At 59.8% G+C, this 99652-nt stretch carries 89 protein-coding genes, 1 tRNA gene and 1 pseudogene; 59 read left to right on the forward strand and 32 right to left on the reverse strand.

All coding sequences use genetic code 11. The features are described from left to right. Positions 1 to 1629 (reverse strand): ShlB/FhaC/HecB family hemolysin secretion/activation protein (locus HX783_RS00340; RefSeq protein WP_177015515.1); only part of this gene is annotated, 1629 nt, incomplete at its 3' end. Between the two features lie 323 nt (positions 1630 to 1952). Here HX783_RS00340 and HX783_RS00345 point away from each other — a divergent pair. Beyond that, positions 1953 to 3200, forward strand: a complete 1248-nt coding sequence (locus HX783_RS00345) for an MBL fold metallo-hydrolase (RefSeq protein WP_177015516.1) — start codon at positions 1953 to 1955, stop codon at positions 3198 to 3200. Positions 3201 to 3255: 55 nt separating this feature from the next. On the opposite strand, the gene HX783_RS00350 is transcribed toward HX783_RS00345, so the two are convergent. Then, positions 3256 to 4974, reverse strand: a complete 1719-nt coding sequence (locus HX783_RS00350; RefSeq protein WP_177015517.1) for a hydrogenase maturation protein — start codon at positions 4972 to 4974, stop codon at positions 3256 to 3258. Between the two features lie 152 nt (positions 4975 to 5126). Beyond that, positions 5127 to 5819 (reverse strand): glycosyltransferase family 2 protein, encoded by a 693-nt coding sequence (locus HX783_RS00355; protein ID WP_177015518.1) that lies wholly within the window; start codon positions 5817 to 5819, stop codon positions 5127 to 5129. 205 nt (positions 5820 to 6024) lie between these two features. Here HX783_RS00355 and HX783_RS00360 point away from each other — a divergent pair, with 205 nt between their 5' ends. The 3 genes from HX783_RS00360 (at position 6025) to HX783_RS00370 (ending at position 7727) form a co-directional block, all read left to right on the forward strand. Next, positions 6025 to 6306: a hypothetical protein gene (locus HX783_RS00360; protein WP_159956307.1), complete on the forward strand. Its 282-nt coding sequence runs from the start codon at positions 6025 to 6027 to the stop codon at positions 6304 to 6306. A 245-nt stretch (positions 6307 to 6551) separates the two neighbouring features. Further along, on the forward strand, positions 6552 to 6875 hold the full coding sequence (locus tag HX783_RS00365; RefSeq protein WP_177015519.1) for a hypothetical protein: 324 nt from the start codon (positions 6552 to 6554) through the stop codon (positions 6873 to 6875). 246 nt (positions 6876 to 7121) lie between these two features. Next, a complete protein-coding gene (locus HX783_RS00370; RefSeq protein WP_177015520.1) occupies positions 7122 to 7727 on the forward strand; it encodes a cysteine hydrolase family protein in 606 nt (201 codons plus the stop codon). 44 nt (positions 7728 to 7771) lie between these two features. Here HX783_RS00370 and HX783_RS00375 read toward each other — a convergent pair whose 3' ends face one another. Then, positions 7772 to 8164 carry a tautomerase family protein gene (locus tag HX783_RS00375; RefSeq protein WP_177015521.1) on the reverse strand — a complete coding sequence of 131 codons (393 nt, stop codon included), beginning with the start codon at positions 8162 to 8164 and terminating at the stop codon, positions 7772 to 7774. A 38-nt stretch (positions 8165 to 8202) separates the two neighbouring features. Between HX783_RS00375 and HX783_RS00380 the strand changes: the two genes are divergently transcribed. After that, on the forward strand, positions 8203 to 8340 hold the full coding sequence (locus tag HX783_RS00380) for a hypothetical protein (RefSeq protein ID WP_177015522.1): 138 nt from the start codon (positions 8203 to 8205) through the stop codon (positions 8338 to 8340). A gap of 15 nt (positions 8341 to 8355) precedes the next feature. Here HX783_RS00380 and HX783_RS00385 read toward each other — a convergent pair whose 3' ends face one another. From HX783_RS00385 to HX783_RS00395, 3 genes are all read right to left on the reverse strand, one after another. After that, positions 8356 to 9645, reverse strand: a complete 1290-nt coding sequence (locus tag HX783_RS00385) for an MFS transporter (protein WP_177015523.1) — start codon at positions 9643 to 9645, stop codon at positions 8356 to 8358. Between the two features lie 225 nt (positions 9646 to 9870). After that, positions 9871 to 11937, reverse strand: coding sequence for a maltose alpha-D-glucosyltransferase (gene treS / locus HX783_RS00390; protein WP_177015524.1), 2067 nt, complete (start codon positions 11935 to 11937; stop codon positions 9871 to 9873). An 86-nt stretch (positions 11938 to 12023) separates the two neighbouring features. Then, positions 12024 to 12782 carry an AraC family transcriptional regulator gene (locus HX783_RS00395; RefSeq protein ID WP_177015525.1) on the reverse strand — a complete coding sequence of 253 codons (759 nt, stop codon included), beginning with the start codon at positions 12780 to 12782 and terminating at the stop codon, positions 12024 to 12026. A gap of 176 nt (positions 12783 to 12958) precedes the next feature. Between HX783_RS00395 and HX783_RS00400 the strand changes: the two genes are divergently transcribed. From HX783_RS00400 to HX783_RS00420, 5 genes are read left to right on the forward strand one after another with little or no spacing between them, the layout of a single operon-like run. Next, positions 12959 to 14584, forward strand: a complete 1626-nt coding sequence (locus HX783_RS00400) for an APC family permease (protein ID WP_177015526.1) — start codon at positions 12959 to 12961, stop codon at positions 14582 to 14584. A 12-nt stretch (positions 14585 to 14596) separates the two neighbouring features. Beyond that, positions 14597 to 15523, forward strand: a complete 927-nt coding sequence (locus HX783_RS00405) for a 4-hydroxyproline epimerase (protein ID WP_177015527.1) — start codon at positions 14597 to 14599, stop codon at positions 15521 to 15523. Positions 15524 to 15561: 38 nt separating this feature from the next. Continuing rightward, positions 15562 to 16509, forward strand: coding sequence for a dihydrodipicolinate synthase family protein (locus tag HX783_RS00410; RefSeq protein WP_159956291.1), 948 nt, complete (start codon positions 15562 to 15564; stop codon positions 16507 to 16509). A 59-nt stretch (positions 16510 to 16568) separates the two neighbouring features. Next, positions 16569 to 18140 (forward strand): aldehyde dehydrogenase (NADP(+)), encoded by a 1572-nt coding sequence (locus tag HX783_RS00415; protein WP_177015528.1) that lies wholly within the window; start codon positions 16569 to 16571, stop codon positions 18138 to 18140. Positions 18141 to 18143: 3 nt separating this feature from the next. Next, positions 18144 to 19403: an FAD-binding oxidoreductase gene (locus HX783_RS00420; protein ID WP_177015529.1), complete on the forward strand. Its 1260-nt coding sequence runs from the start codon at positions 18144 to 18146 to the stop codon at positions 19401 to 19403. Between the two features lie 22 nt (positions 19404 to 19425). On the opposite strand, the gene HX783_RS00425 is transcribed toward HX783_RS00420, so the two are convergent. The 6 genes from HX783_RS00425 to HX783_RS00450 all read right to left on the reverse strand — a co-directional run bounded on the left by HX783_RS00425 (position 19426) and on the right by HX783_RS00450 (position 24484). Further along, positions 19426 to 20340 carry an ADP-ribosylglycohydrolase family protein gene (locus HX783_RS00425; protein WP_177015530.1) on the reverse strand — a complete coding sequence of 305 codons (915 nt, stop codon included), beginning with the start codon at positions 20338 to 20340 and terminating at the stop codon, positions 19426 to 19428. Positions 20341 to 20390: 50 nt separating this feature from the next. Next, the gene (locus HX783_RS00430) at positions 20391 to 21374 is read right to left on the reverse strand and encodes a GlxA family transcriptional regulator (protein ID WP_177015944.1); all 984 of its coding nucleotides are present in this window, start codon (positions 21372 to 21374) and stop codon (positions 20391 to 20393) included. Positions 21375 to 21444: 70 nt separating this feature from the next. Continuing rightward, positions 21445 to 22113 carry a signal peptidase I gene (gene lepB / locus HX783_RS00435; protein WP_177015531.1) on the reverse strand — a complete coding sequence of 223 codons (669 nt, stop codon included), beginning with the start codon at positions 22111 to 22113 and terminating at the stop codon, positions 21445 to 21447. Between the two features lie 410 nt (positions 22114 to 22523). After that, a complete protein-coding gene (locus HX783_RS29850) occupies positions 22524 to 22658 on the reverse strand; it encodes a hypothetical protein (protein WP_256347079.1) in 135 nt (44 codons plus the stop codon). Positions 22659 to 22863: 205 nt separating this feature from the next. Next, on the reverse strand, positions 22864 to 23469 hold the full coding sequence (locus HX783_RS00445) for a LysE family translocator (protein ID WP_177015532.1): 606 nt from the start codon (positions 23467 to 23469) through the stop codon (positions 22864 to 22866). A 70-nt stretch (positions 23470 to 23539) separates the two neighbouring features. Then, complete coding sequence (locus HX783_RS00450; protein WP_177015533.1) at positions 23540 to 24484, reverse strand: alpha/beta fold hydrolase; 945 nt, start codon at positions 24482 to 24484, stop codon at positions 23540 to 23542. Between the two features lie 100 nt (positions 24485 to 24584). On the opposite strand from HX783_RS00450, the gene HX783_RS00455 reads away from it, so the two are divergent. After that, complete coding sequence (locus HX783_RS00455) at positions 24585 to 24752, forward strand: hypothetical protein (RefSeq protein WP_174245626.1); 168 nt, start codon at positions 24585 to 24587, stop codon at positions 24750 to 24752. A 74-nt stretch (positions 24753 to 24826) separates the two neighbouring features. Here HX783_RS00455 and HX783_RS00460 read toward each other — a convergent pair whose 3' ends face one another. The 3 genes from HX783_RS00460 to HX783_RS00470 all read right to left on the reverse strand — a co-directional run bounded on the left by HX783_RS00460 (position 24827) and on the right by HX783_RS00470 (position 26738). Continuing rightward, the gene (locus HX783_RS00460) at positions 24827 to 25291 is read right to left on the reverse strand and encodes a hypothetical protein (RefSeq protein ID WP_159956273.1); all 465 of its coding nucleotides are present in this window, start codon (positions 25289 to 25291) and stop codon (positions 24827 to 24829) included. A 183-nt stretch (positions 25292 to 25474) separates the two neighbouring features. Further along, the gene (locus tag HX783_RS00465) at positions 25475 to 25996 is read right to left on the reverse strand and encodes a DUF1993 family protein (protein ID WP_177015534.1); all 522 of its coding nucleotides are present in this window, start codon (positions 25994 to 25996) and stop codon (positions 25475 to 25477) included. Between the two features lie 31 nt (positions 25997 to 26027). Next, the gene (locus HX783_RS00470) at positions 26028 to 26738 is read right to left on the reverse strand and encodes a CerR family C-terminal domain-containing protein (RefSeq protein WP_177015535.1); all 711 of its coding nucleotides are present in this window, start codon (positions 26736 to 26738) and stop codon (positions 26028 to 26030) included. Between the two features lie 98 nt (positions 26739 to 26836). On the opposite strand from HX783_RS00470, the gene HX783_RS00475 reads away from it, so the two are divergent. From HX783_RS00475 to HX783_RS30155, 7 genes are all read left to right on the forward strand, one after another. Continuing rightward, entirely contained in the window at positions 26837 to 27946 is a 1110-nt protein-coding gene (locus HX783_RS00475; protein WP_177015536.1) for an HlyD family secretion protein, read from the forward strand. Beyond that, positions 27939 to 29507, forward strand: coding sequence for a DHA2 family efflux MFS transporter permease subunit (locus HX783_RS00480; RefSeq protein ID WP_177015537.1), 1569 nt, complete (start codon positions 27939 to 27941; stop codon positions 29505 to 29507). The genes HX783_RS00475 and HX783_RS00480 overlap by 8 nt, the downstream gene beginning before the upstream one ends. Beyond that, on the forward strand, positions 29504 to 30925 hold the full coding sequence (locus HX783_RS00485; RefSeq protein WP_177015538.1) for an efflux transporter outer membrane subunit: 1422 nt from the start codon (positions 29504 to 29506) through the stop codon (positions 30923 to 30925). The genes HX783_RS00480 and HX783_RS00485 overlap by 4 nt, the downstream gene beginning before the upstream one ends. 87 nt (positions 30926 to 31012) lie before the next feature. Further along, positions 31013 to 31762 (forward strand): glucose 1-dehydrogenase, encoded by a 750-nt coding sequence (locus HX783_RS00490; protein WP_177015539.1) that lies wholly within the window; start codon positions 31013 to 31015, stop codon positions 31760 to 31762. Between the two features lie 58 nt (positions 31763 to 31820). Further along, positions 31821 to 32081, forward strand: coding sequence for a hypothetical protein (locus HX783_RS00495; protein WP_177015540.1), 261 nt, complete (start codon positions 31821 to 31823; stop codon positions 32079 to 32081). Positions 32082 to 32256: 175 nt separating this feature from the next. Further along, the gene (locus tag HX783_RS00500) at positions 32257 to 33381 is read left to right on the forward strand and encodes an acyltransferase (RefSeq protein WP_177015541.1); all 1125 of its coding nucleotides are present in this window, start codon (positions 32257 to 32259) and stop codon (positions 33379 to 33381) included. A 270-nt stretch (positions 33382 to 33651) separates the two neighbouring features. Then, the gene (locus HX783_RS30155) at positions 33652 to 33885 is read left to right on the forward strand and encodes a hypothetical protein (protein ID WP_371317645.1); all 234 of its coding nucleotides are present in this window, start codon (positions 33652 to 33654) and stop codon (positions 33883 to 33885) included. A gap of 1084 nt (positions 33886 to 34969) precedes the next feature. Here HX783_RS30155 and HX783_RS00510 read toward each other — a convergent pair. The 5 genes from HX783_RS00510 to HX783_RS00530 form a co-directional block, all read right to left on the reverse strand. Next, a complete protein-coding gene (locus HX783_RS00510) occupies positions 34970 to 35620 on the reverse strand; it encodes a hypothetical protein (protein WP_177015542.1) in 651 nt (216 codons plus the stop codon). Beyond that, positions 35617 to 36237 carry a 7-cyano-7-deazaguanine synthase gene (locus tag HX783_RS00515; protein ID WP_177015543.1) on the reverse strand — a complete coding sequence of 207 codons (621 nt, stop codon included), beginning with the start codon at positions 36235 to 36237 and terminating at the stop codon, positions 35617 to 35619. The genes HX783_RS00510 and HX783_RS00515 overlap by 4 nt, the downstream gene beginning before the upstream one ends. Further along, positions 36234 to 37565 carry a nucleoside 2-deoxyribosyltransferase gene (locus HX783_RS00520; RefSeq protein ID WP_177015544.1) on the reverse strand — a complete coding sequence of 444 codons (1332 nt, stop codon included), beginning with the start codon at positions 37563 to 37565 and terminating at the stop codon, positions 36234 to 36236. Before HX783_RS00520 ends, HX783_RS00515 begins: the two co-directional genes overlap by 4 nt. 705 nt (positions 37566 to 38270) lie before the next feature. Next, a tRNA-Cys gene (locus HX783_RS00525) sits at positions 38271 to 38344 on the reverse strand. A gap of 212 nt (positions 38345 to 38556) precedes the next feature. Further along, on the reverse strand, positions 38557 to 40836 hold the full coding sequence (locus tag HX783_RS00530) for an acylase (RefSeq protein WP_177015545.1): 2280 nt from the start codon (positions 40834 to 40836) through the stop codon (positions 38557 to 38559). A 238-nt stretch (positions 40837 to 41074) separates the two neighbouring features. Here HX783_RS00530 and HX783_RS00535 point away from each other — a divergent pair, with 238 nt between their 5' ends. Continuing rightward, entirely contained in the window at positions 41075 to 41455 is a 381-nt protein-coding gene (locus HX783_RS00535; protein WP_159956259.1) for a fe2+ zn2+ uptake regulation protein, read from the forward strand. A 7-nt stretch (positions 41456 to 41462) separates the two neighbouring features. Here HX783_RS00535 and HX783_RS00540 read toward each other — a convergent pair whose 3' ends face one another. Further along, on the reverse strand, positions 41463 to 41657 hold the full coding sequence (locus tag HX783_RS00540) for a hypothetical protein (protein WP_053255884.1): 195 nt from the start codon (positions 41655 to 41657) through the stop codon (positions 41463 to 41465). A gap of 173 nt (positions 41658 to 41830) precedes the next feature. Between HX783_RS00540 and HX783_RS00545 the strand changes: the two genes are divergently transcribed. Continuing rightward, positions 41831 to 41968, forward strand: a complete 138-nt coding sequence (locus tag HX783_RS00545) for a hypothetical protein (RefSeq protein ID WP_174245625.1) — start codon at positions 41831 to 41833, stop codon at positions 41966 to 41968. A gap of 41 nt (positions 41969 to 42009) precedes the next feature. On the opposite strand, the gene HX783_RS00550 is transcribed toward HX783_RS00545, so the two are convergent. From HX783_RS00550 to HX783_RS00570, 5 genes are read right to left on the reverse strand one after another with little or no spacing between them, the layout of a single operon-like run. Continuing rightward, positions 42010 to 42756 carry an ABC transporter permease gene (locus HX783_RS00550; RefSeq protein WP_371317651.1) on the reverse strand — a complete coding sequence of 249 codons (747 nt, stop codon included), beginning with the start codon at positions 42754 to 42756 and terminating at the stop codon, positions 42010 to 42012. An 11-nt stretch (positions 42757 to 42767) separates the two neighbouring features. After that, positions 42768 to 43967: an ABC transporter substrate-binding protein gene (locus HX783_RS00555; RefSeq protein ID WP_177015547.1), complete on the reverse strand. Its 1200-nt coding sequence runs from the start codon at positions 43965 to 43967 to the stop codon at positions 42768 to 42770. Continuing rightward, the gene (locus HX783_RS00560; RefSeq protein ID WP_159956253.1) at positions 43954 to 44757 is read right to left on the reverse strand and encodes an ABC transporter ATP-binding protein; all 804 of its coding nucleotides are present in this window, start codon (positions 44755 to 44757) and stop codon (positions 43954 to 43956) included. Before HX783_RS00560 ends, HX783_RS00555 begins: the two co-directional genes overlap by 14 nt. After that, complete coding sequence (locus tag HX783_RS00565; RefSeq protein WP_177015548.1) at positions 44754 to 45815, reverse strand: acyl-CoA dehydrogenase family protein; 1062 nt, start codon at positions 45813 to 45815, stop codon at positions 44754 to 44756. The genes HX783_RS00560 and HX783_RS00565 overlap by 4 nt, the downstream gene beginning before the upstream one ends. 38 nt (positions 45816 to 45853) lie before the next feature. Continuing rightward, complete coding sequence (locus HX783_RS00570) at positions 45854 to 46414, reverse strand: carboxymuconolactone decarboxylase family protein (protein ID WP_177015549.1); 561 nt, start codon at positions 46412 to 46414, stop codon at positions 45854 to 45856. Between the two features lie 102 nt (positions 46415 to 46516). Between HX783_RS00570 and HX783_RS00575 the strand changes: the two genes are divergently transcribed. Further along, positions 46517 to 47422 (forward strand): AraC family transcriptional regulator, encoded by a 906-nt coding sequence (locus HX783_RS00575; RefSeq protein ID WP_177015550.1) that lies wholly within the window; start codon positions 46517 to 46519, stop codon positions 47420 to 47422. Here HX783_RS00575 and HX783_RS00580 read toward each other — a convergent pair. Continuing rightward, entirely contained in the window at positions 47413 to 48330 is a 918-nt protein-coding gene (locus tag HX783_RS00580; RefSeq protein WP_177015551.1) for a LysR family transcriptional regulator, read from the reverse strand. The genes HX783_RS00575 and HX783_RS00580 overlap by 10 nt on opposite strands. A 119-nt stretch (positions 48331 to 48449) precedes the next feature. On the opposite strand from HX783_RS00580, the gene HX783_RS00585 reads away from it, so the two are divergent. The 21 genes from HX783_RS00585 (at position 48450) to HX783_RS00685 (ending at position 74575) form a co-directional block, all read left to right on the forward strand. Next, positions 48450 to 49445, forward strand: coding sequence for an aldo/keto reductase (locus HX783_RS00585; protein ID WP_177015552.1), 996 nt, complete (start codon positions 48450 to 48452; stop codon positions 49443 to 49445). A 224-nt stretch (positions 49446 to 49669) separates the two neighbouring features. Beyond that, on the forward strand, positions 49670 to 51244 hold the full coding sequence (locus HX783_RS00590; RefSeq protein WP_177015553.1) for a M91 family zinc metallopeptidase: 1575 nt from the start codon (positions 49670 to 49672) through the stop codon (positions 51242 to 51244). Positions 51245 to 51405: 161 nt separating this feature from the next. After that, complete coding sequence (locus tag HX783_RS00595) at positions 51406 to 53400, forward strand: methyl-accepting chemotaxis protein (RefSeq protein WP_177015554.1); 1995 nt, start codon at positions 51406 to 51408, stop codon at positions 53398 to 53400. Positions 53401 to 53490: 90 nt separating this feature from the next. Beyond that, positions 53491 to 53949 (forward strand): SRPBCC family protein, encoded by a 459-nt coding sequence (locus HX783_RS00600; RefSeq protein ID WP_177015555.1) that lies wholly within the window; start codon positions 53491 to 53493, stop codon positions 53947 to 53949. Between the two features lie 110 nt (positions 53950 to 54059). After that, the gene (locus HX783_RS00605) at positions 54060 to 54506 is read left to right on the forward strand and encodes a DUF411 domain-containing protein (protein WP_177015556.1); all 447 of its coding nucleotides are present in this window, start codon (positions 54060 to 54062) and stop codon (positions 54504 to 54506) included. Between the two features lie 3 nt (positions 54507 to 54509). After that, positions 54510 to 54950 (forward strand): YqaA family protein, encoded by a 441-nt coding sequence (locus HX783_RS00610; protein ID WP_177015557.1) that lies wholly within the window; start codon positions 54510 to 54512, stop codon positions 54948 to 54950. A gap of 219 nt (positions 54951 to 55169) precedes the next feature. Beyond that, positions 55170 to 56183 carry an alpha/beta fold hydrolase gene (locus tag HX783_RS00615; RefSeq protein WP_177015558.1) on the forward strand — a complete coding sequence of 338 codons (1014 nt, stop codon included), beginning with the start codon at positions 55170 to 55172 and terminating at the stop codon, positions 56181 to 56183. A gap of 92 nt (positions 56184 to 56275) precedes the next feature. Next, positions 56276 to 57289, forward strand: a complete 1014-nt coding sequence (locus HX783_RS00620; RefSeq protein WP_159956228.1) for an alpha/beta fold hydrolase — start codon at positions 56276 to 56278, stop codon at positions 57287 to 57289. Positions 57290 to 57315: 26 nt separating this feature from the next. Next, positions 57316 to 58269: a D-2-hydroxyacid dehydrogenase family protein gene (locus HX783_RS00625; protein ID WP_177015559.1), complete on the forward strand. Its 954-nt coding sequence runs from the start codon at positions 57316 to 57318 to the stop codon at positions 58267 to 58269. 452 nt (positions 58270 to 58721) lie between these two features. Further along, positions 58722 to 60278, forward strand: a complete 1557-nt coding sequence (gene glgA / locus HX783_RS00630; RefSeq protein WP_159956224.1) for a glycogen synthase GlgA — start codon at positions 58722 to 58724, stop codon at positions 60276 to 60278. Positions 60279 to 60297: 19 nt separating this feature from the next. Next, positions 60298 to 62043, forward strand: coding sequence for a malto-oligosyltrehalose trehalohydrolase (gene treZ / locus HX783_RS00635; RefSeq protein WP_177015560.1), 1746 nt, complete (start codon positions 60298 to 60300; stop codon positions 62041 to 62043). After that, entirely contained in the window at positions 62040 to 64124 is a 2085-nt protein-coding gene (malQ, locus tag HX783_RS00640; RefSeq protein WP_177015561.1) for a 4-alpha-glucanotransferase, read from the forward strand. The genes treZ and malQ overlap by 4 nt, the downstream gene beginning before the upstream one ends. Then, the gene (locus HX783_RS00645; RefSeq protein WP_177015562.1) at positions 64121 to 66877 is read left to right on the forward strand and encodes a malto-oligosyltrehalose synthase; all 2757 of its coding nucleotides are present in this window, start codon (positions 64121 to 64123) and stop codon (positions 66875 to 66877) included. The genes malQ and HX783_RS00645 overlap by 4 nt, the downstream gene beginning before the upstream one ends. A 24-nt stretch (positions 66878 to 66901) precedes the next feature. After that, the gene (locus HX783_RS00650) at positions 66902 to 67171 is read left to right on the forward strand and encodes a DUF2934 domain-containing protein (protein WP_159956218.1); all 270 of its coding nucleotides are present in this window, start codon (positions 66902 to 66904) and stop codon (positions 67169 to 67171) included. Positions 67172 to 67300: 129 nt separating this feature from the next. Then, the gene (glgX, locus tag HX783_RS00655) at positions 67301 to 69457 is read left to right on the forward strand and encodes a glycogen debranching protein GlgX (RefSeq protein ID WP_177015563.1); all 2157 of its coding nucleotides are present in this window, start codon (positions 67301 to 67303) and stop codon (positions 69455 to 69457) included. Position 69458: 1 nt separating this feature from the next. Beyond that, positions 69459 to 70457: an acyl-CoA dehydrogenase family protein gene (locus tag HX783_RS00660; protein ID WP_177015564.1), complete on the forward strand. Its 999-nt coding sequence runs from the start codon at positions 69459 to 69461 to the stop codon at positions 70455 to 70457. Next, complete coding sequence (locus tag HX783_RS00665) at positions 70454 to 71212, forward strand: PIG-L deacetylase family protein (protein ID WP_177015565.1); 759 nt, start codon at positions 70454 to 70456, stop codon at positions 71210 to 71212. The genes HX783_RS00660 and HX783_RS00665 overlap by 4 nt, the downstream gene beginning before the upstream one ends. Then, the gene (locus tag HX783_RS00670; RefSeq protein WP_177015566.1) at positions 71209 to 71808 is read left to right on the forward strand and encodes an SAM-dependent methyltransferase; all 600 of its coding nucleotides are present in this window, start codon (positions 71209 to 71211) and stop codon (positions 71806 to 71808) included. The genes HX783_RS00665 and HX783_RS00670 overlap by 4 nt, the downstream gene beginning before the upstream one ends. Further along, the gene (locus HX783_RS00675; protein ID WP_177015567.1) at positions 71805 to 72464 is read left to right on the forward strand and encodes a glycosyltransferase family 2 protein; all 660 of its coding nucleotides are present in this window, start codon (positions 71805 to 71807) and stop codon (positions 72462 to 72464) included. The genes HX783_RS00670 and HX783_RS00675 overlap by 4 nt, the downstream gene beginning before the upstream one ends. A 176-nt stretch (positions 72465 to 72640) precedes the next feature. Beyond that, entirely contained in the window at positions 72641 to 73402 is a 762-nt protein-coding gene (locus tag HX783_RS00680) for a PIG-L deacetylase family protein (protein WP_177015568.1), read from the forward strand. Between the two features lie 141 nt (positions 73403 to 73543). Continuing rightward, on the forward strand, positions 73544 to 74575 hold the full coding sequence (locus HX783_RS00685; protein WP_177015569.1) for an alpha/beta fold hydrolase: 1032 nt from the start codon (positions 73544 to 73546) through the stop codon (positions 74573 to 74575). An 18-nt stretch (positions 74576 to 74593) separates the two neighbouring features. Here HX783_RS00685 and HX783_RS00690 read toward each other — a convergent pair whose 3' ends face one another. Both HX783_RS00690 and HX783_RS00695 read right to left on the reverse strand, forming a co-directional pair. Then, positions 74594 to 76000, reverse strand: a complete 1407-nt coding sequence (locus HX783_RS00690; RefSeq protein ID WP_159956210.1) for an amino acid permease — start codon at positions 75998 to 76000, stop codon at positions 74594 to 74596. 68 nt (positions 76001 to 76068) lie between these two features. Continuing rightward, positions 76069 to 77103 carry a histone deacetylase family protein gene (locus HX783_RS00695; protein ID WP_177015570.1) on the reverse strand — a complete coding sequence of 345 codons (1035 nt, stop codon included), beginning with the start codon at positions 77101 to 77103 and terminating at the stop codon, positions 76069 to 76071. Between the two features lie 121 nt (positions 77104 to 77224). Between HX783_RS00695 and HX783_RS00700 the strand changes: the two genes are divergently transcribed. The 5 genes from HX783_RS00700 to HX783_RS00720 all read left to right on the forward strand — a co-directional run bounded on the left by HX783_RS00700 (position 77225) and on the right by HX783_RS00720 (position 82992). After that, on the forward strand, positions 77225 to 77731 hold the full coding sequence (locus HX783_RS00700; protein ID WP_177015571.1) for an Lrp/AsnC family transcriptional regulator: 507 nt from the start codon (positions 77225 to 77227) through the stop codon (positions 77729 to 77731). Positions 77732 to 77883: 152 nt separating this feature from the next. Beyond that, positions 77884 to 78531 (forward strand): CPBP family intramembrane glutamic endopeptidase, encoded by a 648-nt coding sequence (locus HX783_RS00705; protein ID WP_177015572.1) that lies wholly within the window; start codon positions 77884 to 77886, stop codon positions 78529 to 78531. A 213-nt stretch (positions 78532 to 78744) separates the two neighbouring features. After that, complete coding sequence (locus HX783_RS00710; protein ID WP_177015573.1) at positions 78745 to 80904, forward strand: TonB-dependent siderophore receptor; 2160 nt, start codon at positions 78745 to 78747, stop codon at positions 80902 to 80904. Between the two features lie 184 nt (positions 80905 to 81088). Next, complete coding sequence (locus HX783_RS30125) at positions 81089 to 82582, forward strand: methyl-accepting chemotaxis protein (protein WP_177015574.1); 1494 nt, start codon at positions 81089 to 81091, stop codon at positions 82580 to 82582. Between the two features lie 71 nt (positions 82583 to 82653). Next, a complete protein-coding gene (locus HX783_RS00720) occupies positions 82654 to 82992 on the forward strand; it encodes a hypothetical protein (protein WP_177015575.1) in 339 nt (112 codons plus the stop codon). Positions 82993 to 83018: 26 nt separating this feature from the next. Here HX783_RS00720 and HX783_RS00725 read toward each other — a convergent pair whose 3' ends face one another. Further along, a complete protein-coding gene (locus HX783_RS00725) occupies positions 83019 to 83498 on the reverse strand; it encodes a DUF2867 domain-containing protein (RefSeq protein ID WP_177015576.1) in 480 nt (159 codons plus the stop codon). Positions 83499 to 83598: 100 nt separating this feature from the next. Here HX783_RS00725 and HX783_RS00730 point away from each other — a divergent pair. Together HX783_RS00730 and HX783_RS00735 are read left to right on the forward strand one after the other, a co-directional pair. Continuing rightward, positions 83599 to 83871: pseudogene (locus HX783_RS00730) on the forward strand (hypothetical protein); the annotation flags it as partial. Between the two features lie 514 nt (positions 83872 to 84385). Then, on the forward strand, positions 84386 to 86074 hold the full coding sequence (locus HX783_RS00735) for a hypothetical protein (protein WP_177015578.1): 1689 nt from the start codon (positions 84386 to 84388) through the stop codon (positions 86072 to 86074). Between the two features lie 138 nt (positions 86075 to 86212). Here the strand turns inward: HX783_RS00735 and HX783_RS00740 are convergent, their stop codons facing one another. Next, complete coding sequence (locus HX783_RS00740) at positions 86213 to 89185, reverse strand: KAP family NTPase (RefSeq protein WP_218175094.1); 2973 nt, start codon at positions 89183 to 89185, stop codon at positions 86213 to 86215. A 569-nt stretch (positions 89186 to 89754) separates the two neighbouring features. Between HX783_RS00740 and HX783_RS00745 the strand changes: the two genes are divergently transcribed. The 10 genes from HX783_RS00745 to HX783_RS00790 all read left to right on the forward strand — a co-directional run bounded on the left by HX783_RS00745 (position 89755) and on the right by HX783_RS00790 (position 99326). Further along, the gene (locus HX783_RS00745; protein WP_177015579.1) at positions 89755 to 90048 is read left to right on the forward strand and encodes a hypothetical protein; all 294 of its coding nucleotides are present in this window, start codon (positions 89755 to 89757) and stop codon (positions 90046 to 90048) included. Between the two features lie 350 nt (positions 90049 to 90398). Next, the gene (locus HX783_RS00750) at positions 90399 to 91019 is read left to right on the forward strand and encodes a LysE family translocator (RefSeq protein ID WP_177015580.1); all 621 of its coding nucleotides are present in this window, start codon (positions 90399 to 90401) and stop codon (positions 91017 to 91019) included. 82 nt (positions 91020 to 91101) lie between these two features. After that, positions 91102 to 92211 carry a tetratricopeptide repeat protein gene (locus HX783_RS00755; RefSeq protein WP_177015581.1) on the forward strand — a complete coding sequence of 370 codons (1110 nt, stop codon included), beginning with the start codon at positions 91102 to 91104 and terminating at the stop codon, positions 92209 to 92211. Between the two features lie 51 nt (positions 92212 to 92262). Next, entirely contained in the window at positions 92263 to 92649 is a 387-nt protein-coding gene (locus HX783_RS00760) for an ester cyclase (RefSeq protein ID WP_177015582.1), read from the forward strand. 15 nt (positions 92650 to 92664) lie between these two features. Then, entirely contained in the window at positions 92665 to 93702 is a 1038-nt protein-coding gene (locus tag HX783_RS00765) for a helix-turn-helix domain-containing protein (protein ID WP_371317646.1), read from the forward strand. Between the two features lie 110 nt (positions 93703 to 93812). Beyond that, on the forward strand, positions 93813 to 94274 hold the full coding sequence (locus HX783_RS00770; protein WP_159956196.1) for a hypothetical protein: 462 nt from the start codon (positions 93813 to 93815) through the stop codon (positions 94272 to 94274). A gap of 244 nt (positions 94275 to 94518) precedes the next feature. Further along, on the forward strand, positions 94519 to 95496 hold the full coding sequence (locus HX783_RS00775) for an alpha/beta hydrolase (protein WP_177015584.1): 978 nt from the start codon (positions 94519 to 94521) through the stop codon (positions 95494 to 95496). Positions 95497 to 95779: 283 nt separating this feature from the next. Beyond that, on the forward strand, positions 95780 to 96643 hold the full coding sequence (dapA, locus tag HX783_RS00780; RefSeq protein WP_177015585.1) for a 4-hydroxy-tetrahydrodipicolinate synthase: 864 nt from the start codon (positions 95780 to 95782) through the stop codon (positions 96641 to 96643). Between the two features lie 143 nt (positions 96644 to 96786). Continuing rightward, complete coding sequence (locus HX783_RS00785; RefSeq protein ID WP_177015586.1) at positions 96787 to 98163, forward strand: cystathionine beta-synthase; 1377 nt, start codon at positions 96787 to 96789, stop codon at positions 98161 to 98163. Next, positions 98160 to 99326, forward strand: a complete 1167-nt coding sequence (locus tag HX783_RS00790) for a cystathionine gamma-synthase (RefSeq protein ID WP_177015587.1) — start codon at positions 98160 to 98162, stop codon at positions 99324 to 99326. The genes HX783_RS00785 and HX783_RS00790 overlap by 4 nt, the downstream gene beginning before the upstream one ends. Positions 99327 to 99652 lie beyond the last annotated feature (326 nt).

Consider the following 99652-nt stretch of genomic DNA (forward strand, 5'->3'; position numbering starts at 1 on the left):
GGCGACGTTCTGGCCGCGGGCAAACAGCTCAACCGAGTTGCTGCTCATGCGCCCATGTTGCTCGGCGTTATAGCGGTCGCGGCTGATCACGCCCTGGTCGTAACCGAGGCTGGTGCCGTACTCGGCAAACACCGGCTGCAGCCAGGCCCAGGTCACCGGGCGGCTCCAGCGCAGGTCGTTGCGCCAGTAGCCGCCGCTGTCGCCGGAGAGCATCTGGTCCTTGTAGCCGCGAATCGATGACTGCCCGCCCAAGCTCATGCGCTGCGGGCTGAACAGCACGTCTTCGCTGTGCTGGCCGGTCATCAAACTGCTGAAACTCAGCGACTCGCCCCACAACTTGAACGGGTACAAGTAGCTGACCGTGGCGGTGTATTTGCGGTAACGCGCATCGGCCTGGCCGGGCTTGGGGTCGTGATTGGCCTGGGCGTCGAAGGCGCCGATGCCGTCTTGCATGCCCAGGTCGATGTTGAGGAATGAGCTGCCAATCCGGCGGCCGTGGTTGATGCCGAACTGGGCTTCGCTGAGGCGGTTGCTGCTCAGCGCCAGCTTGCTGTCTTCGATGAAGTTGTTGGTGCGCAGGTAAGCCACGCCGGTGCTCAAGGAGGTTTTGCTCAGCGCATCGCGATGAATCACACGCTCCAGGCGCAGTTGGTGGTTCTGGCTGTCGCCGGTCTGCTTGAACTTGAAATTATTCGCCTGGGCCTGGGAGCGGTACTCACTTTCACTGTAGGTGTAGGTGAGGTTCCACCAGCCAAACGGCAGGCTGTAATTGAGCATCGAATTGCGTGAAGTTTTCTGGTGATCGCTGATTGCATCGTGGCCGCCGCGCAGCGACAGTTGGTCGGCCAAACCCAGCGGGTTATCCCAATCCAGGCTCGCGCCCCACTGCTGCTCGCCGGTGCTGCGCTGGCCGCCGTTGTGGCGCGACAGCCCGACGCGCCAAGGCTTTTGCGGGGTGTTTTTGACCAGCACATCGCTGCCGCCAACGGCCTTGCCCGGCGCCAATTCCATCTGCGCCTGGTTCGAGGGCAGGCGGTTGAGCTGGTCGACCATCTGCTCGATTTCGCGCAGGTTAAGCAACTCGCCCGACTTGCCCGGAAAGCTCATCGCCAGTTGGCGGTCGGTGATGCCGCTGCCCTCGGCGCCTTTCAGGTTTTCGAGTTTGCCTTCGACCACTTGGATCTTGAGGTTGCCGCTGGAGAGGTCTTGCTGCGGCAGATAAGCGCGGCTGGTCACCAGGCCTTTGGCGAGGTAACGGTCGGTGATCACCTTGAGTACCGCGTTGAGCTGCGGCACGCCCAGGCATTGGCCGATGTAGGGTTTGATCAGTTCGGCGCGCTCGCCTGCGGAAAGGCTGTCGGCGCCGGCGAGGTCGATGGTCTTGATCGGGAAGCAACGGGTGTCGACGGGAGTGGTCGGCGTTGCGGCGTCGGCGGATTTGCCCGGCAGCTCCTTGAGGTCTTCAAGGCGCTTTTGCTGCTCTTCGAGCAGGCGGTCCTGGCGGTCACGGATCAGGTCGGTGATGCCGGGGGTGTTCTGCGGGGGCGCGGCGTGCGCGAAGCCGGCAGAGCCCAGGCAGAAAAAAACGGACAGCAGGCCAACCCCGGCCCGACGCACAAAACGCCACATTTCTAGATCCCTCTACATGGCTCTGTGCCATTATTTTTCGGCGATCTTAGGGTGGCATTTTGATGGCGTCAATTAAATGTACGAATTTGTTTCAGCGTTGAAATGTTGGTGTCAGACAGTGAAAAAAATTAGTCTTTTTGCATCAATCACTTAACCGCAAAAATTGGATCCAATCGATCCGAACTGAGCATCGAGCCGTTTAGGGACCGCGAGACCCGGTGGGTCCGGACCGTTTTTAATATGACGTGATAGTCTTCAAACCCCACTCATGCGAACGCTCTTACATATTGAGCGAGGCAGCCAAATCAAGGACGACACACCCCATGCACATCAACCGTACTTTCCACCCGATTGGTCAAGGTGGGTTCTTCACGGAAACCCATGAGTTCAGCGCAGATGAGAAATTCACCATTGTTTATGACTGTGGGGTCGCTCAAAATCGAAAGCGTGCCAACAGTGTTGTACGCCACCCAGACCTCCAGAAGATGGATATCGATATACTGTTCATTTCACACTTCGACTACGACCATGTCTGCAAGCTGGCGGTGCTTTTAGAACATGTGGGTCATATAAAGAATGTGGTAATGCCGCTATTACACGACGAGGAGAAAATACTGCTGACTAACCTCTTTCGGCTATCGGGATTCAACATCCTGAGGTTGATCAACAACCCGAGCAGATTTTTCGGTAAGACGACAAAAATATTCCGTGTTGCAGGCATAGAAAATGAGAACGTCGTTGACGGCGCCACTGATGAACTACCTGTCTCTCTCGACACTCTCTCCCCTGCCATACCATTACGCAGTGGCATTCGTATCAGTATTCCCTTCAATAGCGCTCAGCCCGGCCATGACTGGATATTCACGCCCTACAATCATGAGTCCAGCATCCATCGGCAACTGCTTGACACCGAGCTAAGTGCACAGGGCTTCAATGTTCATAAATTACGTACCGACCCTAAGTACACGCTTGATAAGGCGATTAAAAAGCGTCGAGAGCTCAAGCGCATTTACAATATGCTACCTGGCGGGATCAACCTGAATTCAATGCTCGTGTATTCAGGCCCCGAATTTAATCATTCAAAGCTACGACTCAGATCCAGTGTTCAACATTCATTCGAAATATTTTGCCAGCATTCGCTGGCCTGCCCTGTAAATACCTACTGCCACCCAGACGTACTCTGGCCTGAGTGTTTTCATACATTCATTAGCCCTTCAAATATAAATTTCTCCTGCTGTATTTATGAGGATGAGTTCAGGGACATTTTTAATGCCCCCGGCTGTATTTACACCGGTGATACCGATCTAAATACACTTGACGTTCATGACGTGTTCAAAAATGTCTGGAAACACGTGGGTACGTTACAAATCCCTCATCATGGAGCAGCACCGTGCTTCGCCAGCGCGGTACTTGACTATCAAAAAATGATATGCCCAATCGCTGTGGGCAGTCACTTCCATAAAACCTACGGGCATCCGGCCATTTCGGTGATTAACACGATCATTCAAAAAGGTTGCATTCCGGTTTTTGTGACTGAAAACAACACCGCATTTGTTCAAACCATTAACTGATAACGCTTCTATCCGAGCATGGCGATTTTTTTTGCAAAAATAGCAAAGCAGCTCATCAATCAACCAACGCAGCCCTATGCGCCACCGCCCACGGCGCCATCAACCGCTGCGGGGTCTGGCAGGTCTTGCGCTTGAGCACGAAATTGCGGCACTTCTCGGCGAACTGTTGGCGGTTGTGCACCATGTCTAGCTGCATCTGTACCAACTCGGCTTCGCGGCAGCGTTCAACCTGGTCAATGTCCATCGCAGCTTTACGGACGCGAGCCACGGCGTATTTTTCATCGGTCAACACGCTGCCGGCCTGCTGCATCAGCCAGCGGTTGAACGCGTGCGGGCATCGCGGGCCGATGCCCTGAACCATCCCGTATTGCTCGGCTTGCAAGGCACTGATCGGCAGGCAGGCTTCGGTGAGTTGATGGGCGACTTCACTGCCGACGGCCCTTGGCAGGCTGTAGGTCCAGTATTCGGAGCCGTACAGGCCCATGGTTTTGTAATGGGGGTTGAGTACCACGCCCTCGCGGGCCAATACGATGTCGGCGGCCAGCGCCAGCATTACACCACCGGCGCCGGCGCCGCCGGTCAGGCCGCTGATCACCAGTTGCCGGGCCGTGAGCAGTTCGTGGCACACATCGTCGATGGCCTGAATGTTGGCCCAGGCTTCCAGCCCCGGCACTGGGGCAGCGTGGATGACGTTGAGGTGCACACCATTGGAGAAGCTGCCGCGCCCGCCCTTGATCACCAGCACTTGCGTGTCCCGCGTCTTGGCCCAGCGCAACGCCGCCATCAGCCGCTGGCACTGCTCGGTGCTCATGGCGCCGTTGTAGAACTCAAAGGTGAGTTCGCCGACATGGCCGGCTTCGCGATAGCGAATCGGTTGATAGGCCTGCTCATTGAATCGTTGAGTGGCGATCGAACTATCCAGCACGGGAATATCCGCCAGTGCTTCCGCCAGCACGTGGCGGGCCGGCAGCTTGAAGGTCTCCTCCCCCGGCCGGGCTTTGCGTTTGAGCGAGCCGATCCACAGGCTCTGATCACCGGCCGCCACCAGCACCGCGTCGTCCTGCACCGCGAGGATCTCACCCGGTGTGCCGTGGCGTGCATCCAGGTGCGCGTCGTACAGGTAATACTGCCCGCCCTGGATACTGGCCAGCACACCGGGCTGGCCATCGGCGGCGTCGATGCAGCGTTTGATGAAGCGTGCGCAATCGTACCAACTAAAGGTGCGGTCAGCCTGTGTCATGTTCGGCTGCAAACGCCCGATGACGTGGGCTTGGGTGTAATCGAGGGGCACCGGGACGAAACCCCGGGCGAACTTTTCCACCACGTCGCGGATGCAATAGAGGGCGGCGTCACTCACCGCGCCGTTGTACAGCTCGGACTTGCGCACATCGGCAGGCATGTCGAATTCACAGGTCGACCAGATCGGCCCCGCATCCATTTCTTCCACCGCCTGCAAAGCCGTGACGCCCCAGCGGCTGACCTGCTGGCTGATGGCCCAGTCCAACGCACTGGCGCCACGGTCGCCGACGATGCCCGGATGGATAATCACCACAGGGCGCTCAGGGTTGCTCCAAAGTTGCTGTGGCACACGGTCTTTCAGAAAGGGGCAGATCACCAGGTCGGCGTCTGAATCCTCGATCTGCTGGCACACCGAGGCTGGATCGGTGAACAGGACAATGCTGGGCGCGTGCCCCGACTGGCGTAAATCCAGCCAGGCCCGCTGGGTCAAACCGTTGAACGCCGACGCTAACAACATGATCTTCAATGACCGCATGGCTGACTCATCCTTGAGAATGCGCGGCCAGAGATGCTCCTTGAGCCTTCCCTGGCCTTTGATGGAAGCACAAGGATAGTTGGCGTGCCAGGCAGGCCAGCTGATCAGGATCAATCTTGTGTCAGCGAGTGCTTGAACGTAGGCGCCTGCGTTCAACCAATAGGCGCATGAGCCGGCGCGTGCTCCCGCGCGCCCTCTGCAACAAGGGACGCCAGGTATTCGCCAAACCCGCCGCGGCACTTGTAGTCCTGGCGCGCGCTGGTGACCACGGGATTGGTCGCCGTCCACACGATCCGCGCGCCAATCCTCTCGAGGTCGGCCACCAACTGCACATCTTCATGGGCAACCAAATGCTGGAACCCACCCGCGTTTCGATAGGCATCCGCACTCAGGCCCAGGTTGGCACCGTGGATATGGCGGTGGTTCTCGGTGAACTGATACAACTCGAGGTAGCGCGAACGAACCGATTCACCGTACTCGCTCCAACTGTCCACCTCGACGGTCCCGCACACCGCATCGGCGCCAAAGCCGATCTGGCGCACCAGCCAGTCGGCGGGCACAACCGTGTCAGCGTCGGTGAATGCCAGCCACTGGGCGCCCGCTTCAAGCAATTGCTCCGCGCCCACGGCCCTGGCCTTGCCCACATTTCGAACGCTCACCTCAAGCGTTGCAACACCCATGGCCGAAACGCGCGTGGCGGTCTGGTCCGAACACGCATCCAGCACCACCAGCAATTGGACCTGTTGATGGGCTAGGGCCGGATGAGCAATGGCGCGCTGGATGGAGGCGAGGCAGGCACTGATGTGCCGTTCTTCGTTATGGGCAGGTATCACAATCCCTATCATTGACGTTCCCTTTACCTGGCAAAGTGTCTACAGCTATCGACCGGGCCCTGAGTCAGAAGGTTTAAACAATCTGAAGGCGCCGCCAAATAATGGCGTCAGGCAGGTCGCGGTGATTAAACGGAACGTCACAGGCGCCACAGGCTCAGATGGTTTACGTGTTTGATGCACGGATGAACCCGCCACTCCTACGAACAGGTCAGCCATCATGTCTAACGATTATCAAGGTATCGCCAGTGTCATCACGGCTTCTCGCCACATGGGTACAGACTCGGATGAACGCCTTAATGAGACGGTAAAGATTCAATTGACCTGCAGCGGTAAACCAACGATTGCGCGGTTGAGTTTCGACACCCCGCTTCAATGGCCCGGCCACCCCAACTTTGTGCTGATCAACCTGCCGGACGGTTCATCGGTGGGTGGCGTGATTGCCGAGATTGAAAAGTCGACCGATGGCCCGGGTTGGGTGACGTTTACGGTGGATGATTGAGGTCTTCCCAACAGGCTTCAAATCACCTCCAGACGGCTGCCTCGAATGAGACACACAGACCAGTAATCGAGACGCACAGACAAGCCTATTTTCGCAGATACATTTTGTAACGTCCTATGATTGACGCTTGCTCGAATCGCCGCAGGGATTGGGTGGAGTGTGTTTATCACGCCCTTGAATCCGCAGCGAAAAATGAATCGAGTTCAGCAAACCAATCGATTTGGACAGACAAAAGGATGCGGGCTATGTCATTGCGTAATTTATCTTTACTGGTCACCACACTGGCGCTGTTAAGTGGGTGTAATGCGCTCGCGGGCAAAACCAACATGCTCAGTGATGAAGACGTGAAATCCCAAAGCGCCGGCGCATTGGGCTATGCCCCGACAGACCTGAGCATCGTCAACCGTCGAACCGAAGGCACCAACACCTACGTACTGCTTAAAACCAACGACAACAAGCAATTTAACTGCATTATCAACGGGGGCAATATTCTGACCTTCGGTATGTCCAACCCGCCTTCGTGTGCGAAGAAAGGTGAACAAATCAAGAGTGGCCCGTTCGGGAGCTGATCTGTCGCTGGAAAAAAGGGCCAGGCCACCTCTGTAAACGGAGGCCTGGCCCTTTTTTATTCGCTCAGATCAGTTTAAAAGACAAGATATCGGGCAGCTGGGCTCCGGCCCGTTCAGTCTGGGCAACCCAAACAAAATGCTCAGCGACTACTCGGCCGCCGCCGCACACCGTTTAAAGGGTGCGACCTACAGCGTCGCCCTGGTTGAAGGCAGCAATGAATAAACCCTATTGATCGGAGAGCGACCATGCACCCGCATAAAACCGCGATTGTTTTGATTGAATACCAGAACGACTTCACCACCCCCGGCGGCGTGTTCCATGACGCGGTGAAAGACGTCATGCAAACGTCCAACATGCTGGCAAACACCGCCACCACGATTGAGCAGGCACGCAAGCTGGGCGTGAAGATCATCCACTTACCCATCCGCTTTGCCGACGGCTACCCAGAGCTGACCCTGCGCGCCTACGGCATTCTCAAAGGCGTCGCCGACGGCAGCGCGTTTCGTGCCGGCAGCTGGGGCGCCGAGATCACCGACGCGCTGAAACGCGAACCCACCGATATTGTGATCGAAGGCAAACGCGGGCTGGATGCTTTCGCCACTACCGGCCTGGACCTGGTGCTGCGCAACAATGGCATCCAGAACCTGGTTGTCGCAGGTTTCCTGACCAACTGCTGCGTCGAAGGCACGGTTCGCTCCGGTTACGAGAAAGGTTATGAGGTGGTGACCTTGACCGACTGCACCGCAACCTTCAGCGATGAACAGCAGCGCGCAGCCGAGCAATTTACGTTGCCGATGTTTTCGCAAACCCTGCAACACACCGCGTTTCTGCAAGCACTGAACGCCGGATAAAAAAGCGGCGACTCCTACCGAGTCGCCCCTTTTTAGTGTTTGGATCATTCGGTTGGCGCGTACTGCATTTCGCCGTTCCCAAACGACCAGTCTTCGCGCTTCACGTCCACCAGGCTGATCCACACGTCTTCCTTGCGCAGCCCGGTCTTGGCATGGATGCCGTCGGCGATGAACTTATAGAAAGCCTTTTTCACGTCAATGCTGCGCCCGGCGTTCCACGTGACTTGGATAAACACGATCCTGGGTGTGTAAGTGACGCCAAGATACCCGGCCGCCGGGTAAACCAGCTCATCCTTGGCATGGCGGTTGATGATCTGGAATTTGTCGTGCTCAGGCACGTTGGCCACGCTGGTCATCGCGGCGTACACGACATCACCGATGGCCGTCGCGGTTTCAGTGGAGGTGTCGGCGGCGAGGTCGATTCGAACTAAAGGCATGGAACAATCCTTAAAGTGATTTTCAGCTGAAAATGGGCGTGTGGCTCACACACTCGCGCCAACCGGGCAACTTGCGCCAGGCCAACGAGTTGCTGGCCCAGGGCATTGCCGACGGTTTGCGCGAGGGCGCCGCGAAACATCGGCATTTGAAACATCGGCATTTGAAGCATCGGTGAATGGCTGACCGGATGTCAGTGCTTATTGACCTGAACATAGACTGCCGTGCACAGACCAATCAAACAAACACCGGCGATGTAGTAAGCGGCGCCCATCTGACTGTATTGAAGCAACAGGGTGACGACCATCGGCGTCAGGCCACCGAATACGGCGTACGACACGTTGTAGGAAAATGACAAGCCGGAGAACCGCACCACCGGTGGAAAGGCACGCACCATCACAGCAGGGGCTGCGCCTATCGCGCCGACAAAAAAACCGGTAAGTGAATAGAGTGGAACCAGCCATTGCGGGTGCGTTTCAAGCGTCTTGAACAAGAGCAGTGCACTGAACAGAAGCATGACGCTGCCGATCATCAATACCCAACCCGCACTGAAATGATCGGCCAGTTTCCCGGCGATCACGCAGCCAACACTCAAACACACAATAGCGAGACTGTTGGCCTGCAAGGCTTGCGCTGCAGTAAAGCCATAGTGGGTTTGCAGCAGCGTCGGGGTCATCAAGATAATCACCACCACCCCCGCCGACATAAACCAGGTCAACAGCATAGACACACCGACGGCTTTTCGATGAGCCCGCAGCACAGTGCGTAAAGGCAGCTCTGCGGCCACTTCCTTGCGCTGCTGCATCTCTGCGAAAACCGGCGTCTCATGCAGCCATCGACGCAGATACACCGCCATCAGCCCGAACCCTCCGCCGAGCAGGAAAGGTACGCGCCAAGCAAAATCCAGTATTTCTTGCGCGGTGTAAAAACTGTTGATGAGGGTGGCGACAAAAGAGCCCAACAAAATCCCGGCCATCAACCCTGCCGTGAGTACGCCGCAGGCTAAACCAATATGGCGCGAAGGCACATGCTCGGAAACAAACACCCAGGCGCCCGGGACTTCCCCACCAATGGCAGCCCCTTGAATAACACGCAAGAGTAATAACAGCACTGGCGCCCACAGCCCAATCTCGGCATAAGTAGGCATCAAGCCCATGATGAGTGTGGGAACAGCCATCATTAAGATACTGAGCGTGAACATTTTCTTGCGCCCCAGAAGGTCGCCGAAGTGGGCGATCACCACACCGCCTAATGGACGCGCAAAATAGCCGACAGCAAAGATTCCGAATGTTTGCATCAATCGCATCCATTCCGGCATCTCGGGAGGGAAAAACAACTGCCCCACGACGGCGGCGAAGAACACAAAAATAATGAAGTCGTAAAACTCCAAAGCACCGCCCAAGGCGGACAATGACAAGGTTTTATAGTCCTCACTTTTAAGCGGGCGCGAGCCCTCTGGAACACCCGTCTGAATAGAGCTCATAGGACTATCTCTTTCTGATTTTATAGGTCTGACGACGCGGCAAAACACGGGTGGAGTCTAAGAAAGGCTCTATAGTTTTGAACGTCAGAACAATCTGAAAGCAGAGGGGTACTGTCGACCGTGGCGCACTGTTAACGCGCGCTGGCCGATGCGTTTGGGGGGGAACACGCCGTGCCAATCGCACGGCGCCAGGTTATGCCTCTATCGATCCTGAATCATTGGCCATTAAACCATCGGCGAATGGCTGACCACCCGCAGCGCCAGACCCTCGTAGGCATCCAGGGTGATGGTGAATTCACCCTCGGCGGTCAGATCACCCTCGACCCGTTCATTGATGATGTCCACCACCGGCCCCGGCGCGATATTGGGCAACTGCAGGGTTTCGGTAATCGCCGTGGCGCCGAAGTTAAGCGCGGTGATCTGCGTGCCCTTCCCGGCCGGCAACTCGTGAACCATGATCAGCAAGCCGGGATGCTCGACGTCCGGCACCAGAATCTGCCGGCTGGCGGCGATGCCATAGGCACTGCGCACCGCGAGGATTTTTTGCAGCTGCGAGGCGAATGACTGCGGGTCCTGCAGCTGGTGATTGAGGCTGCCATACAAGGTTTTCGAACGCGGCATCTGCCCGGCCGAAAGTTCGGCCTCCGGGTTCAGGTCCACCAGGTCATAGGCGCCGCGATGCACCCAGCGGGTATCGCCATCGGCCATCAAATGCGCGACGTCATCCGCCGCCAGCGGCAGCGCACCGACCAGGTCCCAACCCGACAAGGCAAACACCCCAGGCTGCATGGCGTTGTACATCACCAACAACAAATGGATCTGCCGAATCTGCTCGATATCAGCCGGTGTAATCGCCTCCAGGTCACGAATCCCCAGGGCCGCCGTGATGATGCTGGCGGTGGTGCAGGACACGCCGTTGGTGACGAATTTGAGGTTATACGGCGCATGCTCGCCGGCCAGGCGCTCATACATCTGCTCGCGGATATGCTCGCGCAGGATGTTGCCGGGGAAGGTCTGGCCCTGATAGAGGTAACTATCGTGGGCGTGCAAGGTCCAGAAGTGCACCAGTTCCAGAGTCAGCTCGTCGTGGTTCTGCAAGGCATGAATCAACGAACCTGGGTCGATGCCCAGGCTGTGCATCTCGCGCAGCATCAGGCGCAGGAACTCGGTGTCGCCCATCAGCAACGCATGCTGGTAAGCCGGGCGCGTGATGAAGTCATAGGAAAGGTCCGCGCCGCCGTGGGACATGGCGGCGATATCGTCGACCGTCAGGTTCAGCTCCTGAAAGCTGAACCCACCGGCCTTGCGAATCGCGCCGCCGAGCAGCTGATTGCCAGTGATCGACAGCGGGTGGCTTTCCGACCACGCGCCGCCTTCCAGCTTGCGCTCCACACCCAGGAAGCCGTTGGCGTCCAGGCGCAGGATCTTCGCGCCCATCACATCAATTGCATGCAGGGCGTCGCCAATGATCATCTGCTGCGCGGCAAACGAGGGGTCGAGCCAGTTCAGCGACGGCTGGCCTTCCTTGAAGTAATGCAGGTACACCCAGCGCCGTGGCTTGCCGTCCACGCCCACCACTACCGGGGTTGCGCTCCAGTCGGTTTCCTTCACACCAGGCTCGAAGAAGATCACCCGCTGCAACTGGCCGACGATGTAATGCTTGTCGCGCAGCGCATCCACCTGCAAGGGGCTGAGGTTCTGCGCGTCACGGCCTTCGGCGACATCGGGCAACATCGGCCAGTCTTCTTCGCGAATTTCCACCATGTGGTAGAGACCGGGATAGTCCTCATACGCCATCTCGGCCAGGCGAAAATCAGCGCCTTTGCCGGTGTGCGATGGGATCACGTCGTCGATGATCACCGCGTTGTGCGCGGCGGCCATGCGCGTCAGGGCTTGCAGCTGCGCCTCGGTGCCCAGTTGCGGGTCGATTTCGAAGCTGATGCGGTCAAAATTGCCGTCGATGGTCGGCGTATGCCGCGTGCCGGACAGCCCGCCGGACTTTTTCAGCGGGCCATTGTGAATGCCCTGGATGCCGATTTTCGACAGCGCATGCCACAGGCTCTCATCCCCCAGCGCCTCCAGCACCGTGCCGTTTTCGCGGGTCACAATCGAAGCCGGGTACGCGGTAAACCACACCGACGACAACGCCGTAGCATCACGCGGCCGGGTCTGCGCATACGGCTGCTGCCACAACCGGCCTTGGCCCGAGTAGAGCTTGGCGCGCTGGCGCGCCGCGTGCAGCATCGATTGCTCAACCAGCCAGTTCACATGATTGTTGTCCGCCGCCGTCATAAGCCCGTTACCTGTGTGCGTGAAAAGGTCATTCGTAAGCATAGGAGCGACGGCGGGAGCGATTCGTTGCATTGCAATGCGCGCAACTACGTCAACTGCCGATATTGCCTCGGCGTAAACCCAGTCAATGCCTTGAACTGGCGCGTAAACGCGCTGTGGTCGGTGTAGCCGCATTGCAGCGCAACCTCAGTGATCGGTAATTCGCTATGCAGCAACCGGTGCGCGTGTTCCAGGCGCACTTTCTGGATCATCTGCCGGGGCGTCAGGTGGAACACGCGCTTGCAGTAGCGCTCCAGCTGCGCCACGGAGATCCCGGCGATGCGCGTCAGTTCGCCAAGGCTCACGCGCCGGTTGAAATGCGTGCGGATGTACGCGTCCACGGCGGCCAGGCGCTGGTACGCCGGGTGGGTTTCGCTGGCCGATTGCAGGTCGACCGAAATACCCGCCAGGCCGATGATCTGGCCGTCATCACTGTACAGCGGCCATTTGTGCGTCAGGCACCAGCCGGGTTCGCGCGTGCCGTACAGGTGCAGTTCCAGCTGGTCTTCAAGCACAAACCCTTGCTCCAGCACGCGCCGGTCCTGCTCGGTATAGCCCGGCCCCAACTGCGCTGGGAACACTTCGGCGCTGGTCTTGCCCAGCAGCGGTTGCAGTTGCTTGAGGCCGCAGCGTTGCACCAGCGTGTGGTTGGCGAGCACGTAGCGTGCGTCGATGTCCTTGATAAAGATCGCGGCATTCGGGATCACGTCCAACAGCGGCAACAACTGCGCCACGCCGTCCAATAGCTGCTGCATGTCGTGGGGGCGACTCGTCTCGAATAGGCGTGCAAATGCGCTGGGCAACATGACGTGACTCCGCGTTTTTTTGAGCAGATTGCCCCATGCCGAAGTGACTGTCGAGCGCGGCAAACTGTGCCGAATTCGTCATCTCCACACGCGCAAAACATCAATCCCCACGCCGTTGATGGGTTCAGGATAGCGCCACTCACTGCCTATCCAATAACTCACAAGAAGGCGCCGCCATGTCTGCTCAAGGCAAGTTCAAGAAACAACTTTCACTGATGGACCTCACCTTTATCGGGCTGGGCGCCATCTTCGGTTCGGGCTGGCTGTTCGCGGCCAGCCACGTTTCCGCCATCGCCGGGCCGGCAGGGATTATTTCCTGGCTGATCGGCGGTTTCGCCGTGCTGTTGCTTGGCATCGTCTACTGCGAACTTGGCGCCGCCCTACCCCGCGCCGGTGGCGTGGTGCGTTACCCGGTGTATTCCCACGGCCCGCTGCTGGGCTACTTGATGGGTTTTATCACGCTGATCGCGTTCTCAAGCCTGGTGGCGATTGAAGTGGTCGCCTCGCGCCAATACGCAGCGGCATGGTTTCCCGAGCTGACGAAAGCCGGTTCCAGCGACCCGACCACCCTCGGCTGGCTGGTGCAATTCGCGCTGCTGTGCCTGTTCTTTATCCTTAATTACCGCAGTGTGAAAACCTTTGCCATCGCCAATAACCTGGTGAGCGTATTCAAGTTCATCGTGCCGCTGTTGGTGATTGGCGTGCTGTTCACCTTCTTCAAACCGGCGAACTTCCAGGTACAGGGTTTTGCACCGTTCGGGCTGTCGGGTATTGAGATGGCGGTGTCGGCCGGTGGGGTGATCTTCGCTTACTTGGGCCTCACGCCGATCATCTCGGTGGCCAGTGAAGTGAAGAACCCGCAACGCACGATTCCAATTGCGTTGATCCTCTCCGTACTGCTGTCGACCGCGATCTATGTGCTGCTGCAAACCGCGTTCCTTGGCGGCGTGCCAACCGAGATGCTCGCCAACGGCTGGGCCGGGATCAGCAAGGAACTCGCGCTGCCTTATCGTGATATCGCGCTGGCGCTGGGCGTGGGTTGGCTGGCGTATCTGGTGGTGGCCGACGCGGTGATCTCGCCCAGCGGCTGCGGCAATATCTACATGAATGCCACCCCGCGCGTGGTGTATGGCTGGGCGCAGACCGGCACGTTTTTCAAGATCTTCACGCGTATCGATGAAAAATCCGGCATCCCGCGCCCGGCGCTGTGGCTGACCTTTGGCCTGTCGGTGTTCTGGACCCTGCCGTTCCCGTCCTGGGAAGCGCTGATCAATGTGGTGTCGGCCGCGTTGATCCTGAGCTACGCCGTGGCCCCGGTGACCGTCGCCGCGCTGCGCCGCAATGCACCGCAAATGGCGCGGCCATTCCGGGTCAAGGGCATGTCGGTACTCGGCCCGCTGTCGTTCATCATCGCCGCGCTGATCGTGTACTGGTCGGGCTGGAGCACCGTGTCGTGGCTGCTCGGCCTGCAAATCCTGATGTTCGTGATTTACCTGCTCTGCGCGCGCTGGGTGCCGACCGCGCACCTGACTATCAAGCAGCAAGTGCGCTCGTCGGCCTGGCTGATCGGCTTCTACGCGGTGACCATCCTGCTCTCCAAGCTCGGCAGCTTCGGCGGCATCGGCGTACTCAGCCACCCGTTTGACACGCTGGTGGTCGCGGTCTGCGCCTTGGGCATCTACTACTGGGGCGCCGCCACCGGCGTGCCTGCACACCTTGTGCGCCTGGAACACGAAGATGACGAAAGCGAAGCCGTCAGCGAGCCCCAGTACAACGCGCCCTTGTCACCGGCCACTCACTGAATGGAGCGTCATATGAAGCGCCTGCACGTTATCGACTCCCACACCGGCGGCGAACCTACGCGCCTGGTGCTGGACGGTTTCCCCACGCTTTCAGGCAACACCATCGCCGAGCAACTGGAGAACCTGCGCACCGAGCACGACCCATGGCGCCGCGCCTGCCTGCTGGAGCCGCGTGGCAATGACGTACTGGTCGGCGCCCTGTACTGCGAGCCGGTCACGCCCGGCGCCACCTGTGGGGTGATCTTCTTCAACAACGCCGGTTACCTCGGTATGTGCGGCCACGGCACCATCGGGCTGGTCGCCTCGTTGCACCACCTGGGGCGCATCCAGCCCGGCGTGCACAGCATCGACACGCCGGTCGGCCCAGTCGCGGCGACGTTACATGAAGACGGCGCCGTGACCCTGCGCAACGTGCCCGCCTACCGCCACCGCCAGCAGGTGGCCGTGGACGTGCCCGGCCATGGCGTGGTCCACGGCGACATCGCCTGGGGCGGCAACTGGTTTTTCCTGGTCTCGCAGCACGGGCAAACCCTGGAGATGGACAACGTCGAGGCCCTGACTGATTACACCTGGGCGATGCTCAAGGCCCTTGAAGATCAAGGTATTCACGGCGCAGACGGTGCACTGATCGACCATATCGAACTGTTCGCAGACGACCCGCACGCCGACAGCCGCAACTTCGTGATGTGCCCCGGCAAAGCCTACGACCGCTCGCCCTGCGGTACCGGCACCAGCGCCAAGCTCGCGTGCCTGGCCGCCGACGGCAAACTCGCTCCCGGCGCAACCTGGGTGCAAGCCAGCATCACCGGCAGCCAATTCAAGGGCCGTTATGAATGGGACGGCGAACGCGTGCGCCCGTTCATCACCGGCCGCGCCTACATGACCGCCGACAGCACCTTGCTGATCGACGAACAGGACCCTTTCGCCTGGGGCATCTGAGCCCGGGCCTTATTTAACTGAACGCTGGAGTTAGAACAATGAGCGACAACATCTTCACCGGTTGCATCCCCGCACTGATGACCCCGTGCACACCGCAGCGCAAGCCGGACTTCGACGCGCTGGTCGCCAAGGGCCGCGAGCTGATCGATATCGGCATGAGCGCCGTGGTGTACTGCGGCTCCATGGGCGACTGGCCGTTGCTCACCGAAGCCGAACGCCAGGAAGGCGTGGCACGCCTGGTGGCAGCCGGTGTGCCGACCATCGTCGGCACCGGCGCCGTCAACAGCCGCGAAGCGGTGGCCCACGCGGCACATGCGGCCAAGGTCGGTGCCCATGGCCTGATGGTGATCCCGCGCGTGCTCTCCCGTGGCGCTTCGGCCACCGCACAAAAGGCGCACTTCGCGGCGATCCTCAAGGCCGCGCCGAACTTGCCGGCGGTGATCTACAACAGCCCGTACTACGGTTTTGCCACACGCGCCGACTTGTTCTTCGAACTGCGCCGCGAACACCCGAACCTGATTGGCTTCAAGGAGTTCGGCGGCGGCGCCGACTTGCGTTACGCGGCGGAAAACATCACCTCCCAGGACGATGACGTCACGCTGATGGTCGGTGTCGACACCCAAGTGGTGCACGGTTTCGTCAACTGCAACGCCACCGGCGCGATCACCGGCATCGGCAACGCCCTGCCCCGCGAAGTGTTGCAACTGGTGGCCCTGAGCAAACAAGCCGCCAAAGGCGACGCCAAGGCACGGCGCCTGGCGCGCGAGCTGGAAGCCGCGCTGGGCGTGCTGTCGTCCTTCGACGAAGGCTGCGACCTGGTGCTGTATTACAAGCACCTGATGGTGCTCAACGGCGACCAGGGTTACGCCCTGCACTTCAATGAAACTGACGTGCTCAGCGATGCGCAACGCCGTTACGCGCAAAACCAGTACGCGCTGTTCCGCCAGTGGTACGCCAACTGGTCGGCCGAGCAGAACCTGGCCTGACCCGTGCGCGCCGCTGTGGTGGTCACAGCGGCCAACCCTCTTTTTTGCAGGACGACCCCATGACTCTGACGGGCAAGATGCTGATCGGTCAGCAAGCAATTTCCGGCGATCGCGAAGCGATCCGGGCGATCAATCCCGCCACCGACACGCCATTAGAGCCTGCCTACGGCGGTGGCCATGGCGCGCATGTCGAACAGGCATGCGCCTTGGCCTGGGCGGCATTCGACACGTATCGCGAAACCTCGCTGGCCGAACGCGCCACGTTCCTTGAAACCATTGCCGACGCCATTGAAGCCCTCGGCGATGCGTTGATCGACCGCGCCATGGCCGAAACCGGCCTGCCGCGCGCGCGTATCCAAGGTGAGCGCGGCCGCACTTGCGGGCAATTGCGCACCTTCGCGCGCACTGTGCGCGCCGGTGAATGGCTGGATGTGCGCGTCGATACGGCGCAGCCTGAGCGCCAGCCGCTGCCGCGTGCGGACCTGCGTCAACGCCACGTGCCACTCGGGCCGGTGGCGGTGTTTGGCGCAAGCAATTTCCCGCTGGCGTTCTCGGTGGCCGGCGGCGACACCGCTTCGGCACTGGCGGCCGGTTGCCCGGTGATCGTCAAGGCCCACGGTGCGCATCCGGGCACCAGCGAGCTGGTCGGGCGTGCGGTGGCCAAGGCCGTCAAAGCCTGTGGTTTGCCGGAAGGCGTGTTTTCGTTGTTGTACGGCTCCGGTCGCGAGGTGGGCATTGCGCTGGTCACCGACCCGCGCATCAAGGCCGTCGGTTTTACCGGCTCGCGCAGCGGCGGCGTGGCGTTGACCCAGGCAGCACAGGCGCGGCCGGAGCCGATTCCGGTGTACGCCGAGATGAGTTCGATCAACCCGGTGTATCTGTTCCCTGCGGCGTTGCAGGCACGGGCCGAAGACTTGGCGCAGGGGTTTGTGGCGTCGTTGACCCAAGGCGCTGGGCAGTTCTGTACCAACCCGGGTCTGGTGATTGCCGTCGCAGGCAACGCACTTGAGCGCTTTATCGCCACGGCAAGCCAGCTGCTGCCAGGGTGTGCGGCGCAGACCATGCTGACGCCGGGCATTTTCAGCGCTTACCAAACCGGTGTCGGTGCACTGGCACAGCATGCCCAGGTTGTTGCCACCGGCGCGGCGGCCGTTGGCCCAAATCAAGGCCAGGCGCACCTGTTCGTGACCCAGGCCAGGGCGTTTTTGGCCGATGAGCACCTGCAAGGGGAAGTGTTCGGCGCCGCATCGCTGGTGGTGGTGTGCGCCAACGACGACGAAGTACGCCAGGTCTCGGAGCACCTGGAAGGCCAACTGACCGCCACGCTGCACCTGGATGACGATGACCTGACACACGCCAAAGCCTTGCTCCCGGTGCTCGAACGCAAAGCGGGCCGCCTGCTGGTCAACGGCTGGCCAACCGGCGTGGAAGTCTGTGACGCCATGGTCCACGGCGGCCCTTTCCCGGCCACCTCGGATTCGCGTAGCACCTCGGTCGGCACGGCGGCGATCCTGCGCTTCTTGCGCCCGGTGTGTTATCAGGATTTCCCCGACAGCCTGCTGCCCGACGCCCTGCAACAGGGCAACCCATTGCGGTTACGGCGCTTGCTCGACGGCCAGAGAGAGGCCTAGGCCATGTCCAATTCCAGCACTGGCGATATCGTCGTGGTCGGCGCCGGCATTATCGGCGTGGCCTGCGCCCTGCAATTGGCAAGACAGGGCCAGCGCGTGGTGGTGATCGACGCGCAAGCGCCCGGCAACGGCGCCTCCTACGGCAATGCCGGGCACCTGGCGACCGAACAGGTGTTTCCCATCGCCGATGTGTCGATTCTAAAGCGCCTGCCCGCAATGCTAATGGACCCGATGGGCCCGCTGCGCCTGGACTGGAAATACCTGCCTCGCGCCCTGCCCTGGTTTATCCGCTTGTTGCTGAACCTGCGCCCGGCGAACTACCGGCGCACGGTCGCCGGTATTCGGGCGCTGAATGAAAGCAGCCTGGGCGCCTGGCAACGCTTGCTGCACTCCATTGACCGCGCGCAGTTATTGCGCGAAGACGGTTCGTTGTTGGTGTTTGAGCGCGCCGAATCGCGCGAGGCCATCGATGCCTTGCAACAGCGCATGCGGCAACAAAACGTGCCGGTGGCCTTCTGGTCAAGTAGTGATGTGCGCAACGCAGCGCCGCAGTTGAGCGACGCGGTACAAGGTGGGCTGTTTTTCCCCGGCACCGGGCATTTTCTCGACCCGTACCACGTGGTCTGCGAACTGGTTGAGGCCGCCAAGGCCGACGGTGTGCAGTTTCTCAAGCAGCGCGTCGTGGACGCGCGCCTCACGCCCGATGGCGTGTCGCTGTTGACTGATCAAGGCACCCTCACTGCACGCCAGGTGCTGATCGCCTGCGGCGCACACTCGGCCAAACTCACCGCGGCACTCACCGGCAAAACAGTGCCGCTGGACACCGAACGCGGCTATCACTTGATGCTGCCCCAGGAGCCACAGCGCCTGCCCTTTGCCGTCACCTCATTCGAGCGAAAATTCATCATGACGCCCATGAACGGCGGCCTGCGCCTGGCCGGCACAGTGGAGTTCGCCGGGCTCGAACGCCCGGCGAACATGCAACGCGCCTGGCAACTGCACCGGCTGAGCCAGGGGATGTTTCGCCACGACCTCAGCACGCAAGGCGCCACGCCGTGGATGGGGTTTCGGCCTTCCCTGCCTGACTCGCTGCCGATCATCGACCGGGTGTGCGACGGCAAGGTGTTACTCGCCTTCGGGCACCAGCATCTGGGGTTGACGCAGGCGGCGGTGACGGCGGAAATGGTCGCGCAGTTGGCCGCTGAAACTCCGGTGTTTTCCGGGCTACCTGCGTTTGCGTCGTATCGCTTGGATCGATTCTGAAAAAACTGTGAGTTGCGAGTATTCAGCAGCGGGCCTGGGATGCAGCCAATAAATCGTCAGCCATCTGCTGAATCTCCTCGCGCATCCATAGCGTCTCCAGCCATCCTGCCGGAATGCCTTGAACGCCGTAGTAGGCACCCGCCAACTGCCCCACGATAGCGGCCGTGGTATCTGCGTCATTCCCCAGGTTGGCGGCAGCGAGCACGGCCTCGGCAAAACTGTCGGTGTGCTGGAAGCACCAGAATGCAGCCTCCAGAGAAGCCACCGAATACCCGGAACCGACAACGTCATCACGGGATTTGTGCTGATACTCGCCGGCTGCGATCGCCAGCACTTTAGGCGCAGTCAAGCCTGATCCAGAGACCTGCAAGACTGCATTCTTCGAGGCGCCGCTCAAGGCATTGCTGATGGCTTGCGCCAGCACCACGCAACACTCGATCGCCTCTTGGGCCGCGTGAGTCGTGCGGGAGCTTTCGATGGCGAACTTGCGCACGGTTTCCGGGTTGGGAAAGAACAACAGCACCACCGGAGCAAGGCGCATCAGCGAACCATTGCCGGCAGAATACGGATCGGTAGAGCCCGAAAATGCGTCGCCGCTGCCCTCGAACCGTGCCAATGCCTCACGCACGGTCATGCCGATATCAAAGCAGTCTCCGGTAGAACTCAAGTAGCCCCATTTCCACCAGTTCAGATACCGACCCATCTGGTCTTTCGCGTCAAAACCACCCTTGCGCAACAGGCTTTCAGCCAGGCACAGCGCCATTGATGTGTCGTCCGTCCACTGGCCGGGCTTAAGGTTAAACGGCCCGCCGCCGACCATATCCGTCACCGGCGTAAACGAACCGCGGGGCATAAACTCAACCGTGGTGCCAACGGCGTCACCACATGCCAAACCCAGCAAACTGCCGCGGTAGCGATCTGAAAGCGTTATAGACATCGGCACTCCTTGGTAAGTATTGGTCCGGTAAAAAGCCATCCGTGCCCATGCTACTTGACCAACCGCTTCTCCTTGGAGGGGCGATATCCGAAATACGCGCTATAGCACTTGCTGAAATGACTCGGCGAGACAAACCCGCACGCCACCAGCACATCCACTTGCGACAGCTCGGTGTGCTGCAGCAAACGCCGCGCCTCGGTGACGCGCAGCTCCATGTAGTAGCGTTGCGGCGTGGTGCCCAGTTGTTCCTTGAACAGCCGCTCCAGTTGGCGTCGGGAGCGGCCGGCGTAAACCGCGAGTTGGTCCAGCTCCAGGGGCTCTTCGAGGTTGGCGTCCATCAGCTTGACTACTTCACGCAGCGGCGCGCTGACGCAGACGTTTTCCGTGGGTTTGATACGCCGGTAACGCGACTCTTCGAACGACAGAATGTCTTCGATGCCTTCGACCAGGGCTTTGCCGTGCAGGCCCTTGATCCAGTCCAGGGCCATGTGGAACGAGCCCGAGGGGCTGGAGGCCGTGAGGCGGTCACGGTCGATCACAAAGGCTTCGCTGGTGACCTGGGCGGCCTTGGCGACTTCCGCCAGCGCCGGGCGATGTTCCGGATGAATCGCGCAGCGGTAGCCCTGCAACAGCCCGGCGCGGCCAAGAAACCACGCGCCATTCCACAGGCCGGCGAGGCTGACACCCTGTTCGGCGCCGGCGCGCAACAGCTGGATGAGTTCATCGCCGGCTTTGAGTTCGGTGCGAAAACCTCCGCACACAACCAACAACTCCAGCTCGCACAGCGCTGAGAGTTCCAGGCGCGCGTCGGGGCGGATCACCAGGCCCAGGTCGCTGATAACCTCGCCATCGCCGCAGCCGAAGGTACGCGTGGCAAACAGTTCGGGGCGCAGCAGGTTGGCGGTGATGAGGGTGTCGAGGGTCTGGGTGAATGCGGGCAGGGAGAAGTGCTCAAGCAGCAAAAAGCCGACACGCGTGGCGGCGGCCGGCTGCTGTGGGGTTTCATTGAGGTAGCGCAGGTTCTTGCCTTGCATGCCACCGCTGAACTGGCGTCTTTCCATCGAGGCTTAGCCCACTCTTATTGTTGATGCAGTGGGCGCCATCTTAGAGGATTGCGGCACCAAATCGGCGAAATCGTGGCATCCAGTTATCCAGGATCTGCGCCGAAGCCAGCACATGGTGCGCGCGCCCGATCAGCAGGCGGCGTGGCACAAAGCCGATGTAGCGCGAATCTGCGCTGTTGTCGCGGTTATCGCCCAACATGAAGTAGCTGTCGGCGGGTACCACGACGGGGCCGAAATCCCGCAGCGCACGTACCACCGGTATGAATTGCACGGTGCGCCGGCTGGTATTTGCCTGCTCAGTCAGCTTGATACCCGGCACAGACTGGCCGGGCACAAGGGGCTCGTTGATGGCCTGCTCATCCGAGTAGGTGGCCGGCACGCCGTTGATCCACAGCACCTCGTTCTTCATTTGCAGCGTGTCGCCAGGGATGCCGACGATACGTTTGATCAAGCGCACACCGTCTTTGGGCGAGGTAAAGGTCACCACGTCACCGCGCTGCGGGTTATCCAGCTTGAGCAGTGAAATATCCGTGAGCGGCACCTTGAGGTCATACGCGACGCGGTTCACCAGCACCACATCGCCTTCCACCAGGGTCGGGCGCATGGAGCCGGAGGGGATCGGGTTCCAGTCGGCCAAGGAGGTGCGGAACACGCCAAAACACAGCCAGAAAAGGATGGCGTAACGGTATTTGCTCAAGAGACTTCGCATACATCCTCGCACTGCAAAGGCGGCGCAGAGCAGGCTCTACGCTGGCCAAGGTCATTTTTTGAAACATTCACGCTTGCCGATGAAGATTACATTAAGGCTTGCCCATAGACCTCTACGCGCGGGCGTTAAGCGCTGATCTTCATAAACCCGCGCGCTTCACAAGCCCGTAGTCAAGGCGTCACACCGCCATCTGATACGGTTTTTTCTTTGCCATCTGCGTCTGTATCGAAAACGGCCCGGGGCGGACAATGGGCGCATTCCCGACACCCATGTCGAGTGCGGCAGGAAGGTTCCTGTCGCCCCTTCCCTTCGGAGGCCTTATGACCAAGATGGCAATTTTCCTGTTCGGCTTTTTGGTGCTGACCATTGGCATTGGCTTGCTGGCGACTATCTCGCCGGTCTGATCCAGTTCAGCGCAACGTCACCATTTCGAAATCCGCCGAGGTGCCCGCCGCCTGCGCCGCCAATTCGCTGATCGCGAGGGTGCGCAGGGCACTGGCGTGACTGAGCAGAAACCGCGTGATGTCCTCGGGTGAACCGTGCACATCGGCCAGGCGCTGGCGGTCGCCCTATTGGCCGGCCAACAGTTCCATGACTTTATGGGTCGGCAGCGAGCCCTTGGCCGGGTCGAGATGAAGTTTGATTGAGGTGAGTGCCGATCGGCTGCGTGATCGGGTTGCCGGCCACGCATACGGCGCCGAGCCGCAATAGCCCGTCAAAACCCGTCAATGGCGGCAACCGGCTACCGCTTCAACCGAAGAGCATCGGGTACAGCGACAGTACCAACAATGCCGCCATCGAGCCGTTGAACACCCTGACCCGGCGCGGTTCGCGCAGCACATTGCGCAGGCCGGTGCCACAGCCCACCCAGACACACACGCTGGGCAAATTGACCACTGCGAACACCAGGGCAATCACCAGCACATTGGTCACATAACCCTCAGCTGGCGTATAGGTGGTGATCGCGCCCAACGCCATGATCCATGCTTTGGGGTTGACCCACTGGAACGCCGCCGCGCCGAGGAAAGTCATGGGCTTGGCGTGCGCATCACTGCTGTCGGACATGCCGCCAGCGGTGGCGATTTTCCACGCCAGATACAACAAGTAGGCCGCGCCGACATAACGCAGCACCGTGTAGGCCCACGGGAAGACCTTGAATACTTCGCCCAGGCCCAGGCCTACCGAAATCACCAACAGCATGAAGCCAATGCTGATCCCCAGCGCGTGAGGCATCGAACGGCGAAACCCGAAGTTCACCCCCGACGCCAGCAACATGGTGTTGTTGGGCCCTGGGGTGATCGAGGACACAAAGGCGAACAGCACAAAGGCTGACAGCAGGCTGGTGGACATGAACATGGCGCGGCATCCGAACGGCAGTGGTATGCCTGCGACAGTAGTGGGTTCTGGCGCCACCCGCCCCGTACAGCTATGGGCGGATCGAGGAATACACTTTGGCCTTGTCGAGCAGTTCACGGCAGTGGTCGACGGTTTGCTGCGTAGACTCCACCATCGGCAGGTGCCCTATGCCGTCAAGAATCACCAGGCGTGCGTGGGGAATGCCCGCGAGCCAGGTGTGCGCACTGGCGACGGGCACCATGCGGTCCTCGCGGCCCCATAGAATCAGGCTCGGCACGCGCACCTCAGGCAGCCAGGGTTCAATGCGCGGGCTGTCGGAAAAATTCGCAAAAATCTCCGCCAGCTCCTCACGTCGCTTGATATAGCTTTGCGCCTCAGCCGCCAGCATTACCTCGGGTATAGACGGTGGCGCGGCCATGGTCATGGCAAAAAAACGGTCGAACTGGGCACGCGTGTGAATCAGGAATGGGTTATCCCCCCTGTTGACCAATTCTTCCACTTCATTGGGTTGCGGCAGGTTCACCCCCGCGGCCCCGATCAAGCCCAGGGACAACACCCGCTCCGGGTAATGGGTGGCCAACCAGCTGGCGACATACGCGCCCATGGAACTGCCAATCACGTGCACTTTGTCGATATCGCACGCATCCAGCAACGCGACCATCCGCCGCGCTTGCGCCGCAATGCTGTAGTCGCCACCCGGCACAAAGGTATTTTTACCGTGGCCGGCAAGGTCCGGGATAATCACCCGGTAGTCATCTACAAAATGCCGGGCAAACCCGAGCCAGACGCCCTTGTCCGCGCTGAAACCGTGCAACAGCAACAGGGCTGGCGCATGGCCGCGGCCGCCTTGGTAAGTTGCAAGCGTCATGCCCTTGATCGGCAGGGTAACGGCCTTCAAACGAGACCGCCGTGCTTCCACCCAGGCGATCAGCTCAAACAGCACATTGCCAACGCGTGGGTAGGTCCACCACACCCACAACGCAACGATGGCAAGCACGCCGACGATCACAAGCATCAAGGTTTCTCCGACAATGGCGATGGGATTGCTTTCACTGGCCGGTATACTTGCTCACTGCGCTTGAATCCGTGCTGAACGCATCACAAAAGGACAGGGAATGAAGGTCATCAGGTTTCTACTGATTGTGCTGCTGGTGCCCTTTGGCAGCGACTTGGGCTTCACGTATGAAAAGCCGCGCCGGGTATTCACACGCGGTTTTGTAGGGCTCTGTGTGATGGTGGCGACGCTTGAATTGCTGATCCTGCACGATATCTACAACAAATAACCCCGCCTCACCGGTTAAAACAGTTCCCAATAACGCGCCGGGAACCGTTTATCTTGGCTGACAACGTACGTTACTCAGTTTTGCGGGCGTTGCTTGGTCGAGTCCAGTTCGGCTTTTTTGGCCGTTGAAATTTCAGTGATCTGCGCAGACTTGGCGATGGCCAGGTCGAACGTGTCCTGCATTTTTGCGATGGCGTCGGTCGCCGTGCCCTTGAGCCCACCGTTGGCCGCCCAATCGAAGTTCCACACGCCGGACAAATTGTCGGCGCCGGCAACGTCGTGGGTTTCGATGGCAGTGAACACATCCGGGTGTTTTTCCATGTACTTGGCCGCATCGGAAACGTCGGTGGGCACCTTGCCTGAGGCATTGTTGGCCAACTGCGTCAGCTCCTGCTTGGTAATGGCCGACTTGCCGGTCTGGCGCATGTAATCGGCGATTACCTTACTGGACTTGGCAATGTTCAACTTGTCGTCGAACGTGGACGGCGAGGACTTTGGCGTGTTCGACCCGCCAGACGCGGGCGTTACGGTAGTAGACATCGGCGCTGCTCCCTCAATGGAACGAATGAAATCGTCGTGCTGACGATACCCCGACGCGGACGTTAGCATGGGCAAAGGGCCATTCCCCATGCTTCACAACATTTCACAACGGCAGGCTGATTTTCGCAGCATTTTCCGCTGCCTTCCCGGCCGGTGGCAGTCGTACTTCGGAGGCGGCGGCGTTCAACCCTTACGCAAGTAAGCAAACATATGCGGCACATAATCAGCCTTGCCCAATGGCACACCGTTATGACGCAGGATGTTGTACGCCGTCATCAGGTGAAAATAGAACTGCGGCGTGGCCCAATTGGCGGCGTATTCGTCGCCGGTCATCTCGAAGGCGATGCCGCCGGGCAGCTCGATGGCGATTGATTCCTGCGCCCGGCGCTCAATCAGAGAACGATCAGCAGCTGCGAGGTTTGCCAGCGTCTGGTCGATCAGAGCAACCGCGTCGCTCATCGAGGCTGGCGTTTCCAGGGTGGACACCGCGTGCCCACTGAGCCGATCTACCGCCTCCCGCGCCTGTGTGCAGGCGTAGCGAACCTGGGTCGCCAGTGTGTGCATATCAGGTGCAAGGCGTGAGTCGAGCAGGTTCTGCGGGTCGAAAGTCAGCGCCGCTGCGTGTGCCTGGCCCTTGGCGAGCAGGCCTTTCAGCGAGTTCAACATCTGGGCGAAGCAGGGAACCGTGGTGTTATAGACCGACATCGTGACCTCCTTGTATATGATTAAAAACGCCTCAAGTGGTGTGCCTATCTCGCTGGCTCACCAGCCCTTCAAGCGTAAAGCGTGCCTGTGTCAGCACCACCTCCTGCACGATTTCCATCTCCTTCTGGCTCACCTCTGCCCACTTCAGCGCTTCGAGCAATTTGGGTTTCTGCACCCGGAACGCCAGACCTTGGGTGAATAACGCCATTGAGTGAATCACCGTGCGCTCGTCCTCTACGGCAAAACCCGACAAATGCGCGATCAGTTGGCGGATAACCCGGCCGATGCGCGCCTTGAAGCGGTCTTCAAATGCGCTCGTGGCGCTTTCCGGGCACAGACCGGCTTGGTGGCGATCAAGAAATGCACGCCACGCCGTGGTCTGTGGGCTGTCCTGGATAGTCGACACGACCGTGCCGAGGATGCCCAACGACACGTCGATCAAGGTTTTATCCTCGGCCTCAAGGTCGGCCAGCGCGCGCTCTGCAGCTTCCACGCAAGGGCCCATCTTGCGCCAAAGCAACGTGATCAAATGCTCGACACACGCCAGGTACACGCCTTCCTTGCCATCAAAGTAGTACTGAATCGCCGGTGCGTTGACCCCGGCCGCCGTGGCGATGTCGCGCGTGGAGGCGCGGTCGTAGCCGCGCTCGCCGAACACCACGACCGCCGCCTCGACAATACGCGCACGGGTTTCTTCGCCGCGCTGATAACCACCTTCGGCGGCAGGTTTATGTCGTGCCATGTGCAGCTCCTTTCGAATACCGGACCAAAATATACCAGTTGACAAAAATTCGCGAAAAATGGAATTTATTCCAACTGTTATAAATCTGGAGTGACCCGATGTCCGCTGCACCTCCCTCCCCTCAGGTCATTCCTGAAGACACCGTCAACGGCCAACGCGGCAAGGCTCGACGCATACTGCTCACGATTGCCACCGTCGCGCTGTTGATCGGCCTGGGCTGGGCCGCCTGGTGGTGGCTCACCGGGCGCTTTATCGAGACCACCGACGATGCCTATCTGCAAGCCGACAGCATCAGCGTGGCGCCCAAGATCAATGGCTATGTCGCCGACGTGCTGGTGAGCGATAACCAGAACGTCAAACGCGGTGACGTGCTGGTACGCCTGGATGCGCGCAAATACCAGGCCGTGAGCGACGAAGCCTCGGCGACGATTGCCGCGCGCAACGCCGACTACGCCAAGGCCCAGGCCGACCTGGTGCAACAGGACTCGACCATTGCCGAAGCCCGCGCTCAGCTGCAAGGCGCCGAAGCCGATGCAAAACACGCGCAAACCGAGGTCGCCCGCTACGCCCCGTTGGCACGTTCCGGCGCCGAACCGGAAGAGCGCCTGGCGCAACTGAACAACCAACTGGCCCAAGCGCGCAGCACCGTGGCGGCCAAGCAGGCGGCCTTGCGCTCCAGCCAGACCCGCTACGGCACGCTTGAGGCGCAACTCAAACAGGCCCAGGCGCAACTCGGCGTGGCCAAGGCCAGCGAAGCACAGAGCCAATTGGACGTGGATGACGCCGTGATCCGCAGCCCGCTCGACGGTCGCGTGGCCGATCGTGGCGTGCGTGTCGGCCAGTACGTACAGCCCGGCACGCGCTTGCTGACGGTGGTGCCGATCAGCGCGATTTATCTCACCGCCAACTACAAGGAAACCCAGATCGGTGCGATGCGCCCCGGCCAATCCGTCATCGTGCACGTGGACGCCCTGCCCGGTCGCGACCTGCAGGGCCATATCGATAGCCTCTCGCCCGGCACCGGCGCGCAATTTGCGCTGCTGCCGCCGTCGAATGCCACCGGCAACTTCACCAAAATCGTGCAGCGCGTGCCGGTGCGTATTGCCCTGGATGTGCCGGATGACGTACGAGCGGCGTTGATGCCGGGCTTGTCGGCGACCGTTGAAGTCGACACCCGCACCCACGCCGCGGACGCCAATCATGGCTGAGGCACTCACGGCCGAGGTGGTCGCAGAAAAACCGCGCAACGCCTCGCTGACCGACTGGATCGCCGTCGCCGCCGGCGCACTCGGCGCCTTGCTGGCGACGCTGGACGTGTCGATCACCAACTCGGCACTGCCGCAGATCCAGGGGCAAATCGGCGCCACCGGCACTGAGGGCACGTGGATAGCCACCGGCTATTTGATGTCGGAGATCGTCATGATCCCCCTCGCCGCCTGGCTGACGCGTGTGTTCGGTTTGCGCCGATTCCTGATCGGCACCGCCTTGATGTTCACCGCCTTTTCGATGTTCTGCGGTCTCTCCACCAGCCTCGGTGCGATGATTGCCGGGCGTATAGGCCAGGGCTTTGCCGGCGGCGCAATGATCCCCACCGCGCAGACCATCGTGCGCACGCGCCTGCCGCCACACCAGTTGGCGATCGGCACGACACTGTTCGGCATGACGGTGATCCTCGGCCCCTTGCTCGGCCCGGTCATCGGCGGTTGGCTCACGGAAAACATCAACTGGCGCTGGTGCTTCTTTCTCAACCTGCCCATCAGCATCGCCCTGATCACCTTGCTGATCACTGGCCTGCCCACTGAACGCATGAACCTGCAACGCTTTATCAGCGCCGACTGGCTGGGCATCCTCGGCCTGGCCATGGGCCTGAGCTCGCTCACGGTGGTGCTTGAAGAAGGCCAGCGCGAGCACTGGTTCGATTCCCTGCTGATCTGCTGGCTGAGCATCGCCACGGTGACCGGTTTCTTCCTGATTGCGGTTGGGCAATTCAGGTCGAGCACGCCGATCCTGCGCCTGCAATTGGTGCTCAACAAAAGTTTTGGCAGCGTGCTGTTGATCGGCACCGCCGTCGGCGCCGGGATTTACGGTACGGCGTATCTGGTGCCGCAGTTCCTGGGCATCCTTTCCGGCTATAACGCCCAGCAGTCGGGCTCGATCATGTTGCTGTCGGGGATTCCAGCCTTCCTGCTGATGCCGATTCTGCCGCGCATGCTGGGCCGCTACGACCTGCGCTGGATGGTCGGTGCCGGGCTCTTGCTGTATTGGGCCAGTTGCTTTGTCGACACCCAATTGACGGCCGACAGCGTCGGGCATGATTTTGTCTGGTCGCAACTGTTGCGCGGTTTCGGGCAGATCCTGGTGATGATGCCCCTGAGCCAATTGTCCATGCGTTCGGTCGACACCCGCGACGCAGGGGACGCCGCCGGGCTCTACAACATGTCGCGCAACCTCGGCGGCACTATCGGCCTGGCCTTGCTTGGCGTGCTGATGGACCGGCGCAGCCACTTTCATGACGACATGCTGCGCGAAGGTATCCAGGCCAACAGCCAATTGGCCCAGGACCACATGGCCAGCAGCGCCGCCAGCTACCTCGCGCAAACCGGTGACGCGTCCACGTCGCAGTTGCAGGCGTTTGCCCAACTCGCCAACGACATTGCGCGGCAAGCCTCGGTGATGGCCTACAACGACTCGTTTTATGTACTGGGACTCGCGATGCTGGCGTGCCTGCCCCTGATCTTCATCCTGAAAAAGCGCACGGTACAACGATGACTCCTCGCACCCTTCCCCTGCTCTTGACCGTTGGCCTGCTGTCCGCCTGCACCGTCGGCCCGGACTATCACGGTGCGCCCGATGTCGCGCCAAAAACCCTCGCAGCCGGGCGTTTGCCGCATGCCCAAAGCTCCGCGCCAAACGCGCCCGCTGTCGCGCAGTGGTGGCGAACCTTGGGCGACACGCAACTCAACACGCTGGTCGAACAAGCCCTGCAGAACAGCCCGGACATCGCGACGGCACAGGCGCGCTTGCGGCAGTCCCGCGCCAGCCTCGGCGGCGCACAGGCCAACGCGATGCCCAAGGTTACCGGCGACGCGGCGATGCTCAAGCTGCGCTCGCCCGACACCTCCGCGCTGGGCGGCAACAGTGGCGGCGGCCGTGGCCCGTTAAACCTCTACCTTGCAGGCTTCGATGCCAGCTGGGAAGCCGACCTGTTCGGCGGCACCCGCCGCGCAGTCGAAGCCGCACAGGCAGAAGCCGACGCCTCGCAAGCCCAACTGGCGGATGCCCAGGTGCAACTGGCGGCCGAAATCGTCCAGGCCTACACCGACCTGCGCGACCAGCAAGCACGCCTGGCGCTGGTAGACGCCAGCGTCGAGGTCGAAAACCAGGCCCTGGACCTGACCCAGCAACGCCGCGAGCGTGGCGTGGCCTCACAGCTGCAACTGGAACAAGTGCTCACCCAGGCCGAAAACACCCAGGCCCAACGCCTGCCGTTGCAAGCCGCCATCGTCGAATCCCTCGACCAACTCGGGCTGCTCTGCGGACTGGAACCTGGCGAACTGGATGGCCAGCTCGCCACCGTGCGTGCCCTGCCCGCCATTCCCGCAGCCGTGCCGGTTGCCGACCCAGCCGCGCTGTTGAAGGCCCGGCCCGACATCCGCAGGGCCGAGCGTCAATTAGCCTCGAGCAATGCGCAGATCGGCGAAAAAACCGCTGATTGGTTTCCCAAACTAAGCCTCATGGGTGACCTGTCGTTCTCGGCCGGCGACCCTGGGCACCTGGCGCGCAAGGACAACGGCACGTGGCTGATCCTGCCGCGAATCACTTGGAACGCACTGGATTTCGGCCGCGTTGCCGCCAGCGTCAAAGGTGCCGAGGCCGGGCGCGATGAGGCGCTTGCGCAGTACAAGAGCGTGGTATTGAGTGCGTTGCGGGATGCGGACGTGGCGTTGGCGCGCTACGGCCATCAGCGCCAGAACGTGGTGCTGCTGCGCAATGTTGAATCTTCCGCCGTGCGTGCGGCAGACCTCACGCGCCAGCGCTATCGCGCAGGCACCGCAAGTACGCTGGATTGGCTGGATGCTGAACGCACGCGGTATCAGGCGCAGGAGAGTCGGATATCCGGCGACGCAGAGCTGCTCAAGGATTTTGCCTCGCTGCATAAGGCGTTGGGACTTGGGTGGACACTGTGAGCAGGCGATTGCCAGGAAATGATCTACCATGAGCCTTGATTTTGTCGGCTGAGGCTTCCCATTTTCGTCCCCTGCAGAGGTTCAAGCATGAATGCCCCAGTCATCCTGATCACCGGCGGAAGTCGCGGCGTAGGCGCAGCCACTGCGCGGCTGGCCGCCGAGCGCGGCTACGATGTGGCGATCAGCTACGTGTCCGACGAAGCCGCAGCTCTCGCCGTGGCCAATGATGTGAAAGCCGCCGGGCGGCGCGCCCTGGCCATACGCGCCGACAGCGCAGACCCGGAGCACGTCGCCGCTTTGTTCGCCGAGATCGACCGTGAGTTCGGGCGCATCGACGTACTGGTCAATAACGCAGCCATACTTGGGCTGCAATCGCGCCTGGAAGACCTCGACTTCGCCCGGATGCAACGTGTCTTCGCGGTCAACGCCATCGGCCCGATGCTGTGTTCGCAGCACGCCATCAAGCGCATGTCCCATCGCTACAACGGCCGAGGTGGCGTGGTGATCAACATCTCCTCAGGCGCGGCACGCCTCGGCAGCCCGAACGAGTACGTCGACTACGCCGCCTCAAAAGGCGCCCTGGAATCCTTTACCATCGGCTTCGCTAAAGAAGTCGCACGGGACGGCATCCGCGTAAACTGTGTCCGCCCCGGGCACATCTACACCGACATGCACGCCAGCGGCGGCGAGCCTGGACGAGTGGATCGGGTGCGTGACTCGATCCCCATGGGCCGCGGCGGACAACCCGAAGAAGTGGCGCGGGCCATACTGTGGCTGGCCAGTGATGAAGCCTCATTTATTACCGGGACGTTTCTCGATGTCACTGGGGGCAAGTGAGAGGAAAGGATGCCGATGCGGCTTATGAAGGTGCTGAAGAACTCGGGCGGGGAAATAGATGGACGACTTGATACAAGGGCTCGACGGGCCTAGAACGGCTCAGCAGGAGCTGTTTTATGATCTCGAGGATGCGGCGGCGATTATCGGGTGGTCGGTGGTTGAGCTGACAGCCATGGCGGCCAACGCTAAAACCCCGGCCGAAGCGGTAGCGCTGATGAAGATAGGCGCGTTGCTGACCGCTCAGCAGGCAAAGATCGGCGTGTATGCCGGGGAAGTTAAGGAACAACGCATTAACAGGGCAGAATGCGGCCTGGGCTGATAACAGATGACTTTGACATGCGCGAACGGCTCGCCTACTTGGATAATATCGAGGTATTCAACTTAGACGAACATTGCATGACAGCATAAATTTATAATCGCGGTAATTTCCATATGGTAAGATCGCGAAAAAAACAAGTATGACATTTAGCGGTCCTACCTCGAGTTTTCTAATAATGAAATCAAGCGACTCGCTGTACCTTTCAAAACTGGATCACCTGCGTTTTCTCGCAGCGCTGTTAGTACTGGCATGGCATATCATGCGGCATCAACTTCAAGTCCCCACCACGTTTGTTCCGAGCTTTTGGCCGATGAGCCTTTTTGCAGAAGGGCATACCGGCGTGGCGCTGTTTATGGTATTAAGTGGTTATATATTCATGACACTGTGCCATGACCGAGAAATAGACTACTTCGCCTTCATCAGAAATAGAATACTGCGCATTGCACCGCTGTTCATACTCTGGACGCTTCTGTACTTCTACATTGGCAATATCGACCCCGCCAAACTCATTGTTGCCGTCGGTGCATTGCTTGATCATAAAACCGTACCCGGGGTGGGCTGGACAGTCATTGTCGAGTTCCAGTTTTACTTGCTGTTCCCTTTCCTGCTTATATTTTCACGAAAAATGGGGCTTCGTTACTTAGTTGGGTTGATCCTCCTGGCCGTCGCCATCCGTTGGTGCATCTGGTTTACGCTCGGCACCGTGCAAGACCTCTCCTACTCCACGATATTCGGCCGTATTGACCAGTTTTTATTAGGCATGCTCGCGTGTGCGGCACTTCGCAAGTTCCCCACTTATTTCAAATCACCGTTGGTTTTATTAGCACTCGTGGCGCTATGGTCATTCCTCTACCATCGCTTTGATGTGCTGGGAGGTTACTTCGACAATCATGGCTTCCCCTCGCAGGCCTCTGTCTGGGTGTACCTTCCCACCCTGGAAGGCTTGTTTTACGGCCTGATAACCGCCGCCTACCTGGGCACCGTGCAATTACTCCCCAGAATGCTGGACAAAGCCATCGCGTGGCTGGGGATGCTCAGTTACTCGCTGTACCTTAACCACCCGTGGGCGATTGAGATCGCCATGAAAATCCTCAAGCGATTTAACGTCGACATGACGGATTTCTGGACAGCATTAATCTTGGGCATGGCGACGGTGCTGCCTATCCTGATCGTTATGTCTGCGGGAACGTATTACTTGATCGAGAAACCGTTCCTGTCGCTGCGCACGCGCTATTTAAAACCGGTTGTGGCGCAGCCGACCGAGCATACAAGCCCTGTAAGCCAGCAACTTCCAGCCTAAAAAAGGACGGCGCTTGGAGTCAGCAGAAAGTCGCGGTGTGACGCGAATCAATAAACAGGTCAACGCGAGACGCCGACTAACCTAGCCCGCACTGCCTACTAGCGGAATTGAAGGGGTAGACCATGGCCGAGGAAGAGCAGCAGCGACGGCGAAAGCCTTGAAGCAGCGCCGCAAGCGCGAGAAGGAAGCGGCAAAGAACACTGCATTGGACGTCGAAAAATTTACGGTTGAGGTGGCCGGGGGGTTTTCAAAGACTACCTTTGCAAGGTTATGAAAGCCCACGGCATCAACAACCTGCAGGATATTCACCAAAGGCTGGTTATAAACCTGATCGCCGCTGACTTCGATACCCAAGCGCAGATGCTCAAGTGTGTCACGATACCTTTTATAGGTACTGAAAAAGTGTCGCGGGCATTCGACGAAGCGTGCCGCCGCCAGCTTGCTGATGACCCTAGCGAGCTGGAAGACGAATTGGTTTGCCCAGCTATTCCGACTTCAGCCTGAAGGTCAGAGCCTCTGGAGTGTTCACTCCATCCGGGGTTCTGTTTGGAGTCGAGATTAAAACGTGACCACTCAGATGAGTACCCACCGCAAGAGTAATTTCAAAGCTCCCGTAACCAGCAGGATCGCCTACGTGACTGTATTGCCCCTTCATAAGCGTTACGAAATACTCGTCAGCAACCTCGGTGTCCACAAGCTGTAGATCCGAACCGGTTTTACTGCTGTATGTCAGCCGCGTTGTTTCATCACTAATTGAAAGATATTCAATTTTCCGCGAACCCATTTTCTCTCCTTAATCCGGCTCCATACCCGGCATTCGTAGTGCCCCAACCCCACCTAAATTGCCACCACCTGCGAAGGGCAATTCAGGGACGCTATCGATGTACGTTAGCTAAGCGCCATTGGGCCAACTCCTGAACTTCACGGTCAAATAGTGCTGAGAACCTTGGTTGGAGTATGTGTGATTCCACTGTTAGCTCAGGCCGATTCTCTGCAAGCAGACGCTTGAATCCATCCTGAAAATCTCCCGAAATTACAAGCCTCACGGCAGCCTCAACTGCCCCATACTGCCTGTTCATCCGCTCCCAGACCGACGGCGTGTATCTGATCCTATGGCATTCCTGGATGGCATCTTCAATCGCCCTTGCAAACTCTGCTCTCAGCTCTTCCATGCTTGTCCCTGAGTTAATAATGACGCCCATATGGCGTAGCAGCGTACCCCACCCTCCATCGTACTCGCCAGTCCAGCAACGCCTATGGCTGCCTGGAGCTTTCATGGCATCACAAAAAAACAGCCACTCGACTTCAAGACCCAATATAGCTTGGGCTTCGATTCACAGGACGACAAGATCGTTGTCGACTTCTTCTGTGACAGCGGTGACAGTACCGGAATGGAAGTTGGACAGGGGCGCGGTGAATGTCGTGAAGAACCGCAGACCGCAAGCGATCACTGGTCCCGGTGTTGAAGGGCACTGCAGCGGCGTAGGCTGAGGATCTGCGCGAACCCGCCACCAGTGACTTCGGCGTGCTCAGTCAGGCCAGCCACAGAGAGTTACCCACTATTCAATTGGACATCACCAATGCGTGCTTAGATAGCCAAGTTCAGCTGCACCTGAGCAGGTACGGTCGCGCGACGCCAAAGCCAGGCATCGAACTCGCGACGAGGAAGAGATAGGAGATCGGCAGCACAGCAGAACGACTTACGGAGAAAATGATAATCGTCATTTTCAACACCAACCGATCGTGCGAAGGCACGAACGTGACGATCAACAGCAATAGAGTCGATACCAACCAGGCACGCCATATAGTCAACCGTTTTTGGCCCGATGCCATTCACTGTTTGAATTGCATCGCAGAACTCGGCAGAAACCAAAGCTGTACGTAGATCTTGCGCGTCTTCGATTCCCCTACCCTGCAAGAAAAGCACAAGTGCTTCAAATCGGTCCACTTTTTCAAAATGGCGCCAATTCAAAAAAGCACCGACATTGCTAGCTTGAATCAACGAGACCAATGAGGAGATTGTGTCCAGATCCGGATGCGACTGCAGAATTGCAAGGACACGAGGCCGCACGACTGTCGTGTAATTGAGGCCCGCCTGAAGTACAGAGTCTGCCAGCACCGCCCCAAGATGCTCACAAGTGGCACGCGGATGCTTCTCATCGAAGAGCGCGCCCTCCTCCTTGGCGCGATTAGCAATACGACGTGCAACCAGGAGAACATCGACGAGGGAGTTTCTCATACCAATTTAGCCTCTTTCAGCGCGTTCAAGCGCTCAACACAGTTCGGGCAAGCGCCGCATGGAAAATGGGCCGACGCCTGACAGGAGTAAGTCCTACCAATCGGTACGCCTAGCGCAGCTGCAGCCATAGCCACATCGCTTTTGGAGGAGTATCGGAAGGGTGAATGGAAACGGACAGAGCCTATTGTCGAGGTTAGCCCATCAAGGCTGTTCATAAACGCAGCAGTACAGTCGATTTCTTTAGCGTGGTTGCTGTTAATGAAGCCAGTATAGACATCCAAAATCCCGACGGTCTGGGCGCGCGCTGCAGCAGCGGCAAAGAAGAGCATCGTCCGATACGGGATGTACAGGTCGTCGTCCTTCACTTCTTCTATCCAGAGATCAGCCTCTCGGATAAGGCGAGACTGCGACCCCCGGAAAATATCCGAGATATCAAAGCGCTCAGGTCGCACCATTCCGGATGGAAAGACCTCATTCACCCGCTCCCATTCAACGTCGGCGCAATGCTGCCCGTAATCGAAAAAAATTGGTACTACTTCAACGCCTTGGGCGACGAGCTGATATCCCACGGTGGTGGAGTCCAAACCACCTGATGCCAGTAATAGGGCCTTTTTCATGACTTTTCGCGCCCTAAATCAGCAATTACGTTGAAGGTTCCGTTTAGACATGTGTCGAGGTCCGCGGAGAATATAGAGCTACCAACCATGACCATCGTGTTTTCATTCTCGCGCCGAGGATCATAGGTGACTATCTTTTTGCCCATTTCAATAGCCATCCCAATCTCCACGAGGGTTCCGGGGTCACGATCGAGAGGAATTGCAAATACCACGTCGCAGTCCCTAAGTAGCTGACAGTCCAAAAAATAGGCTCGACGCAGACCGCTTTCTGTGGCGGGCCTCTCTAACTCACCGTTCTCTACTATCGGTCGTCGTACTCTAAAATTGTGGTATGTGAGGCTATCCACCGCCCGATCAAGCTCTCGCTTGTCGACATAAGAAAAGTCCGGACCTGCAAGATAGATAGAGTATTTCTGCCGGTCGTGCCACGGAAGCGACGTCCCACCAAGACCTTGCAGCGTACTTAAAGGCAGCCTAAACCCACGCTGCACTTCCCGCTTAATATCGTCTGGGAACGTAGACTGAGAGTAGATTGTCGCAGCCTGACACCCACGCCACGCCGCCTCGAGCCACCCTTTCTGTGAGTGGGCGACCATAACACTTGAGTAAACGTCCCCTACGCCCACGGAATTAATGGTGCGGCCCAACGTTGCCGGGATCTGTAGAACGGTTCCCTTACGCAAATCGAAAAGCCGGCTCCCACCACGATTCTCTTTAAGCAGGAACACCTCTGGTGAAAGTGTTCGCACGGCAGCAAGCATTCCATCAAGGTCTTCATGCCCTAAATTCATGAACAGAGACGATGACGTCGAAATAATGATTGCTTGCAACCGACCTCGAAATGCTTCGAGCGACGATAGGTCCTCAAGATCATAGGCAACATCGAACGAGAACCGTGCATCTTTTGAGAATGCCTGAGCAAGCGCTTCAATACTGAACTTGCCCGGAAAGACAACAACCTTTTGGTAAGCTTCTAACGAGGGTAAAGGATCGCGGAGCTTCAATCTCTTCGTCTCACGCATAAGGTCCTCATAACCTTGATGCGCAACCTCCGTCACATCGCCAATAACAATGACATTGGGAGCTCCGACCACATCCCCAAGCCAAATGAATTCGTAGCACTCAAGCTGCGCAAGATAGTCAGTTGCTTCGTCGACGAGATATTGCGGACAAAAAACAGCAACGGAGTATTCAACCCCTGCTGCCCAAAGACCTCTTGCAGCATGCGCTACACCCCCCAAGCGAAGCTTACACATCGAGCCATGCTGGCCCAGCGTGTAATCGACAACAAGCTCCCCGACCACCAAGACTCTTTCTATAGTGCCCATAATTATTGCGGCACGAAGTCAGCTTCGACGGTAGGTACGGGTGATGCCGCGGACGAAGTGACCACACCTACGTAAGTAACACCGTCTTGTATGCATGCAACAAGATAATTATATAGCGTAGGAAGTGCACCAACCTTCAAACCATTTGCGTCAACCGCAAAAACGCGCTGCCCGTCAAAGATAATCGTCAACTGAGCACTCGGAGATGGGACAGTCCGGGACTGCGAGTAGAACTGGCCATTTCCAACATCTTCCAATAGTACGTGAAAGGCCTGGCTACACCTATCAACTCCGCTTGTACCTCCGGCAACTCCTGCACCGTCGCCTGCTACTTCCTTGGCTTTCGTACCAGGATAATCCGAAAAACGCCCAGATCCAGAGCTCCCCATAACACCCTCCTTGTGATAGCGATTTGCCTCAGTAGAAGGTGTTTGTATCCTCTTCCGTGGGTTAATACAATCCAGCTGTCGGAAATTAACTAACTGATATGACCCTTCATGAATGCAGAAAACAGCCTTAAAAGGTTGGCACGATACTGAAGCCTGCAGATGCTAGGAACTGCGCTGTGATTCGTACCGCCTAGGGCGCTCATTAGCTCGTAAAAAGGGGCTGGTTGCGGAAGTGATTCAATAAGTTGAGGAAGTGATCCCCAAATTACAGGCAATAAAAAACCCCGTAGACGTTAATCTACGGGGTTTTCAAGAGTGGAGGCCGAGGTCGGAATCGAACCGGCGTAGGCGGATTTGCAATCCGCTGCATAACCATTTTGCTACTCGGCCTCAAACGATCAATGCCCTGACTACCGACATTCACCGCATAAAAACTTGAGTGGGCCATAAAACCCTGCCTCTACTCTAACTCATTGAATACATTGAAGTTTTTAATGCTTCGTTGCGTTCGATGGGCGCCATTATGTACTCATTTGCTTTTGCCTGCAACCCCTTGATTTCAAAAATATTTCGTATTGGCATCAAGGGGTTGCACGCCTGCCCTACTCCTTGATGAGCAGTTGCTGATACTGCGGGTCGGCCTTGATCTGGGCGTCGGTGAAGGGCAGCGGGCGCAGTTTTTTCGCTGAAAACGCGTGGGTCTGGTCCTTTGAGTATTTCGATTCAGGGTTACTGGATTCGGAGAATGCAAGCACGCCAAGGGCTTGAGGGCCGTTGTCGTCGAAGGTGACGATTTGCAGGTAGCTGCTGCCGCTGACCACTTCGCGTTTGCCGTCGGCGCGGGGCACGGTTTGCATGGCGTTGTAGATGCCCAGTTCTTGCGGGCCGCCGTGGATCGGAGTTTGGCCAGAGACCTGAATATCGCCCCAGCGGGTCAGGCCGAGTTTGCTCACGTCCGCCGTGGAGGCCAGCATGGCTTCGCGCAGGGCCTTGGCGACCGGCTCGCGCTCGATGGCCAGGCCGCGCGGTGTGGTCAGGGGTTGGGCCGGGTCGAAGGCGACGCGCCAGGCGTCGGGGAGTTGCTGCAGGTGCTCAAACAGGTTGATGAAATGCACCAGGCCCACGCCACTGTCGAGGTTGGCGCGCTGGTCCCAGGCTTTCAGGCTGGCACACAGTGGCTGCAAGGCCACAGCGTCGGCGCCGAGGTGTCTGGCGCAGAACGCCAGCAAATCGGGCATGACTTGGCCGGCGAGGTAAACCTCGTTGTCCATGACCATATTTTGCAGGTCGGCCACGCTGATCGGTTGCTTCTCCAGTGATTGCAGGCGTTGCACGGCGAAACGGGCACGTGGGCCAAGCCCGATGTGGTCCTGGCTGATCACCGGCGAGAAGCCGGTGAGCGGCGCCTTGGGGTTGGCCAGCCACGCCGAGTCGTTGGCGTGCTGCACGTAGTCGGTGCGCTGCAGTTGCGGCAGTTGGTCGGCGGCGAAGATGCCAGGCTGCGCGGCACGCGGGTCGACATCCCAGGCGCAGGCACTGTGGGCGCCGTCAAGCATGATCAGCAGCAGGCCGGCCCGTGGGTCGCTGCATTGCGCGAGTTTGGCGGCGCTGACGTTGGGCACCACCGACAGGTTCATGTACAGGCTCTGGCCCTGGTCGTCGGCGGCCACCGTGTTGACCCACGGGATGCCTTGCAACGTGTGCACCGAGTTTTGCAGTTCTTTGAGGCCAGTGGCTTGGTTCATGGCGTACCACTGCTGCAACACGCGGTCGTTGCCCAGGTTGGCGTCGCGCAGGCTAAAGGCGTAGTGGCTGTCCCAATCGAGCTTGCCAGGCCATTGCACCACCGGGCCGAACTGTGAGCTGTACAGGGTATGCGGCTGGGCCTTGAGGCTGCCGTCGGCTTGCTTGACCTGCACCGTCAGCGTGGTTTTCTCCAGGGGAATGGATTTGCCGTCGAGCAGGTAGCGCGTCGAATCCTTGGGGTCCAGGGTCAAGCGGTACAGGGTGAAATGCTTGGAGGTGTCGACGGTGTGGGTCCAGGCCACATGCCTGTTGAAGCCGATATTGATCACCGGCAAGCCTGGCAACGCTGCGCCCATCACGTCGAGTTGGCCGGGAATGGTCAGGTGCATTTGGTAAAAACGCATGCCGCCCATCCACGGGAAATGCGGGTTGGCCAGCAACATGCCACGGCCATTAAACGAGCGATCACGGCCTACGGCGACGGCGTTGCTGCCACGGTCGAAGCTGAAGCGCTGCTGATTGGCCGCGGCCAACTCAAAGGCTTTTACGCCGGGCTGCGCACTGGCCGTGGTTTGAGGCGGTGTGGCGCCCACCAGCGCTTCGGCGAATTGGCCGACCCCGCCTTCCACCAGCAACCTGCGGGTCAGCTTGACCAAGTCTTGCGCCACGAGCGGGCGCACCCACGCCGCCTGGCACTGTGCAGGGGCGCCCTGCTCTTTCAGATAACGGTTGTAGCCCGCGACGTAGCCCTCAATGCGCTGCTGGATCTGCGGTGTCTGGGCGTTCCAGAACGCAGCGACTGCATCCGGTGTATTCAACCAGGTGAAAAACACATCGCTGGCGAGGTTGTTGCGCTCTTCCAGGGTGGCCTGTTCCGGGCCAAAAAACCTGGCGCGCTCGCCATTCACCGTGACCACTTCATTGGCCAGCAGGCACAGGTTGTCCTGGGCATACGCGTAGCCGATGCCGTAGCCCAGGCTACGTTCGTCATGGGCGCGAATATGCGGTACGCCGTAGGTGGTGCGACGGATATCCGCCGAGGTCTGTGACACAGGCTGACCCACACAGGCTGCCAGGCTCAGCCCCAGCAATACCCCCGTAACACACGCCCTGGTTACCCTGTTGAAAATAATCACATCGACTCCACAGTCATATTGAACGCCCTCACTGGGGGCAACTACCCCACCGTAAGGACGCAAAATATCGGGAGTGATTTAGTCGCGAGCGGTATCTATTTGTGTCATCGGCGCTGTGACAAATCGGATACCGACAAAATTTCTACATCCGGCACTTCATGATTTTGCTCGCTCGTTCGTCTTATTAGATAAGAGCGCCATCATTTTCCTGATCAGGCTCTGATAAGGAGTTTTTTGCATGTACAACTCGCAACTGCCCACGGACGGACACACACCTGCCGCCGAGGCCAATTTCGGCGGCGGCGCACAAGCGTTCGGCAAAGCGCCCGAACAGCAAGGCAACCAGCGTATTCGCCATTTGCTCAAGTGTTTCGGTTTGCGCACCAGCCTGATTCGGCTGAAGGTCATCGACGCCCTGCTCACCGCTGCGGACAACCAGCGCACCTTGGGCGTACGCGGCGTGCACAGCCATTTGCTGGAGCTGGGCATTCCGTTGTCGTTTCTCAGCGTGCGTGAGGTGCTCAAGCGCCTGTGCAGCGAGGGCGTGATCACCCTCAATGCGGATAAAAGCTACAGCCTCCATGAAGAGGCTGCCAAAGTGCTCGACAGCCGCGCCTGAGTCACCCTCAGAAGTTAGGCTTGACCTTGCGGCGCATGATGCCGTTGATCACCACCACGGTCACCGCCACGGCAATGGCGATGTACTGGAACGTCTTCTCGCTGATAACCCCGGTGTTCTGCAAGTAGGACAGGCCAAACATCGTCCCCAGCACCACAAGGGAAATCAGAATCGAATATTTCAAACGTTGCTTTTGGGTCATGACGGGTTTCCTGAACCTGATAAATGTATCCACTTTGTATCGTCGAGCATGCCAAGCACATACCCGGTTACGGGGATGGATGCGGGTCGACAGGGTCATATGTTACAGGCGATGAAAAGCTTTGGCTCGTCCCACGCCTGATTGACCCTGTCAGTACCCTAGAGGATGTTGAAATGCTTCGTCGAATCACACTGCTGATTCCATTGCTGATCATGCTGAGCATGAGCGGCTGCTTCTTTTTCCCACACGGCGGCGGTGGCGGCTGGCACGACCATCGCTATGACGACGGCCGAGGCTACGAGCACCGCTGATCGTGCCTGCGTCTCGCTTTCCGGGCTGGAAAGCGAGACGCTCAGCCCGCGTGCACCCAGCGCTGGTGCAACCACCGTGCAAATGCGTCAAGAGCAAAGCCCAGCAGCCCGATCAACAGCACCATCGCCATCAACTCTGAATACGCCAGACGGTCACGCGTGTCGAGGATGTAATACCCCAGCCCCGCACTGACCCCGAGCATTTCGCACGGCACCAGCACAATCCACAAAATGCCGATGGCCAGGCGCACGCCGGTCAGCACATGCCCCACAACGCCTGGAATAATCACCCGACGCAGGGTTTCCCAGCGTGTTGCACTCAAGCTCTTGCTCAATTGCAACCAACGCGGGTCCAGCTGACGCACGCCCGCAGCGGTGTTGAGCATGATCGGCCACACCGCAGCAAAGGCCAGCAGGAAGTAGATAGGCTGGTCGCCGACGCCCATCAACATCACCACGATGGGCATCCACGACAGCGGTGAAATCATCCGCAGAAACTGGAAAGCCGGCGTGGTTGCCGCCTCCAGGTTGCGCGAACTGCCCACCAGCAAGCCCAGCGGCACGCCCACCAGCAACGCCAGGAATAACCCGACGAAGATGCGTTTCAGGCTCACCGCGATATGCACATACAGCTCGCCGCGCCCGAGCAGTTCCCACAGGCTGCTGAAGGTCGCCGCCAGTGAGAAGCGCGCCGACAAACCGTCGGCGTCACCAAACACCATCACACCCAGCCACCATAAAAACAGCAAGCCTGCCAAGCCACTCAGCCCCAGCAACCAGCCCGGGATTCTGCCGTTGTTCAAACGCCAATCTCCTCGTGTCGTTCATAGCCATCCGGCAAGCCGAAGGTCTGCATGCCACCCACCGACTCAATGGCACTGCGCACAAAGCGGTCATCCACCAAGTCTTTGGCGACGAAAGCCGGGTCGAGGTCGGCAAGGAATTTCTTGTCGCCTTCGATCAAGGTGTCCTTCAGGCGCCGCACCAATTCCTCGGTGTAGCTGGGGAATGGGTAAGGCTGGAAGTCGATGCGGTGCTCGTCCCAGTTGGCGTGCTGAATTGCGCCATCGGCCAGGTAAGCGGCGCGGTCGCCGGCTGCCGGGGCCAATACTTTGCTCAACACCGGTTCAGCATGTGGCGTGTAGCGGTTCGGGCCGTCCTTGGACAGCAGCTTCACTGCCTCTTCGCGATTGTCGCGTGTCCACACCTGCGCCTTGACGATGGCATTCACCACCTTCTGTGACCATTCCGGGCGATTGGTCAGGTCGTGCTCGTGCATAAACACCACGCAGCACGCATGGTTGCGCCACACGTCGCCGGTAAAGCGTTGCACGCGACCGACCTTGAGGTTTTCCGCCAGGGCGTTGAACGGCTCGGCAACGATGTAGCCGTCGATGCGCTTGCTGGCCAGGGCCGGAGGCATGTCGGAGGGCGGCAACACGATCAGGTTGACTTCATTGGCGGCAATCGCCGTACCCGCTGCACGGGCCACCGGCGTCAGGCCGTTATCACGGAACAGTTGCTGCACCACCACGTTATGGATCGAGTACCAGAACGGAATCGCCACCGACTTGCCGCCCAGCTGTTTCACCTCGGTAATGCCGGGCGACACCGTCAGGCCCGAACCGCCGACGTGGTTCCAGGCCACCACTTTGGCCGGCACCTTGCTGGCGTAGCGCGCCCACACCGTCATCGGCGACAACAGGTGAATCACGTTGACCTGCCCGGAAATAAACGCCTCGATCACCTGCGCCCAACTGCGCAACAGCACCGGGCGCTCGGCCTTGATACCTTCGGCTTCGAACAGGCCGTTGTTGTGCGCAACCAATAGCGGCGTGGCGTCGGTGATCGGCAGGTAGCCGATGCGCACCGGCGCGTCCGGCTCATTGGCGGCGCGGGCCTGCAAGCTGCTCAGCAGCGGTAAGGCACCGGCGGCGCTGAGCACTGCCGAAAGTTTGAGAAAGTCACGGCGCGAGTGGGTCAGGTCATCCAAGCACATGGCCAGGCTCCAGCAGTTCAAGAGGGTTGGGTTGAGGGCGGCTCGCCTGCCGTAAGGTTTTCAAGATGTCGATACGCAGCGCGCCGATGGCCTCGACTTGCTCTTCGCGCGGTTGCGGCAGGTCGATGTGCCATTCGCCCAACGTGCGCGCCGGGCGGTTGCCCAGCAGCAGGATACGGTCGGACAGCAACAGCGCCTCATCAATATCATGAGTAATCAATACCGCCGCCGAGCCTTGCTCGCGGTTGACCTTGAGCAGCAGGTGCTGCATGTCGGCACGGGTGACTTCATCCAGCGCGCCGAACGGCTCATCCAGCAGCAACACTTGCGGTTGCCGCGCCAGGCAGCGGGCCAACGCCGTGCGCTGCGCCATCCCGCCGGACAATTGCGCCGGGAACTGCTGGCGCGCATGTTCCAGCCCGACCGCCGCGATGGCGCGATCAACGCGCAGGCGGCGTTCTTCAGGGCTCAAGTGCGGTTGGCGAGCGAAATCCAGGCCGAAAGCGACGTTCTTTTCCAGGTTCAGCCACGGCAACAGGCCAGGGTCTTGAAAGGCCACCGCCACGCGCGGATGCGGGCCGTCCAGCGGCTCGCCGAGCACCTGCACGCCACCGCCCTGAGGCGCCTGCAAACCGGCGAGCACGCGCAACAGGCTGGACTTGCCGACGCCGCTGGGGCCAAGGATCGACACCACTTCGCCCGGCTGCAAGTGCAAGTCGAACCCTTGCAGCACCGGGCCACTGGCATACCCCAGGCAAATCCCCTGGGCACTTAATACCGCCTGGCTCACAGCGCGGCCTGGCGTTGCAACTCGGTGCGCAATTGCACCAGGCTCGGCGTGACAATCGGCACGAAGGCCGACTCGCGCCAACGCCGGGCAAAACCGCTGCCGTGAGCGGTGAGGTAAGCCTTGCCGCCGCTGGCTTGCAGCTCAAGCTGCACAGCACTGGCGGCGGTTTCGGCGAGGGCGATACGCAGCTTGAACAAGGGCACCGGCTCGGCAGCAAAACGCCCGGCCAGCAGGCCTTTTTTCAGGTCATTGACCAAGTGGTCGAGGGTCACGCGCAGCGCTTCCAACTCATCGCGCAACACGGTGCGGCTTGATCCCAAGTGGTTGGCCACTTCCGCCAGCGAGCGCCGCGCCAGGCCAATCGACATGCCGCACTGCAAGCCCAGAAACGCCGGGCGTACGGCCGGTAGAAATTTGCGCGCATCCTCATGCAACAACCACTCACGGCTCAGCTCAACGCCTTCCAGGCCCAGGGCTGCGGTGTTGCTCGACTGCAACCCCAACAGTTCCAGGTCGCGCGAGCGTTGCAAGCCCGCCACCGAATCCGGAATCGCCAGGATAAACGGCGCGCCACCCCCCGCATGTTCGATAGCCGCCGCGGCTACAAAGCCGTTCTTGCGCAGGTTGGTTACCCAATGCAGGCGCCCGTTGAGGGTCCAGCCGTCGTCCGTCGGCTCGGCGCTGATCTGCAGCGTCTCGATGCCCGACAAAAACTTCATCGCATTCGACAGCCCCGTGGCCCCGGCCAACTTGCCACTGAGCAAGTCCGGCAGCAGTTGCTCACGCAGCCGCTCATTCGGGCTCTGCAACAAATATTCGATAAAGGAGCGCTGGCCCCAGCACACAAACGCCGCCGCCAGGGAATGGCTGGCAACATTGGCGATGGCGTCCACCGCCGCGGTCACATCGCCGCCCGAGCCACCGAGGTTTTTTGGCACGCCGATACGCAATACATTGGCTTCCGCCAGCCGTGGCAGCACTTCCTGTGGATCGCAACTGCCCACATCCAGGGCCTGCGCTTGAACATCGAGCCAACGGCTCAAGATTGGGTCAAGCATTCGTTTCTCCTTATTACAGCAGGTAGACCATCGCCTTATCAGCTTGCCGGTTTTTCCCAACGGTATTGCGCCAGCTCCGGGTTCAGCGGGGTACGGGCAAACACGTTAGCGAAGTTGCACAAGGTTGCCAGGCTCACGCCCAAAATAACTTCCAGGGCCTGGCCTTCGGAGTAACCGGCAGCACGAAACGCCTCGAAACCTGCGTCACTGACATCACCTCGCGTGGCGATCACTTCACGGGTGAAGGCGGCGAGTGTCTCATAGCGGGCATTGGGCAATTCACCGCGTTGGCGCAGTGCATCGATCACCTCCTCCGGCAGCTTGGCTTTGTTGCGCGCCACGGCGGTGTGGCCGGCGACGCAGAAATCACAACCGTGGGTGGTGGCCGCCACCAGTTGCACCACCTCGCGGTCGGCCAGGCTCAGTTCGGCCTTGGCGTTGAGGCCGGAGACGGTGATGTAGGTTTCCAGGGCGGCCGGTGCGTTAGCCAGTACGGCGAGCAGGTTCGGAATGAAACCCGAGGCTTTCAGGGCGTTTTCCAGCAAGGGTTTGGCGGCTTCCGGCGCGGTTTCCGGGGTCAACAACGGTACACGGGACATGGAGTGGTCTCCTGGTGGGTTCGTGTACCCAGTCTGTTGGTTATAAAAAATCGACTCAATAGGCTAAAGTAGCGATTACTTGCTCTAGAGTCTTTCCGTTAGATGAATTCGTCCAGTGCACTTGTCGATTGGTTATTAGACAGTCTTGAACTCAACACCAGCTTGTTCCATGTGGGCCGCTACTGCGGCGATTGGCATGCGAGTACCCACGGGCTGGCCAGCGCGAGTTTCCACCTGGTCGTGCAAGGCCAGTGCTGGCTGCATATCGACGGTGAACCGAGCCCGCAACACCTGAACAATGGTGACGCGGTGTTTCTACTGCGCGACTTGGTTTATCAGCTGTCTGGCGAAGCGACGGCGGCGGCCGCGCAGGAATGCCCGCGCCGCCCGATGCTGCCGCTGGACAGCACCGCCAACGATGGCGTGGGCCTGGTCTGCGGTTTCTTCCACTTCCATTCCGGCTTGTCGGCGCTGATCGTCGACACCCTGCCCTCCTGGATCATCCTGCGCGCCGGCGACCCTTCACTGACCGCCGCACGCAACCTGTTCGAACTGATCCTGCAGGAATGCGAACGCACCCCGGCGCCCTCTTCCGCGCTGCTCGAACGCCTTTGCCACTTGCTGTTTCTGTATGTGCTGCGCCAGCAAGTCCTCGACAACACCGAACTTGGCGGCCTGGCCGCACTGGGCCGGCAGCCGGCGTTCGCCAACCTGTTGGAACAACTGATCGCCCGCCCGGCCGATGCCTGGACGCTGGAAAGCATGGCGGCCTGCACCGGGCTGTCGCGCTCGGCGTTTTTCAAACGGTTTAACGAACTGTGCGGCCAATCGCCGGGGCAAGTGTTGCTGCTGATGCGCATGCGCCACGCGTGCCAGTTGTTCAAGGAAGACCAGACGGTGGCGGAGGTAGCACTGGCGGTGGGTTACCAATCGGTGGCGGCGTTTACCCGGGCGTTCCACAAGGTCACCGGGCAGCAGCCCGGCGCCTACCGCAAGGCTCAGGCCTGACGCTGCAGCCCGGTGCCGGGTCGGGCACACAGCTCAACCAACCAATCCACAAACACCCGTACCCGCTGCGACAACTGGCGGTGCGGCGGGTACAGCGCGGTCAGCGCCATCGTAGGCACCGCCAGCTGTGGCAGCACGTGCACCAGCGTGCCCTTGGCCAGTTGTTGCATAGCGTGATAGTGCGGCGCCTGGATCAGCCCATAACCGGCCTCGCATGCGGCGAAATACGCATCGGAGCTGTTCACCGAGACAACCTTCGGCAAGATGACCGGGCTTAGTTCGGTGCCAATCTGGAACTCCAAACCAAACCGTTTGCCGCTGGCGCTGGAGAGGTACTCGACCATCTGGTGCCCGGCCAGATCGTCCAGGCTCGCCGGCACGCCCATGCGCTCAAGGTACGCGGGGCTGGCCAACGTCAGTTGATCCATCACGGCCAGGGGCCGCGCCACCAGCGATTCGTCCAGTGCCAGGCCACCGCGCAGGACACAGTCGACGCCCTCGCGGATCAAGTCCACGGGGCGGTCGTTGAGGCCGATCTCCAGTTCGATCAGCGGGTAGCGTGCGGTAAAATCCGGCAACGCGGGAATCACGATCAACCGGCCAATGCCTGAGGGCATGTCGATGCTCAGGGTGCCGCGTGGGTTCTGGCGACTCACCGAAAACACCGCCTCAGTTTCTTCCAGGTCCATCAATAACTGCACACAACGCTGGTAATACGCGGCGCCGTCCAGGGTCGGGCTGACCTGGCGCGTTGTACGCTGCAACAGCTGCACGCCCAGATGCGCTTCCAGCTGCTTGATCAGGATGGTCACCGATGCCCGGGGCAATTGCAGGCTGTCGGCCGCCTTGGCGAAACCGCCCAATTCCACGATTCGAGTGAACACGCGCATGGCGTTAAATCGATCCAAAGCCGGGCTACCTTGTTGGATTGTTTAGAAAATCATAATAGTGATAGCGGTTTTAGCCGCTTTATCCCCGGTTTGTCGAGGAGAACAATAGGGCCTTTCCCACCACAGGAGCTGCTCCGATGCACACACGTCAACTCGGCAAGAACGGCCCTCAGGTCTCCGCCATCGGCCTCGGCTGCATGGGCATGACCGACTTCTACACCACCGGCACCGATACACAGGAAGCCATCGCGACCCTGCACCGCGCGCTGGAACTGGGCGTGACCCTGCTCGACACTGCTGACATGTACGGCCCGCACACCAATGAAACACTCATCGGCAAGGCCATCGCCGGCAAGCGTGACCAGGTGTTCCTGGCGAGCAAATTCGGTTTTGTACGCGACCCATCGAACCCGGCTGCACGCGGCGTAAATGGCCGCCCTGAATACATTCGCCAGGCCATAGACGGCACCTTGAAACGCCTGGGCGTAGAAACCCTGGATCTCTACTACCAGCACCGGGTCGACCCCGAAGTGGCCATCGAAGAAAGCGTCGGTGCGATGGCCGAGCTGGTCAAGCAAGGCAAGGTGCGTTACCTGGGCCTGAGCGAGGCATCCGCCGCCAGCCTGGAGCGCGCGCACAAGGTTCATCCGATCAGTGCCCTGCAAAGCGAATATTCGCTGTGGAGTCGCGACCAGGAAGACAACGGCTGCCTGGCTGCCTGCCAGCGTCTTGGCATCGCCTTTGTGCCTTACAGCCCATTGGGGCGTGGTTTCCTCACCGGCGCGCTGAAGAGCCCGGATGACTTTGCCGCCGACGACTACCGCCGCTCCAGCCCACGCTTCCAGGGTGAGAACTTTGCAAAAAACCTGCTGCTGGTGGATCAGGTGCAAGCGCTGGCGGCTGAGAAAGGCATTACCGCCGGGCAACTGGCACTGGCCTGGGTGCTCGCACAAGGCGATTACCTGATCCCGATTCCGGGGACCAAGCAGCGCAAGTACCTGGAACAGAACGTGGCGGCCGTAGACGTCACATTGAGCCCTGCCGAATTGACGGCACTGGCGTCGATCTTCCCGGCGGGCGCCACGGCCGGTTCACGCTACCCTGAAGCCGCAATGGGCCTGATCAACAGGTAACCCAGGTGTATTTGCCGGCGGCTGGATCGGTCGCCGGTGCCACGCCAGCACGAAATGCCCGACGCCGACAGAAAACGGGAAACTGACCCACAACTGACAAGGTGATCGCTGACATACGTGCTTCGACATATAGCGCATTGAATCCAACGCGGGCGCACGGGAACGCTTTGAGGGCAAACCTCAACTTAGGGGTTACCCCAGCCAGTCACGTAAAGGACGCCAACATGCTGCCAGCACTCGGCCATTCAATCGTCACCGCCAACTACCCCGGCCAAACTGCAGCGCGCGATACCCCCACGCCGTCCCCCTATGATCCGCCGTCCGATCTGAGCCCAGGCAGGGTTAACCGCAGAAAACACACGCTGCATGTCGACGGCGACATTAAGATCAGCCGACTCATTGATTGGGATGCAACGGACCCACTCTCACCCAGGGTTGCGCAAAACCGGCTTCTGGTGGAGACCGGTGACAACGCAGACTATGTTCATGTGCGCAGTTTGCCGGACGGGAGGATGCAAATCTCGGTCAATGGCAAGCCCTACTATTTCGACACCGCCGATCATCCAGACTACGAACAAACCCTTTGGATCAAAACCAACGGCGGTGACGACAAGGTCATCGTCGACGATGAAATCAAACTGGCGTTGGACGTGGAAGGCGGCGATGGCAAGGACTTCATCCAGGCAGGCGCAGGCAGGACCAGGCTCTATGGCGGGCGCGGCGCGGACACCCTGAAGCTGGGCAGCGGCCTGGGTTACGCCGAAGGCAATGACGGCAACGACAAGATCACGGGGGGAACCGGCAACGCGGTGATGTACGGCAATAATGGCAGGGACGAACTCGATGCCGGTTCTGGCCCCGCGACCAAGCAGAGTTACCTGGACGGCGGCAACGGCAAAGACCTGCTTAAAGGCGGTAGCGGGCACAGCGTTTTGCATGGCGGCAACGATAACGACCGATTGGTGGGTGGCGATCGCACGACCTTCTACACCGGTAAAGGCATTAACCGTATCCTGAACAATAAGCCCGGCGACCTTATTTACGCCGGCGCCAATGATAAGTTCAACCGCAAACTGGGCTCGACGGTCACCGAGGTAAAACCCAGTAGCGCCGGGGAGCAGGCTTTCACGGTGCTGGGTGACCGGGACTTTCGCCAACGGGTCAGCGATGACTTGGAATTCCTGCGTAGCTCGCCTATTGGCCAGCAGGCCCTCGCTACCCTGGATGAACTGGCCTTATTGAATGGCGGCAATATAGCCATCCTGCCGAAGTCCGCCGGCGCTCAGGGCTACCAATTCGGCAGCTCCGCACTGGGTGACTTGCCACCTGCGGACGAGGGCGATGAAGTGGACGTGGAAGAGGAAGAAGGTCTGGAAGACAACCCGGCCCATGGCACCCTCATTGATGGTGTTCCCGGTGCGCGTGCTGACCGGGCGAAGCTGTTCTTTGACCGCCACTCTGTACTCGAAACGGCTGACCGCACCAATACGATCGTCCCCGTCACCACCTTCTTTCACGAAATAGCGCATGGTTACAATGGCGCCACCGGCACATTCCTGGCGGGTACCACCGAAGAACGGCTGCCATCCGGCGACGTGGAAGCGGTCCCCAATGAGGAGTATCAAGCCATCGGGTTACCCAGCAATGCTGAACCGTTTGACTTGGACAACAACCCCTCGACGCCCCCGACTACGATCAATCCGAAACCGTTCACGGAGAACGCGCTCAATCAAGAAATGGGCAAACCGCTAAGGAAAAGCAAAAATATGGAGTTCAGTGAGCAGGGTATCGGTGAATAACGACCTGAATATTGAAAGGCCAGGCAGGTTCTTCAACGCTGGACGCCGCCGCCTTTCATTTTTGCACCATCGTACCTAAAGCTCCGCCTTGCCAAGCCGATAGCTCGATGAAGCTCTAACAAAGCCGCGTCGATAATAAACGCTTCGTAAGGACGACCCCCATGCCCCCATTGCGCTCCATTCAAACCCGCTACACCGTGTTTCTGGTGCTGTTCGTCCTGGTGCTATTTGTGTTGACCGTCGTGGGCATTGGCCAGTTGGTCGCCCCCACACTCAAACACACCGAAGAACAGGTGGTGCTCAACCGCATCGCCGAAGTGGCCGAACAGATCAAGGGCGAACTCAACAAGGTTCAAGCCCAGCAACGCAGCATCACCCAGACCATCCCGCTGCTCGACAGCGATGCCATCGACAAGGTGCTGCCCGGCCTGGTGGACCAGTATGGCGAACTGAAAGTCTTCGGCGGCGGGATCTGGCCGCTGCCCAACCAGCGCACGCCAGGGCGCAACAAGCACAGCACCTTCTGGCACCGCGATGCCTCGGGCAAGCTGGCGGTCAACACCTTCTGGAACAGTGACGCCGCGCCCAATTATTACGACCAGAGCTGGTACAAAGGCGGTCTCGCCTCGCCACGCGGCCAGTGCGCCTGGGCAGCCGCCTACAAGGACGACGCCAGCCAGGAGCCGCGCACCAACTGCGCCATGGCCATCCAGCGTGACGGTGCGGCCTACGGCGTCGCCACCATCGACGTGACCCTGGGGTTTTTCAATGACCTGGTCGCCAGCAAGGAAAAAGACATCGGCGGGCAGATGCTGATCGTGGAAGGCGACGGCAAGATCATCAGCAACAGCACGCGCATCAGCGGCCCGGTGGTGTTGAAGAACATCAGCGAACTGGCCGGCACCTCGGCCTTCGCCGCGCAGGTCAGCAAAGCCCTCGCCCATCGCGACCAGACGCTGCAACGCAGTGAGTTCGACAACCAGGGCGTGGCCAGCACCTTCTACATGCGCCCGATCGAGGGCACGCCGTGGTTCCTCGCCACCGCCCTGCCCACCTCGCTGATCACCGCCCAGCGCGATGACGTACTCGGCACCCTGGCCATGCTGCAAATCCCCATGGTGTTGCTGCTGGTGCTGTTGGCGTTCTACGCGATTCGCCAGTTGGTGCAGCGCATGAAGTCGCTGAGAACCAACATCGACGCATTGTCGGCCGGCGATGCCGACCTGACACGGCGTATCACCATCCGTGCCGAAGACGAAATGGGCGCCATCGGCCATTCGGTCAACCGCTTTATCATCTACCTGCAAAACATGATCGGTGAAGTGACCCAGGCCACCGGCGCCATGTCGTCGGGGCTTGAGCAGTTGCAGCAGACCTCGGCGCAGACCAACCGGATTCTGGTGCGGCATGCCTCGGAGACGGACCAGACGGTCACCGCCATCACCGAAATGAGCTCGACCGCCGACACCGTTGCGCAAAACGCGGCTGAAACCGCCTCGTTCACCCAGCGCGCCAACGAACACGCCGACCGCTCCCGCGTGGTCGTCGGTGAAGCCTCCAACAGCGTCAGCGCGTTGATCGGCGAAGTGGCCAGCGCCACCCACACCGTGGAAAACATGCGCCAGGACGCTGCGCGCATCACCGAAACCCTCGGCGTGATCGGCGCCATTGCCGGCCAGACCAACCTGCTGGCACTCAACGCCGCGATTGAAGCGGCACGGGCCGGCGAGCAAGGTCGTGGTTTTGCGGTGGTGGCCGATGAAGTCCGGGCGCTGGCGGCACGCACCCAGGCCAGTACCTCGCAGATCAATGAGATGCTCGCGCGCCTGACCACGGGGGTGAGTTCGTCGGTGGCGGCCATGGAAAACACCCAGGCCAGTTGCCAGTCGGCAGCGGATGCCACGGCACGCGTCAACACCGGCCTGGACGAAATGGCCGGTTCGGTCAGCCATATCAACAACCTCAGCACCCAGATCGCCACGGCCGCCGAACAGCAAAGCGCGGTGACCGAGGAAATCAACCGCAGCATGGTGCAGATCCGACATATGGTCGAAGAACTGGTGGAAAGTGGGCATGCCACTGAAACCAATACGCAAAGCCTGTTGGATGCCAATGGCCGGGTGATTGCGTTGATGAGCCGCTTCAAGGTGCGCTGATAAATGCGTGAAACACTCCCGTGCAAAACGCGGGAGTGGGACTATTCTGACAGCTCCTAGTGCAAAGTCTCGCCACACAGGAGGTGTGTCATGCACGCTGTCGAGCATTCGAGCCGCTTGGAGCGGATCAGCCAGGAACGCTTTATCAACGCCCCTATCGAGGTCGTCTACGACTACGTGACCCAGCCCGACCGCTGGCACGAGTGGCACCCCACCTCCCTCAGTGCCGACACCGGCACCACCGGCTCACTCCCGGCCGGCACCCGGTTTACCGAAGTCATCGACCTGCTGGGCGTGCGCGTGCCGATGAGTTATCGCGTGCAGGTTGCCCGCCCCGCGACTGAGTTCAAAACCGTGTTCACCTCCCTGGCCGTAGACGGCTCCATCCACTACTTCTTGCAGGCCCATCGCGGCGGCACGTTGTTCAAACGCGTCTTGACCTACGAAACCGAACTGCAACTCGCCACCTTGCATGAGCGCATGGTCGAGCTGTCGGCCATAGCGCTGGACCAGCTCAAGCACCGCCTGGAAAACACAGCCTTCGTATAATTTAGAAACATTACCGAAACTATGACTCACCTGTGGGAGCTGGCTTGCCTGCGATGACATCGTCATGATCGCCGCCATCTATCGGCTACCTCCTACACGCGAGCCCCCCTATGAAAAACACCGTGCGACTGGCCCTGCTCTCAGCCCTGCTCACCTCCAGCCTGGCCCAGGCTGCCGACCTGATCCCTATCGACGTGCACCGCGACGCCAACTGCGGCTGCTGCAAAAAGTGGATCAGCCACTTGGAAAGCAACGGCTTCAAGGTTAACGACCATGTGGAAGCCGACATGAGCGCCGTCAAGCAGCGTCTGGGCGTGGCACCGCGCCTGGCCTCGTGCCACACCGGTGTGATTGACGGCAAGTTCGTCGAAGGCCACGTACCCGCCGAACAAGTGATGGCTCTGCGCAAGCGCGACGACTTGCTCGGCATCGCGGCACCGGGCATGCCGATGGGTTCGCCAGGCATGGAAATGGACGGAAAAAGCGATGCCTATCAGGTCATCGGCCTGACCCGTGAAGGTAACGACGTGGTGGTGGCCGACTACCCGGCACGTTAATTAATGCTCGCCGGTTACCTGGGGTTATTTTTCGCCGCCTTCGGGGCCGCCACGCTGTTGCCGATGCAATCGGAGGCGGTGCTGGTGGGCTTGCTGATCAGCGGGCATTACAGCCTGTGGGCGCTGCTGACGATTGCCACCTTGGGCAATGTGCTGGGCTCGGTGGTCAATTGGTGGCTGGGGCGCTCGGTTGAGCGCTTCAAGGACCGGCGCTGGTTTCCGGTCAGCCCCCGACACCTGGAAAAAGCCCGCACGCACTACCAGCGCTGGGGGCATTGGTCGTTGTGGCTCAGTTGGGTGCCGATTATCGGCGACCCACTGACGTTGGTGGCGGGCGTCATGCGCGAGCCGTTCTGGCGCTTCCTGCTGATCGTCACCTTGGCCAAAGGGGCTCGATATGCCGTGTTGGCGATGGTGACGGTGAGCCAGTTCGCAGGCGCATAACTCAGTACCGTTGGTCGCTACTGTCAGTTTTGACAGCTATACGCGCCTCCCGCCCGCCGCTTAATTTCCTACTGGTAAGCCGGGCGACATGGACGTTTTCGAGTAGGAACTTTCCGTTTTGATACGTCTTTGAGCTGTGCCTATCGGCCTCCCCCCAATGGTTAATCCTCGATTAATCGTTCGCCAACAGCATCCGATGTTTCACTGCGGAGACACTTCATGCAACCCAAGCGCGCGCTCTATCTCACTCTCTTGTTACTTGCGGCCACCCTCACCGGCTGTGCCAACCAACAGAAAGACACCTACGGCCCCGAGCTGCAGGGTTTCAAATACCCCTACCCAGTCGAGCGGTTCAAATTCTCGTCCCAGGGCCAATCGTTGCAAATGGGTTACATGGACGTGAAACCCACGGGCACGCCGAATGGCCGCAGCATTGTGCTGATGCACGGCAAGAACTTCTGTGCTGCCACCTGGGAGGGCTCGATCAAGGCGCTGAGCAACGCCGGTTACCGCGTGGTAGTGCCAGACCAGATCGGCTTCTGTACCTCCAGCAAGCCGGACCACTACCAGTACAGCTTCCAGCAACTGGCACTCAACACCCACCAACTGCTGGAAAAACTCGGGATTAAAAAGGCCACGCTCCTGGGGCATTCCACCGGCGGCATGCTCGCCACCCGTTACGCCTTGATGTACCCAGCCCAAACCGAACAGCTGGCGATGGTCAACCCCATCGGCCTGGAAGACTGGAAAGCCATCGGCGTGCCCTACCGCACGATCGACCAATGGGCGCAAGCCGACAGTCAATTGACCTACGAAAGCGTGCGTCGCTATCAACAGGCCAACTACTACCTGGGACGCTGGGAGCCTGCGTACGACCGATGGGTAGACATGGTGGTGGGCCTGCACAACGGGTCCGGCAAGCGGGAAGTGGTGTGGAACTCCGCATTGATCTGGGACATGATCTTCACCCAGCCGGTGTACTACGAGTTCAAGGACCTGAAGATGCCGACCCTGCTGATCATCGGCACCTCCGACACCACAGCCCTCAACCGCGACCTGGCGTCAGCGGAAGTCGGGGCGAAAATCGGCAACTATCATGTACTGGGCAAGCAGGTCGCCAAGTTGATTCCGCGCGCAACGCTGGTGGAATTCGCCGACCGTGGCCATTCGCCGCAGATCGAAGACCCTGACCAGTTTCACGCGGCGTTGCTGAAAGGTTTGAAAGCCCTGTAACCCAGCGGGGCGCCAGCGATTTCGCGGCGCCCCGTTAATCCCCGCTTAATCCCCGCGCCACAGCATCCGGGCACTGTTTGCGGAGACTGCCCATGCCACTGATCCGATCACTGTGCGCCGCCAGCCTGCTGGCCAGCTGTGCCCTTCCCGCCTTCGCCGCCACTGAAGGCCCCGCCTACGGCCCCGAGCTGCAAGGCTTCCAATACCCCTACCCGGTCGAACATTTCAACTTTCAGTCCCAGGGCAAAACCCTGCAAATGGGCTATATGGACGTGCCCGCCCAGGGCAAGGCCAACGGGCGCAGCGTGGTGCTGATGCACGGCAAGAACTTCTGCGGCGCCACCTGGGATGACTCGATCAAAGCCCTGAGCAGTGCCGGCTACCGCGTGATCGCGCCGGACCAGATCGGCTTCTGCACCTCCAGCAAGCCGGACCACTACCAGTACAGCTTCCAGCAACTGGCACTCAACACCCACCAACTGCTGGATAAACTCGGCATTCAAAAAGCCACGATTGTCGGCCATTCCACCGGCGGCATGCTCGCCACCCGTTATGCCCTGCTTTACCCGGCGCAGACCGAGCAACTGGCACTGGTCAACCCGATTGGCCTGGAAGATTGGAAGGCGCTGGGCGTGCCGTATCGCAGCGTCGACCAATGGTATGAGCGCGAGCTGAAACTCAGCGCCGAAGGCATTCGCCAATACGAACTCAACACGTATTACGTCGGGCGCTGGAAGCCCGAGTACGACCGTTGGGTCGACATGCTCGCGGGCTTGAACAAAGGCCCAGGGCATACCCAGGTCGCATGGAACTCGGCGTTGATTTACGACATGATCTTCACCCAGCCGGTGTACTACGAGTTCAAGGATTTGCAGATGCCCACCTTGCTGCTGATCGGCACGTCCGACACCACCGCCATCGGCAGCGATATCGCGCCGCCAGCGGTGAAGGCCAAACTTGGCCATTACGATGTGCTGGGCAAGCAAGCGGCCAAGTTGATTCCCCACGCAACCCTGGTGGAGTTCCCCGGCCTTGGGCATGCGCCGCAAATGGAAGAGCCGGCCCGGTTCAATAAAACGCTGTTGCAGGGTTTGAATGCCCTTTAATCCCACCTTTTTCGAGGCACTCGTGAATGTCGGTACAGATTGCAGTCATTGATGATTGGCAGAATGTGGCCAGTGGCGTAGTGGATTGGTCGGTGTTGAACGCAGTGGGCCAGGTGCACTTCCTGCACGATTACCCGGCGGACACCGCAACGATGATCGAGCGTTTGCGCGGCTTCGAGGTGATTTGCGTGATGCGCGAACGCTCCACCTTCGACAAAGCCCTGCTGCAGGGCCTGCCCAACCTCAAGCTGCTGGTAACCGGCGGCATGCGCAATGCGGCCATCGACATTCCTGCCGCCAAGGCCCTGGGCATTCAGGTGTGCGGCACCGACAGCTATAAACAGGCGGCGCCGGAGCTGACCTGGGCGTTGATCATGGCCTCCACCCGCAATTTGCTGGTCGAAGCCAACTCCCTGCGGGACGGCGGATGGCAGGTCGGGCTGGGCGGCGATCTGTATGGCAAGACCCTGGGCATCCTCGGGCTGGGCAGCATTGGCCAGAAAGTCGCGCAGTTTGCCCAGGTGTTCGGCATGCGCGTGATTGCCTGGAGTGAAAACTTAACGCCGCAACGCGCAGCCGAAGCGGGCGTAACCTGGGTCAGCAAGCGTGAGCTGTTCGAACAGGCCGATATCCTCACCGTGCACCTGGTGCTCAGCGACCGCAGCCGCGGCCTGGTGGATGCCGAGGCGTTGGGCTGGATGAAGCCGACGGCACGCTTGGTGAACACGGCACGCGGGCCGATTGTGGATGAACAGGCGCTGGTCTCGGCACTGTCCGAAGGGCGACTGGCGGGGGCGGCGCTGGACGTTTATAGCGAAGAGCCACTGCCGGTTGATCACCCGTTCCGGCGGTTGCCGAATGTGTTGGCCACCCCGCATGTAGGGTATGTGAGCGAGCAGAATTACCGGCAGTTTTATCAGCAAATGATTGAAGATGTTCAGGCCTGGGCCAGCGGCGCGCCCGTTCGCGTGCTGGGCTGATCCTGCGTCGCACCATTTTGTAGCAAGCAGGCTTGCGGTGGGCTGCAGGCCTGTCACAACAGACCTGCAGCCCACAATAACCCCGCCAATCCCCGCAAATCACTGCAAGTTTCAACCTTGCATATCGTTACAAGTTTTTTGTCCTACAAAAATGCCTTGTAAACCCTACAGGCTCTGGAATCTGTCCTAGACTCATGACCGATGGGTCCGTTCCAAAACAAAAACCCCGCAAAAAATCTAAACTTTCCAACTCTGCCATAGGTCCAGTTTTTAAGGGAGGCGAGCGCACGCGGTTCACACCAAATGCCCGTCCATCCAATCTTTTTTAGCAATGGGTGCAACTGGCATACGCCTTGCCAGTTTGTACAGTGCTTGTGCGCCTGGCCGCAGGATGCGGTCATCGGAGCTAATGGCAGCGGGCCATTAGCCGACCAGATATGTGGGAGAGAACTATGATCAGTGCCGCAGTAGATACTCAGGGAGAGCGTTTTAGTCAGCCGGCAGGGGGACCGACTTCGTTGGTCGACCTGCCCAACACTGTGCGGCCGATCGTGAGTCAGAACCCTAATCGAAAGAAAGTCTTGTTTGTGACCTCCGAATTCGCCGATCTGGTAAAGACCGGTGGCCTGGGCGACGTGTCCGCTGCCCTGCCCCGCGCCATGGCGCATTTGCATGATGTGCGCGTACTGATCCCCGGCTACCCGCAGGTGATGGAGAGCGATAACCCGATCCACATCATCGGCGAACTGGGTGGCCACGCGGCGCTGCCGCCGTGCAAGATCGGGCGCATGGACCTCAAGGACGGCCTGGTCATCTATGTACTGATCTGCCCCGAGCTCTACGAGCGCGAAGGCACGCCTTACGGCGCCAACAACGGCCGCGACTGGCCCGACAACCATATTCGTTTCGCCCGCCTGGGCCTGGCCGCCGCCGACATGGCTGCCAACCTCGCGCAGATTCACTGGTGCCCGGACCTGGTGCACGCCCACGACTGGCCCGCTGGCCTGGCCCCGGCGTACATGCACTGGCGTGGTTCACGCACGCCCACCCTGTTCACCATTCATAACCTGGCCTATCAAGGCGTGGTCAGCCTGGCCTCCACGCCGGAGCTGGGCATTCCGCCACATGCCTTGCAACAAGAGGGCATGGAGTTCTACGGCAAGATGTCGTTCCTCAAGGCCGGCATGGCGTATTCCAGCCATATCACCACGGTGAGCGCTACCTACGCCCAGGAAATCACCACGCCGGAATTCGGCTGCGGCCTGGATGGCTTCCTGGCCAGCAAGACCCAGCAAGGCCTGCTCAGTGGCATACCCAACGGTATCGACGAAAGCTGGGAAACCTCCACCGACACGCACCTGACCCACAACTTCAATATCGGCGATTGGGAAGGCAAAGCCGTAAACGCCGCCCATGTCCGCGAGCTGTTCGGCCTGCATGATTCAACCGGCCCACTGTTCGCCGTGGTGTCGCGCCTGGTCTATCAAAAAGGCCTGGACCTGACCGAAGCGGTCAGCAGCTTTATCGTCGAAAACGGCGGCCAGATTGCGATTATCGGCCGCGGTGAGCCAGAAGAAGAAAACGCCATGCGTGAGCTCGCCCTGCGCTTCCCCGGCCAGGTCGGCGTGCGCATTGGCTTCAATGAAACCGATGCGCGCCGCATGTTCGCTGGCAGTGACTTCCTGCTGATGCCTTCGCGTTACGAACCCTGCGGCCTGAGCCAGATGTATGCCCAGCGCTTCGGTTCGTTGCCGGTGGCGCGTAATACCGGCGGGCTGGCCGACACCATCGAAAATGGCGTCACCGGGTTCCTGTTCAATGAATCCACGGTCGAAAGCTACAAAGAGGCATTGAGCCGCGCGTTCCGCGTGTTTGCCAATAAAGGCTTGCTCAACGCCATGCGCAGCCGCTCCATGACCCAACCCTTCAACTGGTGCCAGGCGGTGGAACCCTACGCCGAACTGTACGAACAACTGGTCGCTAAAGCACTGGGGAAATCCGCTAAATAATCAAGGGAGGGCTTCATAGATGCCGTCACGGACTCTGGAAACCTGGCCCCACGGCGCAATCATGCTGGACGCGCAACACACGCGTTTTGCCTTGTGGGCGCCAGACGCGTTTTATGTCAGCGTTGAATTGGAAGACGGCAAATCCATCGCCATGCTGCCCCAGGCAGAAGGCTGGTTTGAGATAGAGATAAAGTGCCCGGCGGGCACTCGCTACCGCTACAACATCGACGGCGAAATGGATGTACCCGACCCGGCGTCCAGGGCCCAGGCCCTGGACGTGCATGGTTGGAGCGTGGTCGTCGACCCACTCGCCTATCAATGGCGACACTGCACCTGGCAAGGTCGCCCCTGGCATGAAGCCGTGATCTATGAGCTGCATGTTGGCGTACTGGGTGGCTACGCTGCGGTTGAACAACAACTGCCACGCCTGGCTGAGCTGGGTATTACTGCGATTGAACTGATGCCATTGGCGCAATTCCCCGGCGAGCGCAATTGGGGTTACGACGGCGTTCTGCCCTACGCGCCGCAATCCTCCTACGGCACGCCCGAACAACTCAAACAGCTGATCGACAGCGCCCACGAGCACGGTTTGGCGGTGATCCTCGACGTGGTCTACAACCACTTCGGCCCCGACGGCAATTACCTCGGCCAATACGCCCAGGGCTTCTTTCAGGAAGACGTGCACACGCCGTGGGGCGCCGGGATTGATTTTGATCGGCGTGAAGTGCGGGATTTCTTTCTCGATAACGCACTCATGTGGCTGCTGGAATACCGCTTCGACGGCCTGCGCCTGGACGCGGTGCACGCCATCGACAACCCGGGGTTCCTCAAAGAACTGGCACACCGGGTACGCCAACAGGTGGACACCGGTCGTCACGTATGGCTGATGCTGGAAAACGAACTCAACCAGGCCAGCCTGCTGACGCATGATTTCGATGCGCAGTGGAACGACGACTTCCATAACGTCTTGCATGTGCTGCTGACCGGCGAGACCGACGCCTATTACAGCGACTTCGCCGAAAATCCGACAGACAAGCTCGCACGCTGCCTGAGCGAAGGTTTCATCTATCAAGGCCACACCACCCGCCATGGCCATGAGCGCGGCGAACCCAGCGGCGACTTGCCACCCAGCGCCTTTGTGGCGTTTTTGCAGAACCACGACCAGATCGGCAACCGCGCCCTGGGCGAGCGCCTGCATCAATTGTGCTCGCCCCAGGCGCTCAAAGCGGCCACCACGTTATTGCTGATGTCGCCGATGATCCCGCTGATGTTTATGGGCGACGAGGTCAACGCCGTAGAGCCGTTTCTGTTCTTTACCGACCACCACGGCGAACTGGCCGAAGCCGTGCGCGAAGGCCGGCGCAACGAGTTCGCCGACTTTGCGGCGTTCAAAGACCCGGAGCGGCGCGAACATATCCCCGACCCGAATGCCCTGCCGACCTTTCTGCAATCGGCACCCGGCTTTGCCGAGAACACCCACAGCCAGTTTTACCGGCACCTGCTGAGCTTGCGTCACCTGCATGTCGTGCCGCACCTGCCCGGCAGCGTGGCGCTGGGCGCACAGGTACTGGCTGACGGCGCCGTCACCGCGCGCTGGCGCCTGGGCAACGGCAGCGTGTTGCAGATTGACCTGAACCTTGGCGACACGCCGCTGGACCACCCCGCGCCGACGCACCTGCTATTCGAGACGCCTGCCACGGACGAGGCGCACTTGGCGCCGTTCAGCGCACGCGTCGCCCTATTCCCTGTTGGAGAGCACCTTTGAGCGAAGCGAACCTGGAAATACTCGCCAGCCGCGCGGGCCTGGCCGTCGATTGGATCGACGCAAACGGCCGCCCGCAACATGTGAAACCCGACGCCCTGCGTGCCGTTCTCAAAGGCCTGGGCCACCCGGCCGATACCGACGCCGAAATCGATGCCAGCCTGCGCGAACTGGAGCAGGTGCAACAAGACAAACACTTGCCACCGTTGATGACCGTCGACACCGGCGAAGGCCTCGACCTGGCACGCTACTTCGCCGCAGACACGCCGTGCCGGGTCAGCCTGGAAGACGGTGAAACCCTGGAGTTGCGCCTCGACGGCGACGGCGTGCTGCCCGGCATTATTGCGCTGGGTTACCACCAGGTGCACATCGACGACCAGACGTTCACCCTGGCCGTGGCGCCCACGCACTGCTACAGCGTGGCCGAAGCCGTGGACAGCCAACCGGCGCGCGCCTGGGGCCTGAGTGCCCAGTTGTATGCGCTGCGCCGCCTGGGTGACGGCGGTTTTGGCGACACCCAAGCCCTGGAACACCTGGCACGCTCCGCCGCCGAGCGCGGCGCCGATGCCTTGGCCATCAGCCCGATGCACGCGATGTTCAGTGCCGACACCGAGCGTTACAGCCCCTATTCGCCTTCCAGCCGTTTGTTTCTGAATAGCCTGTACGCCTCGCCCGCCTGCATCCTCGGCGAGCGCGAAGTGCGCAACGCGATTGACGCCCTCGGGCTGGCGGATGAATTGCACACACTGGAGCAACACACGCTGATCGACTGGCCGGCCGCGGCCAAGGCCAAGCAGCGCCTGTTGCGTGCCTTGTACGAAGACTTCCGCCACGGCCAGCACCCCCAGCATGCCGACTTCCTGAGCTTCCGCCAGGCCGGCGGCGAAGCCCTGGAAAACCACTGCCGCTTCGAAGCCGTACAAGCCGTGCGCGCCGCTGCCGGGGAAGACCTCGACTGGCGTCACTGGCCCGAAGCCTGGCGCAGCCCGCAGAGCCCGGCGCTGGTGGAGTTTGCCGCAGAACACACGGAAGAAATCGGCTTTTACGCCTTCAGCCAGTGGCTGATCGCGCGCTGCCTGGAACGCGCGCAACAAGCCGCGCGGGGCAGCGGCATGGGCGTCGGCCTGATCGCCGACCTGGCCGTTGGCGCCGACGGCGGCGGCAGCCAGGCCTGGAGCCGCCAGGATGAATTGCTCGCCAACCTCACGGTGGGCGCGCCGCCGGATATTCTCAACCGCGCCGGTCAAGGCTGGGGCATCTCGGCGTTTTCCCCTGAAGGTCTCAAACGCCATGGTTTCCGCGCCTTCATCGAGATGCTGCGCGCCAACTTCGCCCACGCCGGCGGCTTGCGCATCGACCACGTGATGGGCCTGCAGCGCCTGTGGGTGATCCCCATGGATGCCTCGCCGCGCGAAGGCGCCTACCTGTATTACCCGGTCGACGACATGCTGCGGCTGCTGGCGTTGGAATCCCACCGCCACCAGGCGATTGTGCTGGGTGAAGACCTCGGTACCGTGCCCGACGGCCTGCGCGAAAAACTCAGCGGCCGCTCGATCCTGGGCATGCGTGTGCTGCTGTTCGAACAAGGCCACGATGGCCAGTTCAAGCCGATCCTCGACTGGCCGGACAACGCCCTGGCGACCACCAGCACCCACGATTTGCCGACGCTCAATGGCTGGTGGCACAGCCGCGACATCGAGTGGAACATTCAACTCGGCCTGATTGACGCGCCGACCGTGGAGCAATGGAGCGAGCACCGCCTGCGTGAACGCCAGGCGCTGCGCCAGGCCTTGAGCCAGGACCCGCAAAACTTCGTCGATGAGATCCGCAACGACACCGACCATATGATCGACGCCAGCGTGCGCTACCTCGGCCACACCCGTGCGCCGCTGGTGCTGCTGCCGCTGGAAGACGCGCTGGGCATTGAGGAACAAGCCAACCTGCCCGGCACCACCGACACCCATCCCAACTGGCGTCGCCGCCTGCCGGGCGAGGCTGCCAGCCTGCTCGACAACGCCGGCGCCGCCCGCCGCCTCGAACTGCTGGCCGTCGCGCGCAACCAAGCCCATGAGCGTGACCGATGAAAGACCTGCCCCTGCGCGCGACCCAGCGCCTGCAATTTCATAAAGGCTTCACCCTGGATGACGCGGTGCCGCTGGTGCCGTACTTTGCCCGGTTGGGCATCAGCCACCTGTACGCCTCACCGCTGCTCAGCGCCCGGGCCGGCTCCATGCACGGTTACGACGTGGTCGACCCGACCACCGTCAACCCTGAACTGGGCGGCGAAGCGGCGTTGCGCCGCCTGGTCGCGGCGCTGCGTGAACACGGTATGGGCCTGATCCTGGATATCGTCTCCAACCACATGGCCGTCGGCGGCGCCGATAACCCGTGGTGGCTGGACGTGCTGGAGTGGGGCCGTTTGAGCGCCTACAGCGAGTTTTTCGACATTCAATGGCACTCGCCCGACCCATTGCTCAAGGGCCAACTGCTGATGCCGTTTCTCGGCAGTGACTACGGCGAAGCCCTGCAAACCGGCACGCTGGTGCTGCAGTTCGATGCCGAGCACGGCGCGTTTTACGTCGAGCATTACGAACACCGCTTCCCGATCTGCCCGCGCGATTACGCGCTGATCTTCGGCAACGACGACCTGCTCAGGCCGTTGGCCGATCGTTTCAACGCCCTCGCCTATCAGGACGACGCCTACCACGAAGCGGCGTGGCTCAAGCAGGCGCTGGCCGAACGTGCTACCGAAAGCGACGTACTGCACGCTATTGAGCAGCGCCTTAGCGAGTTCGACGGGCGCCAACCGGAAGGTTTTGCCCGCCTGCATCACTTGCTCGAACAGCAAACTTACCGCCTCGCCAGCTGGCGCACCGCCGCGGACGACATCAACTGGCGGCGCTTCTTCGACGTCAACGAGTTGGGCGGCCTGCGTGTGGAACGCACGGCCGTATTCGAAGCCACCCACGGCAAGATCTTCGAACTGATCAGCGAGGGTCTGGTGGATGGCCTGCGCATCGACCATATCGACGGGCTGGCCGACCCGCGCGGTTACTGCCGCAAGCTGCGCCGTCGCGTGGATTCGCTGGCGCCCGAGCGGCACCTGCCGATCTTCGTGGAGAAAATCCTCGGCGAAGGCGAAACCCTGCGCGAAGACTGGAAAGTCGACGGCACCACGGGCTACGAGTTCATGAACCAGCTGTCACTGCTGCAACATGATCCTCAAGGCTTCGAACCGCTTGCCGAGCTGTGGACCCGCCACAGCGAACGGCCTTCAGCGTTTATCGAAGAAGCCTGGCTGGCGCGCCAGCAAATCCTCAACGGCTCCCTGGCCGGTGACTTTGAAAGCGTGGCCCAAGCCCTGCTGCAAGTGGCCCGCGATGATGTAATGACCCGCGACCTGACCCTGGGCGCTATTCGCCGCGCCTTGCAGGAACTGATCGTGCACTTCCCGGTGTACCGCACCTACATCAGTGCGCGCGGGCGCAGCGAACGCGATGATGTGTTTTTCCTGCAGGCCCTGGCCGGTGCCCGCAGTACCTTGAGCGAAGGCGACTGGCCGGTGCTTGATCACCTGGAAAAATGGCTCGGCGGCCAACCCTGGCGCAATCGCCCAGTCGGCCGTGAACGCAAGATACTCAAGCACGCCTGCGTGCGCTTCCAGCAACTGACCTCGCCCGCCGCCGCCAAGGCCGTGGAAGACACTGCGTTCTATCGCTCGGCGGTGCTGCTGTCGCGTAACGATGTGGGCTTCAGCACCGAGCAGTTCAGTGCCCCCGTGGAAGAATTCCACGCGGTCAATCAACAGCGCTTGCAGACCTTTCCCGACAACCTGCTGGCCACCGCCACCCACGACCACAAACGCGGCGAAGACAGCCGCGCGCGCCTGGCGGTACTCAGCGAATGTGCGCCTTGGTACGCCGAGCAGATCGAACACTGGCGCACCCTCGCGGCACCGTTGCGCGACGACGCCAACAGCCCGTCCGCCGGTGACGAGCTGATCCTTTATCAAGTGCTGCTGGGCAGTTGGCCGTTGGATGCCAACCCGGACTTTCAGGCCTATCAACAGCGCCTGTGGCAGTGGCAACAAAAAGCCCTGCGCGAAGCCAAGCTGCAAAGCAGCTGGAGCGCGCCGAACGAGGCCTATGAGCAAAGCGTCGAGGCCTTCCTCACGCGCCTGCTGCTCAGCGAAGCAGGCAACGCATTGCGCAGTGCCCTGGGCGACGCCGCCCACGCCATCGCGGCGGCCGGCGCGGTCAACAGCCTGGCGCAATCCTTGCTTCGTATCACCGTGCCGGGTGTGCCGGACCTGTACCAGGGCGCTGAGTTCTGGGATTTCAGCCTGGTGGACCCGGATAACCGTCGACCGGTGGATTTCAACGCACGGCAACGCGCGCTGGATGCACCACCGGACGTCGGCGAGCTGTTGTCCCACTGGCGCGACGGGCGTATCAAACAGGCGCTGATTGCTGAGGTTTTAGCCTTGCGCAAGGCTGATCCCGCGCTCTTCCGCAGCGGCAGCTACACACCGCTGGAAGTCATCGGCAAACAGGCCGATCACGTCGTCGCTTTCTGCCGCGAGCATCACGGTAAACGCCTGCTGGTGGTGGTGCCACGCTGGCCTCATCGCCTGCTGGAAAACGGTGAACAGCCCCACATCAATGCGCAGGTTTGGGGCGATACGCGGGTGAAATTACCGTTCGCCGTGACAACACAAAACTGGAAGGGACTTTTTCATACAGGCGCAGTCACACCAAACAAGGAGCTGTTGATCAGCGCTGCCCTGGGGGATTTCCCGGTCAATGTCTTTATCAATCCTGATGATCAAGAAAGCTGAAAATTTTCTGTGAGGAGTTTTGTGATGAGTACTGAAGACAAACGCATTCGCGAGTTGGCGCATCAGATCTGGGAGTCCGAAGGTAAGCCCCACGGGGAGGACGCGCGCCACTGGGAGATGGCACGCAAGCTGGCCGAAGCGGAAGCGCTGACGCCGAGCAAGCCCAAGCCAGCCGCCAAACCCAAGACCGCGCCCAAGCCTGCGCCAAAAGCCAAGCCCCCTGCGCCCGCCGCGAGCAAGCCGGCACCACCGGCAGCGAAAAAACCGGCAGCGCCGAAAAAACCCAAGCCTTAACGCTCTCGACCTCATGGGCCGTCTGCCGACACTGTCGTCAGGCGGTCACTTCACTTTCCATGCGTCAGCTGAACGATCGTCGGCACGGTCGCGCTCGGCCCGAAAAAAGACCTTTGCAGGAGCAACACAATGAGCAAACCCGATAAAAACCAAGCGACGCCGGAAAACGAGCCGTCGCGGATTCGTGAAGGTTTGCCCTTCCCCCTCGGCGCCACCTGGGACGGCCTGGGCGTCAACTTCGCGCTGTTCTCCGCCAACGCCACAAAGGTCGAGCTGTGCCTGTTCGACGACACCGGCGAAATCGAGCTGGAGCGCATCGAACTGCCCGAATACACCGATGAAACCTTCCACGGTTACCTGCCCGACGCCCACCCTGGGCTGATTTACGGCTACCGCGTTTACGGTGCGTATGACCCGGCCAACGGCCACCGTTTCAACCACAACAAATTGCTGATCGACCCCTATGCCAAACAGCTGGTGGGCGAACTCAAATGGTCCGAGGCGCTGTTCGGCTACACCATCGGCCACCCGGATGATGACCTCAGTTTCGACGAGCGCGACAGCGCGCCCTTCGTGCCCAAGTGCAAGGTCATCGACCCGGCGCACACCTGGGGCAACGACCAACCGGTGCGCGTGCCGTGGGACCGTACGATCATCTACGAAACCCATCTGCGCGGCATCAGCATGCGCCACCCTTCGGTGGGCGAGTCAGTGCGCGGCACCTGCGCCGGGTTGATGGAAGACGATGTGCTCAAGCACATTCGCCAGTTGGGCGTGTCGTCGGTCGAACTGCTGCCGGTGCATGCCTTCGTCAACGACCAGCACCTGCTGCAAAAAGGCATGACCAACTATTGGGGCTATAACAGCATCGCCTTTTTTGCCCCGGACCCGCGTTACCTGGCCAGCGGCAAGATCGCCGAGTTCAAGGAAATGGTCGCGCACCTGCACGAAGCCAAGCTGGAAGTGATCCTCGACGTGGTCTACAACCACACCGCCGAAGGCAACGAGCGTGGCCCGACCCTGTCCATGCGCGGTATCGACAACGCCTCGTACTACCGCTTGATGCCCGACGACAAGCGCTTCTACATCAACGACTCCGGCACCGGTAACACCCTGGACCTGAGCCACCCGTGCGTGCTGCAAATGGTCACCGACTCCCTGCGCTACTGGGCCACCGAGATGCACGTGGACGGTTTCCGCTTCGACTTGGCGACCATTCTGGGCCGTTATCGCGATGGTTTCGACGAGCGCCACAGCTTCCTCGTGGCCTGCCGCCAGGACCCGGTGCTGCGCCAGCTGAAAATGATCGCCGAACCCTGGGACTGCGGCCCTGGCGGCTATCAAGTGGGTAAATTCCCGCCCGGCTGGGTCGAGTGGAACGACCGTTTCCGCGACACCGTGCGCGCGTTCTGGAAAGGCGACGACGGCCAGCTGGCCGATTTCGCCGCACGCATGACCGCTTCGGGCGAGATGTTCAACCAGCGCGGTCGACGCCCCTACAGCTCGGTGAACTTCATCACCGCCCACGACGGGTTCACGTTGCACGACCTGGTGTCGTACAACGACAAGCACAACGAAGCCAACGACGAGAACAACCAGGACGGCAGCAACAACAACCTGTCCTGGAACCATGGCGTCGAAGGCCCCACCGACGACCCGGAAATCAACGCGCTGCGCCTGCGCCAGATGCGCAACTTCTTCGCCACCTTGCTGCTCGCCCAAGGCACGCCTATGTTGGTGGCCGGTGACGAATTCGCGCGAACCCAGCATGGCAACAACAATGCCTATTGCCAGGACAGTGAAATCGGCTGGGTCAACTGGGACCTGGACGACGACGGCAAAGCGCTGCTCAAGTTTGTGAAACGCCTGATCAAGCTGCGCCTGGCGTACCCGATCCTGCGCCGTGGGCGCTTTCTGGTCGGCGATTACAATGAAGACATCGGCGTGAAGGATGTGACTTGGCTGGCGCCGGACGGCAGCGAGATGAGCATTGAGCAGTGGCAGGACAGCCAGGGCCGCTGCCTGGGCATGCTGATGGACGGGCGCGCTCAGGAAACCGGGATTCGTCGGCCGGGTGGCGATGCTACCCTGCTGCTGGTGGTCAACGCCCACCACGACATGGTCAACTTCCGCCTGCCGCCGGTGCCGGAGGGTGAATTCTGGACCTGTATGCTCGACACCAATGACCCTGCGGTGCGTGGCCAGGAACGCTTTGATTTCGAGCACGAGTACGCCGTGACCGGCCGCTCGTTGTTACTGTTTGAACTGCAGCACGACGAGGTGTGAGATGGCCCTGCATGGATTCCTTCAAGGCTACCGGAGCTATGCGGACACGCAGGCCTTGGGTGACGCACTGAAGGCGCTTCAGGAAGAAGGCCTGGACCAACTGCCATTGCCCGGCAGCGGCGAGACCTTGGCGCGCTTCAGCGGCCTCGCCCAAGTGGCGGGGCATGACTTGCGCCTGTGCAAGCTGTTCGAAGGCCATACCGATGCCTTGGCGATCATCGCCGAACTCGACAGCCCCTTGCCGCCACTGGGCAGCATTTGGGGCATGTGGGCTGCCGAGCCGCCAACGGCCAAGGTACGTGTGCGTCGCGACGGCCATCGGTTGCTCGTCGAGGGGCGCAAGGCCTGGTGTTCCGGGGCGGCCGTGGTCAGCCATGGGTTGTTGACCGCCTGGGACGAAGAGGACCGCCAGCAATTGGTTGCCGTGGACATGGACCAGCCCGGCATCACCGTCACCAATGAAGGCTGGAACGCCGTGGGCATGGCGGCCACGGGCAGCGTCGAAATTGTGTTTGAAGAGACCAAGGGCATCGCGGTCGGCGGGCCGGGGGATTACCTCTCCCGGCCCGGTTTTTGGCACGGCGGCGTCGGCATCGCGGCGTGTTGGTATGGCGGCGCGCAACGCCTGGCCGAAGTGTTGCGCGAGCAATGCACCAAACGCCCTGAACCTCACGCCCTCGCCCACCTGGGCGCGGTGGACAGTGTGCTGAACAGCGCCGCGTGCGTACTGCGTGACAGTGCCGAACAGATCGACCGCGAACCGCGGGCCGATGCGCGCCTACTGGCTCAGCAGGCGCGCGCCTGCATTGAGGATACCGTCGAGCAAGTCATTCAGCATGTCGGCCGCGCGGTCGGCGCCGGGCCTTATTGCAAAGACCCGCACTTCGCGCAGTTGATGGCGGATTTGCCGGTGTATGTGCGGCAAAGTCACGCCGAACGTGACCTGGCGGCCTTGGGTGAATTGGTCGCTGGCGATTCCACACGGAGGTGGCAGTTATGAAACCTAATCCGATTGTCGGCCAGGGCACGCCGCTGCATCAGTGGCAAGCGTCGTCCCATATGGCTGAGCTGCCGCAGATCAGCGTCGAGCAACTGGTGCCCGAAGGTCACCGCGCGGTGGTCATCGCCCCGCACCCGGACGATGAAGTGCTCGGCTGTGGCGGCCTGTTGCAAGGCCTGGCCTCGCTCGGGCGGCCGATTCAGCTGATTTCCGTGACTGACGGCAGCGCCAGTCATCCAGGCTCCCGGCGTTGGCCGGTGGAACGCTTGAGCGTGGTGCGCCCGCAAGAGTCGGCCCAGGCTCTGCACCGTCTGGGCTTGCCGCTGCACAGCCTGAAATGGCTGCGCGCAGGTTTTGCCGACAGCCAGGTGGCAGCCGGTGAAGAGCACTTGTGCGCCTTTATACAACGCCACCTCAAGCCCACCGATGTGGTATTCACCACCTGGCGCGAAGACGGTCATTGCGACCATGAAGCCGTCGGCCGCGCCAGTGCCAAGGCCGCCCAGGCGGTGGGCGCCACGCTCTACGAACTGCCGGTGTGGACCTGGCATTGGGCAACCCCCGAAGACAGCCAGGTGCCGTGGCATCGCGCGCGCAAAATCCTGCTGACACCCGAGGCGGTCGCGCGCAAACGCCACGCCATTCACGCCTTCGCCAGCCAGCTGGAAGGCGACCCGCAGATCGGCCTGCCACCGGTGCTCGCGCCCTATGTGGTGGAGCGCCTGCTGCAACCTTTTGAAGTGGTGTTTGTATGAGCGTTGCCACGCCCTATTTCGATCAACTGTTCGCCGGTAATGACGACCCTTGGGCGTTCCGCCAACGCTGGTACGAGCGGCGCAAGCGTGCCCTGACCTTGGCGGTGCTGACCCGACCACGCTACACCTCGATATTCGAGCCCGGCTGCGCCAATGGCGAGCTAAGTGCCGAACTGGCGCCGCGCTGTGATCGCCTGGTGTGTTGTGACACGGCCGCCGCTGCCGTGGCGCTGGCGAAAAACCGCTTGCTGGGGTTTCCCCATGCGCAGGTGCACCAAAGCCGCTTGCCCGAACAATGGCCGACGGAGCCGTTCGAACTGATCGTGTTGAGCGAGCTGTGCTACTACCTCGATGCCGAAGATTTGCACCGTCTGATCGATCGCGCCCTCGCCTCGTTGACCGACAACGGCCAACTGCTGGCCTGCCACTGGCGCCCGGCCATCGACGGCTGCCCGCAAACCGCCGAACAGGTGCACGCATTGCTGCAACAACGCCTGGGCATGCCGCCTGTTGCGCAGCATCACGAGAGCGATTTCCTACTCGATCTATGGAGCCGCGACGGCACCTCGGTCGCGTCCCACGAGGGCTTGCGATGATCGGCATTCTGATCCCGGTGCATAACGAAGAAGCCCTGTTGGCCGAGTGCCTGAACGCCGCCCTGATTGCTGCGAACCATCCCGGACTGCAGGGCGAAGCGGTACAGATTCTCGCGGTACTCGACAGCTGCGACGACGGCAGTGCCGCCATCGCCCAGGCCTATCCGGTGCAGAGCCTGCACGTACAGGCCCGCAATGTGGGCCATGTGCGCGGGGTGGGCGCGCGCCATTTGCTGAATCTGGGCGCGCGCTGGATCTCCTGCACCGACGCCGACAGCCGCGTAGCGCCCGACTGGCTGGTGGCGCAATTGGCGCTGGGCGCCGACGCGGTGTGCGGCACGGTCACCGTCGATGCCTGGAGCGAAGATTTCGACCCGGCCGCGCAAATTCGCTACAACCAGGCGTATGAGGCACGCGAAGGCCATCGGCATGTGCACGGCGCCAACCTGGGCGTGAGTGCCGGCGCCTATGTGCAAGCCGGTGGTTTTGAGCCGTTGGCGTGCCACGAAGATGTGCAACTGGTGCGTAACCTGGAACGCTGCGGCGCCTCTATCGCCTGGAGCCACACCCCGCAAGTCATCACCAGCGCGCGCCTCGATTGCCGCGCCCAAGGCGGGTTTGGCGACTATCTGAAAAGCCTGATGCAGGCCTCCTGAAAAAAATCGACATTACAAGATGTAAAAGCGACCAATCCTTGACTATGCTGACATTGCCTCGCTGGCACTCCAGGGTTGGAGTGTCGCACCCGCGCAGCGGAGTCTGCGCTGACTAAAAGAGCGTCGTCCCGTCAACGGGGTACGACCCAGCACCATTTGACAAGGATGTGACACCCATGAAGCCTGCCTCCTTAGGCGAGGGCCGCCGCGGCCCCGCGCAAATCTGGAACAGCGCCCCGCAGTTGGCGCAAATCCCCACCGTCGCACCTTCAACCCTCGTGCCGCCCGGCGCGCGTGTGGTGGTGATCGCCCCGCACCCCGGCGACGAGGTGTTGGCCTGCGGCGGGCTGCTGCAACTGCTCAGCAGCCGCGAACACCCACTGCTGCTGATTTCGATCACCGATGGCAGTGCCAGCCACCCCGGCTCCAACGCCTGGCCGGCGAGCCGCTTGAGTGTGATTCGCCCTCAGGAAAGTGCCGAAGCGCTGCGTCGCCTGGGCATGCCATTGCACAGTTTGAAGTGGATTCGTGGTGGTTTTTGCGACGACGCCCTGGCGGCCCGCGAGCAGCCGATGAGCCAATTTATCGCACGCTACCTGCAGCCCGGCGATGTGGTGTTCACCACCTGGCGCAACGACGGCAATGACGACCACGACGCCGTCGGCCGTGCCAGCGCCAAGGCCTGTAGCCTGATTGGCGCGCGCCTGTATGAATTGCCCATTTGGGCCTGGCATTGGCCGGTGCGCGAAGGTGCGATGATCCCGTGGCAGCGTGCGCACAAGGTGCGCCTGGACACTTGGTGCGTTGCGCGCAAGCTCCACGCCGCCCATGCGTATGCAAGCCAGTTGGTCGGCGACCCGTCGATCGGCCTGGCGCCGATGCTCGCCCAGGAACTGCTGGAGCGGATGCGCGAGCCCTATGAGATCGTGTTCGCCTAGGGCGCGAGGCGTATGTATCACAGTGTGTACCGCGCAGCCGAGGATACACAGCGTTTAACCCGGGGCACTTCCTGAAACATGCCCGATACAGCACAGCGGTCAACTGAGCACCAGGCACACACACGCCGCAGGAGGCTCGCCATGCACACTCAGTTGACTCACCGCTCCAAACTCCGCCCGCTGTTCCTGGCATTTGCACTGTTGCAGTTCGGCGCCGTGGGCCTGGCCCACGCCGAGATGCCCGAGCCGCCAACGCCCGTCAGCCATAGCCAAACCGCGTTTGGAGCGCTTAAACACATCAAGGCCGGCGTGCTCGATGTGGCCTATGCCGAAGTCGGCCCGGCGAATGGCCAAGTGGTGATCCTGCTGCACGGCTGGCCCTACGACATCGACAGTTATGCCAACGTCGCCCCGCTGCTGGCGGCCAAGGGTTATCGCGTGCTGATCCCCTACGCCCGTGGCTACGGCGACACGCGTTTTCTGTCGGATAAAACCCTGCGCAACGGCGAGCCTGCGGCATTGGCGCAGGACGTGATCGACTTCATGGACGCGCTGAAGATCAAGCAAGCCGTGCTGGGCGGCTACGACTGGGGCGCGCGCTCGGCGGATATCGTCTCGGCGCTGTGGCCCGAGCGGGTCAAGGCGCTGGTGTCGGTGAGTGGCTACCTGATCGGCAATCAGGCTGCGGGCCACAACCCTCTGCCGCCCAAGGCCGAATTGCAGTGGTGGTATCAGTTCTACTTTGCCACCGAGCGCGGTGCTGCCGGCTACCAGAAAAACACCCACGACTTTGCCAAGCTGATCTGGCAGACCGCCTCGCCGAAGTGGGCCTTTGACGATGCTACCTTCGAGCGCAGCGCCAAAGGCCTGGACAACCCCGACCACGTCGCCATTACGCTCTTCAACTATCGCTGGCGCCTGGGCCTGGTGCAGGGCGAAGCCCACTACGACGCGCTGGAACAACAGCTCGCTCAGTCACCGAGCATTGGCGTGCCGACCATCACCCTGGAAGGCGAAGCCAACGGCGCCCCGCACCCGCAACCCGAGGACTACGCCAAGCGCTTCACCGGCAAGTATGCGTTCCGCCTGATCAGCGGCGGCATTGGCCACAACCTGCCGCAGGAAGCGCCGGCAGCGTTCGCCCAGGCCATCGTCGATGCGGATCACCTGTAAGGTTTTTCGCTCCCCTCTTCACTTCATGGCGGCCTGCGCAGTGAAACGTTTACGCACGTGCGACAACTGATAGGCAATCCCCAGCCAGATAAACCAGGCAGGCATTACACACAGCGCCAATCGCGTGTCCGGTCGCAAGGCGAGCAGGCACAGCACAAAGCCGAGAAACGCCAGGGTAAACCACGCCATCGGCACACCGCCGGGCATTTTGTAGATCGATTGAGCGTGCAAGTCCGGGCGTTTTTTGCGGTAGGCAATGTAGGACGCGAGGATAGTCGACCAGGTAAAAATCACCAGGATCGCCGACACCGTCGACACGATGGTGAAGGCCGTCATCACCTCCGGCACCACAAACAGCAACACCAGGCCCAGCAGCATCAACAGGGTGGTGAACGCCAGGCTGAAAAACGGCACGCTGTGGGTGGACAGCCGCCGAAAAATGCCCGGCGCGTCGCCCAGGTCGGCCAAACCGAAGAGCATGCGGCTGGCGGAAAACACCCCGCTGTTGGCCGATGAAGCCGCCGACGTCAGCACCACGAAATTCACAATGCCCGCCGCCGCGGGAAAGCCCGCCACCAGGAACAGCTCCACAAACGGGCTTTTGCTCGGCGACACTTGCTGCCACGACGTCACCGCGATGATGCACGCCAGGGCCAGCACGTAGAACAGGATGATGCGCAGCGGGATCGAGTTGATCGCCTTGGGCAAAGTCTTCTCCGGCGCGCGGGTTTCAGCGGCGGCCGTGCCGATCAGCTCGGTGCCGGCGAAGGAGAAAATCGCCATCTGGAAGCCGGCGAAAAAGCCGAACAGGCCATTAGGGAACGCCGCCTGTTGATCCAGCAAGTGACTCAACGAGGCGGTGACGCCGGTGGGCGACACAAACGCACTGGCAATCAGCACCAGGCTCACGCTGATCAGCGTCACCACGGCGATGATCTTGATGATCGCAAACCAGAACTCCACCTCGCCGAACAGCCTAACCGTGAGCACGTTCAACGCGAACAGCGTGAGCAACATGCCCCCGGCCGGCATCCACGCCGGCACACCGGGAAACCAGTACTGGAAAAACCCGCCCACCACTACCGCATCGCCCACCACCGCCACGCTCCAGCTCAGCCAGTACGACCAGCCGAGAAAAAACGCCGCGCGCGGCCCCAGGTAGGCACCGGCAAAGTCGGCGAAGCTCTTGAAGTTAAGGTTGGATAACAGCAGCTCGCCCATGGCGCGCATCACGAAGTACACGAAGAGCCCGATGATCATGTAGATCAGGATGATCGAGGTGCCCGATAGCGCGATGATTTTGCCCGAGCCCATGAACAGACCGGTGCCGATCGCGCCGCCCATGGCCATCAACTGGATGTGGCGGTTGCTCAGGGTACGTTGCAACGCAGGCTTTTCTGTCAGCCCGGGCGTGGTTGTTTTCATCACAAAACCTCTTGTTATGTTTTTGAGTTTTGGCAGAAAAAAGAATCAGCGGTTTTTTGTTCTTGGGTTCAGGCGGTCTTGCTTTCGAAACCGTGCAGCACGTTGACGGCATTGATGCCGATCTCATCGACCATGTAGCCGCCTTCCATCACAAACAGCGTGGGCACGCCGACGCTGGCGATGATTTCGCCCATGCCGATGAAGTCCTGGCTGTCGAGGAGGAAGTGGCTGATGGGGTCATCCTTGAAGGTGTCGACGCCGAGGGAAATCACCAGCACCTCGGGGGCGAAGTGGCGCAGTTGCCGGCAGGCGTCGAGCAGCGCGATGGTGTAATCGGCCCAGGCGGTGTTTTTCGGCAACGGGTAATTCAGGTTGAAGCCTTCCCCGGCACCCGCGCCACGCTCGCTGCTGAAGCCGGAAAAATACGGGTAGGACACCGCCGGTTCGCCATGCAGGGAGATGAACATGACGTCGGCGCGGTCATAGAAAATATTCTGGGTGCCGTTGCCATGGTGGAAATCCACGTCCAGCACCGCCACGCGCCGGGCGCCTTGGGTGATCGCCTGTTGCGCGGCAATCGCGGCGTTGTTGAGGTAGCAATAACCGCCCATGTATTCGCGGGCGGCATGGTGCCCAGGTGGCCGGCACAGGGCAAAGGCGCTGTGATGGCCTTCGTCGATCAGGGCCAGGCCGGTGAGCGCGATGTCGGCGCTGGTCGTGACCGCGTCCCAGGTGGTGCGGGTGATCGGCGAGCCGGCGTCCATGGCGAAGAAACCCAGCTTGCCGTCGATGAAATCCGGCACCTGTTGGTTGGCCAGGTCGCGCACCGGCCACACCAGCGGCAGTGCGTCATGGCTGCGGCCAATCGCGGTCCATTGCGCCCAGGCGGTTTCGAGGAAGGACACGTAGCGTTCGCTGTGGGCATTGACGTAACACGCGCGGTCGAAAGTGCGCGGCACGATGATATCGCCAAGCCCGACCTGCCGGACGCGGTCACGTACGGTGTCGGCGCGGCTGGGTTGTTCGAATGAGGGCTTAAGCACACCGTCTTTCAATTCGGTGCCATGGTGTAAACGGTGGGCATCACTAAAAACAGTCAGCATTTCTCAACCTCCCCGAGTAAAAGACAGGCTCTATTTTGTTCGGGCGAGGCTGGGCTTTCTTTGCTTTTAGTTCGCGCACTGTTAGGTTTATCGGGAATATTTACCCTTGCGGCAGCACATTATGAAAAATAAAACCAAACAGGTCGCGCTTGACGACACTGATCTCGCCATCCTCGCGTTGCTGCAGGAAGACGCAAGTATTTCCAACGCCCAACTGAGCGAGCGCCTGTCCCTGAGCCTGACGCCGTGCTGGCGTCGACGTAAACGCCTGGAAGAAGAAGGCGTGATCAAGGACTACCAGGCCAACCTGGATCGCAAACTGCTTGGGCTGGACATCATGGCCTTCGTGCATGTGCGCTTTGCCATCCACACCGACCACGCGCCGGACGCGTTCGAGGCGGTGGTCAAGCAACTGCCCGAAGTGCTGGCCTGTCACAAAATCACCGGCGATGCGGACTACCTGCTGCAGGTGCTGGCGGCAGACCTGGACAGTTACAGTGAGTTTGTCGAGAGCGTGTTGCGCCGTCAGTTGGGGATTGCGTCGATCCAATCGAGCCTGGCGCTGCGTGAGGTGAAGGCGACGAGTCGGGTGGCGATTCCTGGGCAGGAAAGCGGTCAGCGTAAATAACTGAGGGCTTTGGACGTTAATCACCTTGTTTAGTGGCAAAATGCCTTTTTACCCACACTCATGGAGCGACTGTGACGCACGTCTTTGCCCCCTCGGAATCCACCCTACCACCCGCCTCGCCTTCGAAATTCCGCTTCTTCAGACGCCTCGGGATGTTCGTCCTCGCGGCGTTGATTATGCTGCTGGCGCCCGTTCCCGGCCTGTTGCTGGTGCCACCGGCGATGCAAAGCTACTTGATGTTCGTGATCAGCCATGGCGCCATCGGGTTGCTGTTGTGCGGTCTGTTCGTGGTGCAACACCGGCATAACCTGGCCGCTAGGTTTTACGGCCACCACATCCGTAAGACTTTGCGCCTGGGCGTAATTGCCCTGATCGCCGCGTATGCCCTGTTCGGGTTGCTGGTCACCGCACTGGGGTTACCGCGTGAAGCGTTCATGGCTGAGCTGTACAGCGGCCTGACCCAGTGGCAAACCCTGATCAAATTGGCGTCGCTGATTATCCTGCCACCGATCGCCGAAGAACTGATGATGCGGCACTACCTGCTGCGCCTGTTTCCCTACGAACGTAGTGTGGCCTGGAAGTGGACGGCGGTGATTGTCACGTCCGCGCTGTTCGCCAGCGTGCATACCCAATACGGCAGCTGGAACACGTTGGTGATGATCTTCGTGGTGGGTTGCCTGTTTGCCTGGGCGAGGATTGCCAGCGGCGGCTTGCTGGTGCCTATCTTGCTGCACATGCTGGCGGAAGTGGTCGGGTCGAGCTTCGACTGGACCTGGACGTGGGCCGGGCTTTACGGCTGATCCCAGGCATTCTTCGGAGCGGGCGTAACACGGGGTGTTCACGCCCACTCCCCGCTATGAAGCGGTAAAACGCCCCCGCCGAAATGTGAAAAATTCGTTAACTAATTCTCCCCCAAGGCTTTTTCCGACAGCCTCAATCTGACAAACTGATGCGAATAATTCTTAACATCATTATTATTCGCCAGGGACGGCGCTTCGGGGAGAGTCTGTTCCATGTCTGTGCAACAACCAATCGGCAAGCGTTTTACACCTAATTTGATCGCGATGGCGGTTTGTATCGCCAGCTCACAAGCGGCCTTCGCCGCCGATGCGGAACAACCGTCAGCCGTGGTGGAACTGGGCGCGACGCAAATCAACACCGAACAACAACTCGGCGCCACTACCGAAGGCAGCCAGTCCTACACCACCGGCTCAATGGCCACCGCCACCAAGCTGCCGCTGACCTTGCGTGAAACCCCGCAGGCCGTCACGGTCATCACCCGCCAGCGCATGGACGACCAGGCGATGACCAGCATCAACGACGTGGTCAGGGCCACGCCCGGATTGTTCCTCAACTACTCCAACGGCCCTGGCCGGCAGTCCTACAAGGCGCGCGGTTTCGACATCGACAACCTGATGTATGACGGCATCCCGACCGGCTACAACGGCGTTGACGTAGGCGCCCAGCCAAACCTGGCAATGTTCGACCGCGTCGAGATCGTGCGCGGCGCCACCGGCTTGGTCACCGGCGCGGGCAACCCGTCGGCCGCCATCAACCTGATCCGCAAGCGGCCACTGGACGAGCAGAAAGTCACCCTCACCGGCGCCGCCGGCAGTTGGGACGACTACCGTGGCGAGCTGGATGCCTCCAGCCCACTCAACGACAGTGGCACGTGGCGCGGCCGGGTCGTCACCTCTTACCGTGACGCCAACAGCTTCATCGACAAGGTCGAGGAAGACCACGGCCTGTTCTACGCCGTCACCGAAGCCGACCTGAGCGAAGACACCACCCTGACCCTCGGCTTTTCCAACCAGAAGGACAAGACCAATTACTTCTGGGGCTCTTCGATGGTCGGCCAGGATGGCCATCACCTCGACCTGCCGCGCTCCTACAACCCCGGCACTCGCTGGGAGAACAAGGACCAGGAGATCAACACCGTATTCGCCGAACTGCGCCAGCGCCTGGCCAACGACTGGAGCCTACAGGTCAACGCCAACTACGCCGCACAGGACGCGCTGTTCTCCGGTTCCTACCAGTCGCGCTGGGTCAACAACACACCGGCGCGCACCGTTTACCAGGCCGCCTACGATGAAAATCAGGCCGGCATCGACGCGTTCGCCAGCGGCCCGTTCCAGGCGTTCGGGCGTACCCACGAACTGGTGGTGGGCGCCAGCAAGCGCATCTACGACATGACCACCCACAACTACAGCCCGTACGACATGAACTGGCCGCTGACGGCAGGCAAACCGGATTTCGTCCACACCAACAACCAGCGCGAAGTCACCACCCAGGAAGGCGTCTACGTGACCACGCGCCTGAGCCTGGCCGACCCGTTGAAGCTGATCCTCGGCGGGCGCCTGGACTGGTACGACTACGACAACCGCGATGGCGACGGCGACTTTCATGTCACCCGTAACCTCACCCGCTACGCCGGCTTGATCTACGAGCTGGACGACCATCACTCGGTGTACCTCAGCTACAGCGATATCTTTACACCGCAAAGGGACAAGGACACGTCCGGCAACCCGCTCAAGCCGATTGTCGGCAAAAACTACGAGGTGGGCATCAAGGGCGAATACCTCGGCGGCGCGCTGAACGCGAGTGTGGCGCTGTTCCGCGTCGACCAGGAAAACCGCGCCGTGCCAGTGGTGGTGCCGAACTGCCCGCAGGCCGCGTGCAGTGAAGCCTCCGGCGAGATCCGCAGCCAGGGCATCGACCTCGAACTGCAAGGCGCGCTGACCCCGAACTGGCAGGTCGGCGGTGGCTACACTTACGCGCGCACCCACACCATCAAGGATGACGCCAACCCGCAGCTGGTCAACAAGCAGTTCGACACCGACACGCCCGAGCACCTGTTCAAGCTCACCACCCGCTACAACTTCCAAGGCCCACTGGAAAAACTGCGCGTTGGTGGCAACGTCTCCTGGCAGAGCCGCCTGTACAACGACCTCAAAGTGGCTGACGGCAGCACCTACCGCCTGCAACAGGGCAGCTACGCGGTTACCGACCTGATGGCCGGCTACGAGGTCAGCCAGCACCTGGACCTGCAGCTCAACGCCAACAACATCTTCGACCGCCGCTACTACTCAACCATCGCCAACGACGTGAGCTACGGCGGTGATGCCTACGGCAACCCACGCAACATGATGCTCACCGCCAAGTACAGCTTCTGACCTGCCCCGCCCCTTCGGCTATCCATTTGGATAGCCGCTCTTAAAGTCCCGCTCAGGGATGCCGATAACACCATGGCATCCCTGAATCTGAAAGCAATCGAACACCTGCTTCACTCCACCGGCGTCCCGTGTGGCACGCCGCATGCTTAGCTGTTTCCGGCTCGACCACATGGAGTAAGAGTGAATGCCAACCCGCACGCGTTTTTTCGAGCACTACCGCAAGGCCGACCGCATCATGCTGGCGTTGGTGTGGCTGATGTTCCTGTTCTCCATAGGCCTGGCGTTCTGGCACGACACACTGCTGCAGGCCGTGATCGTCGGCGGCGGCACCAGCGTGGTGCTGACAGCAGTCTATCGCGCCATCGGCGGCACCCGCCTGATGCGCTGCTTGTTGGGCGCCGGCTTGATGGTGATGGCCGCCCTGCACATCAACCAGGCGCAAGGTGTGATCGAATCGCACTTCGGTATTTTCGCGCTGCTGGCCGTGCTGACTTTCTACCGCGACTGGCTGCCGATCCTGGTGGCGGCGGCAACGATCGCCGTGCACCACGTGGTCTTTCATGCATTGCAGCATCAAGGCTTTCCGGTGTTCGTGATGGAACACCATGGCGGCTGGAGCATGGTGTTCGTCCACGCCTTCTATGTGGTCATGGAGACCGTCGCCCTGCTCTACCTCGCCATTCACAGCCAGCGCGAAGCGGTCGAAAGCCAGGAAATGCTTGAGAAAATGCTCGCCGTAACCACCCAACTCACCGTCGAAACCGCCCAGGGTGAAGGCAAGGTGCATGTGTCACTGGCCAAGCGTTTCGACCACTTCCTGCAGCAAATCACCCACCTTATCGACGGCGTCGCGCGCGACTCCCACGGCCTCGGCCAACTCGGCCAGGAACTGGCCAGCGCCAGCGGCACCCTGGAAAAAGGCGCACGCCATCAGCTGGCCGAAATCACCCAAATGACCGGCTCGATGCAGCGCATGGAAGACGCCATGGGCCACATCACCGTGCACGTCGAACAGGCCGTCGAACACGCAGGCCAGGCCAGCAAACAAATCGTGCGCGGCCAGGAAAGCGTCGGCCGCGCCCAGCACGAAATCAGCCAATTGGCCTCACGTATCAACGGCACCAACGAGACCGTGCAAGGCCTGGCGGTGCAGGCCGAGCAGATCGGCTCGGTACTCGAAGTGATCAGCAGCATCGCCAACCAGACCAACCTGCTCGCCCTCAACGCCGCCATCGAAGCCGCCCGCGCCGGCGAACAAGGCCGAGGCTTTGCCGTGGTCGCCGACGAAGTGCGCAGCCTGGCGCAGCGCACCGCCGTGTCCACCCAGGAAATCAAACAGATCATCGAAGGCTTGCAACACGGCAGCCGTCAAGCCGTCGAGGCCATGCACGACAGCCAGCAAGGCGTAGAGCGTTGCGTGCAAGACAGCCAAGTGGCAGTGGAAATGCTGCAAGCGGTGGGCGCCGACATTGCGCACATCGACGAACTGAACGGGCGGATCGTAACGACCACCCGTGAGCAATCCACGGCGAACCTGGAGATCGTCGGGCGGTTGCAGTCGGTGCAGAGCATTGCGCAAAGCACTGCCGATGATGTGGAGACACTGGCGCGCAGCAGTGAGCGGCTACCGCCGATTGCGGTGCGGTTGGATGCGTTGGGGAGGCGGTTTCATCAGTAGGCTTTACCTGGCCTTACCTATTTCGCCGACTCGAACTGAACATTCTCCCTCCACACTGAAAAGGAAAAACCATGACCCAAGAGATCTACCTATATGCAATCGCCTCCGGAGTGCTGGGGGCGGTATCTTCCTATTTGCTCATGCTTTTTTCCGGCTTCGAAAAATTGCCTTCGAGTGTTCCCGACCAAAGTAAGGCTATTGTGATTCAGCGCCTATATTTTTTCTTGGGACGCATGGCTTTTGGCGCAATCACCGCAATGATATTGATATTTTTCTTGATGGACGCCTATCTCGCCCACGAGCTCTCCAAGTACAAACTATATGGTTATGCAAGCGTGGCAGGTTTCAGCGTTTCCACGCTAAGCCAGTTAACCAAATCGTTCATGCCCCAATGGCTGACAAGGCACTAGAGCCCACAGGCAGCTGAGCCACCGCCCTACCCTTCAAGTGTGCGTTTCAGCCGCTTCAAATCACTGTTGACGATCAACTTGTGCACCTGGCCGACCGGCACCATGTAGGCGCGGCCAAACGCGTTATGGGTGACCACCGATGAAGTGATGGTAAACACACGCTCGCTGATCGACAGGCAAATCATCACATCCAGGTGCCGGTCGCGCTCGGTCAGCACCAGCATGTCGGGGGCGCTGTGTTCTACCAGAAAGAAGTCCAGGTGCTCGCCCACTTGCACGCTGTCTCGGCGGGTACCAGAAAACCCGCCGATGCGCTTTACGCCAAACAATGCAGAAATCGCGTCCCGAATGCGGAACGCCAACTGCAACAACGGCCCCGGTTCGGCAGTCATGATGTTCCAGGCTTCAAGCGCGGTGACTTCAGATGGCAGCAGGGTTGAGCGGCAGTCGTAGTAATCCAGTTCAGACGGTGCGCGCAGGGTGTGAGCAATCGGGGTGGTCGCCAAATGTTCTCTCCTTGGCCAGATGCCTTGCGAATAATTTAAACGGCTTGCCCTTCTTTTAGCGCAGTTTTACGGCTCTGCGCCACCGGCACCAACGGCTCGCGAGCAAGTGACCGAGTTTGATCGAACAAATTATTTTGCCTATCGGGTCAGCGAATTCACTTTCACCGTCGGGTGTTTGGCCACCCATGCTACCGGTCAATGGTGTTTTGACGAGCCTCGTGCTGGCGAAACCCCTGTTCGATGGACCTATACTTTTTATGCAAAAAACGCCGTGTCGGCCATTACGCTGAAGGTGTTTACGACGCTTTTGTGGCGTGGGGATATGCAGGTGTGCATGGATCAGATGCGTAAGTTGATTGCTGTTGGTGGGTAATGCGCGAAAGGATCCGTGTCGGGATTGATGGTAGATTTTTGGCTGGGGTGGCGGGCAGCAATCGGCCAGAAGCGGCCGGTGGCGACCGACAGAAAACGGCCAAGTGCAGTCCGCAATAAACGTCAGAAATCGGGCAGAAGCTGGCATTGAGTGCCTATGGAATGTCACCAATCCAGCAGTGAGTACACCTCAACGGTGCGGGTTCACCGCCACCAAATAAACCATCGACGTAAATCAAGCTTTTGTTCTTGCCCTAGAGGTGAGGTGCAGGCAGTCACGATCGTGGATCGAAAGGATTGCTCGAAAGCTTCGCTTGCAACGTGAAGGGCAAAGTCAACGGCTGAGTTTCGGTTTATACAAAACGTGTCTATTTCACAGGAGGATCACAAGTTTAACTCTAGATGATTGGTGCATAAGCATTGTGAACCAGAAACCGTAGCTGAGAGGTAGGTTCCGTGCGATGATTCATATCATTGGCACGGCATAGTGCATTAGCTACAAGGAAGTCAAGTTGATGAAATTATCCGATACGGAATCAAGTCTCGAAAGCACCTACGAAGACAATACATACTCTGGCACTGCGACTTTCTTGTATTCTTCGAAGATTACTGGAAACGTGAATCTCGAAGTAATGTGCGAAATCCTTGCTGAATCTGATGCCTTTAGTTTCGCATTAACCAGTAGGGGAAAAATCTACTTCACAGAAGACAGCAGGCTCCGATCACAACAATTAAGCATTGAGTCAACTATTACCGAGCAAGGTATGACTGTATCTGGACATAACGATTTTCTCAAGGCGAACTCCGGAGACTCCAATATCTATGCTTTATCTTTAGCTCTCAATTTACTCTTATCTGATAAACGTTTGTTCAACTCTGCGTATGGCTTTCCCACAGAAAGCGCTAGAATTTTCATGCGCCCAATTGCAATCAAATGCGAAGATGACGAAGATCATGAGCTAATCATTCCTTACATCAGAGTTTACACGGGCGGCATAATCAGTATTTCGTTGCAAACCATTGCTGGCTTTGAGGAGTCTACGACTCAAAGAGTAGTGCACAGCGAAGTAAATAAATCGCAACGAAACCTTACATCAGTATTGTGTGAAAGAGAATTGCATTTAGCTTGCACCGAATGTCAGATGGCCCAGATGCGTCGGAAGGAGAGAGTTGTTCAGCGAGAAGCATTTGAAACCATCATGGGTGCAGCGCTGAACACTCCGGGAGAAATAGAATTCGTAGACGAGCGTCTAACTGTCTACGAACTTTTACATACCGATCAACTTACTTTAACGGATATAGCGCGAAATTTGTTATCGGTGGTCGCGCGCACCATTGCAGTAGGTTCCGTTCAAACCCGCATCAGATGGTATGGTAGCCAGTACAAAGACGACTCCATAGGCCAACACTGGCGTGGCAAGCCAATACTTTACATCAGCTCCCACACCGATCAAAAATGGAGTTCATCCGAAAACTGGTCTACCCACAAACGGCTAGTCAACAGCGTTATGACTCGAACGTTTCTATCGGACAAGATAACTCACGCCGACTTAAATCATAAGGACATGAGAAACTTTGACGACTACAACAACTTTTACTCTGAGCCTGTATCATTGATGCTAGCGTCCTCGCAGGTAGAGGCTTTTGTCGAGCAACACGACACTTACACCTTCAGTAACTTAACCTCAGATATCCAAGTGCTGAATGAAGCTTCACACTTCATACAAACATACTATTCCTACGCTTCTCTAGGACTAAACAAATGCAAGACAGCGATAGACGTTGCCCGCCTCGAACTCGACATATTGGAATTTGAGGAGAGCCTCCTGTCTGCGCATAAATATGGAGAAATCGCAAAATATATCGAGGAAGTACAGAAAGGCGACCATCTAACTACGATCTACAAGCTGCTTCACAAAAAAATTGAAACTGTTCGCAAAGCCCTCGATCTAGACGATAAGATTAAATCAGAGTCTTACACGCGCCGAATCACAATAATATTCGGAATCATTGCTTCTGCCACGCTATCCCCTGAGCTGATGCAGCCAATCGCTAAATACTTTGATGTGGCTCCCGAAAACGGAGATCTCGCAAAACTATATGGTATAGGCGCTTCAATAATTGTTGTGGCGGGCTTATTAACTCTCAGTCACTACACTTTCAAACTAAAAGACTGGGTTGTCAAAACTCTGAAAGGGTATTGATTTTCCAGAAATCGCCACCGTTTTCGGAAGTTGCACAGATTGGGGGAAAAGACAGTCGCTAGTTAGCGGCTGCTTTTGGCCGATCGCTGCCCTTGACGAGAGGCGAAAACGGCCAATAGAAGATATTTCAATCGCCGACTAAACTGTGGGCGATTCAGTTGCGTCGGCCGCTAACTCATCAAGTACAGCAAAAACGCCAGGTAGGTACTCGCGATAAGAGGCAATGTACTGAGAGGTGGTTACGCATCGATCATCGAATTCCAGCTTTAGCTCCCGAATGAGATGCTGATTCGTGCGCCAATACTGCCCCATTCGTTTTGAGTCCAAGCCGCCCGAAATCTCGCCTTTAAACGGAAAGTAATCATCCTGCTCATTGAAGGTGCCAGTGAAAAAAGGATTGCTCAGATGAGTTAGGCAATGCTGAAGAAAATGATGGACATTCTCTGGGTCAATTTTGAGATTAAAACAAACCTCAAATATGTAGTCGTTCATTTGATTTGCGATGCCATGGCCTTCGCCAGAGCCTTGTTCATCATAGAAACCGCAACCTACCCCGGATCCTGTGGGGCGGTTTGAATTGCTGAGTTGATAGATCACAAAAGATTTCACGGTTGCTCGCTCACCAGCGATAAGTTGCTTGATCAGGCTATCTTCGGGCTTTTGCAAATTTTCATTTGCTTTCTGGTCTTGGGGCAAGAGAGGCGCAATACCCAGAAAGTCGCGATCAGGAGTCTCGTCGGTCTCAGACAGAAAATTTTTCTGCTGTTCAATGTACGCCTTCTTGAATAACGCGAATACTTGCTGTGATAGCTTCCTCATTCCCAATAACGCGAGGCGATTTACGTACCCGGTCGTCTCCGCGTTCGGATCCTGATCAACGATCAAAGACGAATGTATATTGTACAATTGCCCCTGGCGATCTGCAGAACACTGAAGTCGTAACAGCATTAAGTCATACCAGCCTAGGACACCACGGTCGTCTGTGAGTCGTTGAAGCAAACCTTTTCCGGCGTGCTCTTCCTCACCAAAAATCCGCCATGCGATCTCCTTCTTTTTTTCATCAGTGTTCATTCGTCGCTGGGTAGGGGTTGTACCCCAATTGACGTAATTCAAAAGCCACAATAGCGAGTAAATTGACCGCTTTCGCAGCCCCATATCGCCGAAGTCGATGAGTGTGTATCGCGGAAGGTATTCCATCAGAGTATTAATCGAGTCTTCCGCCACCGTTACATCGAGATCATGGGATTGATTGATTAAGGCCTGCCAAAATTTATCATGAGCGTAATCGCTTCGCTCCAGCAAGAAGTCAGTCGATCTCAGTATTTTTTCGATTGGTGTTCCTTGTTTCGCTTGCCGCACCGCCTGTTGGTACAAGACGAATGTCGTCTGGAGCATGGGCGTTGCAAAGCGCACTATGAGTTTTAAATACCCCTCTAAATTTCTAAAGTTGCCTTGATTGAAGCACGCTCGTGTGGCCCTGAGGACGTCTATCACCCCAGTTCGCCCATTAAGCTTCAAAGTATCTGCGTCAAAAAGCTGCTTCAAAAGAAAGAGCGCAGCGCCCTGATGGTCACCCATCATTGAGATAAAACCGTCTGCATTCAAAAAGTTACCCTTCTTCTCGGGATCTTGGCGAACCGAAAATGTGCCAATTCGCCCCTCCGACTCTTCGGCATAAATACGCCTGAACAAGCCTGGGTAATTCAGATGCAGGAGAATGAGATTGATGAGATCACGCGGATTGAAGTCCGTCCGGCCTAAATCACTTTTTTCGATCTGCATAAGGAGCATGGCGTTGATGAATCTTTTGATCTTACGAAGATCGCCAACGAGAGATAGGTAGTTAGCCGCCAAATCACTATCAAGAATTTCCGCCAACTCGCTGAGCACAGTATTGAGCTTGATCATCGTGTCGGCAGGAACAGAAATTGGGTGCTTTTCAACGTTCTGCCAGTCGCTGCGCAGGAAGTCTCGGATGCTCGAACTGTCCACAAAGAGGTTCATCTTGACGGTCACAAATTTCTCGAGAAATTCCCGTGCCCTTGCGCCATCTTCCTTGCTTTCGACAAGAACCTCAGTGTCATAACAAAGTACGTAAGTCGCCTGTGAAAGCCTGAAAGTACGCCGGGTTGCGAACAAGACGTTATTCGTAGTCTTAGGATCTAAGCGATCAAGATCGTCAACCACGATTATGATTCGGCGGTTAATGCGTTTTAGTACCTCGTCAATATCATCGAGTAGCTCCTCCACCGTCTCTTGTGATGGTTCCAGAGAGAGTTTGAAGCCCAGAAACGAAATGTCGGCCTTTCCCTTGACCAGGCGAGAGTACCGGGATACTGCCGGACGAAACTCTGGGGCGTAAACCCTTTCTTGAATAGTGGCCGACAAGTCTCGAATCAAACGATCTGCCAAATCAGGCTCCGATGCATATCGCAGGGGCTCAAATCTGCAGACAATGACCTTGTCTTTCGCCTCACTCCAGTGGATTTCTGCAAGATTGATGAAGCTTGTTTTCCCTACGCCCCAAGGGCCGTCGAGTCCAAAAACAAGTCCCGGATGCGCGTCGCTGGTAAGGACAGTATCTGCAAAAAATTTGGCTTGTTTTCCGTTTGCATACAAATCGTCCTTCTCAGCTTTAATCTCATCGTCAGTTAGAAACCGTAACTGCGGGGCGTCTGGCTTTTTTCTAGGCCAATGTTTCTGAGCAATGGGGGATAAGAATACTACGCAAAACATGGCCAATAACGCAGGAGCTAGCTGAGGGTCCGACTTTTTCAAGAGGTCGTGAAGTTGGTTCAGTGAGGGCGACATCAATTCGTTAGCCCAAACGCCTATTCCAATGGCAGCAAGCAAATCGATTCTTAGGCTTCGGGCTAGCTTTTTGACCGATGAAAAAGCCCCACGCTCTTTGGCGTAGATGGTGCAAAGCAAAATGCAAAAGATAATTCCGCCGATTTTGGCGCAGTCCGGGACATCCGAAATTGAGGAAGCGAAGCTCAAACCAATGTAGTGGGCAGCTCGGAAAACTTCTGCGCCTATGAGCCCAATAATGAACACTCTGACGAACACCAAAAGCTCGGGCATTTTCATCGTCGAATTGTTGGCGGTCATCGCCTTCCTCCTTGAATTGCGCGCCGCTTTTCTCAGGCGGCCAGGAACTCATCGACTCGTATAAAGCCGTGAGCGGGTCGAACGACCAATCATCAGCCGTGCACGATGAGTCTCAAAACTATCTCATTTACCGAGTTAAATGATCTGCAAAGGGACAGATTTATTTTCCTAGTCTAAAACGGCCGCTTTTGGCCGAAAGCTGCACTCAACTATCGAACGACGACAGTGTTTTAAATCCACTCACCAGATTTGAAGGCGTGCCCCCCCACCCTACCGGCGCCACTTACAACCTCAAGGTTGCCCCCCAAACCCAATGCCGCTTATAGTCCGCCCCGTCGCCCACATGGCGATCAGGTTTGGCGACCTGACTATCGGATGCAAAAGCACTGCGCTTTTTTGCAGATGCTGTTGCACGCTCGCAAAGCTGCCTCAATGGCGGCTGTGCGCGGGAGACCTTCGGGTCTGCCGGGCTCTCCGATACCGGTTCGCCAACCTGCGTACAGCTGCCACCCTATCGTTTGGCGACGTGTGAGTGGCGGTTAATTGCAGCACTTATCGGAGTTTCAAACATGGAAAGATACACCCCGCTCACCGGAATCGACCTAGTCCCCGCCTCCCTCCTGATCGACTCTGAAGCACCCCTCGACGTGCTACACGCAATGGCCGATTACCGCATCCGCACCGTCACTCAAGTGCTGGAAAACATTGCCTTCCGCAGCGAAATGGAAACCGACGCCGTCATACTCTCCGACTTCGCGCAGTTAGTCGCGATCCCCTTGCGCGACGGTTGTGACTTGATGGACGTCATCGGTCGACGCTTGCGCATGCAAGCCGCAGAGACCGAAGAAACGTCTGTCAGCTAAACGCTCCACGCGCGTTGGCGTCATTGCGACGCCAACGCGCGAATTGTCCACCGCCTGTTATCCCCCGAACGCCCCATGTCCCAATCCCGCGCGTAATCCGGCCCGATCCCGCGCGCCATAAAAAACCCCACACGGCATGCTCACCCCAACCTATCAGCGCTGCTGATATGCAGAAGACCCCGTCCAAACAATAACAAAGAGGTTCTTATGCCCGTGTTCCTGCGCCCTTCATCGCGCTTTGTTGGCATGGGGCCGTCCGCTTTTGTCGTTAGCCGCAACGCGCAGATTGTCCAACCGCCTCAACTGCCCTTATCCTCAACGCTCCCCGCCCAGCCCACACCGGAGCCGCCATGGACCTCGCCACGCTCGCCCTCTTCCTCCCCGCCTGCTTCGCACTGAACATGGCGCCTGGCCCGAACAACCTGTTGTCTGTGAGCAACTCCACACGCTACGGCTACCGCACTTCATGCCTGGCGGGCATCGGCCGCTTGCTGGCCTTCGCCGGCATGATCGCCCTCGCCTCCGCAGGGCTGGCGGTGGTGCTGCAAACCTCGGAGTTGCTGTTTTACGGGATCAAGATTCTGGGCGCGGCGTATCTGTTTTATCTGGCGTTTCAATTGTGGCGGGCCAACCCGCAAGCAGAGGCTGAATCAGCCGAATCGAAAGTGGGATTGTGGGCGTTGGCGCGTCAGGAGTTTCTGGTGGCAGCGGGCAACCCGAAAGCCATCCTGATTTTCACCGCATTCCTGCCGCAATTCGTAGTACCCGGCCAACCAATAACGCCCCAATTTGCACTGTTGGGCGCGATGTTCCTGGTGCTGGAATGGGTCGCCATCAGCGCCTACGCCTATATGGGCCTGCACATGCGCCGCTGGTTTGCCGAGCCGAGGGGCAAGCGGATATTCAATCGCTGCTGCGCGGGGCTGTTGTCGGCGGCAGCGACGGTGTTGTTGATGGCGCGTAGGGCATGAGGGAAATGCGCATTGGCCCGTTATGCCATTGCGCGCCAGCCTCTATACACTGGCTACTTTCACTCCACGAATGGATTCGATCTTGCGCCGGTACGCACTGCCCTTAGTTGCTCTATTGCTAGGCTGTCTCAGCTATTTTTTATTCACGTTCGCCTCCACCGTATGGCGCAGCCCTCAGAGTATTCCGCTGCTGATCGGCGCGCTCTACGACGAAGGCGTGGGCGTCGATAAAGACCCGGTGAAGGCCGCGCAGTGGTATTTGCGTGCAGCGGAAAAAGGCGAACCTTTCGCCGAGTTCAAAACTGGCTTCTTCACCTATTACGGGCGCGGTGTCGCGGTCGATCACCAAAAGGGGTTGGCGTGGATCACCCGCTCGGCCGAGCACGGCGATGCGGATGCCCAGTATTTTCTGGGCGTTGCCTATCTTGCAGGCGCGGACCAACCGACGAATTTTGCTCAAGCCGCGAGCTGGTTTCTCAAGGCTGCCGAGCAAGGTCATCCCAAAGCGCAAGGCGACATTGCGCGGCTCTATGACAGAGGCGATGGGGTTGAGGCGAATGCTCAGCAGGCGTTCAAATGGGCGAGCGCGGGCAGTGCTCAAGGTGACAGCGAGTCGTTGCTTCTGCTGTCGAGCCTATATTTTCAGGGTAAAGGCACGCCGGTCGATGTTGAGCACTCGGTCAAGCTCGCCGCCCAGGCCGCCAACGCTGGCAACGCCAAGGCCTACGAAAGGATGGGCGCCGCGACGTTGAACGGCACCGGCACGCCCAAAGATGTACCCGCCGCCGTGCAGTGGTACACCCGTGCGGCCGAACAAGATCGCCCCAATGCACAGTATATTCTCGGCTATCTCTACAGCAGCAGCGGCCAAGTTCCGGTCGACTATCCACTGGCGAACCGATGGTTGCTCAAGGCAGCAGCACAGGGGCACGCCTTCGCAACCGTAACCCTGGCGGTGCACATGGATACCGGCGAAGGTTTTGAACGTGACAAGTTAAAAGCCTGCGGCCTCCTGCGTGTGGCGCTGAAACAAAAACTGCCCTTAAACGAAGACGAAATGCGCAGCCAGCTTGAGCACAAGGAAAAAGAGCTTTTGCCCGAAGAGTTGCGTGTAGTCGACGTGCTGGAAAAGATCTATTCAGTCCCAGAGGGACTTGAGCTGCTCGTGGGTGATATAACCGCCGATCAATAAACCGTTCCAGAAGATCGGCGCGGTCTGCGCCCGAACCAAGGAGACCGTTTTATGACGCGTGATGAACTGGCTGACGCTTACCGCGGCTACATCGACTGCCTCAACCGCCAGGACTGGGAACACCTCGGCGCTTTCGTGCACCCGCAGGTGACCTACAACGCAACCACCGTGGGCCTTGCCGGTTACCGCGCGATGCTGGAGCGGGACTTTTGCGAGATCCCCGACCTGGTGTTTCGCATCCAGTTGCTGGTCGCCGACCCGCCCACGGTCGCCAGCCGTTTGAATTTCCACGTCACGCCCAAAGGTGAATTTTTCGGCTTGCCGATCAACGGCAAGACGGTGACCTTCGATGAGAACGTATTCTACGAATTCGTCGATGGGAAAATCGCGCACGTCTGGTCCGTGATCGATAAGGCGGCGATCGAACAACAGCTTTAACGGATGGAGCCGCTTGTGGAGAACCCGCTTTTCACCTTCACCACCCAGCCTTACCCGCCCCGCCAGCGCTTTGAGGTGTGGCGTGAAGAAGTGAATGCAATCTTCGACATCAACATCAGCGAACCGGAATCCTCGGCGTTCAATTACCGCCTGGCCACCGGTTATCTCGGTTCGTTATTGATGGGCTGCGGTGCCTGGGACGGTGACGGCGCGCCGGTGCCGTATCGGGTCAAGCGCTCCACGCAGATGATTCGCCGTGACAGCCTCGACCACTACTACCTCTGCCTTGGCCTGTCCCACACGATCAATGGCACGGCTGGCCGCACCACGCTGGCGGCGAGTAACTCGCAAATCTACATCCTGGACCTGGCCCGTGAGCTGGATTGCCTGATCACAGCCGGCGATACGGTAATCCTCACCATCCCCCGTGACTTGCTGGCGCCCAGCCTCAATTACAAAGACGTGCATGGCCAGGTGTTGCAAGGTGGCTTGAGCGAACTGCTCGCCGACCATATGCGCGCGCTGCAACAGCGCCTGCCGCGCCTCACGCCCGATGAAATCCCCCACGCCCAACAGGCGACGCTGGCCATGGTCTCGGCGGCCCTGGCGCCGTCGGTGGCCAACCTGCAAAGCGCCGAGCAGGCCATCGACCACACCCTGTTCAACCGCGCCCGGCGCGTGATCGAACAGCACCTGCGCAGCCCCGAGTTGTCACCGGGTTTCCTGTGCAAACACTTGGGCATTTCGCGGGCGCAACTCTACCGTCTGTTCAGCCACGAATCCGGCGTGGCGGCGTATATCCAGCAACGCCGGTTGAACCGCGCGCGGATGATTATCCAGAGTGAATCCGGCGCACGGCAGCGGGTGTCGGGGTTGGCGTTTCAGTTCGGGTTCAAGAGTGATGCGCACTTCAGTCGCACCTTCAAGCAAGCCTTCGGTTATTCACCGCGCGAGGCGCGCGAGTTGCACACTGCTGCCCAGGCGCCGGGGCGCGAGAGCCGGCACACCGGGTTCTCGTTACGCAACATCCTGGGGCAGATGAAGCCGGGTTGAGACACCCAGACAAGTCATTGAGACGCGGAGACAGGAAGTTTTTTTCCGCGTTTTTTTCACCGTTTTATGATTGGCCGACGTTTTAAAGCCCTGACTAAACGGAGAAAATCATGGCCCGTCGTACCGTTATCGCAACGCTTGCCACCGCCCTCCTGCTGACCGGTTGCGCCAATGGCGTCAACGGCCTCAACAGCTTGAACAACCTGTCATTGCCGGGCATTCAGGGCAAGGCCGGGCCGGATATTTCGCTGTTCGACACCACGTATGTCCGCACGCATATCATTTCCGGCAAGACCACCGCCCAACAGCTTAAAGCCCTGTATGGCGAGCCGCAGGACCAGTCGATTTCCTCCGACGGCACCGAAACCTGGAACTACGCGCCCTCCACCACCCAGAATGCGTCCATGCGCCACTTGCTGGGGCTGGTGTCCAACCGTATCCCCGGCAATACCTACGACAACGCCCTCGACACCCGGCGCACCGCCATCGACAACATTGCACCGCAGCAACAAAGCCGCCGCCTGAACATCCACCTCAACAACGGCGTGGTCAGGGACTACAGCATTCTGTAATCGGCGAGCGGGTTTGCAGTGGCGAGCGGGCTTGCCCCGCGTTGGAGTGCGAAGCGCTCCCAATTCAGCCGCCTCGGTACTGCTGACAGATCTCATTGGCAGGTTCTGGGGCTGCTGCGCAGCCCAACGCGGGGCAAGCCCGCTCGCCACAACAGCCCTGCAGACCACAACAAACCTGCTCCCACACCGGCCCGTGTTCTGGCATCCTGCCCACCCAAAGTCGTCGAATGCGAGCAGCAAGCCCATGAACCACGGCGTCAAACTTGAACCCCGCACGATCCCCGTGCCGCAATCGATCAGCCCCCAAGCCCAGGCAGCTCTGCAACGCCTGGTCGGCGCCGACGGCGTGCCCCTCAACGCGTTGCACGCCATGCCCACGCCCGAGGACCATGACGGCTGGCGCCATCTGCAGGCGGCCGTCGCCCAGAACTACGCCAGCGCCAATGCCGGGCAAGCGGCGGCCCTGCGCGCCAGCCTGCACACCCTCAATGTCGAAAACGCCACCGTGCACGTCGCCACACCCGCAACGGCTACACCCTTCGCCTACATCGACCTGCACGGCGGCGCGCTGGTGTTCGGTGGCGGCGAAAACTGCCGCCTCGCGGCCGGCAAGCACGCCGACCTGCACGACGTAATCTGCTACGGCGTGGACTACCGCATGCCGCCCGAGCATCCCTACCCGGCAGCGCTGGATGACTGCCTCGCCACCTACCGTCACGTGCTCAAGCATCACGCGCCGGAACAGGTCGTGATCGGTGGCCGTTCGGCGGGCGGCAACCTCGCGGCGGCCATGGTGTTGCGTGCGCGTGACGAAGGTCTGCCGTTACCGGCCGCGCTGGTGCTGCTGTCGCCGGAAGTCGATCTCACCGAGTCCGGCGACAGCTTCCAGGTCAACCGCACCGTCGACGTGGTGCTGCCCAACCCGCTGATGAACGTCAACCTGCTGTATGCCAACGGCGCGGACTTGGCCCACCCGTACCTGTCGCCGCTGTTCGGCGATTTCACCCGGGGTTTTCCGCCGACCTTTCTGCAAAGCGGCACCCGCGACCTGTTCCTGTCCAACACCGTGCGCCTGCACCGCGCCTTGCGCCAGGCGCGGGTCAGTGCGCAGCTGCACGTGTTCGAAGCCATGCCCCATGGCGGTTTCATGGGCGCACCGGAAGATGCGGAGCTGGCCGCCGAGGTCGCGGCATTTGTGCGCGAGCAACTGAAGCGGGGTTGACACATTCCGTCACATCCGCTGAAGATGGAGGCCTTATTCAGGGTGTGTCTGCGCATGTCTGCATCGTCTTTCGTTAACCGTTGCGTTATTGGCTTGATTGCCAAGGCGCAAGGTTGCGTGGCGCACGCCCTCAAATCGAAGAAACAGTCGCTCATGTGACCGGGGCGCGCTGTCCCGTCAGATGAGCTGACAGGACATTGAGCGCGACGGACCTCCCTCCCTTTGCACAATCCCTCTGCCCTTCTGACGGTGACTTCAGCGGTCAACCATCAGGAGAAAGTGCATGTCATCGTTTCAAGGTATCTGGGTTCCCGTGGTCACGCCGTTTCATGACGGCTCCATCGACTTTATCGGCCTGCGCCGCTTGGTCAGCCACCTGCTGGAAAAGCACGTGGCCGGGATCATGGTGTGCACCACCACCGGCGAAGCCGCCTCGCTCAGCCGTCAGGAACAGTTGGCGGTGCTGGATGCGGTATTGCAACTGGTGCCCGCGCACCGCGTGGTGATGGGCCTGGCAGGCTACAACCAGATAGAACTGCTGCAGTTCCAACGCGAAATCCTCAAACGCCCGCTGGCCGGTTTGCTGGTGCCGGCACCGAGCTATATCTGCCCTTCCCAGGCCGGCCTTGAAGCGTTCTTCCGCACGGTGGCCGATGCGTCCAGCGTGCCGATTATTCTGTATGACATCCCCTACCGCACCGGCGTGACCTTTGAACATGCCACGCTGCTGAACATCGTCAAGCACCCGCGCATCGTCGCGATCAAAGACTGCGGCGGCAACCTGGCGACCACCTTGGCGCTGCTCGCCAGTGGCGATGTTGATGTGCTGTGTGGCGAGGACCTGCAGATCTTCAACGCGCTGTGCCTGGGCGCCAGTGGCGCGATTGCGGCCTCGGCGCATGTACACACCGAGGACTTTGTGGCGCTGTGCCAGCTCGTGCGGGATAACCAGTTGACTGAAGCCCGATCAATTTTTTTCAAGTTGATACCGCTGATCAACACGATGTTTATGGAGCCTAACCCCGCGCCGGTGAAGGCTGCGCTGGCCCTGGAAGGCTTGATCGGCAGTGAGTTGCGCGCGCCGATGCAAGTGGCCAGCACTGCCGTGGTAGAGCGGTTGCAGCAGGTTTTAATGGGCGGCGTTTAAGCGTCAAAACCCGCGCATGCGCCAAAAAAAGACATCCAACGGACCGCCCGGTTGCGACCGGCGCGATCCCGGCCTATGTTCCAAGCCATGCTTTGGATTTTCAGCAGTCCCCCTCTCTACGCTCTCTCGTACCAGGTGACGACATGCCCACGCTTTCCCGCCCCGCCGTACTCGAACTGATCGGCAATACGCCGCTGGTCAAGGTCAGCCGTTTTGATACCGGCCTGTGCACGCTGCTCCTCAAGCTGGAATCGCAAAACCCCGGCGGTTCGATCAAGGACCGCATCGGCCTGGCGATGATCGACGCCGCCGAACGCGACGGCCGCCTGCGCCCTGGCGGCACCATCATCGAAGCCACCGCCGGTAACACCGGCCTGGGCCTCGCGCTGGTCGGCCGGGCAAAAGGCTATCGCGTGGTGCTGGTCGTGCCCGACAAGATGTCCACCGAAAAGGTGCTGCACTTGAAGGCCATGGGCGCCGAGGTGCATATCACCCGCTCCGACGTCGGCAAGGGCCACCCCGAGTATTACCAGGACGTGGCCGCGCGCCTGGCCAAGGAAATTCCCGATTCGTTTTTCGCCGACCAGTTCAACAACCCGGCCAACCCGCTGGCTCACGAAACCAGCACCGCCCCGGAAATCTGGGCGCAAACCCAGCACGATGTGGACGCGATTGTGGTGGGCGTCGGCTCGGCGGGCACCCTCACCGGCCTGACCCGCTTCTTCAAACGCGTACAACCGGAGCTGGCCATGGTGCTGGCTGACCCGGTGGGCTCGGTGATGGCTGAATACAGCCGCAGCGGCAAGATGCAAACCCCAGGCTCATGGGCTGTGGAAGGCATTGGCGAAGACTTCATCCCCTCGATCGCCGACCTCTCCAGCGTGCGCCACGCCTACTCCATCAGCGATGAAGAAAGCTTCGACCACGCCCGCCAGTTGCTCAAGGCCGAGGGCATTCTCGGCGGCTCGTCCACCGGTACCCTGCTCGCTGCCGCCCTGCGCTATTGCCGCGAGCAAACCGTACCGAAACGTGTGGTCACCTTCGTCTGCGACACCGGCACGCGCTACCTGTCCAAGGTCTACAACGACCAGTGGATGAACGACGCGGGCCTGCTGCAATACAAACACTACGGCGACCTGCGTGACTTGATCTCGCGCCGCTTCGAGGATGGCCGCGTGATCAGCGTCGGCCCAGACGACACCCTGCTCACCGCCTTCCAGCGCATGCGCCTGGCCGACGTCTCGCAACTGCCGGTGCTGGTGGACGGCCAGCAACTGGTCGGTGTGATCGATGAATCCGACATTTTGCTGGGCCTGCATCACGACGCCGCAGACTTTTCCATGACCGTCGCCAGTGCCATGTCCGACACCTTGCAAACCCTGGCCCCGAGTGCCAGCCTGGCAGAACTGCAGGCGGAACTGGATCGCGGCCTCGTCGCCATCATCGCCGACGCCTCAGGCTTCCACGGCCTGATCACCCGCGTCGACCTGCTTAATCACCTTCGGAGAACCCTTGCATGAGTCAGCCTGATAAAAGCGCCTTTGCCACCCGCGTGATCCACGCCGGGCAATCACCCGACCCGACCACGGGAGCGCTGATGCCGCCGATCTATGCCAACTCCACCTATTTGCAAGACAGCCCCGGCGTGCACAAGGGCTTTGATTATGGTCGTTCTCACAACCCCACGCGTTTCGCCCTGGAGCGTTGCGTCGCCGACCTTGAAGGCGGCAGCCAGGCGTTTGCCTTTGCCTCGGGGCTGGCGGCGATTTCCACCGTGCTGGAACTGCTCGACGCCGGCGCGCACATCGTCTCCGGCAATGACCTGTACGGCGGCACCTTCCGCCTGTTCGACAAGGTGCGCCAACGCAGCGCCGGGCACCGTTTCAGCTTTGTCGACCTGAGCGATCTGTCGGCGTTTGAAGCGTCGTTGCAAGACGACACGCGCATGGTCTGGGTCGAAACCCCAAGCAACCCGCTGCTGAGCCTGACGGACCTGAGCGCCATCGCGCGCATCTGTCGTACTCGCGGCATCATCTGCGTGGCCGACAACACCTTCGCCAGCCCGTGGATCCAGCGCCCGCTGGAGCTGGGTTTCGACATCGTGGTGCACTCCACCACCAAATACCTCAATGGCCACTCCGACGTGATCGGCGGCATCGCCATCGTCGGCCATAACCCTGAGCTGGCCGAGCGCCTGGGTTTCCTGCAAAACTCCGTGGGCGCGATTGCCGGCCCGTTCGATGCGTTCCTGACCCTGCGCGGCGTGAAAACCCTGGCGCTGCGCATGGAGCGCCATTGCAGCAACGCCCTCGACCTGGCCACCTGGCTGGAACAGCAACCGCAAGTGTCGCGGGTTTACTACCCAGGCCTGCCGTCGCACCCGCAGCATGAGCTGGCGCGCAAACAGATGCGTGGGTTCGGCGGGATGATTTCGGTCGACCTCAACAGTGATCTGGCCGGCGCCACGCGCTTCCTGGAAAACGTCAAGATCTTCGCCCTGGCCGAAAGCCTGGGCGGCGTGGAAAGCCTGATCGAACACCCGGCGATCATGACCCATGCCAGTATTCCAGCGGCAACGCGGGCGCAGCTGGGCATTGGTGATGGGTTGGTGCGGTTGTCGGTGGGGGTTGAGGATGTGGAAGACCTGCGCGCCGACCTGGCACGGGCGTTGGCGCTGATCTAACCCTGACAGCTGATCGTTCCCACGCTCCGCGTGGGAATGCCGCCTGGGACGCTCCGCGTCCCGCCTGGAAAGGCTGACGCAGAGCGTCACGGGATACATTCCCACGCAGAGCGTGGGAACGATCGATGTCAGGCTGAGGTGATGTTGGCACGCGCCGAGTGCAGCTGATCGTTCCCACGCTCCGCGTGGGAACGCCGCCTGGGACGCTCCGCGTCCCGCCTGGAAAGGCTGACGCAGAGCGTCACGGGATACATTCCCACGCAGAGCGTGGGAACGATCGATGTCAGGCTGAGGTGATGTTGGCGCGCGCCGAGTGCAGCTGATCG

The sequence above is a fragment of the Pseudomonas sp. D2002 genome (genome assembly GCF_013385735.1).
In the GTDB taxonomy this organism is placed as follows: domain Bacteria; phylum Pseudomonadota; class Gammaproteobacteria; order Pseudomonadales; family Pseudomonadaceae; genus Aquipseudomonas.

What these genes read in the sequence shown, in the direction of transcription:
- HX783_RS00345 (WP_177015516.1), top strand. Translation starts at nt 1,953, where the DNA reads ATGCACATCAACCGTACTTTCCACCCGATTGGTCAAGGTGGGTTCTTC.
- HX783_RS00350 (WP_177015517.1), bottom strand. Translation starts at nt 4,974, where the DNA reads ATGCGGTCATTGAAGATCATGTTGTTAGCGTCGGCGTTCAACGGTTTG.
- HX783_RS00355 (WP_177015518.1), bottom strand. Translation starts at nt 5,819, where the DNA reads ATGATAGGGATTGTGATACCTGCCCATAACGAAGAACGGCACATCAGT.
- HX783_RS00360 (WP_159956307.1), top strand. Translation starts at nt 6,025, where the DNA reads ATGTCTAACGATTATCAAGGTATCGCCAGTGTCATCACGGCTTCTCGC.
- HX783_RS00365 (WP_177015519.1), top strand. Translation starts at nt 6,552, where the DNA reads ATGTCATTGCGTAATTTATCTTTACTGGTCACCACACTGGCGCTGTTA.
- HX783_RS00370 (WP_177015520.1), top strand. Translation starts at nt 7,122, where the DNA reads ATGCACCCGCATAAAACCGCGATTGTTTTGATTGAATACCAGAACGAC.
- HX783_RS00375 (WP_177015521.1), bottom strand. Translation starts at nt 8,164, where the DNA reads ATGCCTTTAGTTCGAATCGACCTCGCCGCCGACACCTCCACTGAAACC.
- HX783_RS00385 (WP_177015523.1), bottom strand. Translation starts at nt 9,645, where the DNA reads ATGAGCTCTATTCAGACGGGTGTTCCAGAGGGCTCGCGCCCGCTTAAA.
- treS (WP_177015524.1), bottom strand. Translation starts at nt 11,937, where the DNA reads ATGACGGCGGCGGACAACAATCATGTGAACTGGCTGGTTGAGCAATCG.
- HX783_RS00395 (WP_177015525.1), bottom strand. Translation starts at nt 12,782, where the DNA reads ATGTTGCCCAGCGCATTTGCACGCCTATTCGAGACGAGTCGCCCCCAC.
- HX783_RS00400 (WP_177015526.1), top strand. Translation starts at nt 12,959, where the DNA reads ATGTCTGCTCAAGGCAAGTTCAAGAAACAACTTTCACTGATGGACCTC.
- HX783_RS00405 (WP_177015527.1), top strand. Translation starts at nt 14,597, where the DNA reads ATGAAGCGCCTGCACGTTATCGACTCCCACACCGGCGGCGAACCTACG.
- HX783_RS00410 (WP_159956291.1), top strand. Translation starts at nt 15,562, where the DNA reads ATGAGCGACAACATCTTCACCGGTTGCATCCCCGCACTGATGACCCCG.
- HX783_RS00415 (WP_177015528.1), top strand. Translation starts at nt 16,569, where the DNA reads ATGACTCTGACGGGCAAGATGCTGATCGGTCAGCAAGCAATTTCCGGC.
- HX783_RS00420 (WP_177015529.1), top strand. Translation starts at nt 18,144, where the DNA reads ATGTCCAATTCCAGCACTGGCGATATCGTCGTGGTCGGCGCCGGCATT.
- HX783_RS00425 (WP_177015530.1), bottom strand. Translation starts at nt 20,340, where the DNA reads ATGTCTATAACGCTTTCAGATCGCTACCGCGGCAGTTTGCTGGGTTTG.
- HX783_RS00430 (WP_177015944.1), bottom strand. Translation starts at nt 21,374, where the DNA reads ATGCAAGGCAAGAACCTGCGCTACCTCAATGAAACCCCACAGCAGCCG.
- lepB (WP_177015531.1), bottom strand. Translation starts at nt 22,113, where the DNA reads ATGCGAAGTCTCTTGAGCAAATACCGTTACGCCATCCTTTTCTGGCTG.
- HX783_RS00445 (WP_177015532.1), bottom strand. Translation starts at nt 23,469, where the DNA reads ATGTTCATGTCCACCAGCCTGCTGTCAGCCTTTGTGCTGTTCGCCTTT.
- HX783_RS00450 (WP_177015533.1), bottom strand. Translation starts at nt 24,484, where the DNA reads ATGCTTGTGATCGTCGGCGTGCTTGCCATCGTTGCGTTGTGGGTGTGG.
- HX783_RS00455 (WP_174245626.1), top strand. Translation starts at nt 24,585, where the DNA reads ATGAAGGTCATCAGGTTTCTACTGATTGTGCTGCTGGTGCCCTTTGGC.
- HX783_RS00460 (WP_159956273.1), bottom strand. Translation starts at nt 25,291, where the DNA reads ATGTCTACTACCGTAACGCCCGCGTCTGGCGGGTCGAACACGCCAAAG.
- HX783_RS00465 (WP_177015534.1), bottom strand. Translation starts at nt 25,996, where the DNA reads ATGTCGGTCTATAACACCACGGTTCCCTGCTTCGCCCAGATGTTGAAC.
- HX783_RS00470 (WP_177015535.1), bottom strand. Translation starts at nt 26,738, where the DNA reads ATGGCACGACATAAACCTGCCGCCGAAGGTGGTTATCAGCGCGGCGAA.
- HX783_RS00475 (WP_177015536.1), top strand. Translation starts at nt 26,837, where the DNA reads ATGTCCGCTGCACCTCCCTCCCCTCAGGTCATTCCTGAAGACACCGTC.
- HX783_RS00480 (WP_177015537.1), top strand. Translation starts at nt 27,939, where the DNA reads ATGGCTGAGGCACTCACGGCCGAGGTGGTCGCAGAAAAACCGCGCAAC.
- HX783_RS00485 (WP_177015538.1), top strand. Translation starts at nt 29,504, where the DNA reads ATGACTCCTCGCACCCTTCCCCTGCTCTTGACCGTTGGCCTGCTGTCC.
- HX783_RS00490 (WP_177015539.1), top strand. Translation starts at nt 31,013, where the DNA reads ATGAATGCCCCAGTCATCCTGATCACCGGCGGAAGTCGCGGCGTAGGC.
- HX783_RS00495 (WP_177015540.1), top strand. Translation starts at nt 31,821, where the DNA reads ATGGACGACTTGATACAAGGGCTCGACGGGCCTAGAACGGCTCAGCAG.
- HX783_RS00500 (WP_177015541.1), top strand. Translation starts at nt 32,257, where the DNA reads ATGAAATCAAGCGACTCGCTGTACCTTTCAAAACTGGATCACCTGCGT.
- HX783_RS30155 (WP_371317645.1), top strand. Translation starts at nt 33,652, where the DNA reads ATGAAAGCCCACGGCATCAACAACCTGCAGGATATTCACCAAAGGCTG.
- HX783_RS00510 (WP_177015542.1), bottom strand. Translation starts at nt 35,620, where the DNA reads ATGAGAAACTCCCTCGTCGATGTTCTCCTGGTTGCACGTCGTATTGCT.
- HX783_RS00515 (WP_177015543.1), bottom strand. Translation starts at nt 36,237, where the DNA reads ATGAAAAAGGCCCTATTACTGGCATCAGGTGGTTTGGACTCCACCACC.
- HX783_RS00520 (WP_177015544.1), bottom strand. Translation starts at nt 37,565, where the DNA reads ATGGGCACTATAGAAAGAGTCTTGGTGGTCGGGGAGCTTGTTGTCGAT.
- HX783_RS00535 (WP_159956259.1), top strand. Translation starts at nt 41,075, where the DNA reads ATGTACAACTCGCAACTGCCCACGGACGGACACACACCTGCCGCCGAG.
- HX783_RS00540 (WP_053255884.1), bottom strand. Translation starts at nt 41,657, where the DNA reads ATGACCCAAAAGCAACGTTTGAAATATTCGATTCTGATTTCCCTTGTG.
- HX783_RS00545 (WP_174245625.1), top strand. Translation starts at nt 41,831, where the DNA reads ATGCTTCGTCGAATCACACTGCTGATTCCATTGCTGATCATGCTGAGC.
- HX783_RS00555 (WP_177015547.1), bottom strand. Translation starts at nt 43,967, where the DNA reads ATGTGCTTGGATGACCTGACCCACTCGCGCCGTGACTTTCTCAAACTT.
- HX783_RS00565 (WP_177015548.1), bottom strand. Translation starts at nt 45,815, where the DNA reads ATGCTTGACCCAATCTTGAGCCGTTGGCTCGATGTTCAAGCGCAGGCC.
- HX783_RS00570 (WP_177015549.1), bottom strand. Translation starts at nt 46,414, where the DNA reads ATGTCCCGTGTACCGTTGTTGACCCCGGAAACCGCGCCGGAAGCCGCC.
- HX783_RS00575 (WP_177015550.1), top strand. Translation starts at nt 46,517, where the DNA reads ATGAATTCGTCCAGTGCACTTGTCGATTGGTTATTAGACAGTCTTGAA.
- HX783_RS00585 (WP_177015552.1), top strand. Translation starts at nt 48,450, where the DNA reads ATGCACACACGTCAACTCGGCAAGAACGGCCCTCAGGTCTCCGCCATC.
- HX783_RS00590 (WP_177015553.1), top strand. Translation starts at nt 49,670, where the DNA reads ATGCTGCCAGCACTCGGCCATTCAATCGTCACCGCCAACTACCCCGGC.
- HX783_RS00595 (WP_177015554.1), top strand. Translation starts at nt 51,406, where the DNA reads ATGCCCCCATTGCGCTCCATTCAAACCCGCTACACCGTGTTTCTGGTG.
- HX783_RS00600 (WP_177015555.1), top strand. Translation starts at nt 53,491, where the DNA reads ATGCACGCTGTCGAGCATTCGAGCCGCTTGGAGCGGATCAGCCAGGAA.
- HX783_RS00605 (WP_177015556.1), top strand. Translation starts at nt 54,060, where the DNA reads ATGAAAAACACCGTGCGACTGGCCCTGCTCTCAGCCCTGCTCACCTCC.
- HX783_RS00610 (WP_177015557.1), top strand. Translation starts at nt 54,510, where the DNA reads ATGCTCGCCGGTTACCTGGGGTTATTTTTCGCCGCCTTCGGGGCCGCC.
- HX783_RS00615 (WP_177015558.1), top strand. Translation starts at nt 55,170, where the DNA reads ATGCAACCCAAGCGCGCGCTCTATCTCACTCTCTTGTTACTTGCGGCC.
- HX783_RS00620 (WP_159956228.1), top strand. Translation starts at nt 56,276, where the DNA reads ATGCCACTGATCCGATCACTGTGCGCCGCCAGCCTGCTGGCCAGCTGT.
- HX783_RS00625 (WP_177015559.1), top strand. Translation starts at nt 57,316, where the DNA reads ATGTCGGTACAGATTGCAGTCATTGATGATTGGCAGAATGTGGCCAGT.
- glgA (WP_159956224.1), top strand. Translation starts at nt 58,722, where the DNA reads ATGATCAGTGCCGCAGTAGATACTCAGGGAGAGCGTTTTAGTCAGCCG.
- treZ (WP_177015560.1), top strand. Translation starts at nt 60,298, where the DNA reads ATGCCGTCACGGACTCTGGAAACCTGGCCCCACGGCGCAATCATGCTG.
- HX783_RS00645 (WP_177015562.1), top strand. Translation starts at nt 64,121, where the DNA reads ATGAAAGACCTGCCCCTGCGCGCGACCCAGCGCCTGCAATTTCATAAA.
- HX783_RS00650 (WP_159956218.1), top strand. Translation starts at nt 66,902, where the DNA reads ATGAGTACTGAAGACAAACGCATTCGCGAGTTGGCGCATCAGATCTGG.
- glgX (WP_177015563.1), top strand. Translation starts at nt 67,301, where the DNA reads ATGAGCAAACCCGATAAAAACCAAGCGACGCCGGAAAACGAGCCGTCG.
- HX783_RS00660 (WP_177015564.1), top strand. Translation starts at nt 69,459, where the DNA reads ATGGCCCTGCATGGATTCCTTCAAGGCTACCGGAGCTATGCGGACACG.
- HX783_RS00665 (WP_177015565.1), top strand. Translation starts at nt 70,454, where the DNA reads ATGAAACCTAATCCGATTGTCGGCCAGGGCACGCCGCTGCATCAGTGG.
- HX783_RS00670 (WP_177015566.1), top strand. Translation starts at nt 71,209, where the DNA reads ATGAGCGTTGCCACGCCCTATTTCGATCAACTGTTCGCCGGTAATGAC.
- HX783_RS00675 (WP_177015567.1), top strand. Translation starts at nt 71,805, where the DNA reads ATGATCGGCATTCTGATCCCGGTGCATAACGAAGAAGCCCTGTTGGCC.
- HX783_RS00680 (WP_177015568.1), top strand. Translation starts at nt 72,641, where the DNA reads ATGAAGCCTGCCTCCTTAGGCGAGGGCCGCCGCGGCCCCGCGCAAATC.
- HX783_RS00685 (WP_177015569.1), top strand. Translation starts at nt 73,544, where the DNA reads ATGCACACTCAGTTGACTCACCGCTCCAAACTCCGCCCGCTGTTCCTG.
- HX783_RS00690 (WP_159956210.1), bottom strand. Translation starts at nt 76,000, where the DNA reads ATGAAAACAACCACGCCCGGGCTGACAGAAAAGCCTGCGTTGCAACGT.
- HX783_RS00695 (WP_177015570.1), bottom strand. Translation starts at nt 77,103, where the DNA reads ATGCTGACTGTTTTTAGTGATGCCCACCGTTTACACCATGGCACCGAA.
- HX783_RS00700 (WP_177015571.1), top strand. Translation starts at nt 77,225, where the DNA reads ATGAAAAATAAAACCAAACAGGTCGCGCTTGACGACACTGATCTCGCC.
- HX783_RS00705 (WP_177015572.1), top strand. Translation starts at nt 77,884, where the DNA reads ATGTTCGTCCTCGCGGCGTTGATTATGCTGCTGGCGCCCGTTCCCGGC.
- HX783_RS00710 (WP_177015573.1), top strand. Translation starts at nt 78,745, where the DNA reads ATGTCTGTGCAACAACCAATCGGCAAGCGTTTTACACCTAATTTGATC.
- HX783_RS30125 (WP_177015574.1), top strand. Translation starts at nt 81,089, where the DNA reads ATGCCAACCCGCACGCGTTTTTTCGAGCACTACCGCAAGGCCGACCGC.
- HX783_RS00720 (WP_177015575.1), top strand. Translation starts at nt 82,654, where the DNA reads ATGACCCAAGAGATCTACCTATATGCAATCGCCTCCGGAGTGCTGGGG.
- HX783_RS00735 (WP_177015578.1), top strand. Translation starts at nt 84,386, where the DNA reads ATGAAATTATCCGATACGGAATCAAGTCTCGAAAGCACCTACGAAGAC.
- HX783_RS00740 (WP_218175094.1), bottom strand. Translation starts at nt 89,185, where the DNA reads ATGACCGCCAACAATTCGACGATGAAAATGCCCGAGCTTTTGGTGTTC.
- HX783_RS00745 (WP_177015579.1), top strand. Translation starts at nt 89,755, where the DNA reads ATGGAAAGATACACCCCGCTCACCGGAATCGACCTAGTCCCCGCCTCC.
- HX783_RS00750 (WP_177015580.1), top strand. Translation starts at nt 90,399, where the DNA reads ATGGACCTCGCCACGCTCGCCCTCTTCCTCCCCGCCTGCTTCGCACTG.
- HX783_RS00760 (WP_177015582.1), top strand. Translation starts at nt 92,263, where the DNA reads ATGACGCGTGATGAACTGGCTGACGCTTACCGCGGCTACATCGACTGC.
- HX783_RS00770 (WP_159956196.1), top strand. Translation starts at nt 93,813, where the DNA reads ATGGCCCGTCGTACCGTTATCGCAACGCTTGCCACCGCCCTCCTGCTG.
- HX783_RS00775 (WP_177015584.1), top strand. Translation starts at nt 94,519, where the DNA reads ATGAACCACGGCGTCAAACTTGAACCCCGCACGATCCCCGTGCCGCAA.
- dapA (WP_177015585.1), top strand. Translation starts at nt 95,780, where the DNA reads ATGTCATCGTTTCAAGGTATCTGGGTTCCCGTGGTCACGCCGTTTCAT.
- HX783_RS00785 (WP_177015586.1), top strand. Translation starts at nt 96,787, where the DNA reads ATGCCCACGCTTTCCCGCCCCGCCGTACTCGAACTGATCGGCAATACG.
- HX783_RS00790 (WP_177015587.1), top strand. Translation starts at nt 98,160, where the DNA reads ATGAGTCAGCCTGATAAAAGCGCCTTTGCCACCCGCGTGATCCACGCC.